The organism is Escherichia sp. GZ89, from assembly GCF_019366485.1.
Classification (GTDB): domain Bacteria; phylum Pseudomonadota; class Gammaproteobacteria; order Enterobacterales; family Enterobacteriaceae; genus Escherichia; species Escherichia fergusonii.
Genome location: NZ_JAEOHX010000001.1, coordinates 632,228 through 747,570, shown reverse-complemented (window position 1 = coordinate 747,570; position 115,343 = coordinate 632,228). Strand labels below are relative to the sequence as shown.

The following is a 115,343-nucleotide window of genomic DNA, read 5'->3' as shown; positions in this document are numbered from 1 at the left end:
GATGGCGGCAAACGGGAGGCGCTCCGGGCGTTTACTCAAGTAAGTAACAGCGGGGAACACATGCAACTTGATGTATGGCGAGTATAGATAAACATATAGCTGTGCGTACCGTTATAACGGCACTATAGCAGCCTATTGTTCACCCAGACTAAATACACCGACATACACGCTCTGCGAGCGGGAAAACAGGCAAAATATGGTACACTTCTGGCAAATTGTATATCACCTGGGTGAGGGTTTTGTCGCCAATGGCACAACTATATTTTTACTATTCAGCAATGAATGCGGGTAAGTCTACGGCGTTGCTGCAATCGTCTTACAATTATCAGGAACGCGGAATGCGTACTGTTGTTTATACGGCAGAAATTGACGACCGTTTCGGTGCCGGGAAAGTAAGCTCCCGCATAGGGCTTTCATCACCAGCCAGATTGTTTAACCAAAACTCATCATTATTCGAAGAAATTCGTGCAGAAAATGCGAAACAACCTGTCGATTGTGTTTTGGTTGATGAGTGCCAATTTTTAACCCGCCAACAGGTTTATGATTTATCCGAAGTTGTCGATCAACTTGATATTCCAGTACTGTGTTACGGCTTACGTACAGATTTTCGTGGTGAACTCTTCGGAGGTAGCCAATACCTGCTGGCCTGGTCAGACAAACTTGTCGAATTAAAAACTATCTGTTTCTGTGGCCGTAAAGCAAGCATGGTGTTGCGGCTCGACCAGGAGGGGAGACCCTATAATGAAGGCGAACAGGTGGTGATAGGCGGTAATGAACGCTATGTCTCCGTATGTCGTAAGCACTATAAAGAAGCGCTTGCTACAGACTCTCTGGTTGCGATTCAGAAGCGTCACCGACAAGCAGAATAATTTATTTTGACCGTGATAAAGCTGGTGTAACGCAGGAACAGCATTGTTTCAGCGGACATCAGCTTTTTTATCGAATATAGAATTTTCGCTGGCACCATTCAGCTTCATTGAAAGCATAAAAAAACGGCCCCAAGAGGAGTAATGCCGATCAGTTAAGGATCAGTTGACCGATCCAGTGGCTGTGTAAGAATCCGGAAACGTTCACTCGTTTCCGGATTTTTTTATGCTCATTGGACAGGCCCTTGATTTGGTATCCCGTTACGATTCTCTGCGTAACCCACTGACTTCTCTGGGGGATTACCTCGACCCCGAACTCATCTCTCGTTACCTTGCCGAATCAGGTACTGTAACGCTACGCAAGCGCCGTCTTCCCCTCGAAATGATGGTCTGGTGTATTGTTGGCATGGCGCTTGAGCGTAAAGAACCTCTTCACCAGATTGTGAATCGTCTGGACATCATGCTGCCGGGCAATCGCCCCTTCGTTGCCCCCAGTGCCGTTATTCAGGCCGCCAGCGCCTGGGAAGTGAGGCTGTCCGCCGCGTGTTCACGAAAACAGCGCAGCTCTGGCATAATGCCACGCCGCATCCGCACTGGTGCGGCCTGACCCTGCTGGCCATCGATGGTGCGTTCTGGCGCACACCGGATACACCAGAAAACGATGCAGCCTTCCCCCGCCAGACACATGCCGGCAACCCGGCGCTCTACCCGCAGGTCAAAATGGTCTGCCAGATGGAACTGACCAGCCATCTGCTGACGGCTGCAGCCTTCGGCACGATGAAGAACAGCGAAAATGAGCTTGCTGAGCAACTTATAGAACAAACCGGCGATAACACTCTGACGTTAATGGATAAAGGTTATTACTCACTGGGACTGTTAAATGCCTGGAGCCTGGCGGGAGAACACCGCCACTGGATGATCCCTCTCAGAAAGGGAGCGCAATATGAAGAGATCAGAAAACTGGGTAAAGGCGATCATCTGGTGAAGCTGAAAACCAGCCCGCAGGCACGAAAAAAGTGGCCGGGACTGGGAAATGAGGTGACAGCCCGCCTGCTGACCGTGACGCGCAAAGGAAAAGTCTGCCATCTGCTGACGTCGATGACGGACGCCATGCGCTTCCCCGGAGGAGACATGGCGGATCTGTACAGTCATCGCTGGGAAATCGAACTGGGATACAGGGAGATAAAACAGACGATGCAACTGAGCATGCTGACGCTGAGAAGTAAAAAGCCGGAGCTTGTGGAGCAAGAGCTGTGGGGTGTCTTACTGGCTTATAATCTGGTGAGATATCAGATGATTAAAATGGCGGAACATCTGAAAGGTTACTGGCCGAATCAACTGAGTTTCTCAGAATCATGCGGAATGGTGATGAGAATGCTGATGACATTGCAGGGCGCTTCACCGGGACGTATACCGGAGCTGATGCGCGATCTTGCAAGTATGGGACAACTTGTGAAATTACCAACAAGAAGGGAAAGGGCCTTCCCGAGAGTGGTAAAGGAGAGGCCTGGAAATACCCCACAGCCCCGAAAAAGAGCCAGTCAGTTGCTTAACTGACTGGCATTACCCCAAGAGGAGCCGTTAACTTTTGATTACTCAGATGAAGAAATTAAGCGGATTTTTTCGCTTTTTTCTCTGCTTTTGGCGCCGGGGCAGCTTCTTGATTGACTGCAGCACCTTCAACAAAATCACGACCGTAGTAAGTATCCAGCAGAATCTGCTTCAGTTCAGAGATCAGAGGGTAACGCGGGTTAGCGCCGGTGCACTGATCATCGAATGCATCTTCAGACAGTTTATCTACGTTCGCCAGGAAGTCTGCTTCCTGAACGCCAGCTTCACGGATAGATTTTGGAATACCCAGTTCAGCTTTCAGACTTTCCAGCCATGCTAACAGTTTCTCAATCTTCGCTGCAGTACGGTCACCCGGTGCGCTCAGACCCAGATGATCTGCTATTTCAGCGTAACGACGGCGTGCCTGCGGACGGTCATACTGGCTAAATGCAGTCTGCTTGGTCGGGTTGTCGTTCGCGTTGTAACGGATAACGTTACAGATCAGCAGGGCGTTCGCCAGACCATGCGGAATGTGGAACTGAGAACCCAGTTTATGCGCCATAGAGTGACATACACCCAGGAAGGCGTTCGCAAACGCGATACCGGCAATCGTTGCAGCACTGTGAACGCGTTCACGAGCAACCGGGTTTTTAGAACCTTCGTTGTAAGACGCTGGCAGGTTTTCTTTCAGCAGTTTCAGTGCCTGCAGAGCCTGACCGTCAGAGAACTCAGAAGCCAGTACAGAAACGTAAGCTTCCAGAGCGTGGGTTACTGCATCCAGACCACCAAAGGCACACAGAGACTTCGGCATGTCCATAACCAGGTTAGCATCAACAATCGCCATATCCGGAGTCAGTGCGTAGTCTGCCAGCGGATATTTCTGACCAGTTGCATCATCGGTTACAACCGCAAACGGAGTTACTTCAGAACCAGTACCGGAAGTAGTAGTAACAGCGATCATTTTCGCTTTCACGCCCATTTTCGGGAACTTGTAGATACGTTTACGGATGTCCATAAAGCGCAGCGCCAGTTCTTCGAAGTGAGTTTCCGGATGTTCGTACATTACCCACATGATTTTCGCGGCATCCATCGGGGAACCACCACCCAGCGCGATAATAACGTCTGGTTTGAAGGAGTTTGCCAGCTCAGCACCTTTACGTACCACGCTCAGGGTAGGATCAGCTTCTACTTCAAAGAACACTTCAGTTTCAACACCAGCGGCTTTCAGCACAGAGGTGATCTGATCTGCATAACCATTGTTGAACAGGAAGCGGTCGGTAACGATCAGAGCACGTTTGTGACCATCAGTAATCACTTCATCCAGTGCGATTGGCAGAGAGCCACGACGGAAGTAGATCGATTTCGGAAGTTTATGCCACAACATGTTTTCAGCTCGCTTAGCAACGGTTTTCTTGTTGATCAGGTGTTTCGGACCAACGTTTTCAGAGATGGAGTTACCACCCCAGGAACCACAACCCAGAGTCAGGGAAGGCGCGAGTTTAAAGTTGTACAGGTCACCGATACCACCCTGAGAAGCCGGGGTGTTGATCAGGATACGGGCAGTTTTCATTTTCTGACCGAAGTAGGTCACGCGTGCCGGTTGGTTGTCCTGATCGGTGTACAGGCAGGAGGTATGACCGATACCGCCCATCGCTACCAGTTTCTCTGCTTTTTCTACTGCATCTTCGAAATCTTTCGCACGATACATAGCCAGAGTAGGGGACAGCTTCTCGTGTGCAAACGGTTCGCTTTCGTCAACAGCAGTTACTTCACCGATCAGAATCTTCGTGTTTTGCGGAACGGTGAAACCTGCCAGCTCAGCAATTTTATATGCCGGCTGACCAACGATTGCTGCGTTCAGAGCACCGTTTTTCAGGATGACATCCTGAACAGCTTTCAGTTCTTTGCCCTGTAAGATATAACCGCCATGAGTTGCGAAACGTTCACGAACGGCATCATAGACAGAATCAACAACAACAACTGACTGTTCGGAAGCACAAATTACGCCGTTATCGAAGGTTTTAGACATCAGTACAGAAGCAACAGCTCGTTTGATATCTGCAGTTTCGTCAATAACAACAGGGGTGTTACCTGCACCTACACCGATTGCAGGTTTACCGGAGCTATACGCCGCCTTAACCATGCCTGGGCCACCAGTTGCAAGGATCAGGTTGATATCCGGGTGGTGCATCAGCGCATTGGAGAGTTCAACAGAAGGTTGATCGATCCAGCCAATCAGGTCTTTCGGCGCACCAGCAGCGATAGCAGCCTGCAGAACGATATCTGCAGCTTTGTTGGTTGCATCTTTTGCGCGCGGATGTGGAGAGAAGATAATGGCGTTACGAGTCTTCAGGCTGATCAGCGATTTGAAGATAGCCGTGGAGGTTGGGTTAGTGGTCGGAACAATACCACAGATAATGCCGATTGGTTCTGCGATAGTGATAGTACCAAAGGTGTCATCTTCAGAAAGAACACCACAGGTCTTTTCATCTTTATACGCGTTATAGATGTATTCAGAAGCGAAGTGGTTTTTAATCACTTTATCTTCAACGATACCCATGCCGGATTCGGCAACGGCCATTTTAGCGAGAGGGATTCGAGCATCTGCGGCAGCCAGGGCGGCGGCACGGAAGATTTTGTCTACTTGCTCTTGAGTGAAACTGGCATATTCACGCTGGGCCTTTTTTACACGCTCTACGAGTGCGTTAAGTTCAGCGACATTAGTAACAGCCATAATGCTCTCCTGATAATGTTAAACTTTTTTAGTAAATCATCTGCTCGATACGAGAGTATAGTCAGAACGCCGAAAGTTTGTGGAACTATATTTAAATCAATGTGTTACTTAACGTCGGCTTTTGCTGTGATTTACTAAAAGAGCTTATACGTTAGCGCCACTTAACTCTAACGCGTTATTTCAGGTGGCGTACGCAAGATTACTCACTTCTGGGTAGCGATTTCGTGATCTGAATCAAAAAATCTCAAAGCTGACACCTTTCAGCAAGCTCTAATAGTACAAAACGTTAAGTGTTAATCAATTGTTGATGTGAATGCGTTATAAGTTAGCATAATTTATACATATGTATAACGCTGAAAAATGGGAGTTTATTTACGTACTACCCAGGTGAAAAATGCTATAAAAAAGCGTATTGTCAGCGCGTTTATTTATTAGTACGACTTTTGACAACATGCGGCTGAGGCTTCGGAGCTAACCGTGATTCAAACTTTTTTCGACTTTCCCGTTTATTTTAAGTTTTTCATTGGGTTATTTGCACTTGTAAACCCGGTTGGGATTATTCCCGTCTTTATCAGCATGACCAGCTATCAGACAGCTGCTGCACGTAACAAAACAAACCTAACCGCCAATCTTTCCGTCGCGATCATTTTGTGGACTGCATTGTTTCTCGGTGATGGCATTTTGCAACTGTTTGGCATTTCCATTGATTCGTTCAGAATTGCCGGTGGAATCCTGGTGGTGACTATTGCCATGTCGATGATTAGCGGCAAATTGGGCGAAGACAAACAGAACAAACAGGAAAAATCAGAAACAGCTATTCGCGAAAGTGTGGGGGTAGTGCCGCTGGCATTACCACTGATGGCTGGCCCCGGTGCGATAAGTTCAACTATCGTTTGGGGCACACGTTATCATAGCATCATGTATTTTGTTGGTTTCTCGTTGGCGATCGCGATATTCGCCCTTTGCTGTTGGGGGCTATTCAGGATGGCACCCTGGTTAGTACGTGTTTTAGGGCAGACGGGAATCAACGTGATCACACGTATCATGGGGCTGTTGCTGATGGCTCTGGGTATTGAGTTTATTGTTACCGGGCTAAAGGCTATTTTCCCAGGGCTTCTTACTTAATACTTCAACCTAAAAAAACGGAGCGCTTTTAGCTCCGTTTCAGATCGTTTATAAAGTGGCATTGTTCATGCCGGATGCGGCATGAATGCATTTACCAGCCTGGTAAGCGTCTTGCCCCGGGCATCTTACGTTTGTCATCAGTTTACTGACTCTTTTATGCTGATAAGTAACTCATGACATTTTTACATCATCATAAAAATTGATGTCTTCTTTAATTTTTCTTTCTCTCTGATTTATCAGAGAAATCCACGGATGCTTTCTTCCCGATATCTTAAATCTGATGTTATTTTTCCCACATTATTATCATGTGCTTGATGAAGCATAATTGAAATGATATTAGTAATTTTGCGGTTTATGTAGACGAACGTGCTAAAAAATAATCAGTTGTTAAATATATGTACATTGCCCATCCATAAGCTAAAGAAAACGACAAAGGCACTGTAATGTAGCCTAACCTGATGGTTTTAATTGATTTGTTGTGGGTTTTGCTTGTTTTTTGTTCGTGAGTGTATTTAGAAAAAAGAGAATCGCATAACAAATCTGTAAAATGTATTAGCGATTAAGAGGCGCATTTGTTACTTTCCGCAAGTTATCAAACCATCATTTTTAAGTTGATGAGAATTATTTTCACTACGTTTTGAAGAATTAAAAAATGTGTTGCGGACAGGGTGACACATTTTGTATTGCAAAAGGGGGAGAACGCAGAACTCTCCCTGAAATATAAGCAGATGTAATCTGTAAGAGCATGTAACTAAGCAAGAAATACCGGGCGGTACTCATCTCCTGAGCCGAGCTGGTTTATTACTGAATTAAACATGCTGGTACAAAACCAGTAATTATAACGAAGGAGCACATACACAATGATCAACATTACAAAGAAAAGCCTAGTGGCAGCCGCCGTCTTGACAGCGCTCATTGCGGGTAATACTGCCCTGGCTGCCGAGGTTCCGGCAGGTGTACAACTGGCAGAAAAGCAAACGCTGGTGCGAAATAACGGTTCTGAAGTGCAATCCCTTGATCCGCATAAAATTGAAGGTGTTCCTGAATCCAACATAAGCCGCGACCTGTTTGAAGGGCTGTTGGTCAGTGACCTTGAAGGGCACCCAGTCGCTGGGGTTGCAGAAAAATGGGACAATAAAGACTTTAAAGTTTGGACATTCCATCTACGCAAAAATGCTAAATGGTCTGATGGAACTCCGGTAACTGCACAGGATTTTGTTTATAGCTGGCAGCGTCTTGCTGATCCGAAAACAGCGTCACCTTATGCCAGTTATTTGCAATATGGTCATATCGCGAATGTTGATGACATTATCGCTGGTAAAAAACCAACATCTGAACTGGGTGTCAAAGCCATTGACGATAATACCTTTGAAGTTACGTTGAGCGAGCCAGTTCCTTATTTCTATAAACTGCTGGTTCACCCGTCTGTTTCTCCAGTACCTAAATCGGCAATTGAAAAATTTGGCGAAAAATGGACTCAGCCTGCCAATATCGTAACTAACGGTGCCTACAAACTGAAAGACTGGGTTGTCAACGAGCGTATGGTACTTGAGCGTAGCCCAACTTATTGGGATAACGATAAGACCATTATCAATCAAATCACTTACTTGCCGATTGCCTCTGAAGTTACAGATGTCAACCGTTACCGCAGTGGCGAAATCGACATGACTTATAACAACATGCCGATTGAACTGTTCCAGAAACTGAAAAAAGAGATCCCAAATGAAGTGCATGTCGATCCATATCTTTGCACTTACTACTATGAAATTAATAACCAGAAAGCTCCATTTAACGATGTTCGTGTACGTACCGCACTGAAACTGGCACTTGATCGCGATATTATCGTTAATAAAGTGAAAAACCAGGGCGACCTGCCAGCTTACAGCTACACTCCGCCTTATACCGATGGCGCAAAATTGGTTGAGCCAGAGTGGTTTGGTTGGTCTCAGGAAAAACGTAATGAAGAAGCCAAAAAACTGTTGGCAGAAGCCGGTTATACGTCAGAAAAACCGTTAACCTTCGATCTGTTGTATAACACCTCTGATTTACATAAAAAACTGGCTATCGCCGTAGCGTCTATCTGGAAGAAAAATCTGGGCGCTAACGTTAAGCTGGAAAATCAGGAGTGGAAAACTTTCCTTGATACCCGCCATCAGGGTACTTTTGATGTTGCACGCGCAGGCTGGTGTGCTGATTACAACGAACCCACATCTTTCCTGAATACTATGCTTTCCGATAGTTCAAATAACACCGCGCATTATAAGAGCCCGGCGTTTGACAAACTGATGGGAGAAACACTTAAAGCCACGAATGAGGCTCAGCGTACAGAGTTGTACGCTAAAGCAGAGCAGCAACTGGATAAAGATTCTGCCATTGTTCCGGTTTATTACTACGTCAACGCACGCCTGGTTAAACCATGGGTCGGCGGCTATACCGGTAAAGATCCGTTAGATAATACCTATACCAAAAATATGTACATTGTGAAGCACTAATGGCAATACGTGGAGCAGGTCATATCTGCTCCACGGTGTCTGTTTTTTTCGCATTTTTGAAGGCACAGGCCAAAAGGTACGGCAATGTTAAAATTTATTCTACGTCGCTTTCTGGAAGCGATACCGACGCTATTTATACTCATTACCATTTCGTTTTTTATGATGCGCCTTGCACCAGGGAGTCCTTTCACTGGCGAGCGTACACTGCCGCCTGAAGTTATGGCGAATATTGAAGCGAAATATCACTTAAACGATCCGATCTCCACCCAGTACTTCAGCTACCTGAAACAGCTGGCACATGGCGATTTTGGACCATCCTTTAAATATAAAGATTACTCGGTCAACGATCTGCTGGCGACCAGTTTCCCGGTTTCGGCGAAATTAGGCGCAGCGGCATTTTTACTCGCCGTTATTCTTGGCGTTAGCGCGGGCGTTATTGCTGCGTTAAAACAAAACACCCGATGGGATTATATGGTTATGGGAGTGGCGATGACCGGGGTCGTTATCCCCAGTTTTGTTGTTGCCCCCTTATTGGTGATGATATTTGCGATTACGCTCCAGTGGTTGCCTGGCGGTGGCTGGAATGGTGGGGCTTTGAAATTTATGATTTTGCCAATGGTGGCATTATCGCTTGCCTATATCGCCAGCATCGCTCGTATTACGCGTGGCTCAATGATTGAAGTATTGCACTCTAACTTTATTCGTACTGCCAGGGCGAAGGGGTTACCAATGCGTCGGATTATTTTCCGCCATGCATTAAAACCCGCTCTATTACCGGTGCTCTCCTATATGGGGCCTGCTTTTGTCGGCATCATCACTGGTTCTATGGTTATCGAAACCATTTACGGATTGCCAGGTATTGGTCAGCTTTTCGTCAATGGCGCACTTAACCGCGACTACTCGTTGGTGCTCAGTCTGACCATTTTGGTGGGAACGCTGACAATTGTATTTAACGCCATTGTCGATGTGCTGTATGCAGTTATCGACCCAAAAATTCGTTACTGATACTGGAGCCTGCGATGATGTTAAGTAAGAAAAACAGCGAGGCGCTGGAGAATTTCAGTGACAAGCTGGAAGTTGAAGGGCGTAGTCTATGGCAGGATGCGCGCCGTCGTTTTATGCACAACCGTGCTGCCGTCACCAGTCTTATTGTGTTGGTGATCATTGCGTTGTTTGTCACCCTGGCACCAATGCTGTCTCAATTTACCTACTTTGATACCGACTGGGGAATGATGTCCAGTGCACCGGATATGGAATCTGGTCACTATTTTGGCACCGATTCCTCCGGACGTGATCTGCTGGTGCGCGTGGCAATTGGTGGGCGAATATCTCTGATGGTGGGGATAGCTGCAGCCCTGGTTGCAGTGCTCGTGGGTACATTATACGGTTCACTTTCAGGCTATCTCGGTGGCAAGGTGGATTCTGTCATGATGCGCCTGCTGGAAATCCTCAACTCCTTCCCATTTATGTTCTTTGTAATTTTATTGGTAACGTTCTTTGGGCAGAATATTCTGCTGATTTTTGTCGCGATCGGCATGGTTTCATGGCTGGATATGGCACGTATCGTCCGTGGACAGACTCTGAGCCTGAAACGAAAAGAGTTTATTGAAGCGGCGCAAGTCGGGGGCGTTTCTACCGCCAGTATTGTAATTCGCCACATCGTGCCAAATGTGTTGGGGGTAGTTGTTGTTTACGCTTCGCTGCTGGTGCCAAGCATGATCCTCTTTGAATCCTTCCTGAGTTTCCTTGGCCTCGGTACGCAAGAGCCGCTCAGTAGTTGGGGGGCGCTGCTCAGCGATGGTGCGAACTCCATGGAAGTGTCGCCGTGGTTGCTGCTGTTCCCGGCTGGCTTCCTGGTAGTGACGCTATTTTGTTTCAACTTTATCGGCGATGGCTTACGTGATGCCCTCGATCCGAAAGACCGTTAAGGAGTGCAGCCATGAGCGTAATTGAAACCGCAACTGCGCCACTCGCGCAACAACAGGCTGATGCACTGCTGAACGTGAAAGATTTACGTGTCACCTTTAGTACGCCGGACGGTGATGTGACAGCAGTAAATGATCTCAACTTTTCCCTGCGCGCCGGTGAGACATTGGGGATTGTGGGGGAGTCTGGTTCCGGCAAATCACAAACAGCGTTCGCGCTAATGGGGTTACTGGCAGCGAACGGTCGTATCGGCGGAAGTGCAACCTTTAATGGGCGCCAGATCCTGAACTTACCAGAAAACGAGCTGAATAAGCTGCGTGCTGAACAGATATCAATGATTTTCCAGGACCCGATGACCTCGTTAAATCCTTATATGCGAGTCGGCGAGCAACTGATGGAAGTATTGATGCTGCATAAAGGGTTACGCAAAGCCGAAGCCTTTGAAGAATCGGTACGTATGCTTGATGCGGTAAAAATGCCAGAAGCACGTAAGCGGATGAAAATGTATCCCCATGAATTTTCTGGCGGAATGCGTCAGCGTGTGATGATAGCGATGGCACTGCTATGCAGACCAAAACTGTTGATTGCCGACGAACCAACCACCGCACTGGACGTGACCGTACAGGCACAAATCATGACCTTGTTAAATGAACTGAAAAGGGAATTTAACACAGCCATTATTATGATTACGCATGATCTCGGTGTGGTTGCCGGGATTTGTGACAAGGTACTGGTGATGTATGCCGGGCGCACGATGGAATATGGCAACGCTCGCGATGTCTTTTATCAACCCGTTCATCCTTATTCTATTGGTCTGCTTAATGCTGTACCGCGTCTGGATGCCGAAGGTGAGACGATGCTGACCATCCCCGGTAATCCGCCAAACCTGCTGCGTTTACCTAAAGGGTGCCCATTTCAGCCGCGTTGTCCACATGCGATGGAGATTTGTAGTAGCGCTCCGCCGTTAGAAGAATTCAGTCCTGGTCGCTTGCGTGCTTGTTATAAACCGGTGGAGGAACTTTTATGAATGCTGTAGCGGAAGGAAGAAAAGTTCTCCTCGAAATAGCTGATCTCAAAGTTCATTTTGATATCAAAGATGGCAAACAATGGTTCTGGCAACCGGCAAAAACACTAAAAGCCGTTGATGGGGTAACACTCAGACTGTATGAAGGGGAAACGCTGGGCGTCGTGGGTGAGTCTGGATGTGGAAAATCCACTTTTGCTCGCGCCATCATTGGCCTGGTTAAAGCGACAGATGGGCGTGTTGCCTGGTTAGGCAAAGAGTTACTGGGGATGAAACCTGATGAGTGGCGTGCGGTGCGCAGCGATATTCAGATGATCTTCCAGGACCCACTGGCCTCACTGAATCCGCGTATGACTATTGGCGAAATTATTGCCGAACCACTACGAACTTATCATCCGAAAATGCCACGTCAGGACGTGCGCGAGCGGGTGAAAGGGATGATGCTGAAAGTGGGGTTGTTGCCTAATCTGATTAACCGCTATCCCCATGAGTTTTCAGGCGGTCAATGTCAGAGGATTGGTATTGCCCGGGCACTGATTCTCGAACCGAAGCTAATTATCTGTGACGAACCAGTGTCGGCGCTGGATGTGTCTATTCAGGCGCAAGTGGTTAATTTGCTGCAACAGTTGCAGCGGGAAATGGGGCTTTCTTTAATCTTCATTGCGCACGATTTGGCGGTGGTAAAACACATTTCTGATCGTGTGTTAGTGATGTATCTCGGACATGCTGTCGAACTGGGCACTTACGATGAGGTATATCACAACCCATTACATCCCTATACCAAAGCATTGATGTCGGCAGTGCCGATTCCTGATCCTGATCTGGAAAAGAATAAAACAATTCAGTTGTTGGAAGGGGAGCTGCCTTCACCAATTAATCCACCTTCTGGCTGTGTCTTCCGTACCCGTTGTCCGATTGCCGGACCGGAGTGCGCAAAAACGCGTCCAGTACTGGAGGGGAGTTTCCGACACGCTGTCTCTTGTCTGAAAGTAGACCCGTTATAAAGCGTCAAAGGGCTGGCAAATTGCTGGCCCTTTTTACAAGGGAGGTGCAGATGGCAGGCAGCATTTCAGGATATCGCCAACGGGTTTACCACTTTCTTTTTGATCAGCACCACAAATCTGGCAGACGTTGCGAAGCCTTGCTCGGTTTTCTGGCATTACTGAGCGTTATCGTTATTTTTATCGAATCCGGCGTTGGTACTGAATACCAGCTAACTTATGAACAATGGCATCTCTTTGTCTGGGCAGAGTTTTTTTTCACATTTATCTTTACTACTGAATATTTTCTGCGGGTATTAAGTTGGTCCAGTCCTGTTCGTTATGTATTCAGTTTTTGGGGGTTTATTGATTTGGCGACAATCCTCCCGCTGTACGTTATGTGGTTATGGCCGGAGATTGGCTTTAATTATCTGTTTGCCTGGCGAGCGATGCGTGCAATAAGGGCGTTGAGGATATTACGTCTTTTACGATTTATGCCTGCATTAACCAGTTTGTGGCAGGCAATTATTAATGCCCGCCATCAGTTGGTTCTGTTCTATACCTTTATCGGCATTGTCATGATTGTTGCTGGTGCACTGATGTACGCCATTGAAGGGACAACCAACGGTTTTAATTCACTGGGTACGTCGGTGTATTGGGCAATCGTAACAGTAACTACGGTAGGGTATGGTGATATTACACCGCACACAGAAGCGGGAAGGTGGGTATCGTCGATTTTGATTTTGATTGGCTACTCAGTTATTGCCATCCCAACGGGGATCATCACTGCGCAACTTACCACTGAATTACAACAGAAAAGAAAACGGCGTCAATGTTCGCATTGCCATACGGCAGATCACGCTCTTGATGCAAAATATTGTCGCCTCTGTGGCGGTGAATTATTACCAGAGAAAGGCGAATAATAGGGGCTGATGACAAAGGCATAATTACCTGATGCGCTACGCCTTATCAGCCTACGTGAGCTCTGCAATATACTGAATTTACATGTTTCTGTAGCCTGGATAAGGCTTTCAAGCCGGGTCCGGCATGAACAAAGCGCATTTTGTCAACACTCTGAATGAGCAGCATATGCTGCTCATTGTCATTATTCACGCCAGAGGATATGGCAAAGTTTGTGATCTTTTTCGCGGCATAACAAAATGCGAGCAAAAATATCGTTGATTTCGCCATCTTCGCTATCGGCCAAACCAATCACGACTTCCGCAAAAAAGTCAGGGTTCAGGTCAAAATCGACATGTTCCTGCCAGTCTTCCGACGGATCAAATAATTCCGCGCCACCACGCTCCTCAAACTGTAAATTAAATAATAGAACATCTGCCGGGTCGAGATTATCGGCAGCAAGCTCGAGAAAAATATCATAAGCCTGCTCAAGCGTTTCATCTTCAGTCAGGCGATTGTTCAGATCCATATCCATAATGACTACCTGGTTAACTTCGTTTGGCACGTTTTACAGCAACGGGCTGAAGAAGTAAAACAATCGCTCTGCGACTCGCTGCCAGAGTGGTCGTTTTAACCACAACCGTTCATCAAGAAGCCGGGAACGGGAGATATAGTCATCCTGTACTGCGGCGAGATCAGCGCCGAATCCTTTGTCGTCAATGGCGAGTGTGATTTCAAAATTAAGCCACAAACTGCGCATATCCAGATTAACTGTACCGACAAGACTAAGCTCACCATCAACCAGTACGCTCTTGGTATGTAATAAACCACCTTCAAACTGGTAAATTTTAACTCCGGCTGCCAGCAATTCGGTGAAGAAAGCACGACTGGCCCAACCAACCAGCATAGAGTCATTTTTACGTGGCAGGATAATGCTGACGTCCACGCCACGCTGTGCAGCAGTACAAATTGCATGTAGCAAGTCATCACTGGGCACGAAGTAGGGTGTCGTCATAATTAAATATTCACGAGCTGAATATGTTGCAGTCAGCAAGGCCTGGTGAATCAAATCCTCCGGGAAGCCAGGGCCAGAAGCAATGGTGTGAATGGTATGACCGCTGGCTTGCTCAAATGGCATGATATTGACGTCAGGCGGCGGTGGCAGAATGCGTTTACCGGTTTCAATTTCCCAGTCGCAGGAATAAATCACGCCCATAGCTGTCGCGATGGGGCCTTCCATGCGCGCCATGACATCTACCCACTGGCCTACACCGGCATCTTGTTTAAAGAAGCGCGGATCGACCATATTCATGCTGCCAGTGTAAGCGATATAATTGTCGATCATGATCATTTTGCGGTGCTGGCGAAGGTCCATGCGTCGCAAAAAGACACGCATCAGGTTAACTTTCAGCGCCTCGACTACTTCAATACCTGCATTTCGCATCATGGCTGCCCATGGGCTACGGAAAAAAGCCACACTGCCAGCAGAATCAAGCATCAGTCGACAATGAATACCACGACGAGCTGCAGCCATTAATGACTCAGCGACTTTATCGGCCATGCCACCAGGCTGCCAGATATAAAACACCATCTCAATATTATGGCGGGCAAGCTGAATATCGCGGATTAGAGCTTGCATCACATCATCAGAATCGGTGAGCAGTTGTAATTGGTTACCTTTTACTCCTGCGATCCCCTGGCGACGTTCACACAACTTAAATAAAGAAGAAGCAACACTACTGTTCTCTTCTGCAAATATGTGCTTGCAGGATTTCAGGTCGTTAAGCCATTTTGCGGTTGAAGGCCACATCGCCCTGGCTCGTTCAGCACGGCGTTTACCTAAATGAAGTTCACCAAAAGAGAGATAAGCAATAATGCCCACCAGCGGCAGGATGTAGATAATCAGCAACCAGGCCATTGCGGAGGGAACTGCACGACGTTTCATTAGAATACGTAATGTTACGCCAGCGATGAGTAACCAGTATCCCAGAATGACCAGCCAACTCACCACCGTGTAGAAGGTTGTCATAGATTAAAAATCCTTTTGAAAGCGTATTGTTATGAGTTTACGCATAAGGATTCATCTGGCAAATAAAAACAGGGGAAATTAACTGGTTTGCTCATGATGTGGGGGTATAATAAGCACTCTGGTATTGTAAGAGTGATTAACATGAAGCGTAGTCGAACGGAAGTGGGACGCTGGCGGATGCAACGACAAGCGAGTCGTCGTAAAGCGCGTTGGCTTGAAGGGCAATCACGTCGCAATATGCGAATCCACTCCATCAGGAAGTGTCTACTCAATCATCAACGTAATTCGCTGTTGTTCGCGATATACGACATTTGATGACAAAGGGCACCGTTAACAGGTGCCCCTTCGAATTTATCAAAAGACTTTTTTATAAGGTTTCACCGACACCTGTGCGTAGACGCCTGCCGCAACGTACGGATCTGCATCTGCCCATGCCTGGGCTGCTTCCAGTGATTCAAATTCAGCAATAACTGTAGAGCCAGTAAAACCGGCTACACCAGGATCGTTGCTGTCTACAGCAGGCATTGGGCCTGCGGTTAGCAGACGGCCTTCATCATGTAAAACCTGTAAACGCGCCAAATGAGCAGGGCGCACAGACAGGCGCTTTTCCAGTGAATTGGCTTTATCTTGAGCGTAGATGACATATAGCACGGGTAGAGCTCCTTGGTCGGTAAAGTTGTGAAGTACGTTATTTGAAACATCTCACAACTGCAACGCAAAGATAGTGGATTTGTTACAACCATACCTTTAGAAAGGTTATTTTCGGATAAAAATGCCATTTCATCGTGCTCAGCTCTGTTGCCTTATTGAATATGATTGCTATTTGCATTTAAAATCAGGGCCTGGTTTTTTAACTGAAACGATTATGACTTCAATGACGCTTGATTTACCTCGTCGCTTTCCCTGGCCAGCGTTACTTTCGGTCTGCATTCACGGTGCACTTGTGGCGGGAATTCTTTATACCTCGGTACATCAGGTTATTGAGCTACCTGCACCTGCGCAGCCTATTTCCGTAACAATGGTTGCACCAGCCGATCTGGAGCCGCCGCAGGCTGTACAACCGCCACCGCAACCCGTGGTTGAGCCGGAACCTGAACCGGAGCCAGAACCCATTCCTGAACCGCCAAAAGAAGCACCAGTGGTGATTGAGAAACCTAAACCGAAGCCTAAGCCAAAACCAAAGCCAGTGAAAAAGGTGCAGGAACAACCAAAGCGAGATGTACCACCAGCAGAACCTCGTGCGGCATCACCTTTTGATAATAACGCCGCTGCACGTCCGACTAGCAGTACTGCTACGGCAGCAAATGCCAGACCAGTGGCGAGTGTTGCGTCTGGACCTCGTGCGCTAAGTCGTAACTCGCCGCAGTATCCGAGACGAGCTCAGGCATTACGACTTGAAGGGCAGGTTAAAGTAAAGTTTGACGTAACGCCTGATGGTAGAGTAGATAATGTACAGATCCTCTCGGCCAAACCGGCAAATATGTTTGAAAAAGATGTAAAAACTGCAATGCGCAAATGGCGTTACGAACCCGGCAAACCGGGAAGTGGAATTGTGGTTAATATTTTGTTCCGGATGAATGGAGCAACCCAAATCCAATAATCAGCCATAAAAAACAAAAGCCTCCGGACAGGAGGCTTTTGCTATTACGGTACGGGCAGTGGTCGAGGTTTTCCATCGGGATCCACTGCAACATATTTAAACAACGCCTCAGTGGCTTTATAGCGCTGTCCAATCGGTTCGGAAGCGACTTTCTTCACCCAAACTTCAATATTAATGCTGACCGAAGTAGTGCCTTTATTAACACAGCGTGCGTAGCAGCACACCACATCACCGACCGCAACTGGACGTAAAAAAGTCATTCCTTCGACGCGAACAGTCACCACACGACCGTGCGCAATTTCTTTTGCCAGAATGGCGCCACCAATATCCATTTGTGACATTAACCAACCACCAAAAATATCACCGTTGGCATTGGTATCAGCTGGCATTGCCAGAGTGCGTAAAACCAGATCGCCCTGAGGGACGTTATTTGTTGTTGTCATGCTAGAACCGACTTAAAAGAAAGATTACAGGCGCGATGCTACTATGATTTGCGAAACGAGAACAGAGGTGAAAAGAAAGCGCCAGCCCTGCAGGACTGGCGCTTTGCTCAGGATTTATCGTCCTGAGGAAGATGGCGGTAGATATAAACACCGCTCAGCAGCGTAAAGATTAATGTTAATGCTGTCAGCCCAAAAACTTTGAAATTCACCCAAATGTTTTGTGGTAGCCAGAATGCAATGTAGATATTCGCCAGCCCACAGAGGATGAAAAATACGGCCCAGGCCAGATTTAGTTTCGACCAGACCGGTTGAGGTAGCGATAGTTCTTTACCCAACATACGTTGGATCAGTGGTTTTTTCATAACCCACTGGCTGACCAGCAAAGCACCAGCAAACAGAGCGTAAATCACTGTCACCTTCCATTTAATAAATTCATCATTATGGAAGAACAGTGTTAGTCCTCCGAAGACGACCACTAACACAAAGGTTATAAGGGCCATTTTTTCGACTTTGCGAAAACGCACCCAACTGTAGATCAACACTATAGCTGTGGCGACGATAAGCGCCGCAGTGGCCGCATAGATGTCATAAATCTTATAAAACGCGAAAAAAACAACCAGCGGTAGAAAATCAAGAAACTGCTTCATTTTACGATTCCGTAATCAAATACTTCAGGATTATTGGCGGATCAACATATACAGACGGAACAGATAAATGAGCAAAACGGCAGAAAAAAGATTGCTCAACGTGTTTGCCAGTATGGCGCCAACTTCCGGGGTTAATGCAGCAAATCGGGAGGCGAGCAATAACAATGCTGTTTTTGCCAGCAACCAACTGAGAACGGCCGGGGCGATAAGCCGCATATTTGCCCATGTTAGTCGAATACTGGAGCGCATTGAGGCGAAAACGCCCATTTTGTCCTGCACCAGCATGACAGGTGCAAGTGCCAGCACAATGGCCATCAAAATACCCGGTACAACCACAAACATAATGCCAATTTGTACCATAAGTGTGGTCAGGAAGATCAGAATAAACAACTTAGGCAGGATCGGGGCACTGGCACCAATAGCACGTAAAGCGCTAACGCGATGTCCCGCAGAAACCAACTGAATTAACAGTAACATGCCGCCTGCCAGAATAGCGTTACCGATTAATCCTGAAAAAGTAGAAGCTGCTGATGCCTGAACAAGGACTTGCTTCTGTTCCAGCGACATATTTTGCACAATCTCAAACAGCCCGGCGTTATCTGACAATGTCTCGACCTTATCTAACGATGCGAGCTGCGCTTCACTGGGTGAGAATACATGCCCAATTACCACGGTGATAAACGCACAAAGCAATGATACCAACAAGATGGTCATAAATTGATTGCGGAAAAAGTTTCCGGTGTCACGGTATACGGACTGCGCCGTGATAGACATGCACTCTCCTTGAGTTTTTGCAGGTGTTAATTAGCCGGCAATTGTACCCTGGTTAATGCCTCAGTGGCAGCATCTGCACTTGTATGGAAAGGCATATCTTTGTAAAGCAGTGGTAATCCGTACCATGCTCGGGCACGATTACAGGCCTCGTTGATTTCCCCTGCTTCGCCAGAAATGCTGAATTCCCGACAGGTTGAGGGTCTGTCTGGATAAATTTTGCAGCTCACCGATTCCCCAGGCGTTCCGTCAAGGGCAATGCAGCGGCAGGGTTTTTGCTTTGTTCCTGCCATACAACGCAAAAAAGGACTGACGGGCTCAGTCAATTCCACCGGAACGCAACCTCCAGCATCACTACCTTCAGCCCAGTAAAAAGAGACACGGAAAAAAGCACAACACGCTCCACACGACATACATGGATTAAGATCGCTCATGATTTCACCTGCAACAATGAAACGATTCATTAATAACGTGGGAAAATAAATTAGTCATCTCTTTCGGTAAGCGCAAGAGGGAAGCAAAAGAATATTTCCGTAAGGGGAATATATCGAATTTGATTTAAATCATTTTAACCAGGATTTGCAATGCAAGTTATAAATTAATCTGGATCAAAAAATGGTGAATTAACAAATGTAATGTGATCTATGTAGGATCATTTGTTACTCCAATGTGGGTATATTCGTCACGTTTTTATAACCATAACGACGGAGCGGATATGAAAAAGTTAACAGTGGCGGCTTTGGCAGTAACAACTCTTCTCTCTGGCAGTGCCTTTGCGCATGAAGCAGGCGAATTTTTTATGCGTGCTGGTTCGGCGACTGTGCGCCCGACAGAAGGTGCGGGCGGGACACTGGGAAGTCTGGGGGGATTTAGTGTAACTAATAACACTCAGTTGGGGCTGACCTTCACTTATATGGCGACCGATAACATTGGTGTGGAATTGCTGGCGGCATCGCCGTTTCGTCATAAGGTTGGCACAGCCACAACTGGAGATATTGCAACAGTCCACCATTTACCGCCAACGCTGATGGCACAATGGTATTTTGGCGATTCCGGCAGTAAATTCCGTCCTTACATTGGTGCGGGTATTAATTACACCACCTTTTTTAATAATGACTTCAATGACACAGGTGAAGGTCTTGGTTTATCCGACCTTAGTCTGAAAGATTCATGGGGTGTGGCAGGACAAGTCGGTGTGGATTACCTCATCAACCGTGACTGGCTGCTGAATATGTCGGTTTGGTACATGGATATCGATACCGATGTGAAATATAAATCCAACGGCGCAGTGCTGCCTGCAGGACGCTATTCTGACAACGTACGCCTCGACCCGTGGGTATTTATGTTCTCTGCAGGTTACCGCTTCTAATTTTTTACCATCAATAAACCGCCAGATGTTTTCTGGCGGTTTGCCTCGTACTAACTGCGCGTCGCTGCTTTCATCGGTTGTACAAAAGCTTTCAGTGCCGCCAGCATTTTCTCTGGCTCATTAATATGTTGCTCGATGATTTTAATAATTGCCGAACCAGAAATCGCGCCCGCAGCTCCTGCATCAATCGCTGCTTTTACCTGATCCGGGGCGGAAATACCAAATCCTTGCAATGGAGGCGCAGCGTTGTACTCTTTCAGCTTCGCAACCAGATGATTGAGAGGTAACGCGGCGCGGTTTTCAGCTCCGGTCACGCCCGCACGCGACAATAAATAGGTGTAACCACGGCCATAAGACGCAATCTGGCGCAGTAAATCCTCGTCGGCATTCGGCGGGCAAATAAAGATAGGTGCGACATTATGGCGCAACGCGGCCTGGCGGAAGGGCGCAGACTCTTCCACGGGCACATCGGCAACCAGCACCGAATCGACGCCGACCTTCTCGCACTGGGCGTAAAACTCATCAATGCCTTTGTTAAACACCAGATTGGCATACATCAAAAGGCCGATCGGAATGGTCGGGTGCTTCTGGCGAATGAGTGCCAGCATCTCAAAGCACTGCGCCGGGGTTACTCCCGCCGCAAAAGCACGCAGTGTGGCGTTTTGAATCGTCGGGCCATCTGCCAGCGGGTCGGAGAAGGGGATGCCTAACTCCAGCGCGTCAGCACCGGCTTCAATTAGCGCATCGATAATTTTCAGCGACTGCTCAATGCCCGGATCACCGAGCGTGACGAAAGGAACGAATGCGCCTTCTTTGCGCTCCTTCAACTGGGCAAACAGAGATTCGTAGCGTTCCATCAGATTTCCCCTCGTGCTTTCAAAATATCGTGAACGGTGAAGATGTCTTTATCGCCGCGACCGGAAAGGTTAACTACCAGCAACTGCTCTTTTTCCGGGTTTTCGCGCATCATTTTCAGTGCGTGAGCCAGCGCATGTGAGGATTCCAGCGCCGGGATAATCCCTTCATGCAGGCAGAGCGTTTTGAAGGCTTCAAGGGCTTCATCATCGGTAATTGACACGTAATCAGCGCGTCCAGTGCTGTTAAGATACGCGTGTTGTGGGCCGACAGACGGGAAATCCAGCCCCGCGGAGATGGAGTAAGATTCTTCAATCTGCCCGTCTTCGGTTTGCATCATCGGCGCTTTCATACCGAAATAGATGCCCACGCGACCATGTTTTAACGGTGCGCCGTGCTCGCCAGTTTCGATACCGTGACCACCAGGCTCCACGCCGATCAGCCCGACGTCGGTTTCGTTGATGAAATCTGCAAACATGCCGATGGCATTCGAACCGCCGCCAACACAGGCAATAACGGCATCCGGCAGACGACCTTCTCTTTCCAGAATCTGCGCTTTCGTTTCTTCGCCAATCATCCGCTGAAACTCACGCACAATGGTCGGGTAAGGATGCGGGCCAGCTGCAGTGCCCAGCATATAGTGCGCGGTTTCATAACTGCCGGACCAGTCGCGTAGCGCCTCATTACAGGCATCTTTCAGCGTCGCGGAACCGCTATGCACCGGGATCACTTCCGCACCCATCAAACGCATACGAAAAACGTTAGGCGACTGGCGTTCAACGTCTTTGGCACCCATATAAATACGGCATTTCAGGCCGAGCAGGGCGCTGGCAAGCGCAGAAGCCACGCCATGCTGACCTGCACCGGTTTCGGCAATAATTTCAGTTTTACCCATCCGCTTCGCCAGTAAAGCCTGGCCCAGCACCTGGTTAGTTTTATGCGCGCCGCCGTGCAGCAAATCTTCACGCTTCAGATACAGCGTGGTGTTCGTCCCGGCTGTAATGTTCTGACATTTGGTCAGCGCGGTTGGGCGCCCGGCATAGTTTTTCAGCAGGTCGTTGAACTGGGCCTGAAATTCAGGATCTTTTTGCGCGCTGACAAAAGCTTCTTCCAGCTGGCGCAGAGCAGGCATCAGGATTTGTGGCACGTACATGCCGCCAAACTCACCAAAATACGGGTTAAGTAATGTTGTCATTGTTCCTTTCCTTAATATGCGCGCAGCGTCTGGAATACCGAGGCCAAAAGACGTGCGTCTTTGATGCCCGGTTGCGACTCTACAGCAGAATTAAAATCAAGCCCGGCGCAGCCGGTTTGTGCCGCTTCCACGCAGTTATCTGCGCCTAAGCCGCCCGCCAGCAGAACGTTGCCAAGCGATTGACCGTTTAACAGTGACCAGTCGAAACGTTGTCCGCTCCCGCCCTGACCATTGTCGAATACATATTTATCGATGTGCTGAAAATCGCGCGCGGGAAGAGTTTCACCGACACTTAAAGCCTTCCAGATGGCGACGTTTGCTGGCAGAGCCTCACGCAGCGTATCGATATACAGCTGATCTTCATTACCATGCAGTTGCACTGCCGTCAGCGATAACACCTTAGCTTTGTCCACCAGATCGGCAATATCGTGATTGCGGAACACGCCAACATACTGCAACGGTGCTGCAGCCATCACTTCCTGCGCCTCTTCAATGCTGACGCAACGCGGTGACGTTGTAACAAATATCAATCCACCGTAAATCGCACCCGCGTCATAAGCTGCTTTAGCATCTTCCCCACGCGTCAGACCACATACTTTATTCTCACCCAGCAACACCTGGCGCACGGCGGCGTTCAAATCGTCATGGGCCATCAACGCCGAACCAATTAAAAAGCCGTTAGCGAAGTGGCTTAACTCACGCACCTGGCCGTAAGTATTAATGCCGGATTCGCTGATCACCGTCACGTTGTGCCCCAATTTCGGCGCAAGCTCGCGGGTACGGTTAAGATCAATCGACAAATCACGCAGATCGCGGTTGTTAATGCCAACGACTTTTGCTCCCAATGCAATGGCGCGCTCCAGCTCCTCTTCATTACTGACTTCGGTCAGCACGCCCATCTCCAGACTGTGGGCTACAGCAGCGAGCTGGCGATACTGATCGTCGTCCAGCACCGACAGCATTAATAAACAGGCATCGGCCTGGTAATAGCGCGCCAGATAGATCTGGTAAGGGTCGATAATAAAGTCTTTACATAAAATCGGTTGCGGGGCGATTTGGCTGACAATGGGGAGGAAATCAAAGCTCCCCTGGAAATATTTCTCATCAGTCAGTACAGAAATTGCCGAAGCGTAATGCTTATAAATGGCGGCAATGCGTGCCGGATCGAAATCATCACGGATCACGCCTTTTGACGGCGACGCTTTCTTGCACTCCAGAATAAACGCCGTGCGTGCACCCTGTAGCGCATCATAAAAATGTCGCGTGCTCGGCTGAACCTTATTCTGAAAACTGGCCAGCGGTTGCTGCTGTTTGCGGGCTTCTACCCAAATCGCCTTGTCTGCGACGATTTTCGCTAAAACGGTTTGCATCATTTACCCTCGTGCCGCCAGTGCGGTGACTCTGTCGTAAGCGGAACCACTGCGCAGTACCTCAAGAACGGTTTGCGCATTGGCTTGCAGATCTTCATGGCCATGCAGGCGCATTAACATGGCGACATTCGCCGCGACGGCTGCTTCATGGGCGGCGTCGCCTTTACCTTGTAACAAGCGTGTTAAAATGTCACGGTTTTCTTCCGGTGTTCCGCCTGCCAGTTGCTCCTGATGGTAGGGTGTCAGGCCAAAATCTTCAGCGGTCAACTGATAGCTCTTAATTTCGCCGTCATGCAGTTCGGCAACGATTGTCGGCGCGTGTAATGAAACTTCATCCATCCCCCCGCTGTGCACCACCGCTGCGCGTTGATACCCCAGCACGCGCAAGGTTTCGGCAATTGGCAGCACCAGTTCCGGGCTGTAGACACCAATTAGCGCCAGCGGCGGATGCGCCGGGTTAATCAGTGGCCCCAGCACGTTGAACAGGGTGCGGGTTTTCAGTTGCTGGCGAACCGGCATCGCATGGCGAAATCCGGTGTGATATTTCGGCGCAAAGAGGAAACAGACGCCTAACTCATCCAGCGCCTGGCGCGATTTATCAGCGTTCATATCAAGATTAATACCGAATGCCGCCAGCAGATCCGACGAGCCGGATTTACTGGAGACGCTGCGGTTACCGTGTTTCGCCACTTTCAGCCCACAGGCCGCGGCGACAAACGCACTGGCGGTAGAAATATTGATACTGTTGCTGCCGTCACCGCCGGTGCCGACGATATCGGCAAACAGATAATCAGGGCGTGGGAACGGCGCGGCGTTTTCCAGTAGCGCCGTTGCTGCTCCGGCGATTTCGTTTGGGTGCTCGCCGCGAATTTTCATGCTGACCAATGCAGCCGCCAGTTGTTCCGGCTTCAGCTCGCCACGTACCACCGCTGAAAACAGCTGGTGGCTTTCTTGTTGGCTAAGCGTCTGTGCCTGATACAGTTTTTCCAGAATCGGTTGCAGCGTGTTGGTTGGCTCTAGTTTCTGCTGCGCCCAGGCCAGCGTTTGTTCCAGCAGGCGAGCGCCCTGGGTGGTGAGAATGGATTCCGGATGGAACTGGAATCCACAAACGCGATCCGCATCATGACGCACCGCCATCACCATGCCGTTAAAATGGGCATTGATGGTTAAACCTGCCGGAATGTTACTGCCAACCAACGAGTGATAACGCGCTACCGGCAATGGATTTGTTAATCCGGCAAACATCGCCTGACCGTCGTGTTCAATGCTGGATGCTTTACCGTGCAGAATTTCGCCCGCCTGACCGACATACCCCCCGTAAGCTTCGACAATCGCCTGATGACCGAGGCAAATGCCGATAATTGGCAGCTTGCCGCGCAGTCGGGTGAGGAGTTCCGGCATACAACCGGCCTCACTCGGCACACCGGGGCCAGGAGAAAGCATCAGCACCGGATTGCTCATGGTCGCCAGACGTTCAATTAATGTTTGCGCTGGGATATGGTTGCGGTAAATCACCACGTTATGCCCATTGCTGCGCAACTGATCTGCCAGGTTATAAGTAAAAGAGTCGATATTATCGAGCAGCAGAATGTCAGCCATCAGAAAGTCTCCTGTGCATGATGCGCGGTGGCGATAGCGCGCAGTACAGCGCGGGCTTTATTACGGGTTTCGTCGGCTTCCGACTGCGGAACAGAATCAAGGACTACGCCAGCACCGGCTTGCACGGTGGCGATACCGTTTTCCACCAGCGCCGAACGGATGACAATGCAGGTGTCGAGATCGCCGTGCGCGGTGAAATAACCTACTGCGCCGCCGTAGCTGCCGCGTCGACGACCTTCCGCTTCGGCAATTAACTGCATGGCGCGCACTTTCGGGGCACCGCTTAACGTGCCCATATTCATACAGGCGCGGTAAGCGTGCAGGGCGTCAAGATCGTGGCGCAGCTCACCGACCACGCGGGAGACGAGATGCATCACGTAAGAGTAACGGTCAACTTTGGTGAGATCGGCTACGTAGCGGCTGCCAGGAGTGCAAATGCGTGCCAGATCATTACGGGCGAGATCCACCAGCATCAGATGTTCAGAAAGCTCTTTATGGTCGGTACGCATCTCCAGTTCAATGCGGCTGTCGAGGTCTCTGTCCAGTGAACCATCGGCACGACGACCGCGTGGACGTGTTCCGGCAATCGGGTAGATCTCAATCTGGCGGCTGGAGGCGTCATACTTGAGCGAACTTTCCGGCGACGCGCCGAACAGGGTGAAATCATTATCCTGCATAAAAAACATGTACGGGCTGGGATTACTCTTTTTCAGCACGTAATAGGCCGCCAGCGATGACGGGCAGGGCAGTGAGAAACGGCGAGATGGCACGACCTGGAAAATTTCTCCGGCGCGAATCGCTTTTTGCAACGAACGTACTACGCCACCGAACTCTTCATCGCTCTGATTACATTCACAATGCATATGCGGCACGGAAACTACCGGCAGCGGCGGCGCGGTTTCGGTCAGTTGCTGGCGAAGTTCGTTCAGGCGAGCAGTGAGACGTTGTTTTTCTTCTTCATTTTGACCAAACAGGCTGGCCTGAATACGGGTACTTTTTTTCTGATGATCGATAACCATCAGCGTTTCAGCGAGATAAAAACAGAAATCAGGGCAGTTATTTTCCGCTGCCAGTTGCGGTAAATCTTCAAACCCCGCCACAAGGTCATAAGAGAACAGGCCGCCAAAGAACATCGCTTCCCGTTCTTCCTTCGGTACATTCAACAGATTCTGCAATAAGCGGAAAGCGTCAAAAACTGAAAGAGAGCATAAGCGGGCGTCTTCATCCAGCAATGGACTGACCGGAGGGAAGCGCAGCACGCGGCAGTTTGGTGATTGTTCATTTTCCACACCCGCAGGCAGGGCGTTATCCAGTAATGCCAGAAGAGCTTCGCCATTGCCGGAAAGCGCCTGAATAGTGACAGTGTCACCTGATGCTGTAATGCGCAGCGCACTGTCCACTAGCAATAGACTTTTTAAATCATCTTTGCTGTCGATATCTGCGGATTCCAGCAGCAGCGTTGCCGGACGATCCCCACACAACTGATGAAAAAGTGCGGTCGGATTATCGCGATAAGCACCTTCGCAGGTTAACAGTTCGAGAGTCAGTTTTTGTGTTTGCATTGTTATTCTCTAATTTTGTTCAAAAAAAAGCCCGCTCATTAGGCGGGCTGGGTATCTGGTTGCTTTACGCATGGTGAATACACTGCCCGTTTCAGGAAGTGCGCCACCAACCTTTCAGTACGAAAATCGCTTTCATTGTCGATACCCTTTTTACGTGAACTTGCGTACTAGTTAACTGGTTCGATGATTAATTGTCAACAGCTCATTTCAGAATATTTGCCAGAACCGTTATGATGTCGGCGCAAAAACATTATCCAAAACGGGAGTGCGCCTTGAGCGACACGAATTACGCAGTGATTTATGACCTGCACAGCCATACCACAGCTTCCGATGGCTGCCTGACGCCAGAAGCATTGGTGCACCGTGCAGTCGAGATGCGCGTCGGCACCCTGGCGATCACCGACCATGACACCACAGCGGCAATCGCGCCAGCAAGAGAAGAAATTTCACGTTCAGGACTGGCACTGAATCTTATTCCTGGCGTGGAAATATCCACCGTCTGGGAAAATCATGAAATTCATATTGTCGGGCTGAATATTGATATTACTCATCCGCTAATGTGTGAGTTCCTCGCGCAGCAGACAGAACGGCGCAATCAGCGGGCGAAGTTAATTGCCGAAAGACTTGAAAAAGCGCAAATACCTGGGGCGCTGGAAGGCGCGCAACGACTGGCGCAGGGCGGTGCGGTGACGCGCGGTCATTTTGCTCGTTTCTTGGTTGAATGTGGCAAAGCCAGTTCAATAGCGGATGTCTTTAAAAAATATCTGGCACGCGGGAAAACCGGATACGTTCCGCCACAGTGGTGTACAATAGAACAAGCTATTGATGTCATTCATCATTCTGGCGGTAAGGCGGTGCTAGCTCATCCTGGGCGGTACAATCTTAGTGCTAAATGGCTGAAAAGATTGGTTGCGCATTTTGCCGAACACCACGGCGACGCGATGGAAGTCGCGCAGTGCCAGCAATCGCCCAATGAACGCACCCAGCTGGCGACACTTGCGCGTCAGCATCATTTATGGGCATCACAAGGATCTGATTTTCATCAGCCATGCCCGTGGATCGAACTGGGTCGTAAACTCTGGCTGCCCGCAGGCGTTGAAGGCGTCTGGCAGCTATGGGAACAGCCGCAGAACACCACAGAGAGGGAATTATGAGCCAGTTTTTTTATATTCATCCTGATAACCCGCAGCAACGTCTGATCAACCAGGCGGTGGAGATCGTGCGTAAAGGCGGGGTGATTGTTTATCCAACTGATTCCGGCTATGCGCTGGGCTGTAAAATTGAAGATAAAAACGCCATGGAGCGTATTTGTCGTATTCGCCAGCTGCCGGACGGTCACAACTTTACCCTGATGTGTCGCGATCTTTCTGAACTCTCGACCTATTCATTTGTCGATAACGTTGCGTTTCGTTTGATGAAAAACAATACGCCGGGTAACTACACTTTCATCCTGAAGGGGACGAAGGAAGTGCCACGCCGTCTGTTGCAGGAAAAACGCAAAACCATCGGTATGCGTGTGCCTTCTAACCCGATTGCGCAGGCGTTGCTTGAAGCATTGGGCGAACCGATGCTTTCCACATCACTGATGCTACCTGGCAGCGAATTTACCGAGTCTGATCCGGAAGAAATTAAAGACCGTCTGGAAAAACAGGTGGATTTGATTATTCACGGCGGCTATCTCGGGCAGAAACCGACAACGGTTATTGATCTCACCGATGATACGCCGGTCGTGGTGCGTGAAGGCGTAGGTGATGTAAAGCCTTTCTTATAACAAATTGCGTTCCACGGATGGAAGACTATGGCAGGGAAGTTTCGCTGCATTTTGCTGTTGATAGTTGGGCTTTTTTTCTCTTCGTTGAGTTATCCGAAAAACACGGAGATCCCTTTTTATGAAGAAGGGATCTCGCTCTTTGATGTTGAAGCCACCCTGCAACTGGATGGGGTGCTCGACATCAAAGAGAACATTCATTTTCAGGCGCGAAATCAGCAGATTAAGCACGGATTTTATCGTGATTTACCACGACTCTGGATGCAGCCTGATGGGGACGCGGCACTGCTGAACTATCGTATTGTTGGCGTCACCCGTGACGGCGTTCCTGAACCCTGGCATCTTGACTGGCATATCGGTTTAATGAGTATTGTCGTGGGCGATAAACAACGTTTCTTGCCTCAAGGCGACTATCATTATCAAATTCATTATCAGGTTAAAAATGCTTTCCTGCGTGAGGGGGATTCTGATCTGCTAATCTGGAACGTGACCGGTAACAACTGGCCGTTTGAAATTTATAAGACCCGATTTTCTCTCCAGTTCTCTAATATTGCGGGTAATCCATTTAGCGAAATCGATCTCTTTACCGGAGAAGAGGGCGACACATATCGAAATGGCCGCATCCTTGAGGACGGAAGAATTGAATCCCGCGATCCGTTTTATCGTGAAGATTTCACGGTCCTCTACCGCTGGCCTCACGCTTTACTTGGTAATGCCCCGGCACCACAAACGACGAATATTTTCAGCCATCTTCTTTTACCCTCTACGTCATCGTTGTTAATTTGGTTTCCGTGTCTGTTCCTGGCGTGTGGATGGTTATATCTCTGGAAGCGCAGGCCGCAATTTACGCCGGTAGATGTGATTGAAACCGATGTCATTCCGCCAGATTACACGCCCGGAATGTTACGTCTCGATGCGAAGCTGGTTTACGACGATAAAGGTTTTTGTGCCGATATTGTAAATCTGATTGTGAAAGGAAAAATTCATCTGGAAGATCAGTATGACAAAAATCAGCAAACCCTGATCTGTGTTAATGAAGGTGCGACCAGAAATAATGCGGTATTACTGCCCGCAGAGCAGTTATTACTGGAAACGTTATTTCGTAAAGGTGACAAGGTCGTTCTTACGGGGGGGCGTAACAGAGTCTTACGCAGTGCATTTTTACGGATGCAGAAATTTTATCTGCCGCGTAAAAAGTCTTCGTTTTACCGACCTGATGCGTTTTTGCAATGGGGCGGAATGGCAATATTGGCGGTCATTCTCTACGGTAACCTGAGTCCCGTAGGCTGGGCAGGAATGAGTCTGGTAGGCGATATGTTTATTATGATCTGCTGGCTTCTTCCTTTCTTATTTTGTTCCCTTGATTTTTTGTTTGCACGCGATGATGACAAGCCTTGCGTTAATCGTGTAATCATCACTTTGTTTTTACCACTGATTTGTTCAGGTGTGGCTTTTTACTCTCTCTACATCAATGTCGGAGATGTATTCTTTTACTGGTATATGCCAGCGGGTTATTTTAGCGCTGTTTTCCTGACCGGTTATCTCACTGGCATGGGGTATATTTTTCTGCCAAAGTTTACCCAAACTGGGCAGCAACGTTATGCCCACGGTGAAGCTATCGTTAACTATCTTGCGCGTAAAGAGGCAGCAACACACAGTGGGCGGCGGAGGAAAGGGGAAACACGGAAACTGGATTACGCTTTGTTAGGTTGGGCGGTCTCGGCAAACCTTGGTAGAGAATGGGCAGCACGTATCACCCCATCACTCACAGCGGCTGTTCGCGCCCCGGAAATTGCCCGTAGTGGCGTTTTGTTCTCATTACAGATGCACCTGAGTCTGGGGGCCAATACCAGTTTGTTGGGGCGAAGTTATTCCGGTGGTGGTGCTGGCGGCGGTGCGGGTGGCGGAGGCGGTGGTGGCTGGTAATAAAGCTTATGTTAATCGAAACAAGCTTTAACCATAAAGATAGTGTAGTATGTTGCGCCTCAAAGCCAGGCCAGTTAAAACGTCGAGTCGTTTACTTAAGGCCTGAAGAGTTCAAACAGACTTTACTATCAGTGAGTCAGATGTAAGTTCTGACTCATTGTTGCACAAAAGCATATCAGACGCCTGGGAAGGCGACACCAAAAGGAAGCTCTATGAGCGAAAAGCTACAGAAAGTGCTGGCGCGTGCCGGCCACGGTTCTCGCCGTGAAATCGAATCTATTATTGAAGCCGGTCGTGTGAGTGTTGATGGCAAAATTGCTAAACTCGGCGATCGCGTTGAAATTACCCCTGGACTGAAAATCCGTATCGATGGTCACCTGATTTCGGTGCGTGAGTCCGCAGAACAAATTTGTCGCGTTCTGGCCTATTACAAACCTGAAGGTGAGTTGTGTACCCGTAACGATCCGGAAGGGCGTCCAACGGTATTTGACCGTCTGCCAAAGCTGCGTGGCGCACGCTGGATTGCCGTAGGTCGTCTGGACGTTAACACCTGTGGTCTGCTGCTGTTCACCACCGACGGTGAACTGGCAAACCGTTTAATGCATCCAAGCCGTGAAGTTGAACGTGAATATGCCGTGCGTGTATTTGGTCAGGTTGACGACGCGAAACTGCGTGATTTGAGTCGTGGCGTGCAGCTGGAAGATGGTCCGGCAGCCTTTAAAACCATTAAGTTCAGCGGCGGCGAAGGGATCAACCAGTGGTACAACGTTACTCTGACCGAAGGCCGTAACCGTGAAGTTCGTCGTCTTTGGGAAGCTGTTGGTGTGCAGGTGAGCCGTCTGATCCGCGTGCGTTACGGTGATATCCCACTGCCGAAAGGTCTGCCACGCGGTGGCTGGACTGAGCTGGATCTTGCCCAGACTAACTATCTGCGTGAGCTGGTGGAACTACCGCCAGAAACCAGCTCTAAAGTCGCTGTAGAAAAAGACCGTCGTCGTATGAAGGCGAATCAAATTCGTCGTGCGGTGAAACGTCACAGTCAGGTGAGCGGCGGTCGTCGTTCTGGTGGACGTAATAACGGTTAATCAAAGTATGCCGGACGTCATATCCGGCATTTTTACAGATTAATAATCGATCCCTATCTGCGCTTTTACACCGGCATCAAACGCATGTTTCACGGGGCGTAATTCACTTACCGTATCCGCCAGTTCAAGAATATCCCGATGACAACCACGACCCGTGATAATCACCGTCTGTTGATGTGGACGTTCATTTAACGCCTGCACCACTTCATCCAGTGGTAAATAGTCATACGCCACCATATACGTCAGCTCATCGAGCAAAACCATATCCAGTGAAGCATCTGCCAGCATTCGTTTGGCATGTTGCCAGACTTCACGGCAGGCCGCGGTATCAGATTCGCGGTTTTGCGTATCCCAGGTAAAGCCCGTTGCCATCACTTGAAACTCAACGCCGTGTGGTTCCAGCAGATTTCGTTCGCCATTAGGCCAGGTGCCTTTAATAAACTGCACGACGCCCACTTTTTTTCCGTGACCAACTGCGCGTGTTGCCGTACCAAATGCTGCGGTGGTTTTGCCTTTTCCATTGCCGGTAAAGACGATGATAATACCGCGTTCATCCTGGGCCTGGGCCACACGGGCATCCACTTTATCTTTTACACGCTGCTGACGCTGTTGGTAGCGTTCATCACTCATTGGGATATTCCTGGTTTACGGCCCGGTTGGGCGTCAAAGGTCATGCCGGTTTTACGGCGGCTGTCATCGCCCATCAGCCAGAGGTAGAGCGGCATGATATCAGCGGGTGTTTTAAGTTTCTGTGGATCTTCGGTCGGGAAGGCGCTTGCGCGCATTGCGGTGCGCGTACCACCTGGGTTAATGCAGTTGACGCGCAGGCGCTGCTGATATTCATCGGCCAGTACCTGCATCATCCCTTCGGTGGCAAATTTCGACGCTGCATAAGCGCCCCAGTTTGCACGCCCCTGACGTCCAACGCTTGATGAAGTAAAGACCAGTGAACCGGCGTCCGATTTGAGTAACAAAGGAAGCAGTGCCTGGGTGAGCATAAAGGTGGCATTAACGTTGACCTGCATGACGTCCTGCCAGACCTGCGGGTTTTGCTCGCTCATTGGGCAAACATCGCCGAGCAATCCGGCATTATGCAGCACGCCGTCCAGTCGTGGATAATTTGCAGAAATTTGGGTGGCCAGATGATAACAATCCTCAGATGAACAGGTAAGTAAGTCGAGGATATACCATTGGGTCTTGCGATCTGTTTCTTCGGTTATGGCTTTTGCCACCTGGCGTAATTTATCTTCGTTTCTTCCCAGTAAAATAACCGTTGCACCATAGCGCGCGTATGTTAGCGCTGCTTCACGACCAATACCGTCACTTGCTCCGGTGACCAGAATAATACGATCGTGCAATAAATCTTGTTTGGGTTGGTAATGCATAACGACTCCCTAACGGTCCAGCGGATCGTTTTGCCAGTTGGCTTTTTGTTACGACTTTGTGGTGTTATGCCTGAAACCCTCTATTTTTTCAATCAGCGGACGGAGATAAGGCGAAATATGAATATTTTGGCATTATTTGATTTGAGAAGATTCCCTGCGAGACGATGAAAAAGACCTGTTGTAAACTGAGCGAAAATTGCGTTGATAAACCAAGGTGGGACTTGTGGAATTGTTGTCTGAATATGGGCTTTTTTTAGCGAAAATCGTGACAGTTGTGCTGGCTATCGCCGCGATAGCCGCCATTATTGTCAATGTTGCGCAAAAGAATAAACGTCAGCGTGGAGAGCTGCGTATTACCCGGTTGAGCGAACAATATGAGGAGATGAAGGAAGAGCTGGCTACGGCGTTGATGGATGCACATCAACAGAAAATCTGGCACAAAGCGCAGAAGAAAAAACATAAACAAGAGGCCAAACTGGCAAAAGCGAAAGCCAAACAAGGTGAGACGCTTAGTTCAGATAAACCACGAGTATGGGTTCTGGACTTTAAAGGCAGTATGGATGCCCATGAAGTCACCGCTTTACGGGAAGAAATTACGGCTGTACTGGCAGTATATAAACCGCAGGATCAAGTGGTGGTTCGCCTGGAAAGCCCTGGCGGCGTGGTACACGGTTATGGTTTGGCAGCGTCACAGTTACAGCGGTTGCGAGATCACAATATTCCTTTGACTGTCACTGTTGATAAAGTAGCCGCCAGCGGTGGTTATATGATGGCCTGCGTGGCAGATAAAATTGTCTCTGCACCGTTTGCTATTGTTGGCTCCATTGGCGTGGTGGCGCAATTGCCTAACTTTAATCGCTTCCTGAAAAGCAAAGATATTGATATTGAGCTTCACACTGCGGGGCAATATAAACGCACATTGACGCTGCTGGGTGAAAATACCGAAGAAGGGCGCGAGAAATTCCGCGAAGAGCTGAACGAAACGCATCTGCTCTTTAAAGATTTTGTGAAGCGTATGCGTCCGTCTCTGGATATTGATCAGGTGGCAACAGGTGAACACTGGTATGGTCAACAGGCGCTGGAAAAAGGTCTGGTGGATGAAATTAATACCAGTGATGACGTAATTCTTGGCCTGATGAATGGTCGTGAAGTGGTCAATGTTCGTTATATGCAGCGCAAAAAGCTGCTGGACAGATTCACCGGAAGCGCAGCTGAAAGTGCGGACCGTCTGTTGCTACGCTGGTGGCAGCGTGGGCAAAAACCATTGATGTAAAAACAAACGCGAGGTTCAGGCCTCGCGTTTTGCTTTAATCAACAAGGTGATATTTTTCAGACAGTACGTGCGCGAGATGTTTAAACATATTAAATACGGCGGTACTTTTAGCAGTAGGTAATCCTTGCTCGTCTAAAAAGTAATCGCCACTGAAAACCAAAACACCATTGCGTTCAGTTACATCAGTAGCTTCAATTCCGGCCAGTGTATCCTCATGCTCACGGATGATTTTATTGGCTTCCTTGAGCAGTGTTTCACGATCGATGGGTTGAGTATCTTTGCGCATTATTTACTCCTTAAACAAGGACATTAGTCTACGCTCGGGAGATGAGATGGGCAAATATTCCGGTATTAACCCCAGGGCCTAAACACTGGCAAGATTTGCTTTTGAATGCTAATACAGTTGCGTAACGGATTTTATCAGGTACAGTGTGACGCTTTCGGCAAACTGGTAACAGATTTGCTTGACATTCGACCGAATTTCCGTCGTGCTATAGCGCTTGAAAACCCGACCTGTTAACTCAGTCACCTGACTCTATAGAGCACAAAGTCAGTATAAGGGGTTGATATCCGCCAGTTGCGAAACCATATCGACGTTTCGTCGCCAGCGGAAGGTGAATCAACGTGCGACGCATTCCTGGAAGAATCAAATTAGGTAAAGGTGAATATGGGTAAAGCTCTCGTCATCGTTGAGTCCCCGGCAAAAGCCAAAACGATCAACAAGTATCTGGGTAATGACTATGTGGTGAAATCCAGTGTTGGTCATATCCGTGATTTGCCGACCAGTGGCTCAACCGCTAAAAAGAGCGCCGACTCTACCTCCGCCAAAACGGCTAAAAAGCCTAAAAAGGATGAACGTGGCGCTCTGGTCAACCGTATGGGGGTTGATCCATGGCACAACTGGGAGGCGCACTATGAAGTGCTGCCTGGTAAAGAGAAAGTTGTCTCTGAACTCAAACAATTGGCTGAAAAAGCCGATCACATCTATCTCGCAACCGACCTTGACCGCGAAGGGGAAGCCATTGCCTGGCACCTGCGGGAAGTAATTGGTGGTGATGATGCGCGCTATAGTCGCGTTGTCTTTAATGAAATCACGAAAAACGCGATTCGTCAGGCCTTTGAAAAGCCTGGAGAGTTAAATATTGATCGTGTAAATGCCCAGCAGGCGCGTCGCTTTATGGACCGCGTGGTGGGATATATGGTCTCTCCACTGCTGTGGAAAAAGATCGCCCGCGGTCTCTCTGCGGGAAGGGTACAGTCCGTTGCTGTTCGTCTGGTGGTGGAGCGTGAGCGTGAAATTAAAGCCTTCGTCCCGGAAGAATTCTGGGAAGTAGACGCTAATACCACGACGCCTTCTGGCGATGCACTGGCATTACAGGTTACTCATCAGAACGACAAACCGTTCCGCCCGGTCAACAAAGAACAAACTCAGGCTGCGGTAAGTCTGCTGGAAAAAGCGCGCTACAGCGTGCTGGAACGTGAAGACAAACCGACAACCAGTAAACCTGGCGCTCCTTTTATTACCTCTACGCTGCAACAAGCTGCCAGCACCCGTCTTGGTTTTGGCGTGAAAAAAACCATGATGATGGCGCAGCGTTTGTATGAAGCAGGCTATATCACTTACATGCGTACCGACTCCACCAACCTGAGTCAGGACGCAGTAAATATGGTTCGCGGTTATATCAGCGATAATTTTGGTAAGAAATATCTGCCGGAAAGTCCGAATCAGTACTCCAGCAAAGAAAACTCACAGGAAGCGCACGAAGCGATTCGTCCTTCTGACGTCAATGTGATGGCGGAATCGCTGAAGGATATGGAAGCAGATGCGCAGAAACTGTACCAGTTAATCTGGCGTCAGTTCGTTGCCTGCCAGATGACCCCAGCGAAATATGACTCCACGACGCTGACCGTTGGTGCGGGCGATTTCCGCCTGAAAGCACGCGGTCGTATTTTGCGCTTTGATGGCTGGACGAAAGTGATGCCTGCGCTGCGTAAAGGCGATGAAGATCGTATCTTACCGGCAGTCGATAAAGGCGATGCTCTGACGCTCGTTGAACTGACACCAGCCCAGCACTTTACCAAGCCGCCAGCCCGTTTCAGTGAAGCATCGCTGGTTAAAGAGCTGGAAAAACGCGGTATCGGTCGTCCGTCTACCTATGCGTCGATCATTTCGACCATTCAGGATCGTGGCTATGTGCGTGTAGAAAACCGTCGTTTCTATGCGGAAAAAATGGGCGAAATCGTCACCGATCGCCTGGAAGAGAATTTTCGCGAATTGATGAATTACGACTTTACTGCGCAGATGGAAAACAGCCTCGACCAGGTGGCAAATCACGAAGCAGAGTGGAAAGCTGTACTGGATCACTTCTTCTCGGATTTCACTCAGCAGCTTGATAAAGCTGAAAAAGATCCGGAAGAGGGTGGTATGCGCCCAAATCAGATGGTTCTGACCAGCATCGACTGCCCGACCTGTGGTCGCAAAATGGGGATTCGTACCGCCAGCACGGGGGTATTCCTGGGCTGTTCCGGCTATGCGCTGCCACCGAAAGAGCGTTGCAAAACAACCATTAACCTGGTACCGGAAAACGAAGTTCTTAACGTGCTGGAAGGCGAAGACGCAGAAACCAACGCTTTGCGCGCCAAACGTCGTTGCCCGAAATGTGGCACGGCGATGGACAGCTATCTCATCGATCCGAAACGTAAATTGCATGTCTGTGGTAATAACCCAACCTGCGACGGTTACGAAATCGAAGAGGGCGAATTCCGCATTAAAGGTTATGACGGCCCGATCGTTGAGTGTGAAAAATGTGGTTCTGAAATGCACCTGAAAATGGGGCGTTTCGGTAAGTACATGGCCTGCACTAACGAAGAGTGTAAAAACACGCGTAAGATTTTACGTAATGGTGAAGTTGCGCCGCCGAAAGAAGATCCAGTTCCACTGCCAGAGCTGCCGTGTGAAAAATCGGATGCTTATTTCGTGCTGCGTGACGGTGCTGCTGGCGTCTTCCTTGCGGCTAACACCTTCCCGAAATCGCGTGAAACACGTGCGCCGCTGGTGGAAGAACTTTATCGCTTCCGCGACCGTCTGCCAGAAAAACTGCGCTATCTGGCGGATGCACCGCAGCAGGACCCAGCTGGTAATAAATCGATGGTCCGCTTTAGCCGCAAAACGAAGCAGCAATATGTCTCTTCGGAAAAAGAGGGTAAAGCTACTGGATGGTCCGCATTCTACATTGATGGTAAGTGGGTCGAAGGTAAGAAATAATTACCCACGGTAGTCAACTCCTCCAAAAGGGTCGCGGATGCGACCCTTTTTCGTGTAATTTCACTATTTTTTAATACTATCTATACAGCAAAGATATAAATGATATAGTGGTTATAGTTATCACTTTTCTTATTATTAAATCGTATTAGTGTCTCCTGCGAGACGGCTAAAAAACGATGAAGCGCCGGCACTAATTGGATGGTTTAACATGAAATTACAGCAACTTCGCTACATAGTTGAGGTGGTTAATCACAACCTTAATGTCTCCTCAACCGCTGAAGGGCTTTACACGTCGCAACCAGGTATCAGTAAACAAGTAAGAATGCTGGAAGATGAGTTGGGTATTCAGATTTTTGCCCGCAGCGGTAAACATCTTACCCAGGTCACTCCTGCAGGGCAGGAAATTATCCGCATTGCTCGTGAAGTTCTGTCGAAAGTTGATGCCATTAAATCTGTGGCAGGTGAACACACCTGGCCTGATAAAGGTTCGCTATATATAGCCACCACTCACACACAGGCACGATATGCATTGCCTGGTGTGATTAAGGGCTTTATCGAGCGCTATCCGCGCGTTTCTTTGCATATGCACCAGGGCTCGCCCACGCAGATTGCTGAAGCGGTTTCAAAAGGGAATGCAGATTTTGCTATTGCTACGGAAGCTCTTCACTTGTATGAAGATTTGGTTATGCTGCCTTGTTATCACTGGAATCGCTCGATTGTGGTGACACCAGAACACCCGTTAGCCACAAAAGGCTCCGTAACCATTGAAGAACTGGCGCAATACCCGCTGGTAACCTATACCTTTGGCTTCACCGGTCGTTCGGAGCTGGATACCGCTTTCAATCGTGCCGGGTTAACGCCGCGCATTGTTTTTACCGCCACTGATGCAGATGTTATTAAAACTTATGTTCGTTTAGGACTGGGTGTCGGGGTGATCGCCAGTATGGCAGTGGATGATGTTGCCGATCCAGACCTGGTGCGTGTTGATGCTCACGATATATTCAGTCACAGCACTACCAAAATCGGTTTCCGTCGTAGTACTTTTTTACGTAGCTATATGTATGATTTTATTCAGCGTTTTGCGCCACATTTAACACGTGATGTTGTTGATGCTGCCGTAGCATTGCGTTCTAATGAAGAAATTGAAGCAATGTTTAAAGACATCAAATTACCGGAAAAATAATCATTACCATTTTTATTCGGTATCTTTTTTTTAAAGATACCGAATATTTTCCTTTTTCATGACTCTTATCGCAAAAAAATAAAACCATGAATTTAACAAGGTAATTTTGGACTCAAAATAGTGGTTAAATACTCCTCTCGCAAATTTTGGCACTCATTTATTTAATTCCGCTCAAAAGATTGATTTATTCACTGGAAACGATTCGTAAATTGACTGGATTTTTGACTAAAGTTTATTTAGGATTTGTCTCATTGGATGATTAATTGTACCGATTAATTGGTGCGGAAATGATAAGTAATGTCGATTTGGAGAGGTCAGTAATGCCATCCGGAAACCAGCAACCACGCAGGGATCCTGAACTTAAACGCAAAGCATGGCTTGCCGTATTCCTCGGTTCTGCGCTGTTCTGGGTTGTTGTTGCTCTGTTGGTCTGGAAAGTGTGGGGATAATTGATGGTTACTCAGGAACAACAGCAGATAACTCCATTAGTTAAAACATGTGACTCCTCAGAGTACATACCGAACGGCATGGTTACCTGTATTCCCGAAAGCTGGGAGTTAACACCACAACAGCGTGCATTTATTGAAATGTGCGACGAAGATGAATTGCCAAAACAATAATAAAGTCGTTCTGATATACCCTAAATAATTCGGGTGGCAAGCGAGTGAGTTCGCAGGAGCTTGATTTCCGTAAATGAATCAGGGGTCGCATGAGTGAATTCGAACGTTGTTTGCAGTGGCTCTGTAAGAGAGGAAGCCCATGGATGGACTGAATAACTCACAGCCACAACACATACAACTTGAAGCATGGCGGGTATATATCATCAGTTTTCTGATTTTACTCATACACCACAGCAATACACGTTGAGAATATCTCAATACTGGTCCTAAAAAATGTCATGGTGTCGCCGATGAATACGACAAATATGAAGTACTGGTCATGGATCGGAGCGTTTTCGCTGTCATTCCTTTTCTGGGCTGAATTAATCTGGTACGTCTCTCGCTAATTCTTCCAAAATACTGCCGCCCGATGGTGTATCAACCATCGGGCTTACTCCTGACAGTTTCTCCCTCTTTTAACCTTTTGAGTTGTTATCAAAACGTTACATTTAGTTTGTGTTATCTTTAATACTACCCTGAGGAGAATCAGGGCATCGCAACCCTGTTATTAAGGAGGAGCTATGTCGTCAACCCTACGAGAAGCCTGTAAGGATACATTGCAGACGAATGATAAAACTTACCACTACTACAGTCTGCCCCTGGCCGCAAAATCAGTGGGTGATATTTCCCGTCTACCCAAGTCTCTCAAAGTACTGCTGGAAAACCTGCTACGTTGGCAGGATGGCGATTCTGTCACAGAAGAAGATATCCAGGCATTGGCCGGATGGTTGAAAAATGCCCATGCTGACCGTGAGATTGCGTATCGTCCGGCACGAGTTCTGATGCAAGATTTTACAGGTGTTCCGGCGGTGGTAGACCTGGCCGCCATGCGCGAAGCTGTAAAACGCTTAGGTGGTGATACTGCAAAAGTAAATCCACTGTCACCTGTTGATCTGGTTATTGACCACTCTGTAACTGTTGACCACTTTGGTGATGATGAAGCATTTGAAGAAAACGTGCGCCTGGAAATGGAGCGCAACCATGAGCGTTACGTTTTTCTGAAGTGGGGACAACAGGCCTTTAGTCGCTTTAGCGTTGTGCCGCCGGGAACAGGTATTTGCCATCAGGTGAATCTGGAATACCTGGGTAAAGCGGTATGGAGTGAATTACAGGATAAAGAATGGGTGGCCTATCCTGACACGCTGGTAGGCACCGACTCCCATACCACCATGATTAATGGACTTGGTGTACTGGGATGGGGCGTGGGAGGAATCGAAGCAGAAGCAGCGATGTTAGGGCAACCTGTTTCAATGCTCATCCCCGATGTGGTGGGATTTAAACTCAGCGGAAAATTACGTGAAGGAATAACTGCAACCGACCTTGTATTGACGGTCACTCAAATGCTGCGTAAGCATGGTGTTGTGGGTAAATTTGTTGAATTTTATGGTGATGGACTGGATTCGTTACCGCTGGCAGATCGCGCAACTATTGCCAACATGTCACCAGAATATGGTGCAACATGTGGTTTTTTCCCTATTGATGGCGTCACGCTGGAATATATGCGCTTAAGTGGTCGCAGTGAAGATCAAGTTCAACTGGTCGAAGCATATGCCAAAGCACAGGGAATGTGGCGTAATACCGGGGATGAGCCGGTATTTACCAGTACATTAGAACTGGATATGAATGATGTCGAAGCTAGTCTTGCCGGACCCAAACGTCCTCAGGATCGAGTTGCGTTGGCCGATGTACCAAAAGCCTTTGCAGCCAGTAGCGAACTTGAGTTGAATACAGCACAAAAAGATCGTCAGCCAGTCGATTATGTGATGAATGGTCACCATTATCAGTTACCTGATGGCGCCGTGGTGATCTCGGCGATAACTTCCTGTACTAATACCTCCAACCCCAGCGTTCTGATGGCTGCAGGATTACTGGCGAAAAAGGCCGTCACTCTTGGTTTGAAGCGACAGCCATGGGTTAAAGCCTCCCTGGCACCGGGCTCAAAAGTTGTCTCTGATTATCTGGCAAAAGCTAAGCTGACGCCGTATCTGGACGAATTAGGCTTTAATCTGGTGGGCTACGGTTGTACTACTTGTATTGGTAACTCTGGCCCATTGCCTGAACCTATCGAAAGTGCCATCAAAAAAGGCGATCTTACTGTGGGGGCGGTGCTTTCCGGTAACCGTAACTTTGAAGGCCGTATTCACCCCCTGGTTAAAACCAACTGGTTGGCTTCACCACCTCTGGTGGTCGCTTATGCGCTGGCGGGAAATATGAACATTAACCTGGCGAAAGATCCGCTGGGGCATGACCGCAAAGGCGATCCGGTTTATCTGAAAGATATCTGGCCTTCAGCACAAGAGATTGCCAGGGCTGTCGCGCTGGTTTCTTCTGAGATGTTCCGTAAAGAGTACGCTGAAGTGTTTGAAGGCACGCCGGACTGGAAAGCTATCCAGGTTGAACGTTCAGCAACTTATGAATGGCAACCTGACTCCACTTACATTCGTCTGTCACCGTTCTTCGACGAAATGGAGGCAACTCCCGCGCCAGTGCAGGATATTCACGGTGCACGGATTCTGGCAATGCTGGGAGATTCTGTAACAACTGACCATATTTCTCCGGCGGGAAGTATCAAACCTGATAGTCCAGCAGGACGTTATTTGCAAAGCCGTGGTGTAGAGCGTAAAGATTTCAACTCCTATGGTTCACGACGTGGTAATCACGAAGTGATGATGCGCGGAACGTTTGCCAATATTCGTATTCGCAATGAAATGGTGCCGGGCGTGGAGGGGGGAATGACGCGTCATATACCAGGAACTAATGTGATGCCTATTTACGATGCGGCAATGCTCTACCAGCAGGAAAAAACGCCACTGGCGGTGATAGCGGGTAAAGAGTATGGCTCCGGCTCCAGTCGTGACTGGGCGGCGAAAGGGCCTCGTTTACTGGGGATACGTGTGGTGATTGCGGAGTCTTTTGAGCGCATTCATCGCTCTAACTTGATCGGTATGGGGATATTGCCACTGGAGTTTCCACAAGGTGTGACACGCAAAACCCTGGGGTTGACCGGTGAAGAGATGATAGACATTGCCGACCTGCAAAATTTACAGCCAGGTGCGACAATTGAGGTGAAATTGACACGAGCTGATGGCAAACAAGACGTAATCCCTTGCCGCTGCCGAATCGACACAGGCACGGAACTTACCTATTACCAGAACGATGGCATATTGCACTATGTGATACGTAATATATTGAGTTAATTAATAAAAATGCCCGCAGGTACATAACCAGCGGGCATTAATAGCTCTACATTCAGGGCGTTATTCTGTTTTACCTAACAGATGTCCCATTTTTGCGGCTTTGGTATCAAGATAATGTGCGTTTTTGGGATTCCGTCCGACAATTAACGGAACGCGCTCAACGATATTAATCCCTGCTTCGGTGAGAATTTCGACTTTCTTGGGATTATTGGTGAGGAGACGAACAGCATCGACCCCAAGGAGCTTAAACATATCAGCACAGAGGGTAAAATCGCGCTCGTCTGCTGCGAAACCTAACTGATGATTAGCTTCGACAGTATCGTACCCCTGATCTTGCAACGCATAGGCACGAATCTTATTCAATAAACCAATATTTCGACCTTCCTGACGGTGATAAAGCAATATACCGCGTCCTTCTTCAGCAATATGCGTTAGCGCAGCTTCCAGTTGAAAACCGCAATCACAGCGCAAGCTGAATAATGCATCACCGGTCAGACATTCAGAGTGAACGCGAGCCAGTACAGGCGTCTGGCCTGAAATATCGCCAAAAACCAAAGCGACGTGGTCATGTCCGGTTGCCAGTTCTTCAAATCCCACCATCAGGAAATCGCCCCATGGGGTAGGCAGTTTGGCCTCTGCCACTCGTTTAAGCTGCATGTAAATCTCCAGATAAAGCTGGTGTCTTCGCCTGTTGGCTATTCAATTTTGTTATTTTGCCATAATGTTAAGGACTTCTCCTAATTGCCGCCAACAAAACAATTCTAGAATGGCACAAATCTGTCAATTTTCCCGGCCAGCAGAAATTTCAGTTATGATTGGGCAACTTACCGACAAAAGGAGTTTTCATGCTTTCTATTGCAAAGCGTACAACAGTTGGGGCTGCGCTATTATTAGTTATGCCGCTGGCCGCGTGGATTTCTGGCTGGCATTGGCAACCGGAAGAAGAGAGTCGCTGGCTGAAAGTCCTTTTTTGGGTGACAGAAACGGTGACGCAACCCTGGGGGATTATCACCCATACTCTACTTTGTGGCTGGTTTCTCTGGTGTCTTCGTTTTCGTTTAAAAGCGGCGGTGATGCTGTTTGTGATTCTGGCGGGGGCTATTTTGATCGGGCAAGGGGTAAAATCCTTGATCAAAGATAGTGTGCAAGAGCCACGTCCCTTTGTACTCTGGTTGGAAAAAACGCATCATATCCCGGTCGATGAGTTCTACACTTTAAAGCGGAAGGAAAGAGGAGAGTTGGTCAAAAAACAACTCACTGATCAACTTCATATACCTGTTTTTTTACGTCAACACTGGCAAAAAGAAACTGGCTTTGCGTTTCCATCCGGGCATACCATGTTTGCGGCCAGCTGGGCACTGTTAGCAATTGGGTTGTTATGGCCACGCAGAAGGACACTAACAATCGCAATTTTGCTGGTTTGGGCAACGGCTGTCATGGGGAGCCGTCTACTGTTAGGTATGCATTGGCCGCGTGATCTGGTCGTCGCGACATTGATTTCCTGGCTACTGGTGACGTTGGCAACATGGCTTGCGCAGCGACTTTGTGGACCATTAACACCACCGCCGGAAGAGAAGTATGAGATTGCTCAGCGGGAAGAAGAAAGCTAACAGTGGTTGATTTTCCGCATTAAGCCTATAAATCAGTAACCAGACTGATTGTTTTCCATTTCGCAGACGCCCTGAAAATGGTAATTTAGAAGGCTAATTGCGTTAAATTGAACATAATTTATTCGCTCTAACCACATAACGGGAAGTAATGTGAAATATTTACTCATTTTCTTACTGGTGTTAGCGATTTTTGTGATTTCGGTAACATTGGGTGCGCAAAACGACCAAATAGTGACGTTTAATTATTTGTTGGCACAGGGTGAGTTTCGCATCTCAACCTTACTGGCTGTATTGTTTGCCGCTGGTTTTGCTATTGGTTGGTTGATTTGTGGCCTTTTCTGGCTGCGTGTTCGCGTTTCTCTTGCTCGTGCTGAACGTAAAATTAAACGCCTGGAAAATCAGCTTTCGCCTGCGACCGACGTTGCGGTAACGAATACTACGCCGGTTGTGAAGGAATAATTATCTATGCTGGAGTTGTTGTTTCTGTTGCTACCTGTTGCCGCTGCCTATGGCTGGTATATGGGGCGCAGAAGTGCGCAACAAACAAAACAGGAGGAAGCTAACCGCCTGTCGCGTGATTATGTCGCCGGGGTTAACTTCCTTCTGAGTAACCAACAAGATAAAGCGGTGGACCTGTTCCTCGACATGCTGAAAGAGGATACCGGTACCGTTGAAGCCCATCTCACCCTCGGAAACCTGTTTCGCTCTCGCGGTGAAGTAGACCGTGCCATTCGTATTCATCAGACATTAATGGAAAGCGCCTCGTTAACCTACGAACAGCGATTGCTGGCGGTGCAACAACTTGGCCGTGATTACATGGCTGCCGGGTTATATGACCGGGCGGAAGATATGTTTAATCAGTTGACGGATGAAACAGATTTTCGTGTTGGCGCATTGCAGCAATTACTGCAAATTTACCAGGCAACCAGCGACTGGCAAAAAGCGATTGATGTTGCTGAACGACTGGTAAAACTGGGAAAAGAAAAACACCGTATCGAAATTGCGCATTTTTATTGCGAGTTGGCACTGCAACTGATGGCGAGTGATGATCTTGACCGGGCCATGGCTTTACTGAAGAAAGGAGCTGCAGCAGATAAAAATAGTGCTCGCGTATCCATCATGATGGGACGGATCTTTATGGCGAAAGGCGAGTTTGCTAAAGCCGTTGAAAGCCTGCAACGCGTCATTGCTCAAGATAAAGAGTTGGTTAGCGAAACGCTGGAAATGCTGCAGACCTGCTATCAGCAACTGGGTAAAAATGATGAGTGGGAAGAGTTCCTGCGTCGGGCTGTAGAGGAGAATACGGGAGCTGCTGCAGAACTTATGCTTGCCGATATTCTTGAGACGCGTGAAGGGCGTGATACCGCACAGGTTTATATAACCCGCCAGTTACAGCGTCATCCCACAATGCGTGTTTTTCACAAATTAATGGACTATCACCTTAATGAAGCAGAAGAAGGGCGTGCGAAAGAGAGTTTGATGGTCCTGCGTGATATGGTGGGTGAGCAGGTACGTAGCAAACCGCGTTATCGCTGTCAGAAATGTGGCTTTACAGCTTATACGCTGTACTGGCATTGCCCATCCTGCCGTGCATGGTCAACAATCAAACCAATTCGTGGTCTTGATGGTCTGTAATTAATAAAAAAATCATTATATTAGTTACAACATCCTTTCAGGTGATAATGTAGACAAACTTTGGCATCATCACCTGTAAACAGTCCTTACAGGTAAACGTGCCTGTTAATTTTTTGATACTACAGGTAGAATGCACGCCGTTTACCCATTTTGCGCCGCAGATGGTGCCCATCATTAAGAAGGTCTGGTCATGACGTCTACAGCTTCATCTTCTTCTCGTATTGTCACTGATTCCCCCATTGTTGTTGCTCTTGATTATCATAATCGCGAGAACGCACTGGCATTTGTCGACAAAATTGATCCGCGCGACTGTCGTCTGAAAGTGGGTAAAGAGATGTTTACCCTCTTCGGGCCACAGTTCGTGCGTGAATTACAGCAACGTGGTTTCGACATCTTTCTCGATTTGAAATTTCATGATATCCCAAATACTGCTGCACATGCGGTAGCTGCTGCTGCAGACCTGGGGGTATGGATGGTGAACGTTCATGCATCGGGTGGGGCGCGCATGATGACCGCAGCCCGCGAAGCGTTACTCCCGTTTGGTAAAGACGCACCGCTTTTGATTGCCGTGACTGTCCTGACCAGTATGGAAGCCAGTGATTTAGCAGATCTTGGCGTGACAGTGTCACCTGCACAATATGCGGAACGTCTGGCTGGGTTAACCCAAAAATGTGGTCTCGATGGCGTAGTTTGTTCAGCTCAGGAGGCAGTGCGTTTTAAACAGGCATTTGGTGAGGATTTTAAACTTGTTACGCCGGGAATTCGTCCACAAGGTAGTGCTGCTGGAGATCAGCGCCGTATTATGACGCCAGAACAGGCACTGACAGCAGGCGTAGATTATATGGTTATTGGACGCCCGGTAACGCAGTCTGAAGATCCTGCCCAGACACTGAAAACCATCAATGCATCTTTAAAAGGACATGGATGATGAATGATTCAAATAGCCGCCTTGTTTACTCAACTGAGACAGGGCGTATTGATGAGCCCAAAGTTGTAGCTGAACGCCCGAAAGGAGATGGGATTATACGTATTCAACGTCAAACCAGTGGTCGAAAAGGTAAAGGCGTTTGTTTGATTACTGGTGTTGATCTCCCTGATGCAGAACTGGCTAAGTTGGCAGCAGAGTTGAAGAAAAAATGTGGCTGTGGTGGATCTCTTAAAGACGGTATAATTGAAATACAAGGCGATAAGCGAGATTTAATTAAAACGTTGCTGGAAGCCAAAGGTATGAAAGTTAAACTGGCTGGTGGTTAAAAATTAAAGCCACGGTTTAAACATCGTGGCTTTAAATTTCATAATGCAATTATTTCGTTTCACAAAAATAATGACTGTAAAACGTTCATTACCAATTTAAATAATCGCTAATTATTTACGATTATTTACCTACCTGATGACCGATAATACCACCAACTGCGGCACCACCTAATGTACCCAGTGTGCTACCATCAGTTAATACCGCGCCGCCAAGGGCACCCGCACCCGCACCAATAGCCGTATTACGGTCGCGTTTGGACCAGTTAGAACAGGCGCTCAGGGACATCGCTAAAGTAATAGCCAGAACAGCGGCAGTCATTTTTTTGCTCGTTACAAACATAATACTTTCTCCTGAATTAAAGATTCACGGAAATAAGCTCCCTTTAACTATAGTAAATATGACAGCAGATAAAGAGAATTCCGGGAAGCCGAGTTGCGCAGGGGGTACTTTAATCACGCAGGTGATAGTAACTTCCTGTTATATCGCTAATATTAATTTTACAACGATGGTATGTTAAAGACAGGTAAAAAGTCTTAATTAAGGGATAAGATAAATCTCAGAGAGTAGATGATTTGCCAGAAGGCAAATCATCAAGATATATCGGGGAAACACGTTTATTTTATGTCAACGATATCAACCGCCAACCCTGAATCCCCCATATACTTTTGGGCATCGGGAGATATTTTGGCATCGGTGATGACGCGGTTAAATTTGTGGACTGGACCGAGAGGATAAGGGTGTAACGCACCAAACTTGGAACTATCGGTCAGTACAATGGCCTCAGCACCTTTCTCCAGAACCGCATTGACCACGTCAGAACGCATCATATCGCGGCCAGTAAAACCAGTTTCTGCTTGCCAACCGTCTATGCCAATGAATGCCTTACTAAAATGAACCTGCTGTAAGAACTGGCGGGTGAGTGGCCCAACCATACTTTCGCTTTTTTTCTGGTAGATGCCGCCGAGAAGAATAATTTCACAAGGTGTTTCTTTCAGAAGATGGGCGATATAGCTACTGACAGTGATGATGGTGACATCTTTCTGCTCTGCCAGCGCCCTGGCAAGCAGAGCATTGCAACTGCCGTTTTCGATAAACACGGACTCGCCAGGGTTCACCAACGTAGCAGCGTACTGTGCCAGCTTATGCTTGAGCGTGTAATTGCTCATCATCCGCGTTTCGACATCATCGCTGTCCAGCGATACGGCGTAACCGTGGGCACGGCGTAAAAAGCTCATTTTTTCAAGGGCATTAAGATCTTGTCGGATGGTTACCTCAGAAACACCCGTCACTTTGGCGAGTTTTGCTACGCTAACCTGACCCTTATCAATGACCATCTGTAATATTGTTTGCTGTCGAGAATTCATGGTTTTAGTTTTAATATCGGAGTAATTCAGGAGTGAACCGCATGGGTACGCATTAAATTTCCCATGGAGATTTAGGCGTGCCACTCTGAGCGTTATCTTTAACTTTGCTTAATAATTCCGCCTTAAGAATCTCAAGATTATGAATGGCGGAATGGCTATCTCCAGCCACAAGGATATCTAGTACTGTGTCAATTCTTTCGGCGAGGCGTTGCGCATCAAGTTCAAACATAACGTCATCCCTATGACTTAAAAGTTACAAGATTTAATGATGCAAAAAATGCGACTAAAAGAGAAGTGGAAAATTGCCCGGATAATAGTTAATTGGCAAAATTATGTATTGCGTCATCATTTTCTTTGCATGTAGTTAATCATCACCAGCGAGTTCAACGCATTGTTTTATTTAAATAACGCTTATACCAACGCTCAAAGGCTACAGCAGGCATGGGTTTGGCAAACAAAAAACCTTGTCGTTCGTTAACGCCATTTTTCGTCAGGAAAGCATCCTCTTTCACGCTTTCAACACCTTCGGCAATGACTTGCAGGTTAAGTGCCTGAGCAACCGCCACAATCGCCCTCACTAACGACTGAGAAACAGATTGCTTGTGTATATTGCGAACAAAGGCCTGATCGAGTTTTATGGCATCTATAGGAAAACGTGCCAGTTGTGACAGTGATGAATATCCCGTACCAAAATCATCCAGGTGCACCTGCGCCCCGAGGCGGCTAAATTGCTGAATGACAGACAACGCCAGTGCTTCATTTTCGAGCAGACAGCGTTCGGTTAATTCTACGTCGATAGGACAGTATTCAAAATCAAGCTCATGCAAAACTTGTTTCAGATAGGTAAAAATAGTTTGGTCTGCCAGTTGGCGAGCAGAAATGTTGACCGCTACACGTAAATTAATTCCTTTGCTTCGCCATTTTGCCACCTGGCGCACTACATCAAGAATGACCCAGCGACCAAGCGGAACAATTAATCCTGATTCTTCTGCATAAGAGATAAATTCACCCGGAGTAATGAGTCCACGCTCAGGCGACTGCCATCGTACCAGCGCTTCGAGACTGCGCACTTCTCCGCGCCAGGTGACCTTTGGTTGATAGTGAATCAGCAGTTGATCATTCTCCAGAGCTTTACGTAAGTTAGTGTCCAGCCACAAATACTCAAAAACACGCTGATTCATTTCGGGAGAAAAGACACAGAATTGACCACGACCGCCTTCTTTAGCGGTGTACATGGCCGTATCGGCGCTCCGGATAAGACTGTCGCTGTCATGACCATGCAAAGGTGAAAGTGCAATGCCAACCGAGCAGCCGGTCTGTACTTCAATCAAACCAATACGAAAAGGTAAGCGCAGGCGCGTAAGAATACGAGATGCCATGGCTTCAAGCGCACCTTGTGAAGTGTCTGGTGCCAGGACGATAAACTCATCACCACCATGACGTGCCAGCGTCTGATCGTTATCGAGACAACTGAGTATGGCCAATGCAACGGCTTGCAGCAGTTGGTCACCAAACATATGGCCGTAAGCATCGTTCACTTTTTTGAAATTATCGAGATCGAGATAAACAATGCCGACCTGAGCGTTTGTAGTCTGAACGATAGCATTATCGATCAACTCATGAATAGCGTTACGATTAGGAAGCCCGGTAATCGTATCTGTATTGGCGAGTACCCGCAGACGTTCCTGGGCCACACGCTCCTCAGTGATATCAGTCCCCGAACAGATTAAATAAATTTCATTTTTACCACTGCCGCTATGAATGAATTTATTGCGAAAAAGGAACAGGCGTTGTCCTTTACGGGTTTTGATCCAGCGTTCAACTTCCCATGCGTTTCCACTACGGAAAAAAACGTCAATGTTACGTCGGGAGGCTGCAGCTTCCCGACGACTCATAAAGAGTTTGAATACGCTTTGACCAATGACTTCATGTTCTTTTAAACCGGTATATTCTTCGCATAAGCGATTAAATCGTTGAATGTTGCCCCGGCTGTCGAGGATCAAAATGGCTGAGTTCGCTTCGGAGACAACCTGTTCAGCAAAAGAAAGCCCGTGCATTAAGTCACGAGCAACAGAAGGGGTATCATGCCATGCGGATGCGCTGCCTGCCCATTCACGCTTATTGATTTTGCGTCCAACCAGATGAACTGAAACATCACTTTCTTCCAGCGGTAGCGTCATCATCATACTGGAAGTAATAACCGTCATTTCACGAATACGGTTAGCTTGTTCAGGAGATAACTCAATGGTGCGTTCAGATTCTGCTGCTTCAATCGTCGAAAGATGCAGAACATTACAGTTATGTGACAAACGCCAGAAAGGAGTGTGAGTACCCAAATAGTTATACAACGTGGCAGGCTCCATAACGATTTTCATGATCTACACCATCTTGTTGCAAGCACATACCGCAGCTATCAGCGATGATTAAGATTAGGTGATGTAAAGAGAACGTATTGTTTTATTTATACAATTAGTTGTAATTCAGATTGGGGAAAAAGCATAGTTACGGGGAAAAATAGTTTTGTGTAACTTATGGAATGAGGAGTGAACGAGGAATTAAACGGCCTTCTCACTGGAAGAAGACCGTTCAGTAATGATATCAGGCGACCGGACGGGCAATAATGCTGCGGGTTTCCATACGTACTTCGGCGATGGTGACATCAATGACATCTGTCACTTTGTACACTGTCTCGCCTTTAATTTGCACGGTGCCGTTCTCTTGACTGCATACCAGTTCATCACGAACAGCGTGCAGGAAAGGGGCAGGGATAAATGCAACTGCACCATTGTCAACCAACCGTACACGCATACCACCACGGCTAATATCAATGATTTCTGCGGCGAAGCGAGTGTCTGTGCCCGCTTTATCTTTCAGGAATCGCGCATACAGCCAGTCACCGACATCACGCTCAGCCATGCGGTTAAGGCGACGGCGTTCGGTCATTTGGACAGTCGTTTCATCCTGAGGACGGCTGGCAGTTTCGCCTTTAATTGCCGCTTTCAGTAAACGATGGTTGATCATGTCGCCATATTTACGAATAGGTGACGTCCAGGTGGCGTAAGCCTCAAGCCCCAGGCCAAAATGTGGTCCTGGTTGAGTACTAATTTCAGCAAATGACTGGAAACGGCGAATACGGCTGTCAAGAAAACCTGACGGTTGGGCATCCAGTTCGCGGCGCAGTTTACAAAAACCTTCCAGAGTCAGCACTTCTTGCGCATCGACGTGCAGACCGTGAGTTTTCAGCAGCGCAGCCAGAGCATCAGCATTAGCGGGATCAAAGCCCATATGAACGTTGTAGATCCCAAAACCGATTTTGTCGCGAAGTACTCGAGCAGCACAAATATTGGCTGCGATCATGGCTTCTTCAACGATACGGTTGGCGATACGACGCGGTTCTGCAACGATATCCAGCACTTCGCCTTTTTCACCCAGGATAAAGCGATAATCAGGACGATCTTTAAATACGAGTGCATGGTTATGACGCCACTCACCGCGACGCTGGCAGATTTGCGCCAGCAGACGGATTTGTTCTGCAATGGCATCATTTTCCGGTTGCCAATTCCCACTGTTTTCCAGCCAGTCAGAAACGTCGTCATAGACCAGTTTCGCTTTAGACTCGATAGTTGCAGCAAAGAATTCAATATCGTCTTCGATGGTGCCATCTGCGGCGATAGTCATCCGGCATGCCAGCGCCGGGCGAACTTCAAATGCACGCAGTGAGCAAAGATCGTCAGACAATTCGCGCGGCAACATGGGAATATTGAAGCCCGGCAAGTAGTTGGTAAACGCGCGAATTTTTGCCACGTTATCCAGCTTGCTGCCTTCAGCAATCCAGGCAGTAGGATCTGCAATTGCGACTGTTAATTGCAGTTTGCCATCAGGTAGTGCTTCAGCATACAGCGCATCATCCATGTCTTCAGTGCTGGCGCTATCGATAGTGACAAAGTTAAGGGCGGTCAAATCCTGACGCACCAGACCTTCATCAAGCATTTCGGTTGCCACGCCGTTTGGTGCTTCACGTTCAAGATTATGGCGGGCGAGGGTGACCCACCACGGTACAAAGTGGTCATCACCAAAAGTAATAAATTGGGTTAATTCGGCGTAGAAAGAGCGATCGCCTTTCAGCGGATGGCGGCGCATTTCCGCAACTGCCCAGTCGCCTTCTTTGAATTGATGATCAACACCACGTGCCGCACGGCAAGGAATGGCATCTTTCAATAACGGATGGTCAGGCACAATAGACAAACGATCATTTTTGCCCTGAACTTTGCCCACAAAGCGAGTCAGGAACGGTTCGACCAGTTCTTCCGGCTCCGCAGATTCGCGATCTTTTTCGCTATGGATCACTGCAATTATCCGATCGCCGTGCATAACTTTTTTCATTTGCGGCGGTGGGATGAAATAACTTTTTTGTGCATCGACTTCCAGGAAGCCAAAGCCTTTTTCGGTGGCTTTTACCACCCCTTCAGCACGTGGCGTCTGGGAATGAAGTTGCTGTTTTAGCTGCGCTAGCAGCGGGTTGTCCTGAAACATATTCGTCTATTTTCGTGGCCAAAAGAGCGGCTGACAGTTTTACGCGATTCTGTCTGTTGCGGCAAGGCTAATATGTTTCACCCAAGCCGATTTTTAATCGATTAATCCATCCGTATAGCCCACAGCAAGCTAACACATGAATAGCGTTTGCCGAGGACAACTCCTGATGACATAAGAGCTCGAATTGATCAGTGCTAAAGCGGTCAGGAGCTATGGTCAATAGCTGAATCGCCTGAAGGCCATTTCGCAATTCAAGGCGCCCATTGATCCATTGTTTTATTTCTTTTTCGTCTGCGCGTAATACCGATCTAAATTCAGACAGTTCAGATAAAGTTATCCTGCTATTAAAGCAATCAACACTGCCATTAATCCGCGAAACCAGCAGTGCGGTGAAATCTGCCAAAGGTGAAGCAGGGAATAATAGCGCCAGTGCATTCACGATTTGACGAGACAGCGTAAGCAGTTCTGGTTCCCTTGCCAGTACCGGTGCAAGGTGGCGTAAGCCTGGGATGTCCGCGCAGGATGCAAGAGAATCCAACTGCTGTTGACTGGCATTAGATTCGTCCACAAGAGGGAATGCTGAGCGCCACCGGGTGTGCTGTTGTTGAAAGAGCGAAGTATCGGCAAACTGTTGTGTATCCTGTCCAGGGAGCCACCGTGCAGGTTGTGACAGATACGCCTGAAAAGCAGCAATCACACGTGCCTGAAAGCCCACGAAGCCGATAATCAAATTGATGATCAACATATCTTTTTCCGACAGACCCACATCGTTTAATTGTTGGCGTGACCGTGTATTAATTACCGCAGGTGATGAGGCCAGTTGTCGGGCGTATTGGGTGATTTGCGCCAGGCGATGATTACTTTCTCTGGATGAATCCGGGCCAGGAAGAGGGGCCAGCCGCGCAGCATAATGATTACACAGCCGTTGCACACCACATACCTGAGCGACAGTCAGAGCGGTACTCATTCGCTCGTAAAGGCTGAAGCTATGCAATTTGCTCAGTGTTATTGCCTGTGGGAATAATTGGTTTGCCAGTTGCCGGGATGGGGAAAGCCACGCCTGAAAGGGCATTTGTTCATTCTCGCTTAGCGCCAAATCCAGCAAAAATTTATCCGTACAGTTAGCGGCCTCGGGCACCAGTGGCAGCGGATCGTGAGGTGATGTGCTGGATTGGGTTTCATGATACCAGTGGCTTTTGCCTGTAATACGGCGTTGTTCCATGGGCTTTCCTTGGTCTTAAAGCGGGATGAATATCCTGACGCAAGGTGAGAAAGTGATAAAAGATTGATAAGAGATATGAAATATCAGAATGGTATATACAAAATGTGGGCGACGGAATCGTCGCCCGGCATATAAGTTGCGTGTGCTACGCCAGCGGGTTTTCGCCCCTTCAGAGCCACTGGCGTTTTGTCCTGCAACCCGAATTATTTAGGGTATAAAACTTATTTCAGTTCCAGCTCGTTCATTGCAGCGATGCTGAAACCGCCGTCAACGTGAACAACTTCACCGGAGATACCCGCGGAGAGATCAGAGCACAGGAATGCAGCAGAGTTACCTACATCTTCGATGGTAACAGTACGGCGAATCGGCGTAACGGCTTCACAATGTGCCAGCATTTTACGGAAATCTTTGATACCAGAAGCTGCCAGTGTACGAATCGGACCTGCAGAAATAGCGTTCACACGTACGCCTTCCGGCCCCATCGCATTTGCCATATAACGCACGTTCGCTTCCAGAGACGCTTTCGCCAGACCCATAACGTTATAGTTAGGGATAGCACGCTCAGCACCCAGATAAGAGAGTGTCAGTAGGGCGGAACCTGGATTCAGCATAGAACGGCACGCTTTAGCCATTGCTACAAAGCTGTAGGAGCTGATGTCGTGAGCGATTTTAAAGCCTTCACGGGTAACGGCGTTCACATAGTCGCCATCCAGTTGGTCGCCAGGGGCAAAACCGATGGAATGAACAAAACCGTCAAATTTCGGCCAAACTTTACCCAGTTCAGCGAACATAGTGTCGATGCTGGCATCTTCTGCAACATCACACTGCAGAACGATGTTTGAACCCAATTGAGCTGCAAATTCTTCTACGCGGCCTTTCAGTTTATCGTTCTGGTAGGTGAATGCCAGTTCAGCTCCTTCGCGGTGCATCGCCTGAGCGATACCGTAGGCGATGGACAGTTTGCTGGCAACACCGGTTACCAGAATGCGCTTACCGGAAAGAAAACCCATAGCTTTAATCCTTATGTAATTGTTGTGGCGGTCAGACAGATTTCCTGACCGACCGTCGTTAAAACGCGGCGATTCTATCACGAGACTACAGGAGAGTTAATCCGACCACTGCATCAAGATACTAGCGATCTTTTCGCCATGCGTCTGCAGTTAGTGCTTCGCCGAAATGACCGGCGATAAGTCGTTTGGTTAATTCATGTAATGGCGAAGCGAGCACATCGGCAGTGCTCCCACGCTCAACTACTTCTCCCTGATGCATGACCAGTACCTGATCACTGATATGCTTCATCATCCCAATGTGCTGGGTGACATAGATATAAGAGATACCTTGTTTTTCCTGTAACTCCAGCATCAGATTGATTAACTGCGAACGCATCGACATATCCAGAGACGCCAGTGCTTCGTCGGCAATAATCACCTTTGGGCGTAAAATTAACGCCCGGGCAAGTCCCAGACGCTGCTTTTGCCCTGGTGCCAGCATATGCGGATAGTAACTTACGTGGTCGGGCAACAAACCGACCATCCGCATAGTTTCTATAATCTGCTTTTGCCTTTGTTCTGGTTCCAGAGCGGTATTCAAACGGAGCGGGAAATCCAGAATCTGCGAAATACGTTGCCGTGGATTCAACGATGTTGAGGGATCCTGAAAAATCATGCGAATACGCTGGCTACGGAATGAATAATCCCCAAAATGTAGCGGATGATCGTCGATCAACAATTCACCGCTGGTAGGCTCTATCATTCCGGCCAGCATTTTTGCCAGCGTCGATTTGCCAGAACCGTTCTCGCCAATAATCGCCAACGTCTGGCGTTCACGTAGCGTAAAACTTAGCGGTTTGACTGCTTCTACGGTTTGACGACGAAACCAGCCGGTCCGGTAGCGGAACGTTTTACTCAGATTACGTACTTCGAGTAGGGTTTCGACCATCTCACTCTCTCTCCATATTCAGTGGAAAATGACAGGCATAGAGATGATTTTTCGCACCAGTCAGACGTGGTGTCACGATACACTCTCGTTGAGCATAGGGGCAACGTGGGCCAAGACGACAACCTATAGGTAATTGCTCCAGCAAGGGAATCGCGCCAGGCATCGTATTCAGACGGCTTTTATGCGGCATTGCGCTACCAAAGTCAGGAATTGCGCGGATCAACGCCTGAGTATAAGGGTGATGTGGCATCGTCACTAACTCCTTACTCGGGGCAGATTCCACCGTTTGCCCGCAGTAAAGAACGTTGATTTTATCCGCCCACTGGCTAAGCATTTGCAGGTCATGGCTAATCAACAAAATGGTGGTATTGCTATTTTGATTCAGACGCGTCAACAGACGGAATATCTGCGCCTGAGTTGTCGGTTCCATCGAGTTTGTCGGTTCATCCGCAATCAGCAAACGCGGTTGATTTGCCAGGGCGATGGCAATCATCACCTTCTGGCATTCACCTTCAGTGAGTTCGTAAGGAAAACTGCGCATTGCATCTTTGTGATCTTTAATCCCTACACGGTGTAACAACTCAATAGCACGACGTTTCCGCCAGCCTGGACGTTGCCACCAACGGCCTTTGTAAGTCCATGCCGGGATATTTTGCATCAGTTGCCGACCCACTCGTTCAGAAGGATCAAGACAAGATTGTGGCTCCTGGAAAATCATCGACACGTTATGCCCAACCAGTTTTCGGCGTTCGCGTGCGGAAAGACGAAGCAGATCAATGTCATCAAAGCGCATACGATCAGCCGTCACGCGCCAGTTGTCTTTGGCAACGCCACAGATCGCTTTAGCAATCAGACTTTTACCTGAACCAGATTCTCCTACCAGGCCGCGTATTTCACCTTCATTTAAGGTCATGCTGACACGGTCAACGGCTTTAACCCATTCATCGCCAGTTTTGAATTCGATGGTCAAATTGCGGATATCGAGTAACGGCATTATTCCACCCCCGCAATAATGGCCCGGCGTATTCCGTCACCGAGTAAGTTAACTAACAAAACGCTGATCATAATTGCTGCACCTGGCAGCATAACGGTCCATGGCGCAACATAAATAAGTTCCAGCGCATCGCCAAGCATGGCCCCCCATTCAGGTGAGGGGAGTTGCGCGCCGAGATCAAGAAAACCCAGCGCGGCAATATCCAAAATCGCCATCGAAAGGGCGCGGGTAATTTCAGTGACCAGACCTGCGGTAATGTTGGGCAGAACAGCAAACCAGAGAATATTCAATGTGGTTGCGCCATCGAGACGAGCGGCGATGACATACTCTTTTTCCAGTTCATCATGCACCAGGCTATAAACCGAGCGTACGATACGCGGCAAAAGTGCCAGCCAGACAGCAAACATCGCATGACCGAGTGATGGCCCGGCAAAAGCCACCACAATAATAGCCAGCAACAATGAAGGGATCGCCAGCAAGGTATCGAGAATATGGTTGAGTACCGCTGAACGTAAGCCATGAGTTGCCCCAGCGACCACACCTAATACCAGGCCACAAAGAGTTGCAGCCAGAGTGACGACAAATGCGCCTCCGACAGTGGGAGCTGCACCACTGAGTAAACGACTTAAAACATCGCGACCGAGATCATCAGTACCCAGAAAGAAAGAGACTTCGCCATACCGCGACCATGACGGTGGTAGCAACTGATAGCCAAGAAATTGCTGATCGATGCCGTATGGCGCAAACCAGCCACCAAAAATACACAGTATCGCGAGGCCTGCACAACCGTACAGACCGACCATTGCGGAAGTATCAGCATAAAATTTGCGCCAGGCTGTACGCAGCGTACCAGGCGGGCGCTTTTCGCTGTATACGCTATCGTAAGGCATAAAATTCCTTATGTTTAAGCGGGTTAGCCATTGCACCCAAAATATCAGATATCACGTTAACAATAATTACCAGCGAACCACACACCATTACACCGGCAGAAATCGCCGCGTAATCTTGCTGACGAATAGCGTTGATTAGCCAGCGACCTAAACCAGGCCAGCTAAAAACCATTTCAGTGATCATCGCCAGTGTCAGCATGGTGGAAAATTGCAAACCTAAACGTGGGATTACTGGCGGCAGGGCGTTATGTAAAACATGGCGGCGCAAAATAGTAAATCGCGAAAGCCCGCGTGTTGCTGCCGCTTTGATGTAGTTTTGATCGAATACTTCGATGGTGCTAATGCGCATCAGACGTATCACTTCTGTTGTTGGCGCGACTGCCAGCGTAATCACTGGCAACACCATATGACGCATGGCGCTTACCATCATTTCATCACGCCATGGCGAATCGGAAAGCCAGGCATCGATCAGGGCGAATCCAGTGACGGTTTTCACTTCATAAAGTAAATCAAACCGCCCGGAAACGGGCAGCCAGCCCAGCGTGAGCGAACAGAATAGCGTCAGCAACAGCGCCAGCCAGAAAACAGGGATGGAAAAACCTAACAGCGCCAGAGCGTTGATAAGTTGATCCTGCCATTTTCCACGCATGATTCCAGCAACCATACCGATGGGAATACCAACAATCAGGGCGAAACCAAAAGCGAGGATGCACAGCTCCATCGTCGCCGGGAACACTTCTTTCAGTTGTTCCGAGATAAGTTGCCCGTTAATACTGGAAACGCCAAAATCCCAGTGCAATAAACCATCAAACCAGAAAACCCAGGCGTTCCACAGCGATGCACCTTGTAACGGTGCGTGGGGTGTAAAGTAATTAAGGCTAAAGCCCACAAAGGTCAGAAAGAAAAGAGTGACCAGCAAGAGTAGAATGCGTCGCAGGGTGAAAATAATCATGGTTTTTTCACCTCTTTCGCTTTTTCACGATAAACCCCGGCAAATGAAGCATTACCAAACGGGCTTAACACTAGTCCTTTAATATCGTAGCGGTAAGCCTGTAAACGCAATGAGGATGCCAATGGCAGAATCGGCAATTCCTTAGCCAAAATTGCCTGAGCTTCATCATAGGCTTCGATACGCGCAGACAATTGTTGCGAAGAGAGCGCTTTACGCAACACTTCATCAAATTGCGGATCGCACCAGTGTGCAAAGTTAGTCTGCGACTTAATGGCGGCGCAACTGAGCAATGGCCGGAAGAAACTGTCAGGGTCATTACTGTCTGTCGCCCAACCAGACAACGTCAGATCATGGTTCATATCCATTAACCGTGCCTCCTGAAAGCGACCTTCAACCGGAACAATTGTCACTTTGACACCCACTTGTGCCATATCAGCCTGAATCAACTCCGCCATTTTAAGCGGACTTGGGTTCCAGGCCTGGGAACGTGTTGGTACCCACAGCTTCAGCGATAACTTTTCCAGCCCCAGCGCTTTTAATTGCTCACGCGACTTCGCCGGATTGTATTCTGTAATTTTAGCCTCGTTGTCATAGGCCCAGGAGGCACGCGGTAAAATAGATGCAGCCGTTTCTGCCGTTCCATAATAAATAGACTGCATAAGACGCTGGTTATTGATCGCCAGTGCAAGAGCGTGACGAACAGCAGGATTATTGAGCGGTGGCTTGGCGGTATTAAACGCCAGATAAGCGATATTCATTCCTGGACGCAGCGTCAAGCGCAAACGTGGATCGTCACGCAAAATAGTTAACTGACTGGCAGCAGGCCAGGCGAGAACATCACATTCACCAGTGAGCAGTTTAGACAAACGTCCCGTACCGCCGGAGCCCAGATCCACAACGACTTGTGGCGTCAACGGTTTACCGCGCCAGAATGCATCATGACGTTGCAGACGAATATACTGCCCGGCACGATATTCAGAAAGTTTGTATGGCCCGGTACCCACAGGTTGGCGGTCAAGTAACTCTTCACGATCTTCTTTTGCCAGTTCGGTGGCGTATTCTGCTGACATCACCGAAGCATAGTGTGTCGCAAGGTGCCATAAGAAAGAGGCGTCTGGTTGCGCAAGACGAAACTCAACAGTGTGGTTGTCAATTTTGCGCACACTTTTAACGTTATCGGCAAATTGCAGGCTATCAAAGTAGGGATAGTTATTGCCGTTAACGTTATGCCACGGATTATTACGGTCAAAAATACGTTGAAAGGTAAACACTACGTCATCGGCATTCAGATTACGTGTTGGAGTAAACCAGTTAGTTTTCTGAAACGGGACATCACGGCGCAGATGAAAGCGGTAAGTTGCACCGTTATCCAGTACATCCCAACTTTCGGCCAGCTCAGGCATCAGTCGATAAGTATAGGGATCTACATCCAGCAGACGGTCATAAAATTGAGCTGCGAGGGTATCAACAATCAACCCGCTACTCGCTTTTGATGGGTTAAACGTGTTGACCTGCCCGCTAACGCAATAGACAAAACCGCTGTCACGAATATCGGCAGGGGGAGTCTGTTCAGGCGCAGCTGCGGCGTTTCCGCTCAGGAGTCCAGCGATTACGATCAGGGACGATATAACCAGGCGCATAATTTTTTTGAGGTTTTTAGTTTCGATCTGCAAAGTGTATCGCACTATGGCCTGCCAGGTAAAAATGTCTACCGATAACTGGCGCAAATGTCAGCAAACTGCGTATATGACAGGCTAAATCTGATGTTTTTTTAGCAATGCCCGGAGTTGGTGGTAGGTGAGTCCAAGTAATTCAGCAGCCCGTTTTTGATTAAATTTTGCCTGAGCAAGGCTGGTTTGCAGTAACTCTTTTTCCTGCTGATGCTGAAACTCACGTAAATCCAGAGGTAATTGAGGCAAAGAAGAGGGGGTCTGTGGAACAGCCTGTAAAGCGGGTGAACGTTTAAAGGGATCAATAATAATTTCATCCAGCGGATACTCGCTGGTGCCGTGGCGATACACTGAACGTTCCACCACGTTTTTCAATTCACGAATATTTCCTGGCCAGCGATAGCTGAGTAGCGTTTCTTTAGCGTGTTCGGTAAAACCGGGGAACAGAGGAAGATTGATTTCCCGGCACATTTGGATGGCGAAGTGCTCTGCCATCAACATAATATCAGCCTGGCGTTCGCGCTGTGGGGGAAGTTGCACAACATCAAAGGCTAACCTGTCCAGCAGGTCAGGGCGAAATGTGCCTTCGTTAACCATAGCCGGGAGATCCGCGTTTGTTGCGCAAACCAGTCGGACGTTGACTTGCAACGGTTGGCTACCACCGACACGTTCCAGTTCACCGTATTCAATCACACGCAGTAATTTTTCCTGTACCAGCATCGGGGCTGTTGCGAGCTCATCAAGGAACAATGTGCCGCCGTCTGCGCGCTCAAAGCGTCCGGGGTGGCGTTTTTGTGCGCCAGTAAATGCACCAGCCTCATGACCAAAAAGTTCTGAATCAAGTAAATTCTCATTAAGTGCCGCGCAATTCAGGGAGATAAAGGGTCCTTGCCAGCGAGTAGAAAGATAATGCAAACGGTTAGCAATTAGCTCTTTGCCTGTGCCGCGTTCACCAATGATTAATACCGGTTTATCAAGCGGGGCCAGATGGGAAACCTGCTCTAAAACTTCAAGAAAGCTATTTGCTTCCCCTAAAAGATTATCTTTGTATTCTGCCATGATGAAAATCACCACATGTTGGTCTATTTCGCTAACTCACCTTACTCTGGCCGTGATGAATTATCAATCACCTTATGCAAAATCAAGAAGATATAAAACTGGCACGCAATTTGCATTAGCTCATCAGCAGACAATGCTTAAGACAGAAATTATGAGGATAACATTATGGGTATTTTTTCTCGTTTTGCCGACATCGTGAATGCCAACATCAACTCACTGCTGGAAAAAGCCGAAGATCCACAAAAACTGGTTCGCCTGATGATTCAGGAAATGGAAGACACCCTGGTTGAGGTGCGTTCCAACTCAGCTCGTGCTCTGGCTGAAAAGAAACAGTTAACGCGTCGTATTGAGCAAGCAACGGCACAGCAGGCGGAATGGCAGGAGAAAGCAGAACTGGCATTACGTAAAGAAAGAGAAGATCTGGCCCGCGCAGCATTAATTGAAAAACAGAAACTGACGGACCTGATCGCTACGCTTGAGCATGAGGTGACCCTGGTTGATGACACGCTGACGCGCATGAAAAAAGAGATTGGCGAGCTGGAGAATAAACTCAGTGAAACACGTGCTCGCCAGCAGGCTTTGATGTTGCGTCACCAGGCGGCCAGTTCATCCCGTGATGTTCGTCGCCAGCTGGACAGCGGCAAACTGGATGAAGCAATGGCGCGATTTGAATCGTTTGAACGTCGTATCGACCAGATGGAAGCTGAAGCAGAAAGCCACAGTTTTGGGAAGAAAAAGTCGCTTGATCAGCAGTTCGCCGATCTGAAAGCTGACGATGAAATCAGCGAGCAACTGGCGCAGTTAAAAGCCAAAATGAAACAAGATAATCAATAATAACTTAAGGCGGCGTCTGAAAGCGCCGCCGCTCATCACCTGTAAGGAGCACTTATGAGCGCGCTATTTCTGGCTATTCCGTTAACCATTTTTGTGCTGTTTGTGTTACCGGTCTGGTTATGGCTGCATTACAGCAACCGCGCTAACCGTGGTGAATTGTCGCAAAGTGAACAACAGCGATTAGCGCAACTGAGCGATGAAGCAAAACGGATGCGCGAACGTATTCAGGCCCTGGAAGATATTCTTGATGCTGAACATCCGAACTGGAGGGATCGCTAATGGCGAGTATCAACCTCAATAAAAAACTTTGGCGTATTCCGCAGCAGGGGATGCTACAAGGTGTCTGCGCCGGGATAGCCAACTATTTAGACGTCCCTGTGAAGTGGGTACGTATTCTGGTCGTGGTGTTATCAATATTCTTTGGTATGGCCCTGTTTACTTTGGTCGGTTATATCGTCTTATCGTTTGTCCTTGACCCGATGCCGGACAATATGGCTTCCGGTGAAGTGCAACCCACCAGTAGTGAATTGTTGGATGCAGTAGATCGTCAACTGGCTGAAGGCGAACAACGACTGCGAGATATGGAACGCTACGTGACATCAGATACATTCACACTACGCAGCCGTTTTCGTCAATTGTGAGGTAACGAATGAATAATCGCTGGCAACATGTCGGGCAAAAGATGAAGCCTGGTTTCAAATTAGCAGGCAAGCTGGTACTTCTTACTGCACTGCGCTACGGCCCGGCGGGTGTGGCTGGCTGGGCGATAAAATCAGTTGCTCGCCGCCCGCTGAAAATGTTGCTGGCTGTAGCGCTGGAACCGCTATTAAGTCGGGCTGCCAATAAGCTGGCGCAGCGTTATAAAAGGTGAGGAGAGTTTCGCAAAAATTGTTAAATCTCAGGCGTATAATGGAGGGTAATTTTCATCCATAGAAGGCCTCTCACATGTTCAAAAAAGGGTTACTTGCACTGACGCTAATGTTTTCACTGCCTGTTTTTGCTGCTGAACACTGGATCGATGTTCGTGTTCCAGAGCAGTATCAGCAAGAGCACGTTCAGGGAGCCATTAATATTCCCCTGAAAGAAGTGAAAGAGCGCATTGCTACCGCAGTTCCGGATAAAAACGACACCGTGAAAGTGTATTGCAACGCCGGACGCCAGTCCGGGCAGGCAAAAGAGATCCTCAACGAGATGGGGTATACCCACGTTGAGAATGCCGGTGGCCTGAAAGACATCGAAATGCCGAAGGTCAAAGGTTAACAGAATTCTCATTGAGCGGCGCTTACGCGCCGTTTTCTTTTCTCTTCACACCTTATTTACATCCCCATAGATTATTTGCGTCAGCTCACAAATACGCTTTTTGCCTGGTAAAAATTGATTTCCCGCGTGACTAAAAGCCCTGGACTCAATTGACAGTTTATTTTCTGCGGAGTAGTCTCTTGTTTCATGGGACCGCTACCACGGAAAGGCAACATGAAACAGAAAATTACGGAATACCTGGACGAAATCTACAATGGAACATTTACCCCGACTCATCTACAGAAACTTGTAACACGTCTTGAGAGTGCACAAAAAATTATTACCCAGCACTGTAAAAAGCACTGGGATGAAAGTGATGTCGTGTTAATTACGTATGCTGATCAATTTCACAGTAATGATTTAAAACCGCTTCCAACCTTCAATCACTTTTATCGTAAATGGCTGAGGGATATTTTCTCTCATGTCCATTTGTTGCCATTTTACCCATGGTCATCTGATGATGGGTTTTCGGTAATTGATTATCATCAGGTCGCCAGTGAAGCAGGGGAGTGGCAGGATATTCAGCAGCTCGGTGAATGCAGCCATTTGATGTTTGATTTTGTCTGCAACCACATGTCGGCTAAAAGTGAATGGTTTAAAAACTATTTACAACAAAGGCCAGGTTTTGAAGATTTTTTTATTGCCGTTGACCCGCAAACCGATCTCAGCGCCGTCACTCGCCCGCGTGCGTTACCGTTATTAACGCCATTCCAGATGCGCGATCATTCAACGCGCCATTTATGGACCACCTTTAGCGACGATCAAATTGACCTGAATTACCGTAGCCCTGAAGTGTTACTGGCGATGGTGGATATTTTACTGTGTTACCTTGAGAAAGGTGCTGAGTATGTCCGCCTGGATGCCGTTGGCTTTATGTGGAAAGAGCCGGGAACAAGCTGCATCCATCTGGAAAAAACACATCTGATTATCAAGCTGTTACGGTCGATTATTGATGACGTAGCACCAGGTACAGTGATCATTACCGAGACCAATGTTCCGCACAAAGACAACATTGCTTACTTTGGAAACGGTGATGACGAAGCGCATATGGTGTACCAGTTCTCGCTGCCGCCGCTGGTGCTGCATGCGGTGCAAAAACAGAACGTTGAGGCGCTTTGTGCGTGGGCGCAAAACCTGACACTACCTTCCAGCAACACCACCTGGTTTAACTTCCTCGCCTCTCACGATGGCATCGGGCTTAACCCACTGCGTGGCTTGCTACCCGAAAGCGAAATATTAGCGCTGGTCGAGGCATTACAGCAGGAAGGGGCATTAGTTAACTGGAAAAATAATCCCGACGGGACGCGCAGTCCGTATGAAATGAATGTCACTTATATGGATGCATTGAGCCATCGCGATTGCAGTGATGAAGAACGCTGTGCCCGGTTTATTCTTGCTCATGCCATATTGTTAACCTTTCCCGGTGTGCCAGCTGTCTATATTCAAAGTATTCTGGGTTCGCGTAATGATTACGCTGGTGTCGAAAAACTGGGATATAACCGTGCGATTAACCGTAAGAAATATCGTAGTGAAGAGATAGCCAGTGAACTGAACGATGAAACAACACTCAGGCACGCAGTATATCATCAGTTGTCGCATTTAATTACGCTTCGTTGCCGTCATAAAGAATTTCATCCGGAAAATAGTTTTACCATCGACACGGTTAATTCATCCGTAATGCGTATTCGAAGAAGCACTGCAACCGGTGATTATCTGACGGGGTTGTTTAATGTCAGTGAAAATATTCAGCATATAAATATTACTGACCTGCACGGTCGGGATCTGATTAGTGAAGTTGATATAGTGGGTAATGAAATAACGCTGCGCCCCTGGCAGGTTATGTGGATTAAATAAAAAGGAACATCTCATGATTAAATCAAAAATCGTGCTGTTATCAGCACTGGTTTCCTGCGCCCTGATTTCAGGTTGTAAAGAAGAAAATAAAACGAATGTTTCCATCGAGTTTATGCATTCTTCGGTGGAACAGGAACGCCAGGCGGTAATTAGTCAGTTAATTGCGCGTTTTGAAAAAGAAAACCCAGGCATCACTGTTAAACAAGTGCCGGTGGAAGAAGATGCTTATAACACCAAAGTCATCACCCTTTCCCGTAGCGGCTCGCTGCCGGAAGTGATCGAAACCAGCCATGACTACGCGAAAGTGATGGACAAAGAACAGCTTATCGATCGCAAAGCGGTTGCTACGGTCATCAGTAATGTCGGTGAAGGCGCGTTTTATGACGGCGTTCTGCGGATTGTGCGCACTGAAGATGGTAGCGCCTGGACCGGTGTTCCTGTCAGCGCATGGATTGGCGGTATCTGGTATCGCAAAGATGTGCTGGCAAAAGCCGGGCTGGATGAGCCGAAAAACTGGCAACAGTTGCTGGATGTCGCACAGAAAATGAACGATCCGGCGAATAAAAAATACGGTATTGCACTGCCGACGGCAGAAAGCGTACTGACGGAACAATCGTTCTCTCAGTTTGCGTTATCCAATCAGGCCAACGTTTTTAACGCCGAAGGCAAAATCACCCTTGATACGCCGGAGATGATGCAGGCGCTGACCTATTACCGCGACCTTGCTGCCAACACCATGCCGGGTTCTAACGACATTATGGAAGTGAAAGACGCCTTTATGAACGGCACCGCGCCGATGGCGATTTACTCCACCTATATCCTTCCGGCTGTAATTAAAGAAGGCGACCCGAAGAATGTCGGTTTCGTGGTGCCAACCGAGAAAAACTCGGCGGTCTACGGCATGTTGACCTCGCTGACCATTACCGCCGGGCAAAAAAGCGAAGAGACGGAAGCGGCGGAAAAATTTGTCACCTTTATGGAGCAGGCAGACAACATTGCCGACTGGGTGATGATGTCACCAGGCGCGGCGCTGCCGGTGAACAAAGCGGTTGTGACGACTGCCACCTGGAAAGATAACGACGTGATTAAGGCGCTGGGAGACTTGCCGAATCAGTTGATTAGCGAACTGCCAAATATTCAGGTCTTTGGCGCGGTAGGGGACAAAAACTTTACCCGCATGGGCGATGTCACGGGCTCTGGTGTGGTGAGTTCAATGGTGCATAACGTCACCGTGGGGAAAGCCGATCTCTCAACCACGCTGCAAGCGAGCCAGAAAAAGCTGGATGAACTGATCGAACAGCACTAATCCCAGGACAGGAATCCGCAATGAACAGGCTTTTTTCAGGTCGTTCCGATATGCCCTTTGCGCTGCTGCTTCTCGCGCCCAGCTTATTACTGCTGGGCGGTCTGGTGGCGTGGCCAATGGTGTCGAATATCGAAATCAGTTTTTTACGTCTGCCGCTCAATCCCAACATCGAGTCAACGTTTGTTGGGGTGAGCAACTATGTGCGTATTCTCTCCGATCCCGGCTTCTGGCACTCGTTGTGGATGACGGTCTGGTATACCGCGCTGGTGGTGGCGGGCAGCACCGTGCTCGGGCTGGCAGTGGCGATGTTTTTCAACCGCGAGTTTCGCCTGCGCAAGACCGCGCGTTCGTTGGTGATCCTCTCCTACGTAACGCCGTCCATTTCGCTGGTGTTCGCCTGGAAATACATGTTCAACAACGGCTACGGCATTGTGAACTACCTCGGCGTCGATCTTCTGCATCTCTATGAGCAGGCGCCGCTGTGGTTCGATAACCCGGGCAGTAGTTTTGTGCTGGTGGTGCTGTTCGCCATCTGGCGCTACTTCCCGTATGCCTTTATCTCGTTTCTGGCGATTTTGCAGACCATTGATAAATCGCTGTACGAAGCTGCAGAGATGGACGGCGCGAATGCCTGGCAACGGTTTCGCATCGTCACGCTGCCCGCGATTATGCCGGTCCTGGCGACGGTGGTGACTCTGCGTACCATCTGGATGTTCTACATGTTCGCTGACGTTTATTTGCTGACGACCAAGGTCGATATTCTCGGCGTCTATCTCTACAAAACCGCCTTTGCCTTTAATGACTTAGGGAAAGCGGCGGCGATCTCGGTGGTGCTCTTCATCATTATTTTCACTGTCATTCTGCTGACCAGAAAACGGGTGAACCTCAATGGCAACAAATAAACGCACACTCAGTCGCATCGGTTTTTACTGCGGGCTGGCGCTGTTTCTCATCATCACGCTGTTTCCCTTTTTTGTGATGCTGATGACCTCGTTCAAAAGCGCGAAAGAGGCGATCTCGCTGCATCCTACGCTGCTGCCACAGCAGTGGACGCTGGAGCATTACGTCGACATTTTTAACCCGGTGATTTTCCCGTTTGTCGATTATTTCCGTAACAGCCTGGTGGTGTCGGTAGTTTCATCCGTGATAGCAGTATTTCTCGGCATTCTCGGGGCTTACGCGCTTTCCCGCCTCCGCTTTAAAGGGCGAATGACCATCAACGCCAGCTTTTACACGGTGTACATGTTCTCCGGCATTTTGCTGGTGGTGCCGCTGTTCAAAATCATCACTGCGCTTGGCATTTACGACACCGAGATGGCGCTGATCATCACCATGGTGACGCAAACCCTGCCTACTGCCGTGTTTATGCTGAAAAGCTACTTCGACACCATCCCCGATGAAATCGAAGAAGCGGCGATGATGGATGGCCTCAACCGGCTGCAAATCATCTTCCGCATCACGGTACCGCTGGCGATGTCCGGGCTGATATCCGTGTTCGTCTACTGCTTTATGGTGGCGTGGAACGACTATCTGTTTGCCTCGATTTTCCTCTCCAGCGCCAGCAATTTCACTTTACCGGTAGGCCTGAACGCGCTGTTCAGTACCCCTGATTACATCTGGGGCCGAATGATGGCGGCCTCGCTGGTGACCGCATTGCCGGTGGTGATTATGTATGCACTTTCGGAACGTTTTATTAAGAGTGGTTTGACCGCCGGTGGCGTGAAGGGCTAAAGCGGCCAGTTTCTTGACAAGGAGTTTTACATGAAAAAGTTAGTAGCCACAGCACCGCGCGTTGCCGCGTTGGTGGAGTATGAAGACAGGGCGATTTCAGCCAATGAAGTGAAGATCCGCGTGCGGTTCGGCGCGCCGAAACACGGGACGGAAGTGGTCGATTTCCGCGCCGCCAGCCCGTTTATCAATGAAGACTTTAATGGCGAATGGCAGATGTTCACCCCCCGTCCGGCAGATGCGCCGCGCGGCATTGAGTTTGGCAAGTTCCAGCTTGGCAACATGGTGGTTGGCGACATTATCGAGTGCGGCAGCGACGTTACCGACTACGCGGTGGGTGACAGCGTATGCGGCTACGGCCCGCTTTCCGAAACGGTCATCATTAACGCGGTGAATAACTACAAACTGCGCAAGATGCCGCAAGGTAGCTCGTGGAAAAACGCCGTCTGTTACGACCCGGCGCAGTTTGCCATGAGCGGCGTGCGCGATGCCAACGTGCGCGTGGGCGATTTTGTGGTGGTGGTAGGGCTTGGCGCGATTGGTCAAATTGCCATTCAACTGGCAAAACGCGCTGGTGCGTCGGTGGTGATTGGTGTCGATCCTATCGCTCATCGCTGTGATATTGCCCGTCGCCACGGGGCGGATTTCTGCCTTAACCCCATTGGCACGGATGTAGGCAAAGAGATTAAAACGCTGACCGGCAAGCAGGGTGCCGATGTGATTATCGAAACCAGCGGCTACGCCGACGCACTGCAATCGGCACTGCGCGGCCTGGCTTATGGCGGCACCATCTCCTATGTTGCGTTTGCCAAACCATTTGCCGAAGGTTTCAACCTCGGACGTGAAGCGCATTTCAACAACGCCAAAATTGTCTTCTCTCGTGCGTGCAGTGAACCGAACCCGGATTATCCGCGCTGGAGCCGCAAGCGTATTGAAGAAACCTGCTGGGAACTGCTGATGAACGGTTATCTCAATTGTGAAGATTTAATCGACCCGGTGGTGACCTTTGCTAACAGCCCGGAAAGCTACATGCAGTATGTCGACCAGCATCCGGAACAGAGCATCAAAATGGGCGTAACTTTTTAATTCTAAGGACGGAAAAATGAAAATCGGTACACAGAATCAGGCCTTCTTTCCAGAAAATATTCTGGAGAAATTTCGTTATATCAAAGAGATGGGTTTTGATGGTTTTGAGATTGACGGCAAACTGCTGGTTAACAATATCGAAGAAGTCAAAGCAGCGATCAAAGAAACCGGTTTACCGGTGACCACCGCCTGCGGCGGCTATGACGGCTGGATTGGCGACTTTATTGAAGAGCGTCGTCTTAATGGTTTAAAGCAGATCGAGCGCATTCTTGAGGCGCTGGCAGAAGTGGGCGGTAAAGGGATTGTCGTTCCGGCTGCGTGGGGCATGTTTACCTTTCGCTTACCGCCGATGACCTCGCCGCGCAGCCTGGACGGCGATCGTCAAATGGTGAGCGATTCCCTGCGTTTCCTGGAAAAGGTAGCCGCGCGTACCGGAACGGTGGTGTATCTCGAACAGCTAAACCGCTATCAGGACCACATGATCAACACGCTCGCCGATTCTCGTCGTTACATCGTCGAAAACAACCTTAAACATGTGCAGATTATCGGCGATTTCTATCACATGAACATCGAAGAGGATAACCTGGCTCAGGCGCTGCATGACAACCGTGACCTGCTTGGTCATGTGCATATTGCCGATAATCATCGCTATCAGCCGGGCAGCGGCACCCTCGATTTCCACGCGCTGTTTGAACAGATTCGCGCCGATAACTATCAGGGCTATGTGGTATATGAAGGGCGTATCCGGGCAGAAGATCCTGCTCAGGCGTACCGTGATTCTTTGGCCTGGTTGCGCACCTGTTAAGAGGTCTTTGTGAAAAGTGCAATGACAAGCTCTCCGCTGCGGGTCGCGATAATAGGCGCGGGCCAGGTGGCGGATAAGGTTCATGCTTCGTACTACTGCACCCGCAACGATCTGGAACTGGTGGCTGTCTGTGACAGCCGCCTTTCCCAGGCGCAGGCGTTGGCAGAGAAATACGGGAACGCATCCGTGTGGGACGATCCGCAGGCCATGCTGCTGGCGGTAAAACCTGACGTGGTAAGCGTCTGTTCACCTAACCGTTTTCATTACGAGCATACCCTGATGGCGCTGGAGGCAGGCTGCCATGTGATGTGCGAGAAACCGCCCGCCATGACGCCAGAACAGGCGCGGGAAATGTGCGATACCGCGCGCAAACAGGGCAAGGTGCTGGCCTACGACTTTCACCATCGTTTTGCCCTTGATACGCAACAACTGCGTGAACAGGTGACCAACGGCGTTTTGGGTGAGATTTACGTGACGACCGCTCGCGCCCTGCGTCGCTGCGGCGTTCCCGGTTGGGGTGTCTTTACCAATAAAGAACTGCAGGGCGGTGGCCCGCTGATCGACATCAGCATTCATATGCTGGATGCCGCGATGTATGTGCTGGGCTTTCCGGCGGTGAAAAGCGTGAATGCGCATAGCTTTCAAAAGATCGGCCCGCAAAAGAGCTTTGGTCAATTTGGCGAGTGGGACCCGGCAACCTACAGCGTCGAAGATTCGCTGTTTGGCACCATTGAATTTCATAACGGCGGCATTCTGTTGCTGGAGACATCATTTGCACTCAACATCCGCGAACAGTCGATGATGAACGTCAGCTTTTGCGGTGATAAAGCCGGAGCCACACTGTTTCCGGCGCATATCTATACCGATAACAACGGTGAATTAATGACGCTGATGCAACGGGAACTGGCCGACGACAACCGTCATTTGCGCAGCATGGAAGCCTTTATCAATCACGTACAGGGCAAGCCAGTGATGATTGCCGACGCCGAGCAAGGGTACATCATCCAGCAACTGGTGGCGGCGCTGTATCAATCCGCAGAAACAGGGACGCGTGTGGAATTATGACCAGGCCAGTAACATTAACGGAACCCCATTTCAGCCAGCATACCCTGAATAAATATGCCTCATTAATGGCGCAGGGAAACGGCTATCTTGGGCTTCGTGCCACCCATGAAGAAGATTACACGCGGCAGACGCGCGGCATGTATCTGGCAGGGCTTTATCATCGAGCCGGGAAAGGAGAAATCAACGAACTGGTGAATCTACCAGACGTGGTGGGAATGGAAATTACCCTAAACGGCGAGATTTTTTCGCTATCCCGCGAAGCGTGGCAGCGTGAGCTTGACTTTGCCAGTGGAGAATTACGCCGCAGTGTTACCTGGCGCACGAGCGACGGCGCAGGGTTCACCATTGAAAGCCGTCGTTTTGTTTCAACAGAACAACTGCCGCTGATCGCGCTGGAAATCAGTATTACCCCGCTGGACGCCGAGGCATCAGTGCTGATCTCAACAGGCATTGATGCCACGCAAACCAACCACGGTCGCCAGCATCTGGATGAAACCCAGGTGCGGGTGTTTGGTCAGCATTTGATGCAGGGGATCTACACCACCCAGGATGGGCGCAGTGATGTGGCAATCAGTTGTCACTGTCAGGCGGATGGTGACGTTCAGCAGTGCTATACCGCAAAAGAGCGCCGTTTGCTGCAACATACCAGCACGCAACTTCGCACAGGTGAAACACTGACCCTGCAAAAGCGGGTGTGGATTGACTGGCGGGACGACCGACAAGCCGCTTTAGACGAGTGGGGCAGTGCGTCGCTTCGCCAGCTCGAAATGTCTACACAACAGAGTTATGACCAACTTCTTGCAGCATCGACAGAAAACTGGCAGCAATGGTGGCAGAAACGTCGTATCACGGTAAAGAGTTGCGATGCGCACGATCAGCGGGCGTTAGACTATGCGCTTTATCATTTGCGTATTATGACGCCCGCCCATGACGAGCGTAGCAGCATTGCGGCGAAAGGCTTAACCGGCGAAGGCTACAAAGGCCATGTTTTCTGGGATACGGAAGTGTTCCTGCTGCCGTTCCATCTGTTTAGCGAACCGACGATTGCCCGGAGTTTGCTGCGCTATCGCTGGCACAACTTGCCTGGCGCGCAGGAGAAAGCGCGACGCAATGGCTGGCAGGGCGCGCTGTTTCCGTGGGAGAGCGCACGTAGCGGGGAAGAAGAAACGCCGGAATTTGCCGCCATTAACATTCGTACCGGGCTGCGGCAAAAAGTGGCCTCAGCGCAGGCGGAACATCATCTGGTTGCCGATATCGCCTGGGCGGTTATTCAATACTGGCAGGTAACGGGAGATGAAAGCTTCATCGCTCACGAAGGCATGGCGCTACTGCTGGAGACCGCAAAGTTCTGGATTAGCCGTGCGGTAAGGGTTAACGACCGTCTGGAAATTCATGATGTTATTGGGCCAGACGAATATACCGAACACGTTAATAATAACGCATACACCAGTTATATGGCCTGCTACAACGTCCAACAGGCGCTGAATATTGCTCGCCAGTTTGGCTGTAGCGACGACGCGTTTATTCATCGTGCCGACATGTTCCTCAAAGAGCTGTGGATGCCAGGAATTCAGCCCGACGGTGTTTTGCCGCAGGATGATTCGTTTATGGCGAAACCGGCGATAGATCTGGCGAAATACAAAGCGGCGGCCGGGAAGCAAACCATTCTGCTGGATTATTCACGCGCAGAAGTGAACGAGATGCAGATCCTCAAGCAGGCCGATGTGGTGATGCTCAATTACATGCTACCGGAACAATTTTCAGCGGCCTCTTGTCTCGCCAATCTGCAATTTTATGAACCGCGCACCATTCACGACTCGTCATTGAGTAAAGCGATCCACGGCATTGTTGCCGCGCGTTGTGGCTTGCTTGCGCAGAGTTACCCGTTCTGGCGCGAGGGGAGTGAAATCGATCTCGGTGCTGATCCGCATAGCTGCGATGACGGTATCCACGCTGCCGCAACTGGCGCTATCTGGCTGGGCGCGATTCAGGGTTTTGCCGGACTCAGCGTGCGCGACGGCGAATTACATCTCAATCCGGCGTTACCTGAGCAGTGGCAACAGTTGTCTTTCCCTCTGTTCTGGCAGGGCTGCGAATTACAGGTCACTCTCGACGCGCAGCGTATTGCGATTCGTACTTCTGCGCCCGTTTCGCTGCGGTTGAACGGCCAGCTTATTTCCGTGACTGAAGAATCTGTTTTCTGTTTGGGTGATTTTATTTTGCCCTTCAATGGGACTGCTACCACACATCAGGAGGATGAATGAAACTACAAGGGGTAATTTTCGATCTGGATGGCGTGATCACCGACACCGCACATCTGCACTTCCAGGCGTGGCAGCAGATTGCCGCCGAAATCGGCATCGGCATCGATGTGCAATTTAACGAGACGTTAAAAGGGATCAGCCGCGATGAGTCCCTGCGACGCATTTTGCAACACGGGGGCAAAGAGGGCGACTTTAACGTGCAAGAGCGGGCGCAACTGGCGTATCGCAAAAATCTGCTCTACGTCCACTCACTGCGCGAACTGACGGTTAACGCTGTTCTGCCGGGAATTCGGCCTTTGCTGGCAGATCTTCGGGCGCAAGGCATCCCGGTAGGGCTGGCCTCCGTCTCTCTGAATGCCCCAACAATTTTAGCGGCGCTGGAGCTGCGCGAGTTTTTCACCTTCTGCGCGGACGCTTCCCAACTTAAACACTCGAAACCGGATCCGGAAATCTTTCTCGCCGCCTGTGCCGGGCTGGGCGTGCCGCCGCAGGCATGTATCGGCATTGAAGATGCGCAGGCGGGCATTGACGCCATTAACGCCAGCGGTATGCGCTCGGTGGGGATCGGCGCGGGCTTAACTGGGGCGCAATTATTGTTGCCCTCAACGGAGTCTCTGACCTGGCCGCGGTTATCGGCCTTCTGGCAAAACGTATAGCAAAGGAATCAACATGGCACAGCTTTCGTTACAACATATTCAAAAAATCTACGATAACCAGGTGCATGTGGTGAAGGACTTCAACCTGGAAATTGCCGATAAAGAGTTCATTGTATTTGTCGGCCCGTCGGGCTGTGGTAAATCGACGACGCTGCGTATGATTGCCGGGCTTGAGGAGATTAGCGGCGGCGATCTGTTGATCGACGGCAAACGAATGAACGACGTTCCGGCCAAAGCGCGCAATATTGCGATGGTTTTCCAGAACTACGCGCTGTATCCGCATATGACGGTCTACGACAACATGGCGTTTGGCCTGAAGATGCAAAAAATCGCCAAAGAGGTGATAGATGAGCGGGTTAATTGGGCGGCGCAAATCCTTGGCCTGCGTGAGTACCTGAAACGCAAGCCGGGCGCGCTTTCCGGCGGGCAACGCCAGCGTGTGGCGCTCGGACGGGCGATTGTGCGCGAAGCGGGCGTGTTTTTGATGGATGAACCGCTCTCTAACCTGGATGCCAAGCTGCGCGTACAAATGCGCGCGGAAATCAGCAAGCTGCACCAGAAACTGAACACCACCATGATCTACGTGACCCACGATCAGACCGAAGCGATGACCATGGCGACGCGGATTGTCATTATGAAGGATGGGATTGTTCAGCAGGTCGGTGCGCCGAAAACGGTCTATAACCAACCGGCGAATATGTTTGTTGCCGGATTTATTGGGTCACCTGCAATGAATTTTATTCGCGGCACGATCGATGGCGATAAATTCGTTACGGAAACGCTTAAATTAACCATTCCCGAAGAGAAATTAGCGGTTCTGAAAACGCAGGAAAGTTTGCATAAACCCATTGTGATGGGAATACGCCCGGAGGATATTCATCCGGATGCGCAAGAGGAAAATAACATTTCCGCCAAAATTAGCGTAGCGGAATTAACCGGTGCGGAATTTATGCTCTACACCACGGTTGGGGGGCACGAGCTGGTGGTCCGTGCCGGTGCGTTAAATGATTATCATGCAGGAGAAAACGTCACTATTCATTTCGATATGACCAAATGTCATTTCTTTGATGCAGAAACGGAAATAGCAATTCGCTAAATACAGGGGGAAGGCATTCCCCCAGAATAATACAAGGAACAATAATGAAAAAGTTATTACCCTGTACCGCACTGGTGATGTGTGCGGGAATGGCCTGCGCACAGGCTGAGGAAAAAAACGACTGGCACTTTAATATCGGCGCGATGTACGAAATAGAAAACGTCGAGGGTTATGGCGAAGATATGGACGGGCTGGCGGAGCCTTCCGTCTATTTTAATGCTGCCAACGGGCCGTGGAGAATATCGCTGGCTTATTATCAGGAAGGGCCTGTAGATTATAGCGCGGGTAAACGTGGAACCTGGTTTGATCGCCCGGAACTGGAAGTGCATTATCAGTTTCTCGAAAGCGATGATTTCAGTTTCGGCCTGACCGGTGGTTTCCGTAACTATGGTTATCACTACGTTGATGAACCGGGTAAAGACACGGCAAATATGCAGCGCTGGAAAATCGCGCCAGACTGGGATGTGAAACTGACTGACGATTTACGTTTCAACGGTTGGCTGTCGATGTATAAATTTGCCAACGATCTCAATACAACCGGTTATGCTGATACCCGTGTCGAAACGGAAACGGGTCTGCAATATACCTTCAACGAAACGGTTGCCTTGCGAGTGAACTATTATCTCGAACGCGGCTTTAATATGGACAACAGCCGCAATAACGGTGAATTCTCCACGCAAGAAATTCGCGCCTATTTACCGCTGACGCTCGGCAATCACTCGGTAACACCATATACGCGCATTGGGTTGGATCGCTGGAGTAACTGGGACTGGCAGGATGATATCGAACGTGAAGGCCATGATTTTAACCGTCTTGGTTTGTTTTACGGTTATGATTTCCAGAATGGTCTTTCCGTTTCGCTGGAATACGCGTTTGAGTGGCAGGATCACGATGAAGGCGACAGCGATAAATTCCATTATGCAGGTGTCGGTGTGAATTACGCGTTCTGATAATGTACGTAATTGCCGGATGCAGCGCGCGCCTTATCCGGCCTACATTCGATACTTATTTCAACGTCATATGTGTGGCAACGGTAACATTTTGCGGTGACGGTTTTCCGGCGATTAGGCGGAATAATAACTCACAACTTTGTTGACCTAACTCCTGCGTCGGGATATCGATACCGCCCGGTGCAGGCGTTAAAATAAACGACAGCGTTTCATTGCTATAACCCACTACCGCTAACTGCTGCGGAATGGCAAGATTTTTCTCTGCCGCCGCACGATAAATGCTCATTAATTTCAGGCTGTCAGTGGCAAATACCGCCTCAGGCAACGGAGACTGACTTAATAGTTGCCGTGCGGCTTTTAATGCTGTTTCGTGGGTATAACCACCATCAACAATCCATTCATCATGCACTGCAATATTATGCGCAGACAGACTTTGCTTATAGCCATTGACGCGATCAACCGAAACATGAACATCAAGCGGAGCATGCAGGCAGGCAATATTTTTATGTCCACTTTCAATTAGCGCATCGGTCAGCGCAATACTGTCGCCAAAATTATCGGTATCGACAGAATAAACATGGCCGTATTGACCTTCAACTTTGCCAATTACTACCACCGGAATATCGTATTTATCGAGTTGGGCAAAAAAAGACTCATCTGCTGGCGAACTTAGCATAATAATGCCTTTAATCATTTTCTGCTTAATTTTGCTTTCACATTTTTGTAAGTCTTCAGCCGGGTTGTGCGACGTCTGCAATATCACGTCGAAACCCTCATCTTCCGCTTTGGCGGTAATGGCATGCAAAACTTCGGAGAAAAACGGGTTACCCGCCGTAGTTTTGGTCGAGCGGGTAGAAATCACCATAATGGCATCAAAGCCCGAAGAGGTCAGCGCGCGGGCCAGTTTATTTGGCTGATACTGTAATTCTTCAATGGCCCGTAACACTTTTTCGCGCGCTTCCGGGGAGATATTGGTTTGCTTATTCAGCACGCGTGATACGGTGGATTTTGATACGCCGGCAACCCTGGCAATATCATAAATAGTAGGGGACATAGGTCAGGAACTCCGTCCGAACGTGAATGCTGCACATCTTATGGAGTTCGCCTCAAGATGACAACACGGGCAGTTGATAATCAAGGGCATGGCCCCCACATTCATATCCTTACGAATGATTTTTTTCTGGTCCACAGGACAGCAATGAAGCGACTTAAAAATGAACTTAATGCGCTGGTGAATCGGGGTGTCGACAGACATCTGCGCCTCGCTGTAACCGGACTTAGCCGCAGCGGCAAAACCGCGTTTATCACTGCGATGGTCAATCAGTTGCTCAATATTCATGCCGGAGCACGCTTGCCGCTATTAAGTGCGGTGCGTGAAGAGCGCCTGCTGGGCGTAAAACGCATTCCCCAGCGTGACTTTGGCATTCCGCGCTTCACCTACGATGAAGGGCTGGCGCAGTTATATGGCGATCCTCCCGCCTGGCCGACCCCAACACGCGGCGTCAGTGAGATTCGCCTGGCGCTACGCTATAAATCGAACGATTCGCTGTTGCGTCACTTCAAAGACACTTCCACGTTATATCTGGAGATAGTGGATTATCCCGGCGAATGGCTGCTCGACTTGCCGATGTTGGCGCAGGACTATTTAAGCTGGTCGCGCCAGATGACGGGCTTACTCAATGGTCAGCGCGGCGAATGGTCGGCAAAATGGCGAATGATGTGCGAAGGGCTGGACCCACTAGCACCTGCCGACGAAAACCGTCTTGCAGACATTGCTGCCGCATGGACCGATTATCTCCACCACTGCAAACAGCAGGGGCTGCACTTTATTCAGCCTGGGCGTTTTGTCTTGCCGGGCGATATGGCAGGTGCGCCCGCGTTGCAATTCTTCCCGTGGCCGGATGTCGATGTCTGGGGCGAGTCCAAACTGGCGCAGGCCGATAAGCATACCAATGCCGGAATGCTGCGCGAGCGGTTTAATTATTACTGCGAGAAAGTGGTGAAGGGGTTCTATAAAAATCACTTCCTGCGTTTTGATCGGCAGATTGTGCTGGTGGACTGCCTGCAACCGCTCAACAGTGGGCCACAAGCATTTAATGATATGCGTCTGGCGCTGACGCAGCTGATGCAAAGCTTCCACTATGGGCAGCGTACCTTGTTCCGGCGCTTGTTTTCGCCGGTTATCGATAAGCTATTGTTTGCTGCCACTAAAGCGGATCATGTGACCATCGATCAACACGCCAATATGGTTTCATTACTGCAACAACTGATTCAGGATGCCTGGCAAAATGCGGCGTTCGAAGGGATCAGTATGGACTGCCTGGGGCTGGCGTCAGTTCAGGCGACCACTAGCGGCATTATTGATGTTAACGGTGAGAAAATCCCGGCGCTGCGCGGTAATCGGCTCAGTGATGGTGCACCGCTCACTGTGTATCCTGGCGAAGTTCCCGCACGTTTGCCTGGCCAGGCGTTCTGGGATAAGCAAGGCTTCCAGTTTGAGGCGTTTCGCCCGCAGGTGATGGATGTCGACAAACCGTTGCCGCATATTCGCCTTGATGCTGCGCTGGAATTTTTAATAGGAGATAAATTGCGATGACCGAACCGTTAAAACCACGTATTGATTTCGACGGTCCACTGGAGGTCGATCAGAGCCCTAAATTTAAGGCGCAGCAGACCTTTGACGAAAATCAGGCGCAAAATTTTGCCCCAGCCACACTCGACGAAGCGCCGGAAGAAGAAGGGCAAGTTGAAGCAGTGATGGATGCGGCGCTACGTCCGAAACGCAGTCTGTGGCGCAAAATGGTGATGGGCGGACTGGCGCTGTTTGGTGCAAGCGTTGTTGGTCAGGGTGTGCAGTGGACGATGAACGCCTGGCAAACTCAGGACTGGGTGGCCCTGGGCGGCTGTGCCGCAGGAGCATTGATTATTGGTGCAGGCGTAGGGTCTGTGGTGACAGAGTGGCGACGCTTATGGCGCTTGCGCCAGCGTGCTCATGAACGCGATGAAGCGCGCGATTTGTTGCACAGTCACGGCGCCGGGAAAGGGCGCGCGTTTTGCGAAAAACTGGCGCAGCAGGCGGGAATCGATCAGTCACATCCGGCGCTGCAACGCTGGTATGCCTCGATTCACGAAACACAAAATGACCGTGAGGTCGTGACTTTGTACGCACATTTGGTGCAGCCCGTGCTGGATGCTCAGGCGCGGCGGGAGATCAGCCGTAGTGCAGCAGAGTCTACATTGATGATTGCAGTAAGTCCGCTGGCATTAGTGGATATGGCCTTCATTGCCTGGCGCAATTTACGTCTTATCAACCGTATCGCAACGCTGTATGGCATTGAGTTGGGGTATTACAGTCGTTTGCGCTTATTTCGCCTGGTCTTGTTGAACATCGCTTTTGCCGGAGCCAGTGAGCTGGTGCGGGAAGTAGGGATGGACTGGATGTCGCAAGATCTTGCTGCACGACTGTCAACGCGCGCAGCACAAGGTATTGGTGCAGGTTTATTAACTGCGCGTCTGGGCATTAAGGCCATGGAGTTGTGTCGTCCATTGCCGTGGCTTGATGATGATAAACCGCGATTGGGGGATTTCCGCCGTCAATTGATTGGTCAACTCAAGGAGACGTTACAGAAAGCACCAACCAGACGCGAAAATTAATTAAGAATGGGCGTTAAACGTATAACTTTACGCCACAACGCCCATTTTTCCGTCATTCTGTCAATATTTGTTGACAGAGTTCTTCCTGCTTCCCTCAGAGTGGCTTATCATCTTATCTAATGATTCATTATTCAGGTGAAGGTTCCCATGCGTCTGGAAGTCTTTTGTGAAGACCGGCTCGGTCTGACCCGCGAACTGCTCGATATTCTTGTGCTACGTGGCATTGATTTACGCGGTATTGAGATCGATCCCATCGGGCGAATTTACCTTAACTTCGCTGAACTGGAGTTCAATACATTCAGTAGCCTGATGGCTGAAATTCGCCGTATCTCCGGCGTTACAGATGTTCGCACTGTTCCCTGGATGCCTTCTGAGCGTGAGCATCTGGCGCTCAGCGCATTACTTGAAGCTCTTCCGGAACCTGTTTTATCGCTGGATATGAAAAGCAAGGTTGAGATTGCTAACCCGGCAAGTTGTCAACTTTTTGGTCAACATCTCGATCGCCTGCGTAACCATACCGCCGCGCAATTGATTAATGGTTTTAATTTTCTGCGCTGGCTGGAAGGTAATCCGCAAACATCACATAACGAACATGTGGTGATTAACGGGCAAAACTTCCTGATGGAAATCACGCCTGTGTATTTGCAGGATGAAAACGATCAGCACGTGCTGACAGGCGCGGTGGTGATGTTGCGTTCTACCATTCGGATGGGGCGTCAGCTGCAAAACATCACCTCTCAAGATGTTAGCGCTTTCAGTCAGATTGTCGCCGTTAGCCCGAAAATGAAACATGTAGTTGAGCAGGCGCGCAAACTGGCGATGCTGAGTGCGCCACTGTTGATTACCGGTGATACCGGCACGGGTAAAGATCTCTTTGCTCACGCGTGCCACCAGGCCAGTCCACGAGCGGGGAAACCTTATCTGGCGCTTAATTGTGCTTCTATCCCGGAAGACGCCGTTGAAAGTGAACTGTTTGGTCACGCACCGGAAGGCAAAAAAGGCTTCTTCGAGCAGGCGAATGGTGGCTCTGTTCTGCTGGATGAAATTGGCGAGATGTCACCACGTATGCAGACCAAACTACTGCGTTTTCTTAACGACGGTACTTTCCGCCGTGTTGGTGAGGACCACGAAGTTCATGTGGATGTACGGGTGATTTGCGCGACGCAGAAAAACCTGGTTGAGTTGGTACAAAAAGGCCTGTTCCGGGAAGATCTCTATTATCGCCTTAACGTTTTGACACTAAATCTGCCGCCACTGCGCGATTGCCCGCAAGATATTATGCCTTTGACGGAGTTGTTCGTGGCCCGTTTTGCTGATGAGCAAGGCGTGCCGAGACCAAAACTGGCCGCCGATCTCAATACCGTACTGACCCGTTATGCCTGGCCTGGAAACGTGCGTCAGTTAAAAAATGCGATCTATCGAGCATTAACGCAACTGGATGGTTATGAGCTACGCTCGCAGGATATTCTGTTACCAGACTATGATGTCGCCACGGTGGCTGTCGGTGAAGATGCGATGGAAGGTTCGCTGGATGAGATCACCAGCCGCTTTGAACGTTCGGTGCTGACGCAACTGTATCGTAATTATCCCAGCACACGTAAGCTGGCAAAACGGCTGGGGGTTTCGCACACCGCCATCGCCAATAAATTGCGTGAATATGGTCTGAATCAGAAAAAAAGCGAAGAGTAATGTTAAAGCCTGATAGCAGGATAGCAGAGTTGCTTATCAGGCTTTTCGCTTCTTACGCTTTCAGCACAGTGAGTGCGGCGTCGTAATCCGGTTCGGTGGTGATTTCATTTACCAACTGGCTGAAAACAACATTGTCATTTTCGTCAATAACGACAACTGCACGTGCTGCCAGACCTTTCAGCGGGCCGTCGGTGATTTCTACACCATAATTTTTGAGGAACTCAGCATTGCGGAAAGTAGAGAGGGTGATGACGTTATTTAAACCTTCTGCACCGCAAAAACGAGACTGAGCGAACGGCAGGTCAGCAGAAACGCACAGCACAACCGTGTTGTCGATTTCTGTTACCAGTTGATTAAACTTACGTACCGATGCAGCGCATACGCCGGTATCGATACTTGGGAAAATATTTAACACTTTGCGTTTGCCAGCAAACTGACTCAGTGTGACGTCAGACAGATCTTTTGCCACGAGAGTAAAAGGCTGCGCTTTGCTACCCGCCTGAGGAATGGAGTTTGCGACTGCAACCGGGTTGCCCTGGAAATGAACGGTTTGTGACATGGTTATCTTCCTATTTACATATAGTTAACGTCACCACTAGTTTATGCCAACAGTCTATAACACATCAAACGCTATTTACGCCTGATCTTTTGGTATCGCATGAAGGAGAAGAGATGAGATCTGTAAAGGTTTATGAAGAAGCCTGGCCATTACATACCCCGTTTGTGATTGCCCGTGGCAGTCGCAGCGAAGCGCATGTTGTGGTGGTCGAACTGGAGGAGGATGGCGTAAAAGGCGTAGGAGAATGTACGCCATATCTGCGTTATGGCGAAAGCGATGCTTCGGTACTGGCGCAAATCATGGAGATCGTTCCGCAACTGGAAAAGGGATTAACCCGTGAAGCGCTACAGCAGTTGTTACCGGCAGGCGCCGCACGCAACGCTGTCGATTGTGCGTTATGGGATCTTCAGGCCCGGCAGCAACAGCAAACACTGGAAGAGTTACTGGGCATTGAACTAAATTCAACCATTACTACGGCACAGACTGTCGTGATTGGTACTCCCGAGCAGATGGCCACCAGTGCTGCCGCTTTGTGGAATAAGGGCGCGACGTTACTGAAGGTGAAACTTGATAGTCATTTGATCAGTGAGCGAATGGTGGCAATACGTGCAGCAGCACCTGAAGCCACGATCATTGTCGATGCCAATGAGTCCTGGCGCGCTGAGGGACTGGCGGCACGTTGCCAGTTGCTGGCAGATCTGGGCGTGGCAATGCTTGAACAACCGCTTCCTGCCCAGGACGACGCCGCACTGGAGAACTTCATTCATCCTCTGCCAATTTGTGCTGATGAGAGTTGCCATACCCGTAGCAACCTTAAAGCGCTGAAAGGGCGTTATGAAATGGTCAACATCAAGTTGGATAAAACTGGCGGTTTGACTGAGGCACTGGCACTGGCCACCGAAGCTAAGGCGCAGGGATTCAGTCTGATGCTAGGTTGTATGCTCTGCACTTCACGTGCGATTAGCGCCGCTTTGCCGCTTGTTCCTCAGGTCAGTTTTGCTGATCTTGATGGCCCCACCTGGCTGGCAATGGATGTGGAGCCACATCTGCATTTTACGACCGGACAAGTGCATCTTTAGGATGCCAGCGTAGTAGGTTGGACATCGCGAACAGGTACTTCTCGCTGGCTTCATCTGATGAGATGGCCGGAAACTCGGCGGTGATACAGGGTAAATTGAGATCTGCACACCAACTGCCAAACGATCCTGGTGTTTCGTAACCGACACTGGTCACTAATGGCAGCTCAAATGCCTGGGCCAGCCACTCGCCTAATTCGCTTTGTCGTGGATCTTCAATGCATGCCAGCGGGTCGTGAAAAGAAACAACCCACGCAGGCTGAATACGATGAATAAGTTGGCAAAGTGCCTGAGTTTCAGGTTCTGAACCTGGTGCATCCCCCGTGAGCAGTACCACGTCTCGTTCTGGCGCAGCACTATTCCAGCGATATACAGTTTCACCCGCTTTCCAGTTAGCTGCCGGGAAATTGCGGTTGAGATCAACTCCATTGGCATTCGCCCGCAGCCCTAACTGGCTGCCGTCAGGGTTAACATTGAGCACCACGTGATGGCGGCGCAATGAAGGCGTTAAAGTGCGTAATGCGCAGGAAAGGGTAACCACGGAAGAGTTTTCGTCGCCGTGAGTGCCAGCCAGAATCAATCCGCTTTCACTGTTGGCGGCGGGAGCCGGAAACCAGATGAGTGGTGCACCTAATAAAGAACGACCATAGTGTTCAGTTCCGGGAGGAAATGCGCCACGTTCGGCGCGCGGGCGAGTAACAGTCATCATCGTCTCAACCATTGCAATTATTTACTCGCAGTGTTGTGCAAAATTTGTCAGGAAGCAAATTGATTTCACGTAGCGCGAATGTTACGTGTCATATCAATTTTTTATTACAAGGTATTTGCAATTCTTTAAGGCGAAACAAATAATTACGCATCTAAATAAAAGCCGGATTGAGGGAACCCAGATGAGGCACTCTGTTTCAGTAACGTGTTGTGCGCTGTTGGTTAGCAGCATTTCTTTGTCCTGGGCGGCAGATGTTCCCGATGGAACAGTGCTCGCAAAGAAGCAAGAGATTGTGCGCCATATCAAGGATGAGCCAGCGACATTAGACCCGGCGAAAGCGGTAGGATTACCCGAGATTCAGGTTATCCGGGACCTGTTTGAAGGGCTGGTTAATCAGAATGAGAAGGGGGAAATTGTTCCCGGTGTTGCTACTCAGTGGAAAAGCAACGACAACCGTATCTGGACTTTTACCCTGCGTGATGACGCAAAATGGGCTGATGGCACGCCAGTGACTGCGGAAGATTTTGTTTATAGTTGGCAGCGACTGGTTGATCCGAAGACATTATCTCCCTTTGCCTGGTTTGCTGCACTTGCCGGAATTAACAATGCTCAGGCGATAATCGACGGTAAAACCACACCAGATAAACTGGGGGTAACAGCCGTTGATGCCCGTACACTTAAAGTGCATCTCGATAAGCCATTACCGTGGTTTGCTAATTTAACCGCCAGTTTTGCTTTTTATCCGGTAAAAAAAGCGAATGTAGAAAGTGGCAAAGAGTGGACAAAGCCTGGCAATTTAGTTGGTAATGGCGCGTTTGTGTTAAAAGAGCGGGTGGTCAACGAAAAACTGGTTGTTGTTCCTAATAGCCACTACTGGGATAACGGTAAAACGGTGCTGCAAAAAGTCACTTTCCTGCCAATCAATCAGGAGTCTGCCGCAACAAAACGTTATCTGGCCGGTGATATTGATATCACCGAGTCGTTCCCGAAAAATCTCTACCAAAAATTGCTGAAGGATATTCCGGGGCAGGTTTATACACCGCCGCAGTTAGGTACTTACTATTATGCGTTTAATACTCAGAAGGGGCCAACTGCGGATCAACGTGTCCGTATGGCGCTGAGTATGACTATCGACAGACGTCTGATTGCAGAAAAAGTACTGGGTACAGGTGAAAAACCGGCATGGCATTTTACCCCTGATGTTACCGCAGGATTTACACCTGAACCTTCGCCATTTGAGCAGATGAGCCAGGAAGAACTCAATGCACAGGCAAAAACATTGCTGAGTGCGGCAGGTTATGGCCCTCAAAAACCGCTCAAACTGACACTGCTGTATAACACTTCTGAGAATCACCAGAAGATCGCGATTGCGGTCGCGTCAATGTGGAAAAAGAATCTCGGCGTTGATGTTAAACTGCAAAATCAGGAATGGAAAACCTATATTGATAGCCGTAATACCGGCAATTTTGATGTCATCCGCGCTTCTTGGGTGGGCGATTATAATGAACCGTCAACTTTCCTGTCATTGTTAACCTCAATGCACTCAGGTAATATTTCACGGTTTAATAATCCGGCTTATGACAAGGTAATTAATCAGGCTTCGCTGGAGAATACAGAAAAGGCAAGGAATGCTGATTATAATTCTGCGGAAAAAATATTGATGGAGCAGGCACCTATTGCACCAATCTATCAGTACACTAATGGTCGATTAATTAAACCGTGGCTGAAAGGTTATCCGATCAACAATGCAGAAGATGTTGCCTACAGCCGCACAATGTATGTTGTTGAGCACTGATATACTCGTTGCAGGTGCTGCGACTCGAATTATTTAGTGTAGACATCTTTCAAAGTAAAACTGGCGCATTTGGGCGCCAGTTTTTTTAGACAAAATTAACGTTATTTCTCGTTAATTTGCTGGGGTGTCGAGTTATCCAGATACAGCGTCTGACTTGGGAACGCAAAATCTGCGCCATGCGCCTGGACAATATCGATAATCTTCAGGAAAACATCCTGTTGCGCTGCCAGCCATTCGGCCCAGACGGTGGTTTTAGTAAAACAATAAACCATAATGTTTAATGACGAATCACCAAAATCATTGAAATACACCAGTAACGTCTGATGTTGATCAATGCTTTCATGTGTCTGCAACATCTGGCGCACCGCTTCTACAATTGTTCCCACCTTTGCGGCATCTTCATAACGTAAACCAATGGTTGTGGTTATCCGTCGGTTGGTCATTCTGCCGGGGTTTTCCACACTAATAGAAGAAAACAAGGAGTTGGGCACGTAGAGTGGGCGGTTATTAAATGTCGTAATTTTGGTAATCCGCCAGCCAATTTCGGTGACCGTACCTTCAATATTTCTGTCAGGAGAACGGATCCAGTCGCCGATACTGAAAGGGCGGTCAAAATAAAGCATAATCCCGGAAAAGAAATTACTTAGAATATCTTTCCCTGCCATACCAACAGCAAGACCACCGATACCACCAAAGGTCAACAGACCAGAAAGGCTCATGCCAAAATGCTCACCATAGAGCAATACAATCACCATAATTATCGTGATCTTAATTATGCGCGAAAGAATCCGCGCACTGGTCACATCTCGACCTTTTTTGATCTGTTTGCGTTCAAATTGATTGATCAACAAAAACAGTTTAACGGTTAAAATAAGCGCAATTAATGATGTACAAATAAAATCGATTGCATCGGAAGAGATAAAATTAATTTTATACGTTGCAATCACATAATTAACAATGTTACCAATTGCGCCGATAATGACCGCATAGATAAAGAATTGAGCGGCATGAAATACAAAGCCTTTTCTTCTTTTCTGCCCATGGCGAAACCAAAAGCTCATCAACACCAATGCTGCACAGCTTCCGAAAACAATCGCCAGATTCAGGGCGTTAACGATAAATATTTGAGTAATCATTATTATCTCTGTTCCTCCATGCTCGGCTAATTAGCCGAAATACTCTGGGCGAGAATATTTTACCGTGTGCAAACATTCAGGTCATCTATGGAAAGGTCGGGAAATAGCGCGATTAGCTCAAAGTACGGACAACCTTTAAAGTGTAAATTAAATGTCAATTTTTAATGGCAGACAGAGAGTGAATGCCATGATATTGTTATCGTTATGTAGCATATGTTTTATCGGAAAGGGTAGGGTAATGATCTGGACAACGCTGAAAACCGCAAAAGGGAAAAAATTTCTATTGTGTCTGCTGGGGGTATTTGTCATTGCGGCGTCGATAGTGACACGCGCAACCATTGGTGGCGTGATTGAGCAGTACAATATCCCGCTCTCCGAGTGGACGACTTCAATGTATTTTATCCAGTCTTCTATGATTTTTGTCTATAGCCTGGTATTCACTGTTCTGCTGGCCATTCCCCTGGGGATTTATCTGCTTGGCGGGGAAGATAAAGCATAATCGTGATAAACCGGATGGCTGATGAAACTCGCCATCCGGTAAGTTCAGTGTTTAATCGTCTTCGTCGTCATCAAGTTCGATAGGCGTTTGATACTGGTCGGGTTTAATCACCAACAGGTCACAGCGCAAATGGTCAATAACCTGCTCGGCGGTATTACCCAGAAACGCCGCAGAAATACCGGTGCGTCCAACAGTACCGAGAACTACAATCCCAGCTTGTAAATGTTCAGCCAAATCCGGGATAACCTCTTCAGGTAGTCCTTTTTCGACATGCGTGACTTTTTCATCAATACCGAATTTTTGTCGCAACGCCTTCATTGCCAACAAATGCTGCCCACGAATCGCGTCGTTGTACACGCCTGGATCAAATTCGGGGAGTTCAATAGCGATATTGATTGGTGTTACCGGATAAGCGCCCACCAGATGGACTTCGGTGTGATTAACCTTTTCAGCCAAAAGTATGGTTTCTTTCACCAGTTTTTCATTAAGCGCATTATGATATGGCTCTTCACTGGCAAGATTCACCGCCACCAGCGCTTTACCACCTTCTGGCCACGGTTGGTCTTTCACCATCCACACTGGGCATGGGCATTTACGTAACAAGTGCCAGTCGGTCGGGGTAAAAATTACGGCTTCCAGACGGTCGTGTTGGTGCGCCATTTTCAGAACCAGATCGTGACCGCCGCTGATAACTTCCTGAATCACGGCTTCAAAAGGCCGGTTGTGCCAGACCACTTTGATTTCAATAGGAACGCCTGCATCAATGTAGTACTTTGCTTGCTCACGAATCCACGCAGTTCGCTGACTGATAACACCCTGACGCATCGCTGTTCGCTCATCAGGCGAGAGAAGGGTAGTCATCTCGTAGGAAAAGTCATAGATCGGTAAGAATGCCTTAATTTTGCCACCAATCCGTTGATGCAAATAAACAGCTCGCCGCAATGCTGGCTGATCGTCCTGATTGGGATCGATAACAACAAGCATATTTTGATAGTTAGCCATACAGGGTCTCCTTACAACTGTCATCGCAGTTTGTAATTAAAAGAGTAACCTATATATGGTGAATGAAACAGGGGGGAATCTTCTGTCAGATCAATAAATACAAATAATTTATCGATCTGACAGAAACATAACGGAAGGTTTGTGGATTAATCAGGCAACGTTGCGTGTATGACCGGCAAGTTGTGCCAGCGCATCGTTATTTTCAATGGTGATGTATTTGCCTTTTACTGCCAGCATACCACTTTTCTGGAAACGCCCCAGCAAACGGCTGATAGTTTCAACGGTCAGCCCCAGATAGTTACCGATATCACCACGCGTCATCGTCAAACGGAATTCGCGAGGAGAGAAACCACGCTGGGCGAAACGACGGGAAAGATTGTATATAAACGCCGCCAGACGTTCTTCGGCATTTTTCTTCGACAACAACAGGATCATATCCTGGTCGCCTTTGATCTCACCGCTCATCAGGCGCATCATCTGCTGACGCAGATTCGGCATTTTCCCGGACAGATCGTCCAGTGTTTCAAACGGGATTTCGCATACCATCGAGGTTTCCAGCGCCTGGGCGAAACTCGGATGGTGTCCAGTGCCGATGGCATCAAAACCGACCAGATCGCCTGCTAAATGGAAACCGGTGATCTGTTCATCGCCTTGTTCGGTAATGGTATAGCTTTTAATCGTGCCGGATCGGATGGCGTAGAGCGATTTCAGTTCATCGCCAGCTTTAAACAGTGTCTGGCCTTTCTGAATGGGCTTTTTACGCTCGATGATGTTATCAAGCTGATCAAGCTCATGCTCGTTAAGTGTGAACGGGATGCAAAGCTGGCTGATGCTGCAATCCTGGCAATGGATAGCACAACCGCCAGACTGAATGCGCCGTATAATTCGCTTTTCCGGGATCATAGGTCTGCTCAAGCCGTAATTGATATTTGTCAATTTTAACATCTTTTTGGTGAGCACGTAAGGGCGCAAATCCTTCAATAGCGGATTATTCTTATATTTGCTTCAGAAATAACGATATCTTGTTGAATAACCGTACATTGTTAACGGTAACTTTACGTTAACAAGGATGTAAGAAGGCACAAATAGCCTGGTCATTACAGCAGGAGATAACCTTCGTGGCGCAATAACCACTCTTTTCGCTGCACTCCGCCGGCATAACCGGTCATTGTGCCGTTTCGTCCAATAACCCGATGGCAAGGTACAACAATACTGATGGGGTTGGAGCCGTTGGCGGCGCCTACTGCGCGGGCAGCACCAGGACGCCCTAACTTCTCGGCCAGTTGTCCATAGTGCATCACTTGTCCGCAGGGAATGGTTCGCAATACCTGCCATACTTCGCGTTGAAACGGTGTTCCAGCCGTGGCGGTAGGCAGGTTGTCAATTACCGACAGATTGCCCTCAAAGTAATCTGTCAGATGCTGGCAGAGCCCGCCGGGATTGTTAGCTTCACGCAGTTCATACCCTTCAATCCGGTAATGAATATCCAGCAATTGCATCATGCGGTGACGATACTCTTCCCATTCAACTGCACGCAGGCGAAATTGTTCATCACAAATTACCGCAAGCATTCCCAGCGGCGTGGCAATTTTATCTTCGAGTAATGTCAGCATTTTTCAACCCTGTATGCAGAATGGGGGCTACAAAATATCACGCGGCGGGCATTCGTCACCATACTTACGAAGTGGAATAACAAAATCGAGTCTGTCGACATCCGCAGACTCTACAATACACACAGCAGTGCGTTCTTGTTGGTGGACAGTGACGTGGTTATGATAATGCGCTTTTAATTGCGGGAGGATGTAGTATGAACCTTGACGACAAATCGCTGTTTCTTGACGCCATGGAAGATGTCCAGCCGCTGAAACGCTCAACGGATGTTCTCTGGCATCCCACACGTAATCAACGTGCACCGCAACGTATTGATACTCTGCAACTTGATAATTTCCTCACTACCGGGTTTCTGGACATTATTCCCCTCAGCCAACCATTGGAGTTCCGTCGCGAAGGGTTACAACACGGCGTGATAGATAAATTACGCAGTGGTAAATATCCGCAGCAAGCCAGTTTAAACCTGCTTCGCCAGCCGGTAGAAGAGTGCCGGAAAATGGTGTTTAGTTTTATTCATCAGGCATTGGCAGACGGCTTACGTAATGTGCTGATTATCCATGGCAAAGGGCGTGAGGATAAATCTCATGCCAATATCGTGCGCAGCTATGTTGCCCGTTGGTTGACGGAATTTGACGACGTTCAGGCGTATTGCACCGTACTGCCACATCACGGTGGCAGCGGGGCATGTTATGTTGCATTGCGTAAAACTGCTCAGGCAAAACAGGAAAACTGGGAGCGCCACGCCAAACGCAGTCGGTAACTAATCCAGCAGGAGCGAGAGTTCCTGCGCCGCTTTTTGTAGCTCCGGCAGTACCCGGCTTAATAATTCATCAGCAGAGACTTGTCCGGCATGTACGCCAACGTTCAATGCTGCCAGCACTTGCCCTCGGGTATTGCTTAATGGCACCGCAATAGATCGCAAGCCCATCTCCAGTTCCTGATCGTTCAGGGCGTAACCTTGGTGTTGTACTTTTTTCAGCTCTTCACGTAGCGCTGAAACGGAATCCACCGTCTGTGAGGTGTAGCGAATCATCGTCACTCTGCCCAGTAAGTCATTGAGATTTTCTTCGGGCAAATGGCTTAGTAATACGCGGCCCATCGAGGTCGCCCATGCGGGTAAACGACTGCCAATATCAAGGTCGATGGTCATTATGCGTGAACTGGACGCTCTGGCAATATACAAAATATCGTCACCATCCAGTGTGGCAATAGAGCAGGATTCATTAAGCATTTCGCTTAAGTGTTTAAGGACCGGTTGTGCTGCTCTTGCCAGTGGTGTTGAAGCAAGATAAGCATGACCGAGTGCCAGAATTCGCGGACGTAGTTCGAAATTTTTACCATCCTGCGCATAAACAAATCCCAATTTCCCCAGTGTATAAAGGCAGCGCCTGACAGCTGCTCTTGGGATGCCTGTTTTCTGGCTAATTTGTGAAATAGACATCATCCGTCGCTGCGGGGTAAATGCCTGAATAACGTCCAGTCCACGCGCCAGCGAGGCCATAAAATTTGGATCGCCTTTAAAAGGATCGGCATCACTGTTCAGCCGATCATCAGGATGTTTTTCCACTGTTTTTTCCTCACTGTTCGCCTTAGATCACATTCTGCTAACAAATATATCTGATGTTCGATAATCGCACCATATTTCGATTATCGCCCTTGATTGCATTCGTTATGTGGGTCACATTTTGTGCGAACAACGTATAAATGTGCGAAATCCGCACGACAAGGAGCAACCTGATGATTGATAAACGTGTGTCATCGCTCGAAGAGGCCATCGCCGGGATTGCGGATGGCGACACCATAATGATTGGTGGATTTGGCACCGCCGGACAACCCACGTATCTGATCGATGCCCTGATCGATCAAGGGGCACGCGATCTCACCATTATTAACAACAATGCCGGCAACGGTGAAGTAGGACTGGCGGCGCTACTTAAAGCAAAACGAGTAAGGAAAATGATTTGCTCGTTTCCCCGTCAGGTGGACTCGCAAATTTTTGACGCCTTATACCGCAATAAAGAAATAGAGCTTGAACTTGTGCCACAGGGTAACCTGGCGGCACGTATCCAGGCTGCGGGGGCAGGGCTGGGCGCGATTTTTACCCCAACAGGTTACGGTACTACGCTTGCAGAAGGTAAAGAAACACGCCACATCGACGGACGTGACTATGTACTGGAATACCCTATCAAAGCTGACTTTGCCCTGATCAAAGCGCATCAGGCTGACCGTTGGGGAAATCTGGTATATCGCAAAGCTGCACGTAATTTTGGTCCGATTATGGCCACTGCGGCGAAAACCACCGTTGTGGAAGTCAGCCAGTTTGTTGAGCTGGGAGAACTGGATCCAGAACATATCATTACGCCAGGCATCTTCGTCCAACGCGTTTTTTCCCTTGAAAATCTGCAAGATAACGCACTGAGCGCCTAAGGAGTCAATAATGAAAAAGCTTTCGCGTGATGAAATGGCGAAACGCGTTGCCCAGGATATCCCGGAAGGCGCATACGTCAATCTTGGGATTGGTCTGCCGACCCGTATCGCCAATTATCTGCCTGCCGATAAAGAAATTTTTCTGCATAGCGAAAATGGTTTGTTGGGAATGGGACCGAAGCCGCAAGAAGGCAAGGAAGATCCTGAACTGATTAACGCAGGTAAAGAGTACGTGACATTGTTACAGGGCGGTTGTTATTTCCACCATGGGGATTCCTTCGCCATGATGCGCGGTGGGCATCTGGATATTTGCGTATTGGGGGCTTATCAGGTTTCCGCAACAGGTGATTTAGCTAACTGGAGTACCGGGGCACCGGACGCCATTCCCGCTGTTGGCGGTGCGATGGATTTAGCCATTGGTGCTCGTCAGGTTTTTGTGATGATGGATCATTTGACCCGTAACGGGCAGAGCAAGTTGGTTGAGCGTTGCAGTTATCCACTGACGGGCATCGGCTGCGTTAGCCGTATTTATACTGACCTGGCAGTCATTGATATCACGAATAACGGTCCCGTGGTGCGAGAAATCTTTAACGGCATGTCGTTTGAAGAACTGCAACGTCTGACGCCTGTCACGCTCAGCTTTGAACAACTGGCGGAAAGCGCATAAGGAACTAATATGAATCAGGCATTTATCTGCGATGCAGTGCGAACTCCTTTTGGTCGATTTGGTGGCACGTTGGCAACGGTTCGGGCTGATGATCTGGCTGCAATTCCGCTTAAAGCGCTGTTATCACGCAATCCAGGACTCGATCCGGCATTTATTGACGATGTGATTTACGGTTGTGCCAACCAGGCAGGGGAAGATAACCGTAATGTGGCACGAATGGCATTACTGTTAGCCGGGCTGCCGGAAAGCGTGCCGGGAAGCACTATAAATCGACTTTGTGGTTCAAGTCTTGATGCAATTGGTGTTGCTGCCCGAGCGATTAAAAGCGGTGAAACACATTTGATGATCGCCGGTGGCGTGGAAAGCATGTCGCGAGCGCCGTTTGTCATGGGGAAAGCGGAATCCGCATGGAATCGCAACATGAAGATGGAAGATACCACCATTGGATGGCGCTTTATTAACGCTCAGATGAAAGCGCGGTATGGCGTTGATTCAATGCCAGAAACAGCCGAAAACGTCGCCGGGCAATTTAACATCAGTCGTGCGGATCAAGACGCTTTTGCCCTGCGTAGTCAGCAACGTACTGCTCAGGCACAGCAAGATGGTCTGTTTGAAGAAGAATTGACGGAAGTTAGCGTGCCGCAGCGTAAAGGCCCGGCGCAACTCTTTATCCGCGATGAGCATCCCCGTGCAACCTCACTGGAGGCGCTGGCAGGTTTGAAGGCGGTGGTACGTGAAGGTGGCTCCGTCACTGCGGGGAATGCCTCCGGTGTCAACGATGGCGCATGTGCATTATTGCTCGCCAGTGAACAAGCAATGCGGCAGCATGATTTGCAACCGTTAGTTCGGGTGGTGGGTATTGCAACCGCAGGCGTTGCACCGCGTATTATGGGGTTTGGACCCGCGCCTGCGGTGCGCAAAGTTCTGGCGCAGACAGGGTTAACGCTGGATCAAATGGATGTTATAGAACTCAATGAAGCCTTTGCCGCTCAGGCGCTGGCGGTAATGCGTGATTTAGGGTTACCGGATGACGCGACACATGTGAATCCGAATGGCGGGGCGATTGCGCTGGGGCATCCGTTGGGTGCATCTGGTGGGCGGCTGGCGATGACAGCGGCCCGACAACTGCAACGTACAGGGGGGCGTTATGCGCTATGCACTATGTGTATCGGTGTCGGGCAGGGGATCGCCCTGATTATTGAACGAGTGTAAGGAGAAGTGATGGCAGTGTTGACTCCGCTGATGCGTGGCAGTGCGCTAACGGACTGTTTTACCGATGAGTGCTTATTGCAGGGGATGTTGGATTTCGAGGCAGCCCTGGCACTGGCTCAGGCACGTTGTGGGGTGATCCCGCCATCTGCGGTCGCGGCAATTGCGGCTGCATGCAGAGCTGAAAATATTGACGTTCAGGCGCTGGGGGGGAATGCGGCGCTGGCGGGGAATCTGGCTATCCCACTGGTGAAGCAATTAACCGCGCAGGTGAAGAAAAATAATGCCGCAGCGGCACGTTACGTTCACTGGGGAGCAACCAGCCAGGATGTCATTGATACCGGGTTAATACTGCAATTACGCCAGGCACTTCAACTTACCCAACAGAGTGTAAACCAGTTGCTTGCTACGTTCGCGGGACAGGTTTTTCGTTATCAGAAGACGGTAATGCCAGGTCGTACATGGATGCAGCAAGCGCTCCCGGTGACCCTGGGCTTAAAACTTGCCGGAACGCTGGATGCATTACTTCGCTGGCAGGTGCGTTTAGAGGAGTTACTGCCGCGTGTGTTGGTGCTGCAATTTGGTGGTGCGGCAGGAACTCTGGCTTCGCTTAAGCAGGATGCACTACCGGTGGCTGCCGAACTGGCGAAAGTCCTGGGATTGACGCTGCCGGATTTGCCATGGCATACGCAACGGGATCGCTTACTGGAAATTGCCGCCTGGTATGCGGGCACAGGGGCGACACTGGCAAAATTTGCGCAGGATTTTGCACTGTTAATGCAGACGGAAGTTGCAGAAGTGAGTGAACCTGCCGTTGCCGGACGAGGCGGTTCATCCGCAATGCCCCATAAGCGTAACCCTGTCATTTGTGCCTCTATTCTTACCGCTGCACAGCGTACCCCGGGTTTAATGGCTACCCTGTATGCCAGCCAGTTACAACAGCATGAACGCGCACTTGGTGGCTGGCAAGCTGAGTGGGAAACCTTGCCAGAGCTGATTATGTTGACAGGGAATATTATCGAGCAAAGCCAGGAACTGGTGCAGGGAATGCAAGTGTACCCACAAAAGATGCGTGAAAATCTCGATATCACCCACGGGTTATTGATGGCGGAGTCAGTGACTTTGGCGCTGGCGGAGTTTATTGGTAAACAGGATGCCCATCATCTGGTGGAAGTGCTTTGTCGGCAAGCCATCGAACAGCAACACGCCTTGTACGACGTACTGGTAAACGATACGCGTATTACCTCATGGCTTAACGCCACCCAAATTAAAAATTTGCTGGAACCTACCGCAGCGACCGGCAGTGCACAGGTCTTTATCGACCGGGTGCTGGCTCGCTATAAGGAACAACAAAATGAAAATTAATTACCAGATTGAAGGGCCGGAGAATGCGCCGGTTATTGTGCTGTCGAATTCACTGGGCACCACGCTTTCGATGTGGCAACCACAAATATCCGCACTGACTTCGCATTTTCGTGTATTGCGCTACGACACGCATGGCCATGGAAAAACAGAAAAAAACGAGACGGTTACCCTGGCGCAATTAGGTGAAGATGTCGTTGCATTGCTTGATCATCTTGCGATTGAAAAAGCTCACTTTTGCGGGATTTCTATGGGCGGGCTGACTGGACTCTGGCTGGCACGCTATAAACCGCAACGATTTCATAGCGTAACGGTGCTCAATAGCGCGGCTAAGATTGGAGAAGCAACAGGCTGGCTTAGCCGTGCACAAGCAGTGCGAGAAAAGGGGATGCAGGCGATCGCCGCAACAGCACCAGAACGTTGGTTCAGTGAGAGTTATCGCCTGACTGCCGCTACACATGTGGCATTTCTGTGTCAGCAATTAGCAGAATCTTCTCCTGATGGCTATGCCAGCTGTTGCGAAGCATTAGCAAATGCAGACTTACGCGCTGAACTTAGTGCTATCGATCTTCCGGTATTGTTGATCGCCGGTGAGCTTGATCCGGTGACAACCGTAGCCGACGCACAGTTCATGCAGCAGAAAATAGACGGCTCTCGCCTGGAAATTGTGACAGCGTCACATTTGTCCTCCATCGAAGCGCCGGAAGTGGTAAATGCTTTATTAATTGAGTTTTGTGGGGGCAACAATGCGCGATGAAGAACGTTATCAGCAAGGGATGTTAGTCCGCCGTGGTGTGCTGGGTGATGAGCATGTTGATCGTACATTGCAAAATCTCACTTCGCTGAACGAAGAGTTTCAGGATTTTATTACCCGCTTTGCATGGGGTGATATCTGGAGTCGTCCGGGTCTGGAGCGCCATACCCGCAGTATGATTACTATTGCTATGTTGATTGCGCTCAACCGCGAAGCCGAACTCAAAATGCATCTCAATGCAGCGTTCAATAATGGCGTGACAAAAGAAGAGTTGAAAGAACTGATTATGCACTCAGCTCTTTATTGCGGACTGCCAGCGGCAAACGCCACAATGCATCTCGCTCAGCAAGTTTTCGCTGAGCGTGAGGCTGCCGAATAAGCATGACTTTATCGCGCCAGGGTGCCAGTAATCAGCACCTGGCGCAAACTTCAGGCTGCTAACACCCGATTACGACCATCATTTTTTGCCCGATACAACGCATCATCAACCCGCTTAAACAAGGCATCGATTGTTTCATCGATTTCGTGACGCGCTACACCAATACTTACCGTGAATCGTGGCAAACCCGTGAGGGTAATTTTCGCCACCTGAGCGCGGATTGTTTCGGCCAGCGCCAGAGCGTCATCGAGGGTAGTGCGTGGCAGTAATAAAACAAACTCTTCACCTCCCCAGCGAAAAACCAGATCGCCCTTACGGGCACAACTTTCCAGCGTACGTGCTAACACGCACAGCACATCATCTCCTTTCTGGTGGCCGTAGAGATCATTCACACTTTTAAAACGATCTGTGTCGATCAACAACAAGCTGTAATCCTGACTCATTAATCCCGGCTGCGAAGAATTATGCTCAGTGAGCAGAAAAAATTGCCGACGATTAAGCAGCCCGGTTAAGGCATCACGCATGGCAGCTTGTTCCAACTCCTGCTCCAGCCGCTTTTGTTCAGTGATGTCATGAATAATGCAGAGCATAAGTTTGTCGCCATAGATCTCAATCGGTCCTGCGTATGTTTGCACATGACGAGTGGAACCATCTGCAAGCTTATGCACAAAATTAAGCGGCTTATGTCCGCCAGGTAGACGGGCTATCTCTTGCATCACTGGTAATACGTCACGGCCTAACATATTGATTTCCCATGTATGTCGCTGGCACATATTCTCATGGTCATAACCATAAAAATTGAGGGCAGCCAGATTTGCATCGACGATTAGTCCATCACGAGCGGGATCAATCAGTAACATTGGCGCTGAGTTGGTTTGAAAAAAGCGAGCATAGAAACCCTGTTTTTTACGTTGGTAATTCGCTGAGCGACTGGCTTTCAGACCCTGGGTCGCAGGCAACTCCATACCTTCGAAAACAATAACTTCGCCAATATCAGCCAGGTGATTTAATGACAAACGACAGGAAAGGGGGATTTTTTCCCCATCACGCCATACCGTCAGTAGTTCCACAATGTCATGGCGATGATAGAGATCAGTAAGATATTGCGTCAGTGTTTGTTGTGCGCCGACGGAATAAATGTTGTTTCGCATCTGGTTGAAAGATTGATTCTGGGAAAGCTTCCGTGCTACGGCGTTTGCAAACAATAATTCTTCCGTAGCGGGCGAGACAATCCAGACTGGAATGGATAATAAATCCAGGGGAGTGAAGTTGTGTGTAATCATTGGCAACTCGTTATTTTTATGAACAATTATTGTTTTGAAAAAGGGAAATAGTAGTAATGTATGAAATGGCTATCCCGATAATAGTAGACGTTAATTCTTTGTCAGGCATAAAAGTCTGAATGCCTGCCAGTTGAGATATAATTTTCTGAATTAATTCATGGTGATGGCAGAAAACAATATTGCGTAACCGTGACAGGGAACTAGACTAGCAAGAGAATCAGATGAATATGGAGGCTCTGTGGAAGCAATTAAGGGAGCAGACGTAAACGTACCTGATGCGGTTTTCGCCTGGATACTGGACAGAAATGGCGGCGTAAAACCGCTTACTGACAATGATGTTATCGACAGTGAACATCCGTGCTGGTTACATCTTAATTACACGCATCCTGAAAGCGCTCAGTGGCTGGCAACGACGCCTTTATTGCCGAACAACGTGCGTGATGCGCTGGCTGGAGAAAGTACCCGCCCACGAGTGAACCGTATGGGGGAGGGAACGCTCATTACACTTCGTTGTATCAATGGCAGCACTGACGAACGACCAGATCAGTTAGTGGCCATGCGGGTGTATATGGATGAGCGCCTGATTGTTTCAACTCGCCAGCGCAAAGTGCTGGCGCTGGATGACGTTGTCAGCGATCTGGAAGAGGGCACTGGCCCTGAAGATTGTGGTGGATGGCTGGTGGATGTTTGTGATGCGCTGACCGATCATGCCAGCGAGTTTATCGAGCAACTACACGATAAAATTATCGACCTTGAAGATAATCTGCTCGATCAGCAAATTCCTCCGCGTGGATTTCTGGCACTGCTGCGCAAACAATTGATTGTGATGCGTCGATATATGGCACCACAGCGTGACGTTTACGCCCGACTTTCCAGTGAACGATTACCATGGATGAATGATGATCAGCGGCGGAGAATGCAGGATATTGCCGATCGCCTGGGCCGGGGCTTAGATGAAATAGATGCCTGTATTGCTCGTACAGGGGTGATGGCTGATGAGATTGCGCAGGTGATGCAAGAAAACCTGGCGCGTCGGACTTATACCATGTCACTGATGGCAATGGTGTTTTTGCCCAGCACTTTTCTGACAGGGTTATTCGGCGTGAACCTTGGTGGTATTCCAGGTGGAGGTTGGCGATTTGGTTTCTCGCTGTTTTGTATACTGTTAGTCGTTCTTATTGGTGGTGTTGCTTTATGGTTGCATCGTAGTAAATGGTTGTAACAAAAGCGATTTCTGTGATGCTCTGTACAGGAAAACGCCAGAAAAATTGAGCGAAGTCAATAAACTCTCTACCTATTCAGGGCAATATCTCTCTCGCAGGTGAATGCAACGTCAAGCGATGGGCGTTGCGCTCCATATTGTCTTACTTCCTTTTTTGAATTACTGCATAGCACAATTGATTCGTACGACGCCGACTTAGATAAGTCGGCTTTTTTTTACCTGATATTTTTTCAGCGACTACCCTTTAAGAGTCAACCATTGACCGGAGGGTAACGATGACAACACTCATCCATTTGCAAATTCCAACGCCTGAACCTATTCCTGGTGATCCCATTCCGGTGCCTGATCCGATTCCACGTCCACAGCCAATGCCGGACCCACCACCAGATGAAGAACCGATTAAATTGTCGCATCGTGAGCGCAGATCTGCGAGGATACGCGCCTGCTAACTTTGCGCCGATGACCAAGAGAATAATTGTGACCGCTTTTTCCTCACTTAACGTTTTGCCTGCCGCCCAACTTACAAATCTTAATGAGTTGGGCTATTTAACCATGACACCCGTGCAAGCTGCGGCGCTACCTGCAATTCTTGCCGGGAAAGATATTCGCGTACAAGCGAAAACCGGTAGTGGCAAAACGGCGGCCTTTGGTCTCGGATTATTACAGCATATCGATGCCACTTTATTTCAGACACAGGCATTAGTGTTGTGTCCGACGCGTGAACTGGCAGATCAGGTTGCGGGGGAGCTGCGTCGCCTGGCACGTTTTCTGCCCAATACTAAAATCCTGACCTTATGTGGAGGTCAACCGTTCGGCATTCAGCGTGATTCATTACAACACGCTCCGCATATTATTGTAGCTACGCCGGGGCGTTTGTTAGATCACCTGCAAAAAGGCACCGTCTCGCTTGAAGCACTGCATACGCTGGTTATGGACGAAGCTGACAGAATGCTTGATATGGGATTTAGTGATGCCATCGATGAAGTCATTCGCTTTGCCCCGGCGTCACGACAGACGCTGTTATTCTCGGCTACCTGGCCAGAAGCTATTGCCGCCATCAGTGGGCGTGTACAGCGTGATCCACTCACCATTGAAATTGATAGCACCGATGCATTACCGCCGGTTGAACAGCACTTTTACGAGACGTCATCATCAGGAAAGATTTCACTATTGCAACGTCTGCTGAGCGTATATCAACCGTCATCTTGTGTGGTGTTCTGTAATACCAAAAAAGATTGTCAGTTGGTTTGTGATGCGCTAAACGACGTGGGGCAAAGCGCAATAGCGTTACATGGTGATTTAGAACAACGCGATCGTGATCAAACCCTGGTGCGTTTCGCTAACGGGAGTGTACGGATATTAGTGGCCACAGATGTCGCCGCGCGTGGTCTGGATATTAAATCACTCGAGCTGGTCGTTAATTTTGAGCTGGCCTGGGATCCAGAAGTACATGTTCATCGCATCGGGCGTACTGCCCGAGCCGGGAAAAGTGGTCTGGCAATCAGCTTTTGCGCGCCGGAAGAGGCTCAGCGTGCCAATATCATCTCCGATATGTTGCAATTGAAACTGAACTGGCAAATGCCACCTGCGGTTACTACCATCGTGCCACTGGCTGCTGAAATGGCTACCTTATGTATCGATGGTGGGAAAAAGGCCAAAATGCGTCCTGGCGATGTCCTTGGGGCATTAACCGGGGATATCGGGTTGGATGGTGCCGATATTGGTAAAATTACCGTGCATCCGGCGCATGTTTATGTCGCAGTACGACAAGAAGTGGCTCATAAAGCGTGGAAGCAATTACAGGACGGGAAAATTAAAGGCAAGACTTGCCGGGTACGATTGCTGAAGTAACCTGAATGCCGGAAGCAATACAGAAGCATTTTCTCCGGCATACACATAACTGGATTAATACTGGTATTCATGCCCGATAATCTTGCGCATCGGGCAATGAATGACAGGTCAGTTATTTGACTTCCACCACGTTCAATCGCAACTCATCAAGTTGATTTTCATCATCTTCTGGTTGCCATCCCGCAGGTTGCAGTGGGAGCTCTTCGCGGTCAAATGCCAAATCGCCGCCATTAATCACTTCAGAACCGTGTTTAATGCCTTTGAAATCAAACAAATTGGTATCACACAAATGTGAAGGCACCACGTTTTGCATTGCGCTGAACATGGTCTCGATACGCCCCGGATAGCGTTTGTCCCAGTCGCGCAGCATATCTGCGATAACCTGGCGTTGCAGGTTTGGCTGCGATCCACACAGGTTGCATGGAATAATGGGGAATGCTTTGGCATCCGCAAAACGCTGGATATCTTTCTCACGACAATAGGCCAGCGGGCGAATCACAATATGTTTACCATCATCGCTCATTAGTTTTGGCGGCATACCTTTCATCTTACCGCCATAGAACATGTTCAAAAACAGCGTTTGCAGGATATCGTCGCGATGGTGGCCCAGCGCGATTTTGGTTGCACCGAGTTCGGTAGCGGTACGGTACAAAATACCACGGCGCAGACGTGAACACAGAGAACATGTCGTTTTACCTTCCGGGATCTTCTCTTTAACGATACCGTAGGTATTTTCTTCGACAATCTTGTATTCAACACCAAGCTTTTCCAGATATTCCGGCAGAATATGTTCAGGGAATCCTGGTTGTTTTTGATCAAGATTCACCGCCACCAGCGAAAAACTGATCGGCGCGCTTTGTTGTAAATTGCGCAGGATCTCCAGCATGGTGTAACTGTCTTTGCCACCGGAAAGGCAAACCATAATGCGATCACCATCCTCAATCATATTGAAGTCAGCAATCGCTTCGCCCACGTTACGGCGCAGACGTTTCTGCAATTTGTTCAGGTTGTAGATTTCTTTCTTACTAAATTCTTGATTTTGCGACATTTAATAGTGGCTCAATTCATTATGTGGCATCAGAAGAGTATGCATCACGCCGGAAAATCCGGCAAAAGAAGTCTGATATAAAACTGTGGCGTGTATGGTACGGATTAGTGCAGTAAATGTCAGCACATTTAGAACCTGTCCCATCAGGCTCTTTTATTTGTCATTCTGCCCCAATGAAGCTTACGTATGCGCTGGACGCGCCCAAAATGTTGGCGGGGCAGGCAATAATTGTCGGAGAGTAAGCCCGCACGTAATGGCGGGCTGAATAATTAACGCACTACCAGCACCGAACATTCGGCGTGGCGCACAACGGCAGCTGCGTTGGAACCAAGCAGGTAGGTGGTAATATCCGGACGATGAGAAGCAATAATGATCAAATCGGCAGGTAAGGTTTTCGCCAGCTCAAGAATCTTGTCTTTTGGTGCACCTTCTGCAACATGGATATGTATTCTGTCGGTGGGAATATTAAACTTCTGAATAATATCTTCCAGTTGCGATTTGCCTTCCGCTTTCAGATCATCCATTGCGGGTAATTCAGCGGAATAGGCCAGCCCCAGAGAAGCGTAATAGGGCAAAGATGGAATAACAGTCAGAAAGTGAACCTGTGCATCATCTATTTTTGCTTCGTTCTCAACATGGCTTATCACCCGTTGAGTTAATTCTGAATCAGAGATATCAATTGGGACAAGAATCGTTCTACTCATAAAACCTCCTGTTTACAAATCCGTATAAAGTGTAACGCCTTATCCGACATTATGTACAATGACCACGGTCACATTTTCACATTAATTCAACAGGAAGAGGCAACAGGAAAAAACCCGCCGTTGCCGGCGGGCTATAGGTTTAGAACTGGTAAACCAGTCCCAACGCTACGATATCATCGGTATTGATACCATTAGCAGCGTAGAAACTATCATCTTCATCTAACAGGTTGATTTTATAATCAACATAGGTAGACATATTTTTGTTGAAGAAGTAAGTCGCGCCAATATCAGCATATTTCACCAGATCTTTATCATCGACACCTGCCGGGTTATCCGCACCACCAACAGCATTCAGATCACGGCCTTTGGACATCAGGAATGAAACAGCCGGACGCAGACCAAAATCGAACTGGTATTGTGCGGTTACTTCAAAGTTCTGAGTTTTATTTGCCACGGCATAATCGCTGTCGCCAAACGGAGTCATATTGCGTGTTTCAGAATACATAGTTGCGAGATAGATATTGTTGGCATCGTATTTCAAACCTGCGGTCCACGCATCAGCTTTATCGCCACCAGCAGCAGTATGATTCACCTGGTCATTGGTACGGTCAGATGAGGTATAAGCGGCACCAGCACTAAAGCCCATGCCTAAATCGTAAGTGGTGGAAAGACCCCAGCCATCACCGTTTTCATGACGAATATCGCGTCCGTTATTTGTGCCTTCCTGACCATTAGTCGCGCCTTCGTTATTACCCTGATACTGCACGGCAAAATTCAGGCCGTTAACCAGTCCAAAGAAATCGGTATTGCGATAAGTTGCCACGCCGTTGGCACGACCCGTCATAAAGTTGTCGGCATTAGTATAAGAGTCACCACCAAATTCCGGCAGCATATCTGTCCAGCCTTCAACGTCGTACATAACACCATAGTTACGGCCATAATCGAAAGAACCGTAGTCGGCAAATTTCAATCCAGCGAATGCCAGTCGAGTCCATGATTGGTTTTCTGAAGACTCAGTATTATTGGCCTGAATATTGTATTCCCACTGACCAAAACCCGTAAGCTGATCATTAATTTGTGTTTCACCTTTAAAGCCAAGACGTGCATAACTTTGATCGCCATCTTTCGCTGAACTATCAGAGAAATAATGTAAACCATCCACCTTGCCATAAAGATCTAACTTATTACCGTCTTTATTATAAATTTCTGCCGCATGAACTGCCCCTGCAGCAAGCAGTGCAGGGATGACGAGAGCCAGTACTTTTCTTTTCATTGATATATTCCTTTTATTTTATTATCTACCTGTTACTACCCCGTATAAGGGGGTGAAAACATGCTAAAGGAGAAGTTCCATAAAAGGATAAATATCAATTGTTGCGTCTTAAGTTAAATCTTAATCAAATAATACCACTGAAATCATCATAATTTAGGTGAATGTATTAAGCGTAAGTATATAAAATAAAAATTATACAAATGACAGCCGGTGCGATATTCTCCAGCCGTTATATGCCTTTCTTGTCACTATTGCTTTTTATGCTGGGCTACCGCAGATTTACTCATTTACCAGCAATATAATCGACAAGCCCGAACAAATGTCCGGGCTTTTTTTATTTTTTACTCTGAACTGCTTTTTTCCGCTTTTCCGGCCATTTGTGCCAGGAAGTCATAGCGTTTTTGCAAATCAGCTGCAGCATCTTTCCATAACTGTTCTGCCACTTCTGGCTGCTGCGAATTCAGACGACGGAAACGCTGCTCGTGAAGTAACGTTTCTTCCAGTGCCTCTGACGGCGGGCGTGAATCCAGCGCCAGCGGCAATTTACCTTCATCGGCACGACGCGGATCAAAGCGATATAACGGCCAGAAGCCGGTGGCAGTCAGTTGGCGCATCTGGTCGTGACTGAGTGCCAGATCGTAACCATGCTCTTCACACGGGCTATAAGCGATGATCAGCGATGGCCCCGGATACGCTTCCGCTTCCTGAATCGCTTTCACCGTCTGGTTCAGCTGTGCGCCGAGAGAAATCTGCGCCACATAAACATGACCGTACATCATCATACTGACGCCAAGATCTTTACGCGCTTTACGTTTGCCGTGCTCGCCAAACTTAGTTACTGCACCCAGCGGTGTCGCTTTCGACGCCTGACCACCGGTGTTGGAATAGCATTGCGTATCCAGCACCAGAATATTGACGTTTTCCGTCAGGCTCAATACATGATCCAGACCGCCAAAGCCAATATCGTAAGCCCAGCCATCGCCACCAATCAGCCAGATTGATTTTTCCACCAGTGCATCTGCGTCACGCAGTAGTTCATGTGCTTCAGCAACATCGTTGAGTTGCTGGCGTAAAGCTGCGACCTGTTCACGACGAACCTCTGGCGTGGCGTCTGATTTCAACGCAGTCAGTAATTCCGCCGGGATTTTATCGGCAAATTGATCCAGCAGACGCAGCACGCGGACACGGTGTTGATCGACCGTCAGGCGGAAACCAAGGCCAAATTCGGCGTTATCTTCAAACAGCGAGTTCGCCCATGCCGGTCCACGACCGTTGGCATCAGTGGTATATGGTGTGGAGGGCAGGTTACCACCATAAATTGAAGAACAACCCGTAGCGTTAGCGATCAACATCCGATCGCCATAGAGCTGAGTCAGCAATTTAATATACGGCGTCTCGCCACAACCAGAGCAAGCACCTGAATATTCAAACAGCGGTGTAATCAGTTGCGATGTACGAATATCAATACGTTCCAGTTTGCTGCGATCGATTTCTGGTAAATTCAGGAAGAAGTCGTAATTGATTTTCTCTTCCTCGACATGTTCCAGGCGCGACATCATATTGATGGCTTTAATCTCTGGATCCTGACGGTCTTTCGCCGGGCAAACTTCGACGCACAGGTTACAGCCGGTGCAATCTTCCGGAGCTACCTGCAAGACATATTTCTGCCCGCGCATATCACGCGATTTTACATCCAGCGAATGCAGGCTGGCAGGGGCATTTTCCATTGCTTCAGGCGGCACCACTTTGGCGCGAATAGCTGAGTGTGGGCAAGCGGCGACGCAGTGGTTACATTGAGTACAGAGTTCCTCTTTCCAGATGGGGATCTCTTCGGCAATATTGCGTTTTTCCCAGCGTGTGGTGCCCATCGGCCAGGTGCCATCTGGTGGCAGCGCCGAAACGGGGAGAGCATCGCCAAGCCCAGCGAGCATTGCAGCGGTAACGGTTTTCACGAAATCAGGAGCAGCATCGGAAACCACTGGCGGTCGATTGGCACTGTGCGGATTAACCGGTTGCAACGGAACTTCTTCTACCGATTCACGCGCCAGTGCCAGAGCCTGCCAGTTGCGTTCCACCAGATCCCGGCCTTTGCTGCTGTAGCTTTTGGCAATCGCGCCCTGCAATTCGGCCAGGGCGCTATCGCCAGGCAGAATTTGTGTCAAATGGAAAAATGCCATCTGCATGACAGTATTAATACGGGCCGCCAGGCCACATTCGCGGGCAATTTTCGCCGCGTTAATCACATAGAAACGCGCTTTTTTCTGGTTTAGCACGGCCTGAACTTCCTGCGGTAAGCGCGACCACACTTCCTCTGCGCTGTACGGCGTGTTGAGCAGGAAAATGCCGCCAGGTTGCAAACGTTCAGCCATCTGATATTTGTCGATAAACTGCAACTGGTGGCAGCCAACAAAATCAGCCTGGGAAATCAGATAAGCGGAACGAATCGGCTGCTCGCTCACGCGAAGGTGAGAAACCGTCAGGCCGCCCGCCTTTTTGGAGTCGTAAACAAAATAGCCCTGTGCGTACCACGGCGTGGAATTACCGATAATCTTGATATTGTTTTTGGTCGCGGAAACGCTGCCATCACTACCAAGACCATAAAACAAGGCTTCCAGTTTCGCCGAGTTTGGCAGGGTGTTTTCCGGCAACGGCAGTGACAGATTGGTCACATCATCGTAAATACCAACCGTAAAGCGCGCTTTCGGTTTAGCTGCGTTGAGCTCGGCAAATACCGCCAGTACACAGTCCGGGCCAAATTCTTTGGATGAAAGACCATAGCGCCCACCAATGACACGGGGCAGGGTTTCACGCTCGCCATTATTAAAGGCTTCTGCCAGTGCGGTCATCACATCCAGGTACAGGGGTTCCGCTTGCGCACCTGGCTCTTTGGTGCGATCCAGCACCGCCACTATCCGAACAGAGTCCGGCAATGCTTGCAGTAAGTGTTTGGCGGAGAAGGGGCGGTACAGGCGAACTTTCAGCACGCCGACTTTTTCGCCACGGGTCAGCAATTCATCAACCACTTCTTCACATGTGCCAATGGCAGAGCCCATCAGGATAATCACCCGTTCCGCTTGTGGATGCCCGTAATACTCAAACGGCTGATACTGGCGACCTGTCGCGGCAGCGAAATCATTCATCGCCTGTTCAACATGGTCATAGACTGCGTTGTACCATGGGTTGGTGGCTTCGCGAGACTGGAAATAAGTGTCAGGATTGGCGGACGTACCGCGGATCACCGGATGTTCCGGGTTGAGTGCACGGGCGCGATGAGCATCAATTTCTGCCTGCGGCATCAGTTCAAGAATAGTGTCATCGGCCAGCGGGACAATTTTATTGATCTCGTGGGAGGTGCGGAAACCATCAAAGAAATGAATAAATGGCACGCGACTTTTCAGCGTCGCAATGTGCGAAATGAGAGCAAAGTCTTGCGCCTCCTGGACGTTTGCTGCACACAACATCGCGCAACCCGTCTGGCGCACCGCCATGACGTCGGAATGATCGCCAAAAATAGAGAGTGCATGTGTGGCAACGGTACGTGCCGCAACATGCAGGACAAACGGCGTCAGTTCGCCTGCCAGTTTGTACAGCGTTGGGATCATCAGCAGCAAACCCTGCGATGACGTAAACGATGTTGAGAGGGCGCCAGTTTGCAAAGCACCATGCACGGTAGCGATAGCACCCGCTTCCGACTGCATTTCAACCACGCGTGGTGTGTCTCCCCAAACGTTTTTCAAGCCGTTTCCGGCCCATGCATCAGCCTGTTCTGCCATCGTGGAACTGGGGGTAATAGGGTAGATGGCGATAACTTCACTGGTGCGAAACGCCACCGAAGCTACCGCGCCATTACCGTCAATTGTGATCATAATTTGCTCTCATTGCTAAACGAAAAAGTTAACTCGTTGAAGGGGCGGGAGTCTTTTGCCAGAGGATTTGCCTCGGTATGCTCAACCACCTGTATCTGTCTGTTAAGTCTAGTCAATACAACCTTGCTTTGAGGTTGTTGTAAGGCATAAGTATTAGATGAATGAATAGTTGATACCTGGAGCGAGGATAGCGCAATCTTTGTTAATGGATTTATCCGGGAGTAGCAATACCAGAAGAGAAGGGATAAAAAACATACAGATATATACTTGATCTGATAGTACCTACGAAGATTCAGGGGAAATACTGCGAAAAACACCTTGTCGTTGTTCGCAGTAATATAAGGAAGGTTACTGACTGGTTATATTATTTCGATAATTATCCCAACAATCACTTTGACTGCCATTTAAGAGTAACTCTGCAATGTTTGACTGTGCAACACCATCAACATAAATCCATTTGCTGTGTTCAGCATAGCTATCATTTTCCTCTATCATGGTATCCACTTGTTTTTGACTAAATTGAGCTGAATAAAAAGTATAAGGATTACCCTGGATTTTTATTTTTTTAATGCTTGTTTGTTGTTTTTCATCAGATGAATTTTCTTTAGCATCCAGATGAACATTAGCACTCTCTATCCCTGGCTCAGTAAGATGGGCGTACCAAAAAGTTGAATTGATTATTTTTGCCTTCTCAAGATTGGCTAAATAAAAATGTGCCTGATTCATGTTACAGTCAATTATTGTCGAGTTATGCAAGCTGGAATGAAGAAATTTGGTTTGTTCACAGGTGAGTTGCGACAATAAACGATGTGATAAATCAAGAAAACTCAGATCCTTACCGGAAAAATTCGTACCAGAAGGTATCTCGCACAATGGTTTGAAAAGTTTATTGGTTGTACGCTTTCGCCCACACTCAAAGTGTTTCAGGATAAAACGAAGGGCGCAATCAGTACTGACTTTAAAATCACCGGGTAATTTAATAACCTGATAACTAAGTCGACTGCTATAAGGGATAACATGCATCTCTATACAGTCTTTTTTATGTTCAAGAGTTATCGCAAATTTATCAAATCCAAAACGTAATGGCAGATTGCTTTCATGGCTATTAAATTTTTTTATTAAACTATTATCCGGGCCATGACGATAATCTAAGTAAATAGCCTGATTAAAACTTTCCCGCAACTTTCGATAATTACATTTGCCAAATGTCACAAAACGAAGCAACGAGTCCAGAATATTGTCGCGTTTAGTAAAAGGTTCAATAACTTCGTTACCAAAAAAAACGGCAGCATTTCCCTGATTGAAATAAGATGTATTGATAGATGCTGACATATTATCCTCCTGATGCAAGCCAACTTCATATACCGACTGGATACCTCGCGGGTATGCCTGCGATATTCCCGGTAGCGAGTATCGCTTATCTTTTCGATCATTAATTACAGAAAACGACTTTTTGCGGCGGGCGGAGTGAATAAAAACTGCGCAGCAGCACAAGACGATCAAAAATGAGTAAGAAACTGTGTAAATAGCTGACTCATCTCTCGACGTCTACGGTTGCGCTGCCTATTATTTAGGGCGGTGTCGATTAGCTTACATATCAGAGGAAGAGAAGATGCGAGCAGCGTTATGGGTGGGGTGTGCCGCTTTATTGTTGTCGGCATGTAGTAGTGAACCTGTTCAGCAGGCAACTGCTGCGCATGTGGCGCCGGGACTAAAGGCGTCGATGTCCAGTAGTGGTGAAGCAAATTGCGCGATGATTGGTGGTTCCCTATCGGTTGCCCGTCAATTAGACGGTACGGCTATCGGAATGTGCGCATTGCCCAACGGCAAACGTTGTAGTGAGCAGTCGCTTGCCGCCGGTAGTTGTGGCAGCTATTAATTCACGAGATCTGCCAGCTTAAACATCAGAGTATGCTCTGCGGTTGCCAGTGTCAGTTGATTAGCCGTTAAATCAACTTGCGCACCATTGGAAAGCATCTGGCTGATAGTTTTGTCGAGTTCATTGAGCTGTGGGTTGGCGCACATTTTGCGCGTCATTGCCAGATCCTTAACCCGCAGTTCACCATCAGAAAGTTTACCTTTCCCTGTAAAGTGGTTGCACATACTGCCGCTTACCGTCATGTTTTCCCCAAAGCTCAATTCCGGTTGGGTGGTTTCTCCAGTAACGGGTTTGCCATTAACGCTTTCCAGTACAAAACGGTGATGCTGTAATTGATCACGGTTGACGAACATTTTCCCGTTACTTACACAACCTGCTGTAAGCAGACTCAGCGCAATCAGCGCGACGAACTTTCTCATGTTTATTCTCTGGAACAGTAAAAGCGATATCGTAATGATGTGGTAAAAATTGTCTTCAGGGGTTATCTGAAAATGCTCCCCACAGGTGGGGAGCGATAAGATTACACTAGTTCATTAGGGCAGGTTTCGCCCTTCACCAGTTGGCTGAGATTGCTCAGTGTGGTTTCAGAAATACTGGTTAATGCTTCTGCGGTCAGAAATGCCTGGTGCCCGGTAAACAGCACGTTATGACAGGCAGACAAACGACGGAAGACGTCATCCTGAATAACATCATTAGATTTGTCTTCAAAGAACAGATCCCTTTCGTTTTCATAGACATCCATACCCAGCGAACCAATTTTCTGATTTTTCAGTGCATCAATCGCAGCCTGCGAGTCGATTAATGCCCCACGACTGGTATTAATAATCATCACACCGTCTTTCATCTGCTCAAACGCTGCATGGTTAAGCAGGTGATAGTTTTCTGGTGTTAACGGGCAGTGCAGGGAGATAACGTCCGATTCAGCGAACAGCGTCGGCAGATCGACATATTCCACACCCAGCTCCAAAGCAGCAGCACTTGGATAAGGATCAAATGCCAGCAAGCGCATACCGAAACCTTTCAGAATACGCAGCATTGCCACACCGATTTTCCCGGTGCCGATAACACCTGCTGTTTTACCGTACATGGTAAAACCAGTCAGTCCTTCAAGAGAAAAGTTGGCGTCACGAGTACGTTGATACGCACGATGAATACGACGGTTCAGCGTCATCATCATACCAATGGCGTGTTCAGCAACAGCTTCCGGGTCATAAGCCGGAACGCGCACTACTTTTAGCCCCAGCTCTTTTGCTGCGTCGAGATCAACGTTATTAAAGCCAGCACAACGCAGAGCTATATATTTCACGCCGTGCTTTTTTAGTTCTTCCAGTACCGGACGACTGCCATCGTCATTTACGAAAATACACACGGCTTCACAGCCGTTGGCAGTTTTTGCCGTTTTTTCAGTCAGCAGAAAATCAAAAAATTCGAGTTCAAAGCCAAAGTGCTCATTAACCTGTTGCAGATACTTTTTATCGTACTGTTTCGTGCTATATACAGCGAGTTTCATAAGGCTTTCTCCAGTGATGTTTAAATCACAAACATTGTCTTAAAATTATTTTACAAAATCTAAAAAATAATTGAAAGCTATGGCGTTATTAACCTTTGCAGTGTCATCTATGCTAATTGTAGGCGTAACCTTCAACTGAACGGGCAAACATGCCACAATACGCGCCTTTACTGGCTAAATTTTCGCTAAATCAGGATATTAACTACCCATGAAGGGTAAATATAAAGCCCTGGTGGCGCTTGTTTTACTGATCATTCTACTGCCGCTGACGCTGCTGATGACGCTCGGCTTGTGGGTTCCCACACTGGCGGGTATCTGGCTGCCAGTGGGTACACGTATCGCCCTGGACGAAAGCCCACGCATCACCCGGAAAGGGTTATCGATTCCCGATCTACGTTATCTGGTTAATGATTGCCAGCTGGCGCAGCTGAAACACGCAGAGCTTTCACATCCGGATCGCTGGCAATTAGTGATCGGCGCTCTGGAAATTGATTCAGCCTGTCTGGCTAAACTACCGGAATCAGCACCTTCGCCCGCAGCACCAACAACGCTTGCTCAGTGGCAAGCAATGTTACCTAATACCTCGATCACTATCGACAAACTGGTGCTTTCGCCATGGCAAACCTGGCAGGGAAAACTCTCTCTTTCCCTGACTCCCGCCATTCAACAACTGCGTTATCAGGGAGACAAGGTCAATATTCAGGGGCGATTACAAGGGCAAACCCTGACAATCAGTGAATTTGCTATCGATGCCTTCGAGAACCTGCCGCCAGTCAAACTGGTGGGGGAATTCACCATGCCTCTTGTACCGGACGGGCTTCCAGTGAAAGGACGAGCTGTCGCCACACTGAACTTGCCACAAGAACCCTCACTGGTAGATGCAGAACTGGAGTGGCGTGAGAATACCGGGCAACTCATTGTTATGGCGCGTGATAATGCCGATCCGCTGCTTGATCTTCCCTGGCTGATTACCCACGAACAATTCACTATCAGTGATGGTCGCTGGAACTGGCCGTATCAGGGCTTCCCACTGAGTGGTCGCATGGGCATTAAAATTGATAACTGGCAGCAGGGACTGGAAAACGCGCTGATCAGTGGACGAATAAATGTTCTTACACAAGGTGAAGCGGGTAAGGGAAACGCAGTGCTGAACTTCGGCCCAGGTAAATTGAGTATGGATAATAGTGTAATGCCCATGCAACTGACCGGGGAAGCGAAGCAAGGCAATCTTATTTTCTATGCCCGTTTACCTGCGAAACTTACTGGTAGTCTCAGTGATCCGGCACTGGCCTTTGAACCTGGTGCATTGCTGCGTTCGCGTGGTCGTTTGATTGATTCTCTGGATATCGACGAAATTCGCTGGCCCCTGGCAGGTGTGAAAGTTACGCAACGCGGGGTGGATGGACGATTGCAAGCCATATTGCAGGCCCATGAGAATGAATTGGGCGATTTCGTGTTACACATGGATGGCCTGGCCAACGATTTCCTTCCAGATGCCGGGCGCTGGCAGTGGCGTTACTGGGGCAATGGTCGTTTTACGCCAATGAATGCGCGTTGGGATGTCGCTGGTAAAGGGGAATGGCATGACAACACTATCACTTTGAATGATCTTTCTACCGGCTTCGATCAACTGCAATACGGCACCATGAAGGTTGAAAGCCCACGACTGATTCTCGACAAACCCGTCGTTTGGGTACGTGATGTGCAGAATCCTTCGTTTAGTGGCGCACTCTCACTGGATGCCGGACAGACGCTTTTCACGGGTGGCAGTGTATTGCCGCCATCAACCTTAAAATTCAGTGTTGAAGGACGCGAGCCAACTTATTTTCTCTTTAAAGGTGATTTACATGCCGGCGCTATTGGCCCGGTACGGGTAAATGGTCGCTGGGATGGTATTCGCCTTCGCGGTAACGCATGGTGGCCAAAGCAATCGCTAACTGTGTTCCAGCCATTAGTGCCGCCAGACTGGAAGATGAAACTGCGCGATGGGGAGTTGTATGCCCAGGTGGCGTTTTCTGCTGCCCCTGATCAAGGATTTCGTGCGGGTGGTCATGGTGTGTTGAAAGACGGTAGCGCCTGGATGCCAGATAACAAAGTCAACGGTGTTGATTTTGTTTTGCCGTTCCGCTTTGGCGATGGTGCCTGGCATATGGGGACTCGCGGCCCCGTTACGTTGCGAATTGCCGAAGTGATTAATCTGGTGACAGCGAAAAATATTACGGCTGATTTGCAAGGGCGCTATCCGTGGACTGAAGAAGAACCATTGCTGTTGACCGATGTTAGCGTCGATGTGTTAGGCGGTAACGTGCTGATGAAACAATTACGGATGCCGCAGCATGATCCGGCGTTGCTGCGGTTGAATAACCTCTCATCCAGCGAGTTGGTTAGCGCCGTCAATCCGAAACAATTCGCTATGTCCGGGGCATTTAGTGGTGCATTGCCGTTATGGCTGAACAATGAAAAATGGATTGTGAAAGATGGCTGGCTGGCGAATAGCGGGCCGATGACATTGCGACTGGATAAAGACACCGCAGATGCGGTGGTAAAAGACAATATGACGGCAGGTTCAGCGATCAACTGGCTACGTTATATGGAAATTAGCCGGTCATCGACAAAAATTAACTTAGATAATTTGGGTGTGTTAACGATGCAGGCAACCATTACTGGTAACAGTCGGGTCGATGGCAAAACAGGCACGGTAAATCTCAATTACAACCATGAAGAGAATATTTTTACGCTGTGGCGTAGTTTACGCTTCGGCGATAATCTCCAGACATGGCTGGAGCAGAACGCGCATCTACCTGTAAATGACTGTCCACAAGGAAAAGAGTGTGAGGAAAAACAATGAAAATATTACTTGCTGCGTTGACGTCGTCTTTTCTGCTGGTTGCCTGCACTCCGCGTATTGAAGTCGCTGCGCCCAAGGAACCGATCACTATCAATATGAACGTTAAAATTGAGCATGAGATCATCATCAAGGCAGACAAAGATGTTGAAGACTTGCTTAAAACCCGTAGCGATCTTTTCTGAGGCGATGATGAAGAAAACATTACTTCTTTGTGCGTTTCTTATTGGACTGGTAAGCAGCAATGTAATGGCATTGACTCTGGATGAAGCCAGAACTCAGGGGCGGGCAGGTGAAACATTTTATGGTTATCTGGTTGCGCTGAAAAAGGATGCTGAAACAGAGAAATTAGTAACAGAGATTAATGCTGCGCGTAAAGCGAGCTACCAACAACTGGCAAAGCAAAATAATGTGTCGGTAGATGATATCGCGAAACTCGCCGGGCAAAAGCTCGTAGCTCGGGCCAAACCGGGGGAATATGTACAAGGGA

At 48.7% G+C, this 115,343-nt stretch carries 110 protein-coding genes, 1 pseudogene and 1 other annotated feature (1 of these 112 cut by a window edge); of the genes and pseudogenes, 64 read left to right on the top strand and 47 right to left on the bottom strand.

Going from position 1 to position 115,343, the window contains the following annotated elements:
- Positions 1 to 248: 248 nt before the first annotated feature.
- Both tdk and K0335_RS03605 read left to right on the top strand, forming a co-directional pair.
- The gene (tdk, locus tag K0335_RS03610) at positions 249 to 869 is read left to right on the top strand and encodes a thymidine kinase (RefSeq protein ID WP_002431517.1); all 621 of its coding nucleotides are present in this window, start codon (positions 249 to 251) and stop codon (positions 867 to 869) included.
- 223 nt (positions 870 to 1,092) lie between these two features.
- A pseudogene (locus K0335_RS03605) lies at positions 1,093 to 2,419 on the top strand (IS4 family transposase).
- 56 nt (positions 2,420 to 2,475) lie between these two features.
- Here K0335_RS03605 and adhE read toward each other — a convergent pair.
- Positions 2,476 to 5,151, bottom strand: coding sequence for a bifunctional acetaldehyde-CoA/alcohol dehydrogenase (gene adhE, locus K0335_RS03600; protein ID WP_000301635.1), 2,676 nt, complete (start codon positions 5,149 to 5,151; stop codon positions 2,476 to 2,478).
- A 477-nt stretch (positions 5,152 to 5,628) separates the two neighbouring features.
- On the opposite strand from adhE, the gene K0335_RS03595 reads away from it, so the two are divergent.
- The 7 genes from K0335_RS03595 (at position 5,629) to K0335_RS03565 (ending at position 13,621) form a co-directional block, all read left to right on the top strand.
- Positions 5,629 to 6,276 carry a YchE family NAAT transporter gene (locus tag K0335_RS03595; RefSeq protein ID WP_000616557.1) on the top strand — a complete coding sequence of 216 codons (648 nt, stop codon included), beginning with the start codon at positions 5,629 to 5,631 and terminating at the stop codon, positions 6,274 to 6,276.
- A gap of 860 nt (positions 6,277 to 7,136) precedes the next feature.
- The gene (gene oppA, locus K0335_RS03590; RefSeq protein WP_046077643.1) at positions 7,137 to 8,768 is read left to right on the top strand and encodes an oligopeptide ABC transporter substrate-binding protein OppA; all 1,632 of its coding nucleotides are present in this window, start codon (positions 7,137 to 7,139) and stop codon (positions 8,766 to 8,768) included.
- A gap of 84 nt (positions 8,769 to 8,852) precedes the next feature.
- Complete coding sequence (gene oppB, locus K0335_RS03585) at positions 8,853 to 9,773, top strand: oligopeptide ABC transporter permease OppB (protein WP_046077642.1); 921 nt, start codon at positions 8,853 to 8,855, stop codon at positions 9,771 to 9,773.
- Between the two features lie 14 nt (positions 9,774 to 9,787).
- Positions 9,788 to 10,696 (top strand): oligopeptide ABC transporter permease OppC, encoded by a 909-nt coding sequence (gene oppC / locus K0335_RS03580; protein ID WP_000979647.1) that lies wholly within the window; start codon positions 9,788 to 9,790, stop codon positions 10,694 to 10,696.
- Between the two features lie 11 nt (positions 10,697 to 10,707).
- Complete coding sequence (oppD, locus tag K0335_RS03575) at positions 10,708 to 11,721, top strand: murein tripeptide/oligopeptide ABC transporter ATP-binding protein OppD (protein WP_000110929.1); 1,014 nt, start codon at positions 10,708 to 10,710, stop codon at positions 11,719 to 11,721.
- Positions 11,718 to 12,722, top strand: a complete 1,005-nt coding sequence (gene oppF / locus K0335_RS03570) for a murein tripeptide/oligopeptide ABC transporter ATP-binding protein OppF (protein WP_046080862.1) — start codon at positions 11,718 to 11,720, stop codon at positions 12,720 to 12,722. Before oppD ends, oppF begins: the two co-directional genes overlap by 4 nt.
- A gap of 50 nt (positions 12,723 to 12,772) precedes the next feature.
- Positions 12,773 to 13,621: a potassium channel family protein gene (locus tag K0335_RS03565; protein WP_219393730.1), complete on the top strand. Its 849-nt coding sequence runs from the start codon at positions 12,773 to 12,775 to the stop codon at positions 13,619 to 13,621.
- A 182-nt stretch (positions 13,622 to 13,803) separates the two neighbouring features.
- On the opposite strand, the gene K0335_RS03560 is transcribed toward K0335_RS03565, so the two are convergent.
- Together K0335_RS03560 and cls are read right to left on the bottom strand one after the other, a co-directional pair.
- Positions 13,804 to 14,133 (bottom strand): HI1450 family dsDNA-mimic protein, encoded by a 330-nt coding sequence (locus tag K0335_RS03560; protein WP_000366965.1) that lies wholly within the window; start codon positions 14,131 to 14,133, stop codon positions 13,804 to 13,806.
- Positions 14,134 to 14,166: 33 nt separating this feature from the next.
- Positions 14,167 to 15,627, bottom strand: a complete 1,461-nt coding sequence (gene cls / locus K0335_RS03555; RefSeq protein ID WP_000206880.1) for a cardiolipin synthase — start codon at positions 15,625 to 15,627, stop codon at positions 14,167 to 14,169.
- Between the two features lie 141 nt (positions 15,628 to 15,768).
- Between cls and K0335_RS03550 the strand changes: the two genes are divergently transcribed.
- Positions 15,769 to 15,942 carry a YciY family protein gene (locus K0335_RS03550; RefSeq protein ID WP_032242938.1) on the top strand — a complete coding sequence of 58 codons (174 nt, stop codon included), beginning with the start codon at positions 15,769 to 15,771 and terminating at the stop codon, positions 15,940 to 15,942.
- Positions 15,943 to 15,981: 39 nt separating this feature from the next.
- On the opposite strand, the gene K0335_RS03545 is transcribed toward K0335_RS03550, so the two are convergent.
- On the bottom strand, positions 15,982 to 16,278 hold the full coding sequence (locus K0335_RS03545) for a YciI family protein (RefSeq protein ID WP_000967601.1): 297 nt from the start codon (positions 16,276 to 16,278) through the stop codon (positions 15,982 to 15,984).
- A gap of 223 nt (positions 16,279 to 16,501) precedes the next feature.
- Here K0335_RS03545 and tonB point away from each other — a divergent pair, with 223 nt between their 5' ends.
- Positions 16,502 to 17,227 (top strand): TonB system transport protein TonB, encoded by a 726-nt coding sequence (gene tonB, locus K0335_RS03540; RefSeq protein ID WP_024256450.1) that lies wholly within the window; start codon positions 16,502 to 16,504, stop codon positions 17,225 to 17,227.
- Between the two features lie 44 nt (positions 17,228 to 17,271).
- Here tonB and yciA read toward each other — a convergent pair whose 3' ends face one another.
- From yciA to K0335_RS03520, 4 genes are all read right to left on the bottom strand, one after another.
- Positions 17,272 to 17,670, bottom strand: coding sequence for an acyl-CoA thioester hydrolase YciA (gene yciA / locus K0335_RS03535; RefSeq protein WP_000214055.1), 399 nt, complete (start codon positions 17,668 to 17,670; stop codon positions 17,272 to 17,274).
- A 107-nt stretch (positions 17,671 to 17,777) separates the two neighbouring features.
- The gene (locus tag K0335_RS03530; protein ID WP_000808659.1) at positions 17,778 to 18,317 is read right to left on the bottom strand and encodes a septation protein A; all 540 of its coding nucleotides are present in this window, start codon (positions 18,315 to 18,317) and stop codon (positions 17,778 to 17,780) included.
- Between the two features lie 30 nt (positions 18,318 to 18,347).
- Entirely contained in the window at positions 18,348 to 19,091 is a 744-nt protein-coding gene (locus tag K0335_RS03525) for a YciC family protein (RefSeq protein ID WP_000028520.1), read from the bottom strand.
- A 26-nt stretch (positions 19,092 to 19,117) separates the two neighbouring features.
- The gene (locus tag K0335_RS03520) at positions 19,118 to 19,522 is read right to left on the bottom strand and encodes a YkgJ family cysteine cluster protein (RefSeq protein WP_002431519.1); all 405 of its coding nucleotides are present in this window, start codon (positions 19,520 to 19,522) and stop codon (positions 19,118 to 19,120) included.
- A gap of 281 nt (positions 19,523 to 19,803) precedes the next feature.
- On the opposite strand from K0335_RS03520, the gene ompW reads away from it, so the two are divergent.
- Complete coding sequence (ompW, locus tag K0335_RS03515) at positions 19,804 to 20,457, top strand: outer membrane protein OmpW (RefSeq protein ID WP_000737215.1); 654 nt, start codon at positions 19,804 to 19,806, stop codon at positions 20,455 to 20,457.
- Between the two features lie 50 nt (positions 20,458 to 20,507).
- Here the strand turns inward: ompW and trpA are convergent, their stop codons facing one another.
- The 6 genes from trpA to trpL form a co-directional block, all read right to left on the bottom strand.
- Complete coding sequence (gene trpA / locus K0335_RS03510) at positions 20,508 to 21,314, bottom strand: tryptophan synthase subunit alpha (protein ID WP_104919816.1); 807 nt, start codon at positions 21,312 to 21,314, stop codon at positions 20,508 to 20,510.
- Entirely contained in the window at positions 21,314 to 22,507 is a 1,194-nt protein-coding gene (gene trpB / locus K0335_RS03505; protein ID WP_000209513.1) for a tryptophan synthase subunit beta, read from the bottom strand. Before trpB ends, trpA begins: the two co-directional genes overlap by 1 nt.
- Positions 22,508 to 22,518: 11 nt before the next feature.
- Positions 22,519 to 23,880: a bifunctional indole-3-glycerol-phosphate synthase TrpC/phosphoribosylanthranilate isomerase TrpF gene (gene trpCF / locus K0335_RS03500; RefSeq protein WP_176913004.1), complete on the bottom strand. Its 1,362-nt coding sequence runs from the start codon at positions 23,878 to 23,880 to the stop codon at positions 22,519 to 22,521.
- Positions 23,881 to 25,476, bottom strand: a complete 1,596-nt coding sequence (gene trpD, locus K0335_RS03495) for a bifunctional anthranilate synthase glutamate amidotransferase component TrpG/anthranilate phosphoribosyltransferase TrpD (protein ID WP_000763524.1) — start codon at positions 25,474 to 25,476, stop codon at positions 23,881 to 23,883.
- Complete coding sequence (trpE, locus tag K0335_RS03490; protein ID WP_219393729.1) at positions 25,476 to 27,038, bottom strand: anthranilate synthase component I; 1,563 nt, start codon at positions 27,036 to 27,038, stop codon at positions 25,476 to 25,478. Before trpE ends, trpD begins: the two co-directional genes overlap by 1 nt.
- 21 nt (positions 27,039 to 27,059) lie before the next feature.
- Positions 27,060 to 27,153 (bottom strand) — a sequence feature (Trp leader region).
- Positions 27,130 to 27,174: a trp operon leader peptide gene (trpL, locus tag K0335_RS03485; RefSeq protein ID WP_001700591.1), complete on the bottom strand. Its 45-nt coding sequence runs from the start codon at positions 27,172 to 27,174 to the stop codon at positions 27,130 to 27,132. (Overlaps the previous feature by 24 nt.)
- 136 nt (positions 27,175 to 27,310) lie before the next feature.
- Between trpL and rnm the strand changes: the two genes are divergently transcribed.
- From rnm to rluB, 4 genes are all read left to right on the top strand, one after another.
- Positions 27,311 to 28,192 (top strand): RNase AM, encoded by an 882-nt coding sequence (rnm, locus tag K0335_RS03480; protein WP_002431520.1) that lies wholly within the window; start codon positions 27,311 to 27,313, stop codon positions 28,190 to 28,192.
- A complete protein-coding gene (locus K0335_RS03475; protein ID WP_001295575.1) occupies positions 28,189 to 28,809 on the top strand; it encodes an L-threonylcarbamoyladenylate synthase in 621 nt (206 codons plus the stop codon). The genes rnm and K0335_RS03475 overlap by 4 nt, the downstream gene beginning before the upstream one ends.
- Positions 28,810 to 28,836: 27 nt before the next feature.
- Positions 28,837 to 30,732: a DUF2207 domain-containing protein gene (locus tag K0335_RS03470; RefSeq protein ID WP_104919814.1), complete on the top strand. Its 1,896-nt coding sequence runs from the start codon at positions 28,837 to 28,839 to the stop codon at positions 30,730 to 30,732.
- Between the two features lie 212 nt (positions 30,733 to 30,944).
- Positions 30,945 to 31,817 (top strand): 23S rRNA pseudouridine(2605) synthase RluB, encoded by an 873-nt coding sequence (gene rluB / locus K0335_RS03465; RefSeq protein WP_001291205.1) that lies wholly within the window; start codon positions 30,945 to 30,947, stop codon positions 31,815 to 31,817.
- A 39-nt stretch (positions 31,818 to 31,856) separates the two neighbouring features.
- On the opposite strand, the gene cobO is transcribed toward rluB, so the two are convergent.
- The gene (gene cobO / locus K0335_RS03460; protein ID WP_001278875.1) at positions 31,857 to 32,447 is read right to left on the bottom strand and encodes a cob(I)yrinic acid a,c-diamide adenosyltransferase; all 591 of its coding nucleotides are present in this window, start codon (positions 32,445 to 32,447) and stop codon (positions 31,857 to 31,859) included.
- Positions 32,444 to 33,202, bottom strand: coding sequence for a YciK family oxidoreductase (locus tag K0335_RS03455; RefSeq protein ID WP_104919813.1), 759 nt, complete (start codon positions 33,200 to 33,202; stop codon positions 32,444 to 32,446). Before K0335_RS03455 ends, cobO begins: the two co-directional genes overlap by 4 nt.
- Before the next feature lie 223 nt (positions 33,203 to 33,425).
- On the opposite strand from K0335_RS03455, the gene sohB reads away from it, so the two are divergent.
- Positions 33,426 to 34,475 carry a protease SohB gene (sohB, locus tag K0335_RS03450; protein ID WP_000422031.1) on the top strand — a complete coding sequence of 350 codons (1,050 nt, stop codon included), beginning with the start codon at positions 33,426 to 33,428 and terminating at the stop codon, positions 34,473 to 34,475.
- A 34-nt stretch (positions 34,476 to 34,509) separates the two neighbouring features.
- On the opposite strand, the gene K0335_RS03445 is transcribed toward sohB, so the two are convergent.
- Positions 34,510 to 34,761, bottom strand: a complete 252-nt coding sequence (locus K0335_RS03445) for a YciN family protein (RefSeq protein ID WP_001224304.1) — start codon at positions 34,759 to 34,761, stop codon at positions 34,510 to 34,512.
- Positions 34,762 to 35,142: 381 nt separating this feature from the next.
- On the opposite strand from K0335_RS03445, the gene topA reads away from it, so the two are divergent.
- The 6 genes from topA (at position 35,143) to acnA (ending at position 42,779) form a co-directional block, all read left to right on the top strand.
- On the top strand, positions 35,143 to 37,740 hold the full coding sequence (gene topA, locus K0335_RS03440) for a type I DNA topoisomerase (protein WP_104919812.1): 2,598 nt from the start codon (positions 35,143 to 35,145) through the stop codon (positions 37,738 to 37,740).
- A 208-nt stretch (positions 37,741 to 37,948) separates the two neighbouring features.
- The gene (gene cysB / locus K0335_RS03435; protein ID WP_000776238.1) at positions 37,949 to 38,923 is read left to right on the top strand and encodes an HTH-type transcriptional regulator CysB; all 975 of its coding nucleotides are present in this window, start codon (positions 37,949 to 37,951) and stop codon (positions 38,921 to 38,923) included.
- Positions 38,924 to 39,243: 320 nt separating this feature from the next.
- Entirely contained in the window at positions 39,244 to 39,372 is a 129-nt protein-coding gene (locus tag K0335_RS03430; RefSeq protein ID WP_001139018.1) for a YmiA family putative membrane protein, read from the top strand.
- 3 nt (positions 39,373 to 39,375) lie between these two features.
- The gene (locus tag K0335_RS03425; RefSeq protein WP_000258625.1) at positions 39,376 to 39,543 is read left to right on the top strand and encodes a hypothetical protein; all 168 of its coding nucleotides are present in this window, start codon (positions 39,376 to 39,378) and stop codon (positions 39,541 to 39,543) included.
- Between the two features lie 290 nt (positions 39,544 to 39,833).
- Positions 39,834 to 39,929, top strand: a complete 96-nt coding sequence (gene ymiC, locus K0335_RS22410) for a small membrane protein YmiC (protein WP_223663846.1) — start codon at positions 39,834 to 39,836, stop codon at positions 39,927 to 39,929.
- 174 nt (positions 39,930 to 40,103) lie between these two features.
- On the top strand, positions 40,104 to 42,779 hold the full coding sequence (acnA, locus tag K0335_RS03420; RefSeq protein WP_219393728.1) for an aconitate hydratase AcnA: 2,676 nt from the start codon (positions 40,104 to 40,106) through the stop codon (positions 42,777 to 42,779).
- A gap of 60 nt (positions 42,780 to 42,839) precedes the next feature.
- On the opposite strand, the gene ribA is transcribed toward acnA, so the two are convergent.
- Positions 42,840 to 43,436 (bottom strand): GTP cyclohydrolase II, encoded by a 597-nt coding sequence (gene ribA, locus K0335_RS03415; protein WP_001176286.1) that lies wholly within the window; start codon positions 43,434 to 43,436, stop codon positions 42,840 to 42,842.
- A gap of 188 nt (positions 43,437 to 43,624) precedes the next feature.
- Between ribA and pgpB the strand changes: the two genes are divergently transcribed.
- The 5 genes from pgpB (at position 43,625) to yciH (ending at position 47,278) form a co-directional block, all read left to right on the top strand.
- Positions 43,625 to 44,389 carry a phosphatidylglycerophosphatase B gene (gene pgpB / locus K0335_RS03410; protein WP_000948638.1) on the top strand — a complete coding sequence of 255 codons (765 nt, stop codon included), beginning with the start codon at positions 43,625 to 43,627 and terminating at the stop codon, positions 44,387 to 44,389.
- A 150-nt stretch (positions 44,390 to 44,539) separates the two neighbouring features.
- The gene (locus K0335_RS03405; RefSeq protein WP_000876276.1) at positions 44,540 to 44,848 is read left to right on the top strand and encodes a LapA family protein; all 309 of its coding nucleotides are present in this window, start codon (positions 44,540 to 44,542) and stop codon (positions 44,846 to 44,848) included.
- Positions 44,849 to 44,854: 6 nt separating this feature from the next.
- On the top strand, positions 44,855 to 46,024 hold the full coding sequence (gene lapB / locus K0335_RS03400; protein ID WP_000891386.1) for a lipopolysaccharide assembly protein LapB: 1,170 nt from the start codon (positions 44,855 to 44,857) through the stop codon (positions 46,022 to 46,024).
- 190 nt (positions 46,025 to 46,214) lie between these two features.
- Positions 46,215 to 46,952 carry an orotidine-5'-phosphate decarboxylase gene (gene pyrF, locus K0335_RS03395; RefSeq protein ID WP_104919810.1) on the top strand — a complete coding sequence of 246 codons (738 nt, stop codon included), beginning with the start codon at positions 46,215 to 46,217 and terminating at the stop codon, positions 46,950 to 46,952.
- Positions 46,952 to 47,278 carry a stress response translation initiation inhibitor YciH gene (yciH, locus tag K0335_RS03390; RefSeq protein ID WP_001000060.1) on the top strand — a complete coding sequence of 109 codons (327 nt, stop codon included), beginning with the start codon at positions 46,952 to 46,954 and terminating at the stop codon, positions 47,276 to 47,278. Before pyrF ends, yciH begins: the two co-directional genes overlap by 1 nt.
- 121 nt (positions 47,279 to 47,399) lie before the next feature.
- Here yciH and osmB read toward each other — a convergent pair whose 3' ends face one another.
- From osmB to pspF, 13 genes are all read right to left on the bottom strand, one after another.
- Positions 47,400 to 47,618 (bottom strand): osmotically-inducible lipoprotein OsmB, encoded by a 219-nt coding sequence (osmB, locus tag K0335_RS03385; RefSeq protein ID WP_000498252.1) that lies wholly within the window; start codon positions 47,616 to 47,618, stop codon positions 47,400 to 47,402.
- A gap of 275 nt (positions 47,619 to 47,893) precedes the next feature.
- Positions 47,894 to 48,643 (bottom strand): DNA-binding transcriptional regulator YciT, encoded by a 750-nt coding sequence (locus K0335_RS03380; protein WP_046080873.1) that lies wholly within the window; start codon positions 48,641 to 48,643, stop codon positions 47,894 to 47,896.
- A gap of 52 nt (positions 48,644 to 48,695) precedes the next feature.
- Positions 48,696 to 48,872, bottom strand: a complete 177-nt coding sequence (locus tag K0335_RS03375) for a hypothetical protein (protein ID WP_104919809.1) — start codon at positions 48,870 to 48,872, stop codon at positions 48,696 to 48,698.
- 154 nt (positions 48,873 to 49,026) lie between these two features.
- The gene (gene pdeR / locus K0335_RS03370; protein ID WP_104919808.1) at positions 49,027 to 51,018 is read right to left on the bottom strand and encodes a cyclic di-GMP phosphodiesterase; all 1,992 of its coding nucleotides are present in this window, start codon (positions 51,016 to 51,018) and stop codon (positions 49,027 to 49,029) included.
- A 223-nt stretch (positions 51,019 to 51,241) separates the two neighbouring features.
- Positions 51,242 to 53,176, bottom strand: coding sequence for an exoribonuclease II (locus K0335_RS03365; RefSeq protein WP_104919807.1), 1,935 nt, complete (start codon positions 53,174 to 53,176; stop codon positions 51,242 to 51,244).
- Positions 53,177 to 53,243: 67 nt separating this feature from the next.
- On the bottom strand, positions 53,244 to 54,398 hold the full coding sequence (locus K0335_RS03360; protein ID WP_104919806.1) for a carboxymuconolactone decarboxylase family protein: 1,155 nt from the start codon (positions 54,396 to 54,398) through the stop codon (positions 53,244 to 53,246).
- Between the two features lie 221 nt (positions 54,399 to 54,619).
- Positions 54,620 to 55,408 carry an enoyl-ACP reductase FabI gene (gene fabI, locus K0335_RS03355; RefSeq protein WP_000506494.1) on the bottom strand — a complete coding sequence of 263 codons (789 nt, stop codon included), beginning with the start codon at positions 55,406 to 55,408 and terminating at the stop codon, positions 54,620 to 54,622.
- A gap of 121 nt (positions 55,409 to 55,529) precedes the next feature.
- The gene (sapF, locus tag K0335_RS03350; RefSeq protein WP_104919805.1) at positions 55,530 to 56,336 is read right to left on the bottom strand and encodes a peptide ABC transporter ATP-binding protein SapF; all 807 of its coding nucleotides are present in this window, start codon (positions 56,334 to 56,336) and stop codon (positions 55,530 to 55,532) included.
- A gap of 1 nt (position 56,337) precedes the next feature.
- Complete coding sequence (gene sapD / locus K0335_RS03345; RefSeq protein WP_001128850.1) at positions 56,338 to 57,330, bottom strand: peptide ABC transporter ATP-binding protein SapD; 993 nt, start codon at positions 57,328 to 57,330, stop codon at positions 56,338 to 56,340.
- Positions 57,330 to 58,220, bottom strand: a complete 891-nt coding sequence (sapC, locus tag K0335_RS03340) for a peptide ABC transporter permease SapC (RefSeq protein ID WP_001146143.1) — start codon at positions 58,218 to 58,220, stop codon at positions 57,330 to 57,332. Before sapC ends, sapD begins: the two co-directional genes overlap by 1 nt.
- Positions 58,207 to 59,172 carry a putrescine export ABC transporter permease SapB gene (sapB, locus tag K0335_RS03335; protein WP_000583290.1) on the bottom strand — a complete coding sequence of 322 codons (966 nt, stop codon included), beginning with the start codon at positions 59,170 to 59,172 and terminating at the stop codon, positions 58,207 to 58,209. Before sapB ends, sapC begins: the two co-directional genes overlap by 14 nt.
- Complete coding sequence (gene sapA, locus K0335_RS03330; protein WP_015953432.1) at positions 59,169 to 60,812, bottom strand: ABC transporter substrate-binding protein SapA; 1,644 nt, start codon at positions 60,810 to 60,812, stop codon at positions 59,169 to 59,171. The genes sapB and sapA overlap by 4 nt, the downstream gene beginning before the upstream one ends.
- 114 nt (positions 60,813 to 60,926) lie before the next feature.
- The gene (pspF, locus tag K0335_RS03325) at positions 60,927 to 61,901 is read right to left on the bottom strand and encodes a phage shock protein operon transcriptional activator (RefSeq protein WP_219393727.1); all 975 of its coding nucleotides are present in this window, start codon (positions 61,899 to 61,901) and stop codon (positions 60,927 to 60,929) included.
- Positions 61,902 to 62,066: 165 nt separating this feature from the next.
- Between pspF and pspA the strand changes: the two genes are divergently transcribed.
- From pspA to ompG, 16 genes are all read left to right on the top strand, one after another.
- On the top strand, positions 62,067 to 62,735 hold the full coding sequence (gene pspA / locus K0335_RS03320; protein WP_000511039.1) for a phage shock protein PspA: 669 nt from the start codon (positions 62,067 to 62,069) through the stop codon (positions 62,733 to 62,735).
- A gap of 54 nt (positions 62,736 to 62,789) precedes the next feature.
- Positions 62,790 to 63,014, top strand: a complete 225-nt coding sequence (pspB, locus tag K0335_RS03315) for an envelope stress response membrane protein PspB (RefSeq protein WP_001274967.1) — start codon at positions 62,790 to 62,792, stop codon at positions 63,012 to 63,014.
- A complete protein-coding gene (gene pspC / locus K0335_RS03310; protein WP_000146618.1) occupies positions 63,014 to 63,376 on the top strand; it encodes an envelope stress response membrane protein PspC in 363 nt (120 codons plus the stop codon). The genes pspB and pspC overlap by 1 nt, the downstream gene beginning before the upstream one ends.
- 8 nt (positions 63,377 to 63,384) lie before the next feature.
- Positions 63,385 to 63,606: a phage shock protein PspD gene (gene pspD / locus K0335_RS03305; protein WP_104919803.1), complete on the top strand. Its 222-nt coding sequence runs from the start codon at positions 63,385 to 63,387 to the stop codon at positions 63,604 to 63,606.
- Positions 63,607 to 63,680: 74 nt separating this feature from the next.
- Positions 63,681 to 63,995, top strand: coding sequence for a thiosulfate sulfurtransferase PspE (gene pspE / locus K0335_RS03300; RefSeq protein ID WP_104919802.1), 315 nt, complete (start codon positions 63,681 to 63,683; stop codon positions 63,993 to 63,995).
- 213 nt (positions 63,996 to 64,208) lie between these two features.
- Positions 64,209 to 65,888, top strand: coding sequence for a sugar phosphorylase (locus K0335_RS03295; RefSeq protein WP_219393726.1), 1,680 nt, complete (start codon positions 64,209 to 64,211; stop codon positions 65,886 to 65,888).
- 13 nt (positions 65,889 to 65,901) lie between these two features.
- On the top strand, positions 65,902 to 67,194 hold the full coding sequence (locus K0335_RS03290; protein WP_104917320.1) for an ABC transporter substrate-binding protein: 1,293 nt from the start codon (positions 65,902 to 65,904) through the stop codon (positions 67,192 to 67,194).
- Positions 67,195 to 67,214: 20 nt separating this feature from the next.
- The gene (locus tag K0335_RS03285; RefSeq protein WP_191596300.1) at positions 67,215 to 68,096 is read left to right on the top strand and encodes a carbohydrate ABC transporter permease; all 882 of its coding nucleotides are present in this window, start codon (positions 67,215 to 67,217) and stop codon (positions 68,094 to 68,096) included.
- Positions 68,083 to 68,925, top strand: coding sequence for a carbohydrate ABC transporter permease (locus K0335_RS03280; protein ID WP_032302944.1), 843 nt, complete (start codon positions 68,083 to 68,085; stop codon positions 68,923 to 68,925). Before K0335_RS03285 ends, K0335_RS03280 begins: the two co-directional genes overlap by 14 nt.
- A 30-nt stretch (positions 68,926 to 68,955) precedes the next feature.
- A complete protein-coding gene (locus K0335_RS03275; protein ID WP_104919799.1) occupies positions 68,956 to 70,008 on the top strand; it encodes a zinc-binding alcohol dehydrogenase in 1,053 nt (350 codons plus the stop codon).
- Positions 70,009 to 70,024: 16 nt separating this feature from the next.
- On the top strand, positions 70,025 to 70,813 hold the full coding sequence (locus tag K0335_RS03270) for a sugar phosphate isomerase/epimerase (RefSeq protein ID WP_219393725.1): 789 nt from the start codon (positions 70,025 to 70,027) through the stop codon (positions 70,811 to 70,813).
- Positions 70,814 to 70,822: 9 nt separating this feature from the next.
- On the top strand, positions 70,823 to 71,878 hold the full coding sequence (locus K0335_RS03265) for a Gfo/Idh/MocA family protein (RefSeq protein WP_219393724.1): 1,056 nt from the start codon (positions 70,823 to 70,825) through the stop codon (positions 71,876 to 71,878).
- Positions 71,875 to 74,142, top strand: coding sequence for a glycoside hydrolase family 65 protein (locus tag K0335_RS03260; RefSeq protein WP_160194055.1), 2,268 nt, complete (start codon positions 71,875 to 71,877; stop codon positions 74,140 to 74,142). The genes K0335_RS03265 and K0335_RS03260 overlap by 4 nt, the downstream gene beginning before the upstream one ends.
- Positions 74,139 to 74,798 (top strand): beta-phosphoglucomutase, encoded by a 660-nt coding sequence (gene pgmB, locus K0335_RS03255; RefSeq protein ID WP_104917315.1) that lies wholly within the window; start codon positions 74,139 to 74,141, stop codon positions 74,796 to 74,798. Before K0335_RS03260 ends, pgmB begins: the two co-directional genes overlap by 4 nt.
- 13 nt (positions 74,799 to 74,811) lie before the next feature.
- Positions 74,812 to 75,894 (top strand): ABC transporter ATP-binding protein, encoded by a 1,083-nt coding sequence (locus K0335_RS03250; RefSeq protein ID WP_104917314.1) that lies wholly within the window; start codon positions 74,812 to 74,814, stop codon positions 75,892 to 75,894.
- Between the two features lie 44 nt (positions 75,895 to 75,938).
- Entirely contained in the window at positions 75,939 to 76,844 is a 906-nt protein-coding gene (ompG, locus tag K0335_RS03245) for a monomeric porin OmpG (RefSeq protein ID WP_160194053.1), read from the top strand.
- Between the two features lie 55 nt (positions 76,845 to 76,899).
- Here the strand turns inward: ompG and K0335_RS03240 are convergent, their stop codons facing one another.
- Positions 76,900 to 77,898 carry a LacI family DNA-binding transcriptional regulator gene (locus K0335_RS03240; RefSeq protein ID WP_104919794.1) on the bottom strand — a complete coding sequence of 333 codons (999 nt, stop codon included), beginning with the start codon at positions 77,896 to 77,898 and terminating at the stop codon, positions 76,900 to 76,902.
- A 144-nt stretch (positions 77,899 to 78,042) separates the two neighbouring features.
- On the opposite strand from K0335_RS03240, the gene K0335_RS03235 reads away from it, so the two are divergent.
- The 3 genes from K0335_RS03235 to tyrR all read left to right on the top strand — a co-directional run bounded on the left by K0335_RS03235 (position 78,043) and on the right by tyrR (position 82,187).
- The gene (locus tag K0335_RS03235) at positions 78,043 to 79,440 is read left to right on the top strand and encodes a YcjX family protein (RefSeq protein WP_069907104.1); all 1,398 of its coding nucleotides are present in this window, start codon (positions 78,043 to 78,045) and stop codon (positions 79,438 to 79,440) included.
- Positions 79,437 to 80,498: a YcjF family protein gene (locus K0335_RS03230; RefSeq protein WP_000138740.1), complete on the top strand. Its 1,062-nt coding sequence runs from the start codon at positions 79,437 to 79,439 to the stop codon at positions 80,496 to 80,498. The genes K0335_RS03235 and K0335_RS03230 overlap by 4 nt, the downstream gene beginning before the upstream one ends.
- Before the next feature lie 147 nt (positions 80,499 to 80,645).
- Entirely contained in the window at positions 80,646 to 82,187 is a 1,542-nt protein-coding gene (gene tyrR, locus K0335_RS03225; protein WP_001235477.1) for a transcriptional regulator TyrR, read from the top strand.
- A 52-nt stretch (positions 82,188 to 82,239) separates the two neighbouring features.
- Here the strand turns inward: tyrR and tpx are convergent, their stop codons facing one another.
- Complete coding sequence (gene tpx / locus K0335_RS03220; RefSeq protein ID WP_000084376.1) at positions 82,240 to 82,746, bottom strand: thiol peroxidase; 507 nt, start codon at positions 82,744 to 82,746, stop codon at positions 82,240 to 82,242.
- A 113-nt stretch (positions 82,747 to 82,859) separates the two neighbouring features.
- Here tpx and ycjG point away from each other — a divergent pair, with 113 nt between their 5' ends.
- Complete coding sequence (gene ycjG / locus K0335_RS03215) at positions 82,860 to 83,825, top strand: L-Ala-D/L-Glu epimerase (RefSeq protein WP_001258054.1); 966 nt, start codon at positions 82,860 to 82,862, stop codon at positions 83,823 to 83,825.
- Here ycjG and mpaA read toward each other — a convergent pair.
- Positions 83,800 to 84,528 (bottom strand): murein tripeptide amidase MpaA, encoded by a 729-nt coding sequence (gene mpaA, locus K0335_RS03210; RefSeq protein WP_024256446.1) that lies wholly within the window; start codon positions 84,526 to 84,528, stop codon positions 83,800 to 83,802. The genes ycjG and mpaA overlap by 26 nt on opposite strands.
- Before the next feature lie 184 nt (positions 84,529 to 84,712).
- On the opposite strand from mpaA, the gene K0335_RS03205 reads away from it, so the two are divergent.
- Entirely contained in the window at positions 84,713 to 86,326 is a 1,614-nt protein-coding gene (locus K0335_RS03205) for an ABC transporter substrate-binding protein (RefSeq protein ID WP_001216570.1), read from the top strand.
- Positions 86,327 to 86,427: 101 nt separating this feature from the next.
- On the opposite strand, the gene K0335_RS03200 is transcribed toward K0335_RS03205, so the two are convergent.
- The gene (locus K0335_RS03200) at positions 86,428 to 87,462 is read right to left on the bottom strand and encodes a mechanosensitive ion channel family protein (RefSeq protein WP_000632634.1); all 1,035 of its coding nucleotides are present in this window, start codon (positions 87,460 to 87,462) and stop codon (positions 86,428 to 86,430) included.
- 238 nt (positions 87,463 to 87,700) lie between these two features.
- Between K0335_RS03200 and K0335_RS03195 the strand changes: the two genes are divergently transcribed.
- Positions 87,701 to 87,961 carry a DUF2534 family protein gene (locus K0335_RS03195; protein ID WP_000638314.1) on the top strand — a complete coding sequence of 87 codons (261 nt, stop codon included), beginning with the start codon at positions 87,701 to 87,703 and terminating at the stop codon, positions 87,959 to 87,961.
- A 51-nt stretch (positions 87,962 to 88,012) separates the two neighbouring features.
- Here K0335_RS03195 and uspE read toward each other — a convergent pair whose 3' ends face one another.
- From uspE to ogt, 3 genes are all read right to left on the bottom strand, one after another.
- Positions 88,013 to 88,963, bottom strand: a complete 951-nt coding sequence (uspE, locus tag K0335_RS03190; protein ID WP_000035068.1) for a universal stress protein UspE — start codon at positions 88,961 to 88,963, stop codon at positions 88,013 to 88,015.
- A gap of 150 nt (positions 88,964 to 89,113) precedes the next feature.
- Positions 89,114 to 89,866: a fumarate/nitrate reduction transcriptional regulator Fnr gene (gene fnr / locus K0335_RS03185; protein ID WP_002431524.1), complete on the bottom strand. Its 753-nt coding sequence runs from the start codon at positions 89,864 to 89,866 to the stop codon at positions 89,114 to 89,116.
- Positions 89,867 to 90,060: 194 nt separating this feature from the next.
- On the bottom strand, positions 90,061 to 90,576 hold the full coding sequence (ogt, locus tag K0335_RS03180; protein WP_148048410.1) for a methylated-DNA--[protein]-cysteine S-methyltransferase: 516 nt from the start codon (positions 90,574 to 90,576) through the stop codon (positions 90,061 to 90,063).
- Between the two features lie 194 nt (positions 90,577 to 90,770).
- Between ogt and smrA the strand changes: the two genes are divergently transcribed.
- On the top strand, positions 90,771 to 91,334 hold the full coding sequence (smrA, locus tag K0335_RS03175) for a DNA endonuclease SmrA (protein ID WP_219393723.1): 564 nt from the start codon (positions 90,771 to 90,773) through the stop codon (positions 91,332 to 91,334).
- Here smrA and K0335_RS03170 read toward each other — a convergent pair whose 3' ends face one another.
- Entirely contained in the window at positions 91,335 to 92,141 is an 807-nt protein-coding gene (locus tag K0335_RS03170; protein WP_000410928.1) for an IclR family transcriptional regulator C-terminal domain-containing protein, read from the bottom strand. It lies immediately after the preceding gene.
- A 170-nt stretch (positions 92,142 to 92,311) separates the two neighbouring features.
- On the opposite strand from K0335_RS03170, the gene K0335_RS03165 reads away from it, so the two are divergent.
- Genes K0335_RS03165 through pcaC form a run of 6 tightly spaced genes read left to right on the top strand, consistent with a single transcriptional unit; the run spans position 92,312 to position 97,372 of the window.
- Positions 92,312 to 93,001 (top strand): 3-oxoacid CoA-transferase subunit A, encoded by a 690-nt coding sequence (locus K0335_RS03165; protein WP_000565944.1) that lies wholly within the window; start codon positions 92,312 to 92,314, stop codon positions 92,999 to 93,001.
- 10 nt (positions 93,002 to 93,011) lie between these two features.
- Positions 93,012 to 93,668, top strand: coding sequence for a 3-oxoacid CoA-transferase subunit B (locus K0335_RS03160; protein WP_104919790.1), 657 nt, complete (start codon positions 93,012 to 93,014; stop codon positions 93,666 to 93,668).
- A 9-nt stretch (positions 93,669 to 93,677) separates the two neighbouring features.
- Positions 93,678 to 94,880, top strand: a complete 1,203-nt coding sequence (gene pcaF / locus K0335_RS03155; protein WP_001070520.1) for a 3-oxoadipyl-CoA thiolase — start codon at positions 93,678 to 93,680, stop codon at positions 94,878 to 94,880.
- Between the two features lie 9 nt (positions 94,881 to 94,889).
- Positions 94,890 to 96,242, top strand: coding sequence for a 3-carboxy-cis,cis-muconate cycloisomerase (locus tag K0335_RS03150; RefSeq protein WP_046082779.1), 1,353 nt, complete (start codon positions 94,890 to 94,892; stop codon positions 96,240 to 96,242).
- Positions 96,232 to 96,996: a 3-oxoadipate enol-lactonase gene (gene pcaD, locus K0335_RS03145; RefSeq protein ID WP_104919789.1), complete on the top strand. Its 765-nt coding sequence runs from the start codon at positions 96,232 to 96,234 to the stop codon at positions 96,994 to 96,996. Before K0335_RS03150 ends, pcaD begins: the two co-directional genes overlap by 11 nt.
- Positions 96,986 to 97,372 carry a 4-carboxymuconolactone decarboxylase gene (pcaC, locus tag K0335_RS03140; RefSeq protein WP_001204102.1) on the top strand — a complete coding sequence of 129 codons (387 nt, stop codon included), beginning with the start codon at positions 96,986 to 96,988 and terminating at the stop codon, positions 97,370 to 97,372. The genes pcaD and pcaC overlap by 11 nt, the downstream gene beginning before the upstream one ends.
- A 50-nt stretch (positions 97,373 to 97,422) precedes the next feature.
- Here the strand turns inward: pcaC and K0335_RS03135 are convergent, their stop codons facing one another.
- Entirely contained in the window at positions 97,423 to 98,655 is a 1,233-nt protein-coding gene (locus K0335_RS03135; RefSeq protein WP_024256445.1) for a sensor domain-containing diguanylate cyclase, read from the bottom strand.
- Between the two features lie 238 nt (positions 98,656 to 98,893).
- Between K0335_RS03135 and zntB the strand changes: the two genes are divergently transcribed.
- The 3 genes from zntB to dbpA all read left to right on the top strand — a co-directional run bounded on the left by zntB (position 98,894) and on the right by dbpA (position 101,728).
- Positions 98,894 to 99,877: a zinc transporter ZntB gene (zntB, locus tag K0335_RS03130; RefSeq protein ID WP_000387363.1), complete on the top strand. Its 984-nt coding sequence runs from the start codon at positions 98,894 to 98,896 to the stop codon at positions 99,875 to 99,877.
- A gap of 275 nt (positions 99,878 to 100,152) precedes the next feature.
- Positions 100,153 to 100,326, top strand: a complete 174-nt coding sequence (gene ynaL, locus K0335_RS03125) for a protein YnaL (RefSeq protein ID WP_015953424.1) — start codon at positions 100,153 to 100,155, stop codon at positions 100,324 to 100,326.
- A gap of 28 nt (positions 100,327 to 100,354) precedes the next feature.
- Positions 100,355 to 101,728 carry an ATP-dependent RNA helicase DbpA gene (gene dbpA / locus K0335_RS03120; protein WP_000123664.1) on the top strand — a complete coding sequence of 458 codons (1,374 nt, stop codon included), beginning with the start codon at positions 100,355 to 100,357 and terminating at the stop codon, positions 101,726 to 101,728.
- 112 nt (positions 101,729 to 101,840) lie between these two features.
- On the opposite strand, the gene ttcA is transcribed toward dbpA, so the two are convergent.
- The 5 genes from ttcA to K0335_RS03095 form a co-directional block, all read right to left on the bottom strand.
- Complete coding sequence (gene ttcA / locus K0335_RS03115; protein WP_000081412.1) at positions 101,841 to 102,776, bottom strand: tRNA 2-thiocytidine(32) synthetase TtcA; 936 nt, start codon at positions 102,774 to 102,776, stop codon at positions 101,841 to 101,843.
- 269 nt (positions 102,777 to 103,045) lie between these two features.
- A complete protein-coding gene (gene uspF / locus K0335_RS03110) occupies positions 103,046 to 103,480 on the bottom strand; it encodes a universal stress protein UspF (RefSeq protein WP_000091708.1) in 435 nt (144 codons plus the stop codon).
- Positions 103,481 to 103,619: 139 nt separating this feature from the next.
- Entirely contained in the window at positions 103,620 to 104,753 is a 1,134-nt protein-coding gene (gene ompN, locus K0335_RS03105) for a porin OmpN (protein WP_000824340.1), read from the bottom strand.
- A gap of 341 nt (positions 104,754 to 105,094) precedes the next feature.
- Complete coding sequence (gene nifJ, locus K0335_RS03100; protein ID WP_219393722.1) at positions 105,095 to 108,619, bottom strand: pyruvate:ferredoxin (flavodoxin) oxidoreductase; 3,525 nt, start codon at positions 108,617 to 108,619, stop codon at positions 105,095 to 105,097.
- A 348-nt stretch (positions 108,620 to 108,967) separates the two neighbouring features.
- Positions 108,968 to 109,951 (bottom strand): pentapeptide repeat-containing protein, encoded by a 984-nt coding sequence (locus K0335_RS03095; RefSeq protein WP_104919785.1) that lies wholly within the window; start codon positions 109,949 to 109,951, stop codon positions 108,968 to 108,970.
- A gap of 280 nt (positions 109,952 to 110,231) precedes the next feature.
- Here K0335_RS03095 and K0335_RS03090 point away from each other — a divergent pair, with 280 nt between their 5' ends.
- The gene (locus K0335_RS03090; RefSeq protein WP_001200698.1) at positions 110,232 to 110,498 is read left to right on the top strand and encodes a DUF333 domain-containing protein; all 267 of its coding nucleotides are present in this window, start codon (positions 110,232 to 110,234) and stop codon (positions 110,496 to 110,498) included.
- Here the strand turns inward: K0335_RS03090 and hslJ are convergent.
- Both hslJ and ldhA read right to left on the bottom strand, forming a co-directional pair.
- A complete protein-coding gene (gene hslJ / locus K0335_RS03085) occupies positions 110,495 to 110,917 on the bottom strand; it encodes a heat shock protein HslJ (RefSeq protein ID WP_001225220.1) in 423 nt (140 codons plus the stop codon). The genes K0335_RS03090 and hslJ overlap by 4 nt on opposite strands.
- A gap of 101 nt (positions 110,918 to 111,018) precedes the next feature.
- Positions 111,019 to 112,008, bottom strand: a complete 990-nt coding sequence (ldhA, locus tag K0335_RS03080; RefSeq protein ID WP_000762216.1) for a D-lactate dehydrogenase — start codon at positions 112,006 to 112,008, stop codon at positions 111,019 to 111,021.
- A 208-nt stretch (positions 112,009 to 112,216) separates the two neighbouring features.
- Between ldhA and K0335_RS03075 the strand changes: the two genes are divergently transcribed.
- The 3 genes in view from K0335_RS03075 to K0335_RS03065 are tightly spaced (at most 4 nt apart) and all read left to right on the top strand, a layout consistent with a single transcriptional unit that may run on beyond the window.
- Positions 112,217 to 114,856, top strand: a complete 2,640-nt coding sequence (locus K0335_RS03075) for a YdbH family protein (RefSeq protein ID WP_000677046.1) — start codon at positions 112,217 to 112,219, stop codon at positions 114,854 to 114,856.
- A complete protein-coding gene (locus K0335_RS03070) occupies positions 114,853 to 115,038 on the top strand; it encodes a YnbE family lipoprotein (protein WP_000698138.1) in 186 nt (61 codons plus the stop codon). The genes K0335_RS03075 and K0335_RS03070 overlap by 4 nt, the downstream gene beginning before the upstream one ends.
- A gap of 4 nt (positions 115,039 to 115,042) precedes the next feature.
- Positions 115,043 to 115,343: the 5' portion of a YdbL family protein gene (locus tag K0335_RS03065; RefSeq protein WP_002432189.1), read on the top strand. The gene runs 26 nt beyond the window's last position; 301 of the gene's 327 nt are visible here — the first part of the coding sequence; the start codon lies at positions 115,043 to 115,045; the stop codon falls past the right edge of the window.

Bases quoted from the DNA above. Each gene is read 5' to 3' on its own strand.
- tdk (WP_002431517.1), top strand. From the start codon at position 249: ATGGCACAACTATATTTTTACTATTCAGCAATGAATGCGGGTAAGTCT.
- adhE (WP_000301635.1), bottom strand. From the start codon at position 5,151: ATGGCTGTTACTAATGTCGCTGAACTTAACGCACTCGTAGAGCGTGTA.
- oppA (WP_046077643.1), top strand. From the start codon at position 7,137: ATGATCAACATTACAAAGAAAAGCCTAGTGGCAGCCGCCGTCTTGACA.
- oppB (WP_046077642.1), top strand. From the start codon at position 8,853: ATGTTAAAATTTATTCTACGTCGCTTTCTGGAAGCGATACCGACGCTA.
- oppC (WP_000979647.1), top strand. From the start codon at position 9,788: ATGATGTTAAGTAAGAAAAACAGCGAGGCGCTGGAGAATTTCAGTGAC.
- oppD (WP_000110929.1), top strand. From the start codon at position 10,708: ATGAGCGTAATTGAAACCGCAACTGCGCCACTCGCGCAACAACAGGCT.
- oppF (WP_046080862.1), top strand. From the start codon at position 11,718: ATGAATGCTGTAGCGGAAGGAAGAAAAGTTCTCCTCGAAATAGCTGAT.
- K0335_RS03565 (WP_219393730.1), top strand. From the start codon at position 12,773: ATGGCAGGCAGCATTTCAGGATATCGCCAACGGGTTTACCACTTTCTT.
- K0335_RS03560 (WP_000366965.1), bottom strand. From the start codon at position 14,133: ATGGATATGGATCTGAACAATCGCCTGACTGAAGATGAAACGCTTGAG.
- cls (WP_000206880.1), bottom strand. From the start codon at position 15,627: ATGACAACCTTCTACACGGTGGTGAGTTGGCTGGTCATTCTGGGATAC.
- K0335_RS03550 (WP_032242938.1), top strand. From the start codon at position 15,769: ATGAAGCGTAGTCGAACGGAAGTGGGACGCTGGCGGATGCAACGACAA.
- tonB (WP_024256450.1), top strand. From the start codon at position 16,502: ATGACGCTTGATTTACCTCGTCGCTTTCCCTGGCCAGCGTTACTTTCG.
- yciA (WP_000214055.1), bottom strand. From the start codon at position 17,670: ATGACAACAACAAATAACGTCCCTCAGGGCGATCTGGTTTTACGCACT.
- K0335_RS03530 (WP_000808659.1), bottom strand. From the start codon at position 18,317: ATGAAGCAGTTTCTTGATTTTCTACCGCTGGTTGTTTTTTTCGCGTTT.
- K0335_RS03525 (WP_000028520.1), bottom strand. From the start codon at position 19,091: ATGTCTATCACGGCGCAGTCCGTATACCGTGACACCGGAAACTTTTTC.
- K0335_RS03520 (WP_002431519.1), bottom strand. From the start codon at position 19,522: ATGAGCGATCTTAATCCATGTATGTCGTGTGGAGCGTGTTGTGCTTTT.
- ompW (WP_000737215.1), top strand. From the start codon at position 19,804: ATGAAAAAGTTAACAGTGGCGGCTTTGGCAGTAACAACTCTTCTCTCT.
- trpA (WP_104919816.1), bottom strand. From the start codon at position 21,314: ATGGAACGCTACGAATCTCTGTTTGCCCAGTTGAAGGAGCGCAAAGAA.
- trpB (WP_000209513.1), bottom strand. From the start codon at position 22,507: ATGACAACATTACTTAACCCGTATTTTGGTGAGTTTGGCGGCATGTAC.
- trpCF (WP_176913004.1), bottom strand. From the start codon at position 23,880: ATGATGCAAACCGTTTTAGCGAAAATCGTCGCAGACAAGGCGATTTGG.
- trpD (WP_000763524.1), bottom strand. From the start codon at position 25,476: ATGGCTGACATTCTGCTGCTCGATAATATCGACTCTTTTACTTATAAC.
- trpE (WP_219393729.1), bottom strand. From the start codon at position 27,038: ATGCAAACACAAAAACTGACTCTCGAACTGTTAACCTGCGAAGGTGCT.
- K0335_RS03475 (WP_001295575.1), top strand. From the start codon at position 28,189: ATGAGCCAGTTTTTTTATATTCATCCTGATAACCCGCAGCAACGTCTG.
- K0335_RS03470 (WP_104919814.1), top strand. From the start codon at position 28,837: ATGGCAGGGAAGTTTCGCTGCATTTTGCTGTTGATAGTTGGGCTTTTT.
- rluB (WP_001291205.1), top strand. From the start codon at position 30,945: ATGAGCGAAAAGCTACAGAAAGTGCTGGCGCGTGCCGGCCACGGTTCT.
- cobO (WP_001278875.1), bottom strand. From the start codon at position 32,447: ATGAGTGATGAACGCTACCAACAGCGTCAGCAGCGTGTAAAAGATAAA.
- K0335_RS03455 (WP_104919813.1), bottom strand. From the start codon at position 33,202: ATGCATTACCAACCCAAACAAGATTTATTGCACGATCGTATTATTCTG.
- K0335_RS03445 (WP_001224304.1), bottom strand. From the start codon at position 34,761: ATGCGCAAAGATACTCAACCCATCGATCGTGAAACACTGCTCAAGGAA.
- topA (WP_104919812.1), top strand. From the start codon at position 35,143: ATGGGTAAAGCTCTCGTCATCGTTGAGTCCCCGGCAAAAGCCAAAACG.
- cysB (WP_000776238.1), top strand. From the start codon at position 37,949: ATGAAATTACAGCAACTTCGCTACATAGTTGAGGTGGTTAATCACAAC.
- K0335_RS03430 (WP_001139018.1), top strand. From the start codon at position 39,244: ATGCCATCCGGAAACCAGCAACCACGCAGGGATCCTGAACTTAAACGC.
- K0335_RS03425 (WP_000258625.1), top strand. From the start codon at position 39,376: ATGGTTACTCAGGAACAACAGCAGATAACTCCATTAGTTAAAACATGT.
- ymiC (WP_223663846.1), top strand. From the start codon at position 39,834: ATGAATACGACAAATATGAAGTACTGGTCATGGATCGGAGCGTTTTCG.
- acnA (WP_219393728.1), top strand. From the start codon at position 40,104: ATGTCGTCAACCCTACGAGAAGCCTGTAAGGATACATTGCAGACGAAT.
- ribA (WP_001176286.1), bottom strand. From the start codon at position 43,436: ATGCAGCTTAAACGAGTGGCAGAGGCCAAACTGCCTACCCCATGGGGC.
- pgpB (WP_000948638.1), top strand. From the start codon at position 43,625: ATGCTTTCTATTGCAAAGCGTACAACAGTTGGGGCTGCGCTATTATTA.
- lapB (WP_000891386.1), top strand. From the start codon at position 44,855: ATGCTGGAGTTGTTGTTTCTGTTGCTACCTGTTGCCGCTGCCTATGGC.
- pyrF (WP_104919810.1), top strand. From the start codon at position 46,215: ATGACGTCTACAGCTTCATCTTCTTCTCGTATTGTCACTGATTCCCCC.
- yciH (WP_001000060.1), top strand. From the start codon at position 46,952: ATGAATGATTCAAATAGCCGCCTTGTTTACTCAACTGAGACAGGGCGT.
- osmB (WP_000498252.1), bottom strand. From the start codon at position 47,618: ATGTTTGTAACGAGCAAAAAAATGACTGCCGCTGTTCTGGCTATTACT.
- K0335_RS03380 (WP_046080873.1), bottom strand. From the start codon at position 48,643: ATGAATTCTCGACAGCAAACAATATTACAGATGGTCATTGATAAGGGT.
- K0335_RS03375 (WP_104919809.1), bottom strand. From the start codon at position 48,872: ATGTTTGAACTTGATGCGCAACGCCTCGCCGAAAGAATTGACACAGTA.
- pdeR (WP_104919808.1), bottom strand. From the start codon at position 51,018: ATGAAAATCGTTATGGAGCCTGCCACGTTGTATAACTATTTGGGTACT.
- K0335_RS03365 (WP_104919807.1), bottom strand. From the start codon at position 53,176: ATGTTTCAGGACAACCCGCTGCTAGCGCAGCTAAAACAGCAACTTCAT.
- K0335_RS03360 (WP_104919806.1), bottom strand. From the start codon at position 54,398: ATGGAACAACGCCGTATTACAGGCAAAAGCCACTGGTATCATGAAACC.
- fabI (WP_000506494.1), bottom strand. From the start codon at position 55,408: ATGGGTTTTCTTTCCGGTAAGCGCATTCTGGTAACCGGTGTTGCCAGC.
- sapF (WP_104919805.1), bottom strand. From the start codon at position 56,336: ATGGTCGAAACCCTACTCGAAGTACGTAATCTGAGTAAAACGTTCCGC.
- sapD (WP_001128850.1), bottom strand. From the start codon at position 57,330: ATGCCGTTACTCGATATCCGCAATTTGACCATCGAATTCAAAACTGGC.
- sapC (WP_001146143.1), bottom strand. From the start codon at position 58,220: ATGCCTTACGATAGCGTATACAGCGAAAAGCGCCCGCCTGGTACGCTG.
- sapB (WP_000583290.1), bottom strand. From the start codon at position 59,172: ATGATTATTTTCACCCTGCGACGCATTCTACTCTTGCTGGTCACTCTT.
- sapA (WP_015953432.1), bottom strand. From the start codon at position 60,812: ATGCGCCTGGTTATATCGTCCCTGATCGTAATCGCTGGACTCCTGAGC.
- pspF (WP_219393727.1), bottom strand. From the start codon at position 61,901: ATGGCAGAATACAAAGATAATCTTTTAGGGGAAGCAAATAGCTTTCTT.
- pspA (WP_000511039.1), top strand. From the start codon at position 62,067: ATGGGTATTTTTTCTCGTTTTGCCGACATCGTGAATGCCAACATCAAC.
- pspB (WP_001274967.1), top strand. From the start codon at position 62,790: ATGAGCGCGCTATTTCTGGCTATTCCGTTAACCATTTTTGTGCTGTTT.
- pspC (WP_000146618.1), top strand. From the start codon at position 63,014: ATGGCGAGTATCAACCTCAATAAAAAACTTTGGCGTATTCCGCAGCAG.
- pspD (WP_104919803.1), top strand. From the start codon at position 63,385: ATGAATAATCGCTGGCAACATGTCGGGCAAAAGATGAAGCCTGGTTTC.
- pspE (WP_104919802.1), top strand. From the start codon at position 63,681: ATGTTCAAAAAAGGGTTACTTGCACTGACGCTAATGTTTTCACTGCCT.
- K0335_RS03295 (WP_219393726.1), top strand. From the start codon at position 64,209: ATGAAACAGAAAATTACGGAATACCTGGACGAAATCTACAATGGAACA.
- K0335_RS03290 (WP_104917320.1), top strand. From the start codon at position 65,902: ATGATTAAATCAAAAATCGTGCTGTTATCAGCACTGGTTTCCTGCGCC.
- K0335_RS03285 (WP_191596300.1), top strand. From the start codon at position 67,215: ATGAACAGGCTTTTTTCAGGTCGTTCCGATATGCCCTTTGCGCTGCTG.
- K0335_RS03280 (WP_032302944.1), top strand. From the start codon at position 68,083: ATGGCAACAAATAAACGCACACTCAGTCGCATCGGTTTTTACTGCGGG.
- K0335_RS03275 (WP_104919799.1), top strand. From the start codon at position 68,956: ATGAAAAAGTTAGTAGCCACAGCACCGCGCGTTGCCGCGTTGGTGGAG.
- K0335_RS03270 (WP_219393725.1), top strand. From the start codon at position 70,025: ATGAAAATCGGTACACAGAATCAGGCCTTCTTTCCAGAAAATATTCTG.
- K0335_RS03260 (WP_160194055.1), top strand. From the start codon at position 71,875: ATGACCAGGCCAGTAACATTAACGGAACCCCATTTCAGCCAGCATACC.
- pgmB (WP_104917315.1), top strand. From the start codon at position 74,139: ATGAAACTACAAGGGGTAATTTTCGATCTGGATGGCGTGATCACCGAC.
- K0335_RS03250 (WP_104917314.1), top strand. From the start codon at position 74,812: ATGGCACAGCTTTCGTTACAACATATTCAAAAAATCTACGATAACCAG.
- ompG (WP_160194053.1), top strand. From the start codon at position 75,939: ATGAAAAAGTTATTACCCTGTACCGCACTGGTGATGTGTGCGGGAATG.
- K0335_RS03240 (WP_104919794.1), bottom strand. From the start codon at position 77,898: ATGTCCCCTACTATTTATGATATTGCCAGGGTTGCCGGCGTATCAAAA.
- K0335_RS03235 (WP_069907104.1), top strand. From the start codon at position 78,043: ATGAAGCGACTTAAAAATGAACTTAATGCGCTGGTGAATCGGGGTGTC.
- K0335_RS03230 (WP_000138740.1), top strand. From the start codon at position 79,437: ATGACCGAACCGTTAAAACCACGTATTGATTTCGACGGTCCACTGGAG.
- tyrR (WP_001235477.1), top strand. From the start codon at position 80,646: ATGCGTCTGGAAGTCTTTTGTGAAGACCGGCTCGGTCTGACCCGCGAA.
- tpx (WP_000084376.1), bottom strand. From the start codon at position 82,746: ATGTCACAAACCGTTCATTTCCAGGGCAACCCGGTTGCAGTCGCAAAC.
- ycjG (WP_001258054.1), top strand. From the start codon at position 82,860: ATGAGATCTGTAAAGGTTTATGAAGAAGCCTGGCCATTACATACCCCG.
- mpaA (WP_024256446.1), bottom strand. From the start codon at position 84,528: ATGACTGTTACTCGCCCGCGCGCCGAACGTGGCGCATTTCCTCCCGGA.
- K0335_RS03205 (WP_001216570.1), top strand. From the start codon at position 84,713: ATGAGGCACTCTGTTTCAGTAACGTGTTGTGCGCTGTTGGTTAGCAGC.
- K0335_RS03200 (WP_000632634.1), bottom strand. From the start codon at position 87,462: ATGATTACTCAAATATTTATCGTTAACGCCCTGAATCTGGCGATTGTT.
- K0335_RS03195 (WP_000638314.1), top strand. From the start codon at position 87,701: ATGATCTGGACAACGCTGAAAACCGCAAAAGGGAAAAAATTTCTATTG.
- uspE (WP_000035068.1), bottom strand. From the start codon at position 88,963: ATGGCTAACTATCAAAATATGCTTGTTGTTATCGATCCCAATCAGGAC.
- fnr (WP_002431524.1), bottom strand. From the start codon at position 89,866: ATGATCCCGGAAAAGCGAATTATACGGCGCATTCAGTCTGGCGGTTGT.
- ogt (WP_148048410.1), bottom strand. From the start codon at position 90,576: ATGCTGACATTACTCGAAGATAAAATTGCCACGCCGCTGGGAATGCTT.
- smrA (WP_219393723.1), top strand. From the start codon at position 90,771: ATGAACCTTGACGACAAATCGCTGTTTCTTGACGCCATGGAAGATGTC.
- K0335_RS03165 (WP_000565944.1), top strand. From the start codon at position 92,312: ATGATTGATAAACGTGTGTCATCGCTCGAAGAGGCCATCGCCGGGATT.
- K0335_RS03160 (WP_104919790.1), top strand. From the start codon at position 93,012: ATGAAAAAGCTTTCGCGTGATGAAATGGCGAAACGCGTTGCCCAGGAT.
- pcaF (WP_001070520.1), top strand. From the start codon at position 93,678: ATGAATCAGGCATTTATCTGCGATGCAGTGCGAACTCCTTTTGGTCGA.
- K0335_RS03150 (WP_046082779.1), top strand. From the start codon at position 94,890: ATGGCAGTGTTGACTCCGCTGATGCGTGGCAGTGCGCTAACGGACTGT.
- pcaD (WP_104919789.1), top strand. From the start codon at position 96,232: ATGAAAATTAATTACCAGATTGAAGGGCCGGAGAATGCGCCGGTTATT.
- pcaC (WP_001204102.1), top strand. From the start codon at position 96,986: ATGCGCGATGAAGAACGTTATCAGCAAGGGATGTTAGTCCGCCGTGGT.
- K0335_RS03135 (WP_024256445.1), bottom strand. From the start codon at position 98,655: ATGATTACACACAACTTCACTCCCCTGGATTTATTATCCATTCCAGTC.
- ynaL (WP_015953424.1), top strand. From the start codon at position 100,153: ATGACAACACTCATCCATTTGCAAATTCCAACGCCTGAACCTATTCCT.
- ttcA (WP_000081412.1), bottom strand. From the start codon at position 102,776: ATGTCGCAAAATCAAGAATTTAGTAAGAAAGAAATCTACAACCTGAAC.
- uspF (WP_000091708.1), bottom strand. From the start codon at position 103,480: ATGAGTAGAACGATTCTTGTCCCAATTGATATCTCTGATTCAGAATTA.
- ompN (WP_000824340.1), bottom strand. From the start codon at position 104,753: ATGAAAAGAAAAGTACTGGCTCTCGTCATCCCTGCACTGCTTGCTGCA.
- nifJ (WP_219393722.1), bottom strand. From the start codon at position 108,619: ATGATCACAATTGACGGTAATGGCGCGGTAGCTTCGGTGGCGTTTCGC.
- K0335_RS03095 (WP_104919785.1), bottom strand. From the start codon at position 109,951: ATGTCAGCATCTATCAATACATCTTATTTCAATCAGGGAAATGCTGCC.
- K0335_RS03090 (WP_001200698.1), top strand. From the start codon at position 110,232: ATGCGAGCAGCGTTATGGGTGGGGTGTGCCGCTTTATTGTTGTCGGCA.
- hslJ (WP_001225220.1), bottom strand. From the start codon at position 110,917: ATGAGAAAGTTCGTCGCGCTGATTGCGCTGAGTCTGCTTACAGCAGGT.
- ldhA (WP_000762216.1), bottom strand. From the start codon at position 112,008: ATGAAACTCGCTGTATATAGCACGAAACAGTACGATAAAAAGTATCTG.
- K0335_RS03075 (WP_000677046.1), top strand. From the start codon at position 112,217: ATGAAGGGTAAATATAAAGCCCTGGTGGCGCTTGTTTTACTGATCATT.
- K0335_RS03070 (WP_000698138.1), top strand. From the start codon at position 114,853: ATGAAAATATTACTTGCTGCGTTGACGTCGTCTTTTCTGCTGGTTGCC.